Source organism: Pseudomonas sp. BF-B-30 (assembly GCF_019956305.1).
Taxonomy (GTDB): domain Bacteria; phylum Pseudomonadota; class Gammaproteobacteria; order Pseudomonadales; family Pseudomonadaceae; genus Aquipseudomonas; species Aquipseudomonas jessenii.
Map to the genome: position 1 here is coordinate 1 of NZ_JAHBDG010000016.1, position 101,630 is coordinate 101,630.

At 60.3% G+C, this 101,630-nt stretch carries 86 protein-coding genes and 1 pseudogene; 44 read left to right on the forward strand and 43 right to left on the reverse strand.

The features are described from left to right. On the reverse strand, positions 1 to 7,609 hold a 7,609-nt coding region (locus KGB29_RS10505), incomplete at its 3' end, for a retention module-containing protein (protein ID WP_223616401.1). Between the two features lie 587 nt (positions 7,610 to 8,196). On the opposite strand from KGB29_RS10505, the gene KGB29_RS10510 reads away from it, so the two are divergent. The 3 genes from KGB29_RS10510 to KGB29_RS10520 are packed head-to-tail and all read left to right on the forward strand — an operon-like array spanning position 8,197 to position 13,096. Further along, the gene (locus KGB29_RS10510) at positions 8,197 to 9,555 is read left to right on the forward strand and encodes a TolC family outer membrane protein (RefSeq protein ID WP_150813384.1); all 1,359 of its coding nucleotides are present in this window, start codon (positions 8,197 to 8,199) and stop codon (positions 9,553 to 9,555) included. A 16-nt stretch (positions 9,556 to 9,571) separates the two neighbouring features. Then, entirely contained in the window at positions 9,572 to 11,731 is a 2,160-nt protein-coding gene (locus tag KGB29_RS10515) for a type I secretion system permease/ATPase (RefSeq protein WP_154946877.1), read from the forward strand. 9 nt (positions 11,732 to 11,740) lie between these two features. Next, positions 11,741 to 13,096 carry an HlyD family type I secretion periplasmic adaptor subunit gene (locus KGB29_RS10520; protein ID WP_057715955.1) on the forward strand — a complete coding sequence of 452 codons (1,356 nt, stop codon included), beginning with the start codon at positions 11,741 to 11,743 and terminating at the stop codon, positions 13,094 to 13,096. Between the two features lie 119 nt (positions 13,097 to 13,215). Here the strand turns inward: KGB29_RS10520 and KGB29_RS10525 are convergent, their stop codons facing one another. Together KGB29_RS10525 and KGB29_RS10530 are read right to left on the reverse strand one after the other, a co-directional pair. Next, positions 13,216 to 13,812 (reverse strand): tRNA-uridine aminocarboxypropyltransferase, encoded by a 597-nt coding sequence (locus KGB29_RS10525; protein ID WP_154910908.1) that lies wholly within the window; start codon positions 13,810 to 13,812, stop codon positions 13,216 to 13,218. 5 nt (positions 13,813 to 13,817) lie between these two features. Next, positions 13,818 to 14,711: a LysR family transcriptional regulator gene (locus KGB29_RS10530; protein WP_007972518.1), complete on the reverse strand. Its 894-nt coding sequence runs from the start codon at positions 14,709 to 14,711 to the stop codon at positions 13,818 to 13,820. A gap of 351 nt (positions 14,712 to 15,062) precedes the next feature. Here KGB29_RS10530 and speB point away from each other — a divergent pair, with 351 nt between their 5' ends. From speB to KGB29_RS10560, 6 genes are all read left to right on the forward strand, one after another. Then, positions 15,063 to 16,013: an agmatinase gene (gene speB / locus KGB29_RS10535; RefSeq protein ID WP_007984912.1), complete on the forward strand. Its 951-nt coding sequence runs from the start codon at positions 15,063 to 15,065 to the stop codon at positions 16,011 to 16,013. Between the two features lie 9 nt (positions 16,014 to 16,022). Then, positions 16,023 to 16,445 carry a YybH family protein gene (locus KGB29_RS10540; protein WP_057715957.1) on the forward strand — a complete coding sequence of 141 codons (423 nt, stop codon included), beginning with the start codon at positions 16,023 to 16,025 and terminating at the stop codon, positions 16,443 to 16,445. Between the two features lie 55 nt (positions 16,446 to 16,500). Beyond that, entirely contained in the window at positions 16,501 to 18,012 is a 1,512-nt protein-coding gene (locus KGB29_RS10545) for a purine-cytosine permease family protein (protein WP_150813380.1), read from the forward strand. Positions 18,013 to 18,167: 155 nt separating this feature from the next. Further along, positions 18,168 to 19,547, forward strand: coding sequence for a sodium:solute symporter (locus KGB29_RS10550; protein WP_057715959.1), 1,380 nt, complete (start codon positions 18,168 to 18,170; stop codon positions 19,545 to 19,547). Positions 19,548 to 19,631: 84 nt separating this feature from the next. Then, on the forward strand, positions 19,632 to 20,357 hold the full coding sequence (locus KGB29_RS10555) for an MBL fold metallo-hydrolase (protein WP_150813378.1): 726 nt from the start codon (positions 19,632 to 19,634) through the stop codon (positions 20,355 to 20,357). A gap of 70 nt (positions 20,358 to 20,427) precedes the next feature. Next, complete coding sequence (locus KGB29_RS10560) at positions 20,428 to 20,679, forward strand: phosphopantetheine-binding protein (RefSeq protein ID WP_150813377.1); 252 nt, start codon at positions 20,428 to 20,430, stop codon at positions 20,677 to 20,679. Positions 20,680 to 20,766: 87 nt separating this feature from the next. Here the strand turns inward: KGB29_RS10560 and KGB29_RS28655 are convergent, their stop codons facing one another. Together KGB29_RS28655 and ptrR are read right to left on the reverse strand one after the other, a co-directional pair. Then, the gene (locus KGB29_RS28655; protein WP_007972508.1) at positions 20,767 to 20,895 is read right to left on the reverse strand and encodes a PA1414 family protein; all 129 of its coding nucleotides are present in this window, start codon (positions 20,893 to 20,895) and stop codon (positions 20,767 to 20,769) included. 135 nt (positions 20,896 to 21,030) lie between these two features. After that, complete coding sequence (gene ptrR / locus KGB29_RS10565; protein WP_150813376.1) at positions 21,031 to 21,924, reverse strand: putrescine utilization regulator PtrR; 894 nt, start codon at positions 21,922 to 21,924, stop codon at positions 21,031 to 21,033. A gap of 104 nt (positions 21,925 to 22,028) precedes the next feature. Between ptrR and KGB29_RS10570 the strand changes: the two genes are divergently transcribed. Then, a complete protein-coding gene (locus tag KGB29_RS10570; protein WP_154946881.1) occupies positions 22,029 to 23,210 on the forward strand; it encodes an MFS transporter in 1,182 nt (393 codons plus the stop codon). Here KGB29_RS10570 and KGB29_RS10575 read toward each other — a convergent pair. Both KGB29_RS10575 and KGB29_RS10580 read right to left on the reverse strand, forming a co-directional pair. Continuing rightward, positions 23,155 to 24,087 carry a DMT family transporter gene (locus tag KGB29_RS10575; protein WP_154946883.1) on the reverse strand — a complete coding sequence of 311 codons (933 nt, stop codon included), beginning with the start codon at positions 24,085 to 24,087 and terminating at the stop codon, positions 23,155 to 23,157. The genes KGB29_RS10570 and KGB29_RS10575 overlap by 56 nt on opposite strands. A 194-nt stretch (positions 24,088 to 24,281) precedes the next feature. Beyond that, on the reverse strand, positions 24,282 to 25,118 hold the full coding sequence (locus KGB29_RS10580; protein ID WP_154946885.1) for a S1 RNA-binding domain-containing protein: 837 nt from the start codon (positions 25,116 to 25,118) through the stop codon (positions 24,282 to 24,284). 351 nt (positions 25,119 to 25,469) lie between these two features. On the opposite strand from KGB29_RS10580, the gene KGB29_RS10585 reads away from it, so the two are divergent. The 3 genes from KGB29_RS10585 (at position 25,470) to KGB29_RS10595 (ending at position 27,534) form a co-directional block, all read left to right on the forward strand. Further along, complete coding sequence (locus tag KGB29_RS10585; protein ID WP_015096330.1) at positions 25,470 to 25,658, forward strand: hypothetical protein; 189 nt, start codon at positions 25,470 to 25,472, stop codon at positions 25,656 to 25,658. A gap of 206 nt (positions 25,659 to 25,864) precedes the next feature. Continuing rightward, on the forward strand, positions 25,865 to 26,587 hold the full coding sequence (locus KGB29_RS10590; protein ID WP_154946887.1) for a TorF family putative porin: 723 nt from the start codon (positions 25,865 to 25,867) through the stop codon (positions 26,585 to 26,587). A 77-nt stretch (positions 26,588 to 26,664) separates the two neighbouring features. Beyond that, positions 26,665 to 27,534, forward strand: coding sequence for a DUF6279 family lipoprotein (locus tag KGB29_RS10595; RefSeq protein ID WP_154946890.1), 870 nt, complete (start codon positions 26,665 to 26,667; stop codon positions 27,532 to 27,534). A gap of 122 nt (positions 27,535 to 27,656) precedes the next feature. Here KGB29_RS10595 and KGB29_RS10600 read toward each other — a convergent pair whose 3' ends face one another. Continuing rightward, positions 27,657 to 28,049 carry a hypothetical protein gene (locus tag KGB29_RS10600; protein ID WP_057715967.1) on the reverse strand — a complete coding sequence of 131 codons (393 nt, stop codon included), beginning with the start codon at positions 28,047 to 28,049 and terminating at the stop codon, positions 27,657 to 27,659. A 194-nt stretch (positions 28,050 to 28,243) separates the two neighbouring features. Here KGB29_RS10600 and KGB29_RS10605 point away from each other — a divergent pair, with 194 nt between their 5' ends. Next, positions 28,244 to 28,978 (forward strand): DUF899 domain-containing protein, encoded by a 735-nt coding sequence (locus KGB29_RS10605; RefSeq protein WP_154860785.1) that lies wholly within the window; start codon positions 28,244 to 28,246, stop codon positions 28,976 to 28,978. Positions 28,979 to 29,167: 189 nt separating this feature from the next. Beyond that, positions 29,168 to 29,446, forward strand: a complete 279-nt coding sequence (locus KGB29_RS10610) for a hypothetical protein (protein WP_154860786.1) — start codon at positions 29,168 to 29,170, stop codon at positions 29,444 to 29,446. A gap of 62 nt (positions 29,447 to 29,508) precedes the next feature. Here the strand turns inward: KGB29_RS10610 and KGB29_RS10615 are convergent, their stop codons facing one another. After that, positions 29,509 to 30,849: a DEAD/DEAH box helicase gene (locus KGB29_RS10615; protein WP_007972492.1), complete on the reverse strand. Its 1,341-nt coding sequence runs from the start codon at positions 30,847 to 30,849 to the stop codon at positions 29,509 to 29,511. A 192-nt stretch (positions 30,850 to 31,041) separates the two neighbouring features. On the opposite strand from KGB29_RS10615, the gene KGB29_RS10620 reads away from it, so the two are divergent. After that, positions 31,042 to 32,340, forward strand: a complete 1,299-nt coding sequence (locus KGB29_RS10620) for a mechanosensitive ion channel family protein (RefSeq protein ID WP_154860787.1) — start codon at positions 31,042 to 31,044, stop codon at positions 32,338 to 32,340. Between the two features lie 148 nt (positions 32,341 to 32,488). Here KGB29_RS10620 and KGB29_RS10625 read toward each other — a convergent pair whose 3' ends face one another. Then, positions 32,489 to 33,133 (reverse strand): hydrolase, encoded by a 645-nt coding sequence (locus KGB29_RS10625; RefSeq protein WP_008018228.1) that lies wholly within the window; start codon positions 33,131 to 33,133, stop codon positions 32,489 to 32,491. A gap of 158 nt (positions 33,134 to 33,291) precedes the next feature. Here KGB29_RS10625 and KGB29_RS10630 point away from each other — a divergent pair, with 158 nt between their 5' ends. Continuing rightward, positions 33,292 to 34,179, forward strand: a complete 888-nt coding sequence (locus KGB29_RS10630) for a LysR family transcriptional regulator (RefSeq protein WP_150813368.1) — start codon at positions 33,292 to 33,294, stop codon at positions 34,177 to 34,179. A gap of 133 nt (positions 34,180 to 34,312) precedes the next feature. On the opposite strand, the gene KGB29_RS10635 is transcribed toward KGB29_RS10630, so the two are convergent. The 3 genes from KGB29_RS10635 to KGB29_RS10650 all read right to left on the reverse strand — a co-directional run bounded on the left by KGB29_RS10635 (position 34,313) and on the right by KGB29_RS10650 (position 36,678). Continuing rightward, on the reverse strand, positions 34,313 to 35,179 hold the full coding sequence (locus tag KGB29_RS10635) for a carboxylate/amino acid/amine transporter (protein WP_150813367.1): 867 nt from the start codon (positions 35,177 to 35,179) through the stop codon (positions 34,313 to 34,315). A gap of 354 nt (positions 35,180 to 35,533) precedes the next feature. Next, positions 35,534 to 36,133: an FMN-dependent NADH-azoreductase gene (locus KGB29_RS10645; RefSeq protein WP_046043697.1), complete on the reverse strand. Its 600-nt coding sequence runs from the start codon at positions 36,131 to 36,133 to the stop codon at positions 35,534 to 35,536. Positions 36,134 to 36,363: 230 nt separating this feature from the next. Beyond that, a complete protein-coding gene (locus tag KGB29_RS10650; RefSeq protein ID WP_057715974.1) occupies positions 36,364 to 36,678 on the reverse strand; it encodes a hypothetical protein in 315 nt (104 codons plus the stop codon). 49 nt (positions 36,679 to 36,727) lie between these two features. Here KGB29_RS10650 and KGB29_RS10655 point away from each other — a divergent pair, with 49 nt between their 5' ends. The 5 genes from KGB29_RS10655 (at position 36,728) to aqpZ (ending at position 41,963) form a co-directional block, all read left to right on the forward strand. Then, positions 36,728 to 37,651, forward strand: coding sequence for a LysR family transcriptional regulator (locus KGB29_RS10655; protein ID WP_007972479.1), 924 nt, complete (start codon positions 36,728 to 36,730; stop codon positions 37,649 to 37,651). Positions 37,652 to 37,665: 14 nt separating this feature from the next. Beyond that, positions 37,666 to 38,469, forward strand: a complete 804-nt coding sequence (locus KGB29_RS10660) for an alpha/beta fold hydrolase (RefSeq protein WP_154946939.1) — start codon at positions 37,666 to 37,668, stop codon at positions 38,467 to 38,469. A gap of 3 nt (positions 38,470 to 38,472) precedes the next feature. Next, complete coding sequence (locus tag KGB29_RS10665; protein WP_090453726.1) at positions 38,473 to 39,036, forward strand: peptidylprolyl isomerase; 564 nt, start codon at positions 38,473 to 38,475, stop codon at positions 39,034 to 39,036. Between the two features lie 94 nt (positions 39,037 to 39,130). Continuing rightward, complete coding sequence (locus tag KGB29_RS10670; protein WP_150813363.1) at positions 39,131 to 40,963, forward strand: ABC transporter ATP-binding protein; 1,833 nt, start codon at positions 39,131 to 39,133, stop codon at positions 40,961 to 40,963. Between the two features lie 301 nt (positions 40,964 to 41,264). Further along, positions 41,265 to 41,963: an aquaporin Z gene (aqpZ, locus tag KGB29_RS10675; protein WP_090453724.1), complete on the forward strand. Its 699-nt coding sequence runs from the start codon at positions 41,265 to 41,267 to the stop codon at positions 41,961 to 41,963. 11 nt (positions 41,964 to 41,974) lie between these two features. Here aqpZ and KGB29_RS10680 read toward each other — a convergent pair whose 3' ends face one another. Continuing rightward, the gene (locus tag KGB29_RS10680; RefSeq protein ID WP_154910896.1) at positions 41,975 to 43,099 is read right to left on the reverse strand and encodes a GNAT family N-acetyltransferase; all 1,125 of its coding nucleotides are present in this window, start codon (positions 43,097 to 43,099) and stop codon (positions 41,975 to 41,977) included. Positions 43,100 to 43,380: 281 nt separating this feature from the next. On the opposite strand from KGB29_RS10680, the gene KGB29_RS10685 reads away from it, so the two are divergent. Continuing rightward, positions 43,381 to 44,712, forward strand: coding sequence for a putative porin (locus KGB29_RS10685; protein ID WP_057715980.1), 1,332 nt, complete (start codon positions 43,381 to 43,383; stop codon positions 44,710 to 44,712). A 309-nt stretch (positions 44,713 to 45,021) separates the two neighbouring features. Here the strand turns inward: KGB29_RS10685 and KGB29_RS10690 are convergent, their stop codons facing one another. The 3 genes from KGB29_RS10690 to aceK all read right to left on the reverse strand — a co-directional run bounded on the left by KGB29_RS10690 (position 45,022) and on the right by aceK (position 52,310). After that, positions 45,022 to 46,143 carry a beta-ketoacyl-ACP synthase III gene (locus tag KGB29_RS10690; protein ID WP_057715981.1) on the reverse strand — a complete coding sequence of 374 codons (1,122 nt, stop codon included), beginning with the start codon at positions 46,141 to 46,143 and terminating at the stop codon, positions 45,022 to 45,024. 323 nt (positions 46,144 to 46,466) lie between these two features. Further along, on the reverse strand, positions 46,467 to 50,378 hold the full coding sequence (gene hrpA, locus KGB29_RS10695; RefSeq protein WP_154946940.1) for an ATP-dependent RNA helicase HrpA: 3,912 nt from the start codon (positions 50,376 to 50,378) through the stop codon (positions 46,467 to 46,469). A gap of 213 nt (positions 50,379 to 50,591) precedes the next feature. Continuing rightward, the gene (gene aceK / locus KGB29_RS10700) at positions 50,592 to 52,310 is read right to left on the reverse strand and encodes a bifunctional isocitrate dehydrogenase kinase/phosphatase (RefSeq protein ID WP_102671264.1); all 1,719 of its coding nucleotides are present in this window, start codon (positions 52,308 to 52,310) and stop codon (positions 50,592 to 50,594) included. Between the two features lie 159 nt (positions 52,311 to 52,469). On the opposite strand from aceK, the gene KGB29_RS10705 reads away from it, so the two are divergent. Then, entirely contained in the window at positions 52,470 to 53,378 is a 909-nt protein-coding gene (locus KGB29_RS10705; RefSeq protein ID WP_154946941.1) for a DMT family transporter, read from the forward strand. A 139-nt stretch (positions 53,379 to 53,517) separates the two neighbouring features. Here KGB29_RS10705 and KGB29_RS10710 read toward each other — a convergent pair whose 3' ends face one another. From KGB29_RS10710 to KGB29_RS10735, 6 genes are all read right to left on the reverse strand, one after another. After that, the gene (locus KGB29_RS10710) at positions 53,518 to 55,098 is read right to left on the reverse strand and encodes an aldehyde dehydrogenase (NADP(+)) (protein ID WP_154946942.1); all 1,581 of its coding nucleotides are present in this window, start codon (positions 55,096 to 55,098) and stop codon (positions 53,518 to 53,520) included. A 74-nt stretch (positions 55,099 to 55,172) separates the two neighbouring features. Next, complete coding sequence (gene araD1, locus KGB29_RS10715) at positions 55,173 to 56,168, reverse strand: AraD1 family protein (protein ID WP_150814862.1); 996 nt, start codon at positions 56,166 to 56,168, stop codon at positions 55,173 to 55,175. 52 nt (positions 56,169 to 56,220) lie between these two features. Then, on the reverse strand, positions 56,221 to 57,396 hold the full coding sequence (locus KGB29_RS10720; RefSeq protein WP_007972458.1) for an L-rhamnonate dehydratase: 1,176 nt from the start codon (positions 57,394 to 57,396) through the stop codon (positions 56,221 to 56,223). Between the two features lie 329 nt (positions 57,397 to 57,725). After that, positions 57,726 to 58,730 carry a 4-hydroxythreonine-4-phosphate dehydrogenase PdxA gene (locus tag KGB29_RS10725; RefSeq protein WP_154946943.1) on the reverse strand — a complete coding sequence of 335 codons (1,005 nt, stop codon included), beginning with the start codon at positions 58,728 to 58,730 and terminating at the stop codon, positions 57,726 to 57,728. Then, the gene (locus tag KGB29_RS10730; protein ID WP_154946944.1) at positions 58,727 to 59,686 is read right to left on the reverse strand and encodes an amidohydrolase family protein; all 960 of its coding nucleotides are present in this window, start codon (positions 59,684 to 59,686) and stop codon (positions 58,727 to 58,729) included. The genes KGB29_RS10725 and KGB29_RS10730 overlap by 4 nt, the downstream gene beginning before the upstream one ends. Continuing rightward, on the reverse strand, positions 59,679 to 61,019 hold the full coding sequence (locus KGB29_RS10735; RefSeq protein WP_150814865.1) for an MFS transporter: 1,341 nt from the start codon (positions 61,017 to 61,019) through the stop codon (positions 59,679 to 59,681). The genes KGB29_RS10730 and KGB29_RS10735 overlap by 8 nt, the downstream gene beginning before the upstream one ends. A gap of 445 nt (positions 61,020 to 61,464) precedes the next feature. Here KGB29_RS10735 and KGB29_RS10740 point away from each other — a divergent pair, with 445 nt between their 5' ends. The 4 genes from KGB29_RS10740 (at position 61,465) to KGB29_RS10755 (ending at position 65,601) form a co-directional block, all read left to right on the forward strand. Further along, entirely contained in the window at positions 61,465 to 62,478 is a 1,014-nt protein-coding gene (locus KGB29_RS10740; protein WP_150814866.1) for a Bug family tripartite tricarboxylate transporter substrate binding protein, read from the forward strand. Between the two features lie 52 nt (positions 62,479 to 62,530). After that, the gene (locus KGB29_RS10745; RefSeq protein WP_150814867.1) at positions 62,531 to 63,064 is read left to right on the forward strand and encodes a tripartite tricarboxylate transporter TctB family protein; all 534 of its coding nucleotides are present in this window, start codon (positions 62,531 to 62,533) and stop codon (positions 63,062 to 63,064) included. After that, positions 63,061 to 64,590, forward strand: coding sequence for a tripartite tricarboxylate transporter permease (locus KGB29_RS10750; protein ID WP_154910889.1), 1,530 nt, complete (start codon positions 63,061 to 63,063; stop codon positions 64,588 to 64,590). Before KGB29_RS10745 ends, KGB29_RS10750 begins: the two co-directional genes overlap by 4 nt. A 69-nt stretch (positions 64,591 to 64,659) precedes the next feature. After that, positions 64,660 to 65,601 carry a LysR family transcriptional regulator gene (locus KGB29_RS10755; RefSeq protein WP_150814869.1) on the forward strand — a complete coding sequence of 314 codons (942 nt, stop codon included), beginning with the start codon at positions 64,660 to 64,662 and terminating at the stop codon, positions 65,599 to 65,601. Positions 65,602 to 65,647: 46 nt separating this feature from the next. Here KGB29_RS10755 and KGB29_RS10760 read toward each other — a convergent pair whose 3' ends face one another. The 3 genes from KGB29_RS10760 to cysK all read right to left on the reverse strand — a co-directional run bounded on the left by KGB29_RS10760 (position 65,648) and on the right by cysK (position 69,184). After that, positions 65,648 to 66,511, reverse strand: coding sequence for a DMT family transporter (locus KGB29_RS10760; RefSeq protein WP_154946945.1), 864 nt, complete (start codon positions 66,509 to 66,511; stop codon positions 65,648 to 65,650). A 496-nt stretch (positions 66,512 to 67,007) separates the two neighbouring features. Continuing rightward, positions 67,008 to 67,946 carry an aspartyl/asparaginyl beta-hydroxylase domain-containing protein gene (locus KGB29_RS10765; RefSeq protein WP_223616402.1) on the reverse strand — a complete coding sequence of 313 codons (939 nt, stop codon included), beginning with the start codon at positions 67,944 to 67,946 and terminating at the stop codon, positions 67,008 to 67,010. A gap of 263 nt (positions 67,947 to 68,209) precedes the next feature. After that, positions 68,210 to 69,184, reverse strand: coding sequence for a cysteine synthase A (gene cysK / locus KGB29_RS10770; protein WP_090453716.1), 975 nt, complete (start codon positions 69,182 to 69,184; stop codon positions 68,210 to 68,212). Between the two features lie 129 nt (positions 69,185 to 69,313). Between cysK and KGB29_RS10775 the strand changes: the two genes are divergently transcribed. From KGB29_RS10775 to KGB29_RS10785, 3 genes are all read left to right on the forward strand, one after another. Continuing rightward, a complete protein-coding gene (locus KGB29_RS10775) occupies positions 69,314 to 70,387 on the forward strand; it encodes a DUF748 domain-containing protein (RefSeq protein WP_057715988.1) in 1,074 nt (357 codons plus the stop codon). Positions 70,388 to 70,533: 146 nt separating this feature from the next. Then, a complete protein-coding gene (locus KGB29_RS10780; protein ID WP_057715989.1) occupies positions 70,534 to 71,379 on the forward strand; it encodes an AAA family ATPase in 846 nt (281 codons plus the stop codon). 11 nt (positions 71,380 to 71,390) lie between these two features. Then, positions 71,391 to 72,569, forward strand: coding sequence for a vWA domain-containing protein (locus KGB29_RS10785; RefSeq protein WP_008055445.1), 1,179 nt, complete (start codon positions 71,391 to 71,393; stop codon positions 72,567 to 72,569). 103 nt (positions 72,570 to 72,672) lie between these two features. Here KGB29_RS10785 and KGB29_RS10790 read toward each other — a convergent pair whose 3' ends face one another. The 4 genes from KGB29_RS10790 to KGB29_RS10805 all read right to left on the reverse strand — a co-directional run bounded on the left by KGB29_RS10790 (position 72,673) and on the right by KGB29_RS10805 (position 76,409). Next, complete coding sequence (locus KGB29_RS10790; RefSeq protein WP_154946946.1) at positions 72,673 to 73,599, reverse strand: biotin-dependent carboxyltransferase family protein; 927 nt, start codon at positions 73,597 to 73,599, stop codon at positions 72,673 to 72,675. Then, complete coding sequence (locus tag KGB29_RS10795) at positions 73,596 to 74,300, reverse strand: 5-oxoprolinase subunit B family protein (protein WP_154860798.1); 705 nt, start codon at positions 74,298 to 74,300, stop codon at positions 73,596 to 73,598. Before KGB29_RS10795 ends, KGB29_RS10790 begins: the two co-directional genes overlap by 4 nt. Beyond that, positions 74,297 to 75,049: a 5-oxoprolinase subunit PxpA gene (locus KGB29_RS10800; RefSeq protein WP_057715992.1), complete on the reverse strand. Its 753-nt coding sequence runs from the start codon at positions 75,047 to 75,049 to the stop codon at positions 74,297 to 74,299. Before KGB29_RS10800 ends, KGB29_RS10795 begins: the two co-directional genes overlap by 4 nt. A gap of 73 nt (positions 75,050 to 75,122) precedes the next feature. Next, complete coding sequence (locus KGB29_RS10805; RefSeq protein WP_154910882.1) at positions 75,123 to 76,409, reverse strand: MFS transporter; 1,287 nt, start codon at positions 76,407 to 76,409, stop codon at positions 75,123 to 75,125. Positions 76,410 to 76,555: 146 nt separating this feature from the next. On the opposite strand from KGB29_RS10805, the gene KGB29_RS10810 reads away from it, so the two are divergent. From KGB29_RS10810 to KGB29_RS10820, 3 genes and pseudogenes are all read left to right on the forward strand, one after another. Further along, positions 76,556 to 77,485, forward strand: a complete 930-nt coding sequence (locus KGB29_RS10810; RefSeq protein WP_154910881.1) for a LysR family transcriptional regulator — start codon at positions 76,556 to 76,558, stop codon at positions 77,483 to 77,485. A gap of 261 nt (positions 77,486 to 77,746) precedes the next feature. Then, a pseudogene (locus KGB29_RS10815) lies at positions 77,747 to 78,009 on the forward strand (MFS transporter); the annotation flags it as partial. A gap of 14 nt (positions 78,010 to 78,023) precedes the next feature. Further along, a complete protein-coding gene (locus KGB29_RS10820; RefSeq protein WP_150814874.1) occupies positions 78,024 to 80,135 on the forward strand; it encodes a TonB-dependent receptor in 2,112 nt (703 codons plus the stop codon). Positions 80,136 to 80,179: 44 nt separating this feature from the next. Here the strand turns inward: KGB29_RS10820 and KGB29_RS10825 are convergent, their stop codons facing one another. The 3 genes from KGB29_RS10825 to KGB29_RS10835 are packed head-to-tail and all read right to left on the reverse strand — an operon-like array spanning position 80,180 to position 82,041. Then, positions 80,180 to 80,722: a DUF2937 family protein gene (locus KGB29_RS10825; RefSeq protein WP_057715995.1), complete on the reverse strand. Its 543-nt coding sequence runs from the start codon at positions 80,720 to 80,722 to the stop codon at positions 80,180 to 80,182. Positions 80,723 to 80,733: 11 nt separating this feature from the next. After that, entirely contained in the window at positions 80,734 to 81,510 is a 777-nt protein-coding gene (locus KGB29_RS10830) for a class II glutamine amidotransferase (RefSeq protein ID WP_090453698.1), read from the reverse strand. A gap of 33 nt (positions 81,511 to 81,543) precedes the next feature. Beyond that, positions 81,544 to 82,041 (reverse strand): MFS transporter, encoded by a 498-nt coding sequence (locus KGB29_RS10835; RefSeq protein WP_154860800.1) that lies wholly within the window; start codon positions 82,039 to 82,041, stop codon positions 81,544 to 81,546. Positions 82,042 to 82,256: 215 nt separating this feature from the next. Between KGB29_RS10835 and KGB29_RS10840 the strand changes: the two genes are divergently transcribed. After that, the gene (locus KGB29_RS10840; protein ID WP_154946949.1) at positions 82,257 to 84,311 is read left to right on the forward strand and encodes a S9 family peptidase; all 2,055 of its coding nucleotides are present in this window, start codon (positions 82,257 to 82,259) and stop codon (positions 84,309 to 84,311) included. A 208-nt stretch (positions 84,312 to 84,519) separates the two neighbouring features. Continuing rightward, a complete protein-coding gene (locus KGB29_RS10845; protein ID WP_057715999.1) occupies positions 84,520 to 84,993 on the forward strand; it encodes a Crp/Fnr family transcriptional regulator in 474 nt (157 codons plus the stop codon). Here the strand turns inward: KGB29_RS10845 and KGB29_RS10850 are convergent. Beyond that, on the reverse strand, positions 84,990 to 85,280 hold the full coding sequence (locus tag KGB29_RS10850) for a hypothetical protein (protein ID WP_057716000.1): 291 nt from the start codon (positions 85,278 to 85,280) through the stop codon (positions 84,990 to 84,992). The genes KGB29_RS10845 and KGB29_RS10850 overlap by 4 nt on opposite strands. Positions 85,281 to 85,375: 95 nt before the next feature. Between KGB29_RS10850 and KGB29_RS10855 the strand changes: the two genes are divergently transcribed. From KGB29_RS10855 to KGB29_RS10870, 4 genes are all read left to right on the forward strand, one after another. Then, complete coding sequence (locus tag KGB29_RS10855; RefSeq protein ID WP_154860803.1) at positions 85,376 to 86,062, forward strand: spermidine synthase; 687 nt, start codon at positions 85,376 to 85,378, stop codon at positions 86,060 to 86,062. A gap of 50 nt (positions 86,063 to 86,112) precedes the next feature. Continuing rightward, positions 86,113 to 86,484 (forward strand): YajD family HNH nuclease, encoded by a 372-nt coding sequence (locus KGB29_RS10860; RefSeq protein WP_007898702.1) that lies wholly within the window; start codon positions 86,113 to 86,115, stop codon positions 86,482 to 86,484. A 198-nt stretch (positions 86,485 to 86,682) separates the two neighbouring features. Then, the gene (locus KGB29_RS10865) at positions 86,683 to 87,153 is read left to right on the forward strand and encodes an RNA methyltransferase (protein ID WP_007993783.1); all 471 of its coding nucleotides are present in this window, start codon (positions 86,683 to 86,685) and stop codon (positions 87,151 to 87,153) included. An 80-nt stretch (positions 87,154 to 87,233) separates the two neighbouring features. Then, on the forward strand, positions 87,234 to 87,611 hold the full coding sequence (locus KGB29_RS10870) for a DUF2892 domain-containing protein (RefSeq protein WP_154910877.1): 378 nt from the start codon (positions 87,234 to 87,236) through the stop codon (positions 87,609 to 87,611). A gap of 113 nt (positions 87,612 to 87,724) precedes the next feature. Here the strand turns inward: KGB29_RS10870 and KGB29_RS10875 are convergent, their stop codons facing one another. Together KGB29_RS10875 and KGB29_RS10880 are read right to left on the reverse strand one after the other, a co-directional pair. Next, positions 87,725 to 88,954, reverse strand: a complete 1,230-nt coding sequence (locus KGB29_RS10875) for a hypothetical protein (RefSeq protein ID WP_154946950.1) — start codon at positions 88,952 to 88,954, stop codon at positions 87,725 to 87,727. A 35-nt stretch (positions 88,955 to 88,989) separates the two neighbouring features. Then, positions 88,990 to 89,439 (reverse strand): YcgN family cysteine cluster protein, encoded by a 450-nt coding sequence (locus KGB29_RS10880; RefSeq protein ID WP_008015986.1) that lies wholly within the window; start codon positions 89,437 to 89,439, stop codon positions 88,990 to 88,992. Between the two features lie 164 nt (positions 89,440 to 89,603). On the opposite strand from KGB29_RS10880, the gene KGB29_RS10885 reads away from it, so the two are divergent. Continuing rightward, a complete protein-coding gene (locus KGB29_RS10885) occupies positions 89,604 to 90,197 on the forward strand; it encodes a nitroreductase family protein (RefSeq protein ID WP_154860806.1) in 594 nt (197 codons plus the stop codon). 124 nt (positions 90,198 to 90,321) lie between these two features. On the opposite strand, the gene KGB29_RS10890 is transcribed toward KGB29_RS10885, so the two are convergent. The 5 genes from KGB29_RS10890 to KGB29_RS10910 all read right to left on the reverse strand — a co-directional run bounded on the left by KGB29_RS10890 (position 90,322) and on the right by KGB29_RS10910 (position 96,252). Continuing rightward, entirely contained in the window at positions 90,322 to 91,254 is a 933-nt protein-coding gene (locus KGB29_RS10890; protein ID WP_154946951.1) for a D-2-hydroxyacid dehydrogenase, read from the reverse strand. 119 nt (positions 91,255 to 91,373) lie between these two features. Beyond that, entirely contained in the window at positions 91,374 to 91,667 is a 294-nt protein-coding gene (locus tag KGB29_RS10895) for a YcgL domain-containing protein (protein WP_057716006.1), read from the reverse strand. Continuing rightward, positions 91,664 to 92,797: a ribonuclease D gene (gene rnd, locus KGB29_RS10900; protein ID WP_090453691.1), complete on the reverse strand. Its 1,134-nt coding sequence runs from the start codon at positions 92,795 to 92,797 to the stop codon at positions 91,664 to 91,666. Before rnd ends, KGB29_RS10895 begins: the two co-directional genes overlap by 4 nt. Before the next feature lie 232 nt (positions 92,798 to 93,029). Then, a complete protein-coding gene (locus tag KGB29_RS10905; RefSeq protein WP_150815306.1) occupies positions 93,030 to 94,679 on the reverse strand; it encodes a phosphoethanolamine transferase in 1,650 nt (549 codons plus the stop codon). 190 nt (positions 94,680 to 94,869) lie between these two features. Next, on the reverse strand, positions 94,870 to 96,252 hold the full coding sequence (locus tag KGB29_RS10910; protein WP_154947932.1) for a glutamine synthetase family protein: 1,383 nt from the start codon (positions 96,250 to 96,252) through the stop codon (positions 94,870 to 94,872). Positions 96,253 to 96,750: 498 nt separating this feature from the next. Between KGB29_RS10910 and KGB29_RS10915 the strand changes: the two genes are divergently transcribed. From KGB29_RS10915 to KGB29_RS10925, 3 genes are all read left to right on the forward strand, one after another. Then, positions 96,751 to 97,935, forward strand: a complete 1,185-nt coding sequence (locus tag KGB29_RS10915; RefSeq protein WP_090453687.1) for a cyanate transporter — start codon at positions 96,751 to 96,753, stop codon at positions 97,933 to 97,935. A 13-nt stretch (positions 97,936 to 97,948) separates the two neighbouring features. Beyond that, on the forward strand, positions 97,949 to 98,866 hold the full coding sequence (locus tag KGB29_RS10920; RefSeq protein WP_150815307.1) for a DMT family transporter: 918 nt from the start codon (positions 97,949 to 97,951) through the stop codon (positions 98,864 to 98,866). A 113-nt stretch (positions 98,867 to 98,979) separates the two neighbouring features. After that, complete coding sequence (locus KGB29_RS10925) at positions 98,980 to 99,918, forward strand: LysR family transcriptional regulator (protein WP_150815308.1); 939 nt, start codon at positions 98,980 to 98,982, stop codon at positions 99,916 to 99,918. A gap of 3 nt (positions 99,919 to 99,921) precedes the next feature. Here the strand turns inward: KGB29_RS10925 and KGB29_RS10930 are convergent, their stop codons facing one another. Together KGB29_RS10930 and KGB29_RS10935 are read right to left on the reverse strand one after the other, a co-directional pair. Continuing rightward, positions 99,922 to 100,287 (reverse strand): 5-carboxymethyl-2-hydroxymuconate Delta-isomerase, encoded by a 366-nt coding sequence (locus KGB29_RS10930; protein WP_090453683.1) that lies wholly within the window; start codon positions 100,285 to 100,287, stop codon positions 99,922 to 99,924. 58 nt (positions 100,288 to 100,345) lie between these two features. Next, the gene (locus tag KGB29_RS10935) at positions 100,346 to 101,272 is read right to left on the reverse strand and encodes a LysR substrate-binding domain-containing protein (protein WP_150815309.1); all 927 of its coding nucleotides are present in this window, start codon (positions 101,270 to 101,272) and stop codon (positions 100,346 to 100,348) included. Between the last annotated feature and the right edge of the window lie 358 nt (positions 101,273 to 101,630).

A 101,630-nucleotide genomic window follows, 5' to 3' on the forward strand; every position in this document is an offset into this window, starting at 1 on the left:
CGTCATGACCACTGTTGCCCTTGAACCACTGGAAGGTATCGCCCCCCGCCCCCCCGGTCAGGGTGTTATTGCCCAGGCCACCAATCAGCAAGTCATCGCCGCCCCCGCCGCTGAGGATGTCGTTGCCAAGACCGCCATTGATCATGTTGTTAGTGTTGTCGCCGGTCAGGGTGTCGTTGAAGTTCGAGCCGATGAGGTTTTCGATACCGCTCAGGGTGTCAGTGCCGGCACCGAGAGTGTTTTGCCCACCCGGCAGGCTGAGGCCGACCGTCACCCCAGCCGTGGCGTGGGCGTAACTGGCCGTGTCGATACCCGTGCCGCCATCAAGGATGTCATTGCCCTGGCCGCTGAAGAGCAGATCATTGCCGGCGCCACCATGCAGCTCGTTGTTGCCGGAACCGGCAGTGAGCACATCGTTGCCGTCGCCGGCATTGATGATGTTGTTGCCCGTGCCCGCCACCAGTACGTCATCCCCACTGGTACCGGTGAGGGTATGGCCGTCCTGATAGCTGATGGTCAGGTTGGCCGAGTCGCTGCCGCCGTGGTTGTCGTTGGCGGTGTAGGTGCCGTGGTAGTCCGTGGTGACTTCGTGTGCTCCGGCGTAGTTGACGGTCATGGTCAGTTCGTAGTTTTCTGCCCCATTCTTATTGCCGCCACTGGAATTGGCGATGTTGGTCACGTGGATCTGGTAAGTGCCATCGGCGCCTGCGGTGATGGTGTCACCATCGGCGATGCTTACGAACGCCCCACCGTTGAGCGAATACTCCATCGTGATGTGCCCGTCATCCAGGTTGTGATTGAGGTTGAGTGTCTCACCTTGATTCAGCTTGACCGTGATGAAGTCTTCATTGTTGCCATTGGAGTTGTTCGCTGCGCCAAGATAACCACTGACCACCAGCAGCGCCGTCATGGTCGCCGCGTTGGCCGCAAAGGCGTTGCGCACGTTGGCCAGATTCTGGTTGCCGGGGTTGTTGTTTTCGCCGGCGAAGCTGATCGCGCCGGTGCCGGTGAAGTCCGCGCCTTTCACGACCCAGCCGGTGTTGAACGAGGTCGGTGTCGCCGAAAGTTGGTCGCCATTGGGGTCGGTGTCGTTGGCCAGCAACAGTTCGCCCGGCACCACGATGGTGCCCGAGAGCACGTTGGTGATGACGTGGTCGTCCACCGCCACCGGAGGCGCGTTGGGGATCACTTTCACGGTCAGCGTCGAGCTGGCGAGGTCGCCATCGTTGTCGCTGGCGGTGAAGCCGATGTTCTCGGTGATCACCACCGCAGTGGTTTTCTGCGAGGTGTAGTTGTAATCGCCAGTGTCGAGGTTGATCACCAACGTGCCGCCGTTGTTGGTGGCGATGCTCACCGTGTTGTTCACGGTGTTGAAGGTACCGTGGTTGGTGCCGCCGCTTGACGTCAACGAACCCTGGCCGCTGAGGGCGTTTGGATCGTAAGTGTAGGTAGTGCCGTCGACCACGATGGATTTGATGAAACCGCCATCAGCGCCGAACGTGCCGCCCTCACCCAGCAACGAACCGGTGACCGGTGAGCCGACCACGGTGCCGGACAGCACCGAGTTGAGTTGGTTGAGGTCAGTGACCACCACCGCATTGGTGTTGGTGTGGCTGATGCCGTCGTAGGCCAGCGGATCGAGGTTGGCGTTGCTCACGCCACTGCCCAGGCCGATCGCGTAGTTCTTGATGTTGTTGGCATCGAGGAAGGCTTTCAGCGCGGTTTCGTCGGCAGTGCCGATTTCCTGGCCGGTGGTGGGCTTGCCGTCGGAGAAGAAGTAGCCGACGTTTTGCGCACCGGTCAGTTTGCCCGAGGTGTTGAACGCGGCCTGCATGGTCACCACGGCCGCGTCGTAGTTGGTCCCGCCGTTCGCGGTGAGGCTGGCCAGCAGCGTCTTGGCGGTCGCGACATCGACCCACACTGAGGTCATGTCGGTAGCGCTGCTGCTGAAGGTGACGAGCTGCACTTTCACATCGCCGAGGTCATCGTATTTATCCAGCAAGGCACTGATGGCCTGCTTGGCCAGGGCCAGGCGCGACAGGCCCGACACGCCGGATGGGTCGGCCATGCTGCCGGAGACGTCGAGCACGATCAGCAGGTTGGAATCGATCTCCACCGCCGCCACCGAGCGATCCGTTGCCACCGCCTTGGGCACGTCATCGACAATGTTGACCACGATGGTGCTGGTGCTGCTGTTGCCCAGCGCATCGGTCGCTTTGTAGGTGAAGCTTTCACTCAGGCTGTTCGGCCCGTCGTTGGCATTCGGCAAGGTTTTCGGAGCCGAGGTCAGGGTGTAGGTATAGCTGCCGTCGGGGTTGATCAGGATCTTTCCGTAGGTGCCTGTCGCGCTGCCGACCAAGGTGTAGGTGAGCGCGCCGCTGGCACCCGAGACCGAACCGACCAGGGTCCCGGACGCAGTTTCGCCAGTGTTGCCCGGGTCGCTGCCGGTGACCGTACCGGCGACCAGGTCCAGCCCGTCCTTGCTCAGGTCGAGGGCTTTTTCGTAGACCGTCACGTCGCTATCGGGGTTGGCCTTGATCGTGCTGCTGGCGACGTCGATGGTGATGGTGGTGGTGCTTTCATCGCCATCGGCATCACGTACGGTGTAGGTGAACGTGTCAGTGGCGCCCGGATCGCCGACGGAATCCTGGTTGCTGTGATACACCGCGTTGCCGTTGGCATCGAGGGTCAGGTAGCCATAGGTGCCGTTGATCTGGTTACCCAGTCCGCCGATGGCCGAGGTCGAGGTGTTGCCGCCGGCACGCACGCCGACCACCGTCGCCGGACCATCGGCGCCGCTGGCGTCATTGCCCAGCACACTGATGTTGACGGTGCCGCCCTCCACTACCGACGACGAGTCAGGTTTGGCGCTCGGCAAGTCATCGATGATGTTGACGTTGATCTGCCCGGTCGCCGTGTCGCCATTGCTGTCGATAGCGACGACGTTGAAGTTCTCGGTCAGGCTGTTGGCGCCGTTGGCGGTTGGATGGGCTTCGTTATCGTTGAGGGTGTAGCTGTAGCTGACCACCCCGCTCGCCGCGTTGTAATCGGTGATGGTCAGGGTGCTGCCCAGTAGCGTAACGGCCGTTTGCGGGAAGCTGGCGGCCACGCCTCCGCTGACGACAGTGATGCCGCCCACGGTCAGGGTCGTTACGCCGTCGAGTGCAGTGACGGTGAAGGTGCCACTCTGGGTCAGGGCCGATGCGTTAGGGTTGCTGCCGTCGCCGAGATTTTTTTCGTAGACCGTCAGCTCACCGCCATACACATTGAGGCCGTTGAGGGTCACCGGATCGTCGTTGTTGTAGACGTTGAGCACCAGGTAGGCGGTGCTGCTGTCGCCGTCCGAATCGGTGATTGTGTAGGTGAAGGTTTCGGTGCCGTCGCCACCGCCGTGCAGGGCTTTGAAATCCGCATCGCTGGTGTTGAGGGTGTAGGTGTAAGTGCCATTGGCATTCAGCACCAGGGTGCCGTAGGTGCCGGTGAAGGTGCCGGGGGTGATCGGCCCGGCGTTTTCGCCGAGCGGCACGCGGTCGGCGCCTTGCACGTCGTTGCTCAGCACGTTGCCGTTGAGGGTCAGCAGGGTTTCCGAAGCCGTTGATGCATTGCTGTCGTACACGCCTTTCGGCAGGTCGTCGACGATGTTCACATCGAGGCTGCCCGTGGCGGTCGTGCCGTTGTCATCGACCACGGTCACGGCGAACTGCTCAGGCAGGCTGTTGGCACCGTTGGCGGTTGGGTGCGCTTCGTTATCGTTGAGGGTGTAGCTGTAGCTCACCACGCCGCTCGCCGCGTTGAACCCGGTAATGGTCAGAGTGCTGCCCAGCGGGGTGGTGATCGATTGCGGGAAGCCGGCGGCCACGCCAGCGGTGACCACGGCGATGCCGCCGACAGTCAGGGTCGTTACACCGTCGAGAGCAGTGACGGTGAAGGTGCCACTCTGGGTCAGGGCCGATGCGTTAGGGTTGCTGCCGTCGCCGAGATTTTTTTCGTAGACCGTCAGCTCACCGCCATACACATTGAGGCCGTCGAGGGTCACCGGATTGTCGTTGTTGGAGACGTTGAGCACCAGGTAGGCGGTACGGCTGTCGCCGTCCGAATCGGTGATTGTGTAGGTGAAGGTTTCGGTGCCGTCGCCACCGCCGTGCAGGGCTTTGAAATCCGCATCGCTGGTGTTGAGGGTGTAGGTGTAAGTGCCGTTGGCATTCAGCACCAGAGTGCCGTAGGTGCCGGTGAAGGTACCGGGAGTAATCGGGCCGGCGTTTTCGCCGAGCGGCACGCGGTCGGCGCCTTGCACGTCGTTGGTCAGCACGTTGCCGTTGAGGGTCAGCAGGGTTTCCGAAGCCGTTGATGCATTGCTGTCGTCCACGCCCTTCGGCAAGTCATCGACGATGTTGACGTTGATCTGCCCGGTTGCACTGTCGCCATCGCTGTCGGTAGCGACGACGTTGAAGTTCTCGGTCAGGCTGTTGGCGCCGTTGGCGGTCGGGTGCGCTTCATTGTCGTTGAGGGTGTAGCTGTAACTCACCACGCCAGTGGCGGCGTTGAACCCGGTAATGGTCAGGGTGCTGCCCAACGGCGTGACGGCAGTTTGCGGGAAGCCTGCGGCCACACCACCGCTGACGACAGTGATGCCGCCGACGGTCAGGGTTTGCAAGCCATCGAGGGCGGTGACGGTAAACGTCCCGCTCTGGGTCAGGGCCGACGCGTTGGGGTTGCTGCCGTCGCCGAGATTTTTTTCGTAGACCGTCAGCTCACCGCCATACACGTTGAGGCCGTCGAGGGTCACCGGATCGTCGTTGTTGTAGACGTTGAGTACCAGGTTGGCGGTGCTGCTGTCGCCGTCCGAATCGGTGATTGTGTAGGTGAAGGTTTCGGTGCCGTCGCCACCGCCGTGCAACGCCTTGAAGTCGGCATCGCTGGTGTTGAGGGTGTAGGTGTAAGTGCCGTTGGCATTCAGCACCAGGGTGCCGTAGGTGCCGGTGAAGGTGCCGGGGGTGATCGGGCCGGCGTTTTCGCCGAGCGGCACGCGGTCAGCACCTTGCACGTCGTTGCTCAGCACGTTGCCGTTGAGGGTCAGCAGGGTTTCCGAGGCAGTGCCATTGCTGTCGCCCACGGCGTTGGGCAGGTCATCGACGATGTTCACGTCGAGGGAACCGGTAGCAGTGGTGCCGTTGTCGTCGACCACAGTCACCGCGAACTGCTCGGGCAAAGTGTTGGCGCCGCTGGCGGCCGGGTGGGCTTCGTTGTCCACCAGGGTGTAGCTGTAGCTGACCACGCCGGTTACTGCATTGAACCCGGTAATGGTCAGGGTGCTGCCCAATGGAGTGGTGATCGATTGCGGGAAGCCGGCGGCCACGCCAGCGGTGACCACAGCTATGCCGCCGACGGTCAGGGTGGTTACGCCATCGAGGGCGGCGACGGTGAAGGTGCCGTTCTGGGTCAGGGCAGTGGCGTCCGGTGCGCTGCCGTCGCCGAGGTTTTTCTCGAAGACGGTCAACTCACCGCCCTCAGTATTCAAACCGCCAATCGTGATCGGGTCATCGTTGTTGTGGATTTGCAGCACCAGGTTGGCGGTGCTGCTGTCGCCATCGGCGTCTGTCAGCGTATAGGCGAAGGTTTCCGTGCCATTGCCGCCGCCGTGCAACGCCTGGAAGTCGGCATCGCTGGTGTTCAGGGTGTAGGTGTAGGTGCCGTTGGCATTCAGCACCAAAGTGCCGTAGGTGCCGGTGAAGGTACCGGGGGTGATCGGGCCGCTGTTTTCACCGAGCGTCACCCGGTCCGCGCCTTGCACGTCGTTGCTCAGTACGTTGCCGTTGAGGGTCAGCAGGGTTTCCGAGGCAGTGCCATTGCTGTCGCCCACGGCGTTGGGCAGGTCATCGACGATGTTCACGTCGAGTGAACCGGTGGCAGTGGTGCCGTTGTCGTCGACCACAGTCACCGCGAACTGCTCGGGCAATGTGTTGGCGCCGCTGGCGGCCGGGTGGGCTTCGTTGTCCACCAGGGTGTAGCTGTAGCTGACCACGCCGGTTACCGCATTGAACCCGGTAATGGTCAGGGTGCTGCCCAGTGGGGTGGTGATCGATTGCGGGAAGCCGGCGGCCACGCCAGCGGTGACCACGGCAATGCCACCGACGGTCAGGGTCGTTACGCCGTCGAGAGCGGCGACGGTGAAGGTGCCGTTCTGGGTCAGGGCAGTGGCATCCGGTGCACTGCCGTCGCTGAGGTTTTTCTCGAAGACGGTCAACTCACCGCCCTCAGTATTCAAACCGCCAATCGTGATCGGGTCATCGTTGTTGTGGATCTGCAGTACCAGGTTGGCGGTGCTGCTGTCGCCATCGGCGTCTGTCAGCGTATAGGTGAAGGTTTCCGTGCCATTGCCGCCGCCGTGCAACGCCTGGAAGTCGGCATCGCTGGTGTTCAGGGTGTAGGTGTAAGTGCCGTTGGCATTCAGCACCAAAGTGCCGTAGGTGCCGGTGAAGGTACCGGGGGTGATCGGCCCGCTGTTTTCACCGAGCGTCACCCGGTCCGCGCCTTGCACGTCGTTGGTCAGCACGTTGCCGTTGAGGGTCAGCAGGGTTTCCGAGGCGGTGCCATTGCTGTCATCGACTGCTTGCGGCACGTCGTCGATGATGCTGATTTCCAGCGTACCGGTAGCGCTGTCGCCATTGCTGTCGCTGGCCACCACGGTGACGTGTTCGACAAGACTATTGGCACCCTCGCCGCTCGCGTGGGATTCGGCACGGTTAAGGGTGTAGCTGTAACTGACCACGCCCGTGGCCGGGTCGTAACCGGTGATGGTCAAGGTACTGCCCAGAGGGGAGGTGATCGACTGCGGAAAACCTGCCGCCACACCGCCGCTGATCAAGTTGATTGCGCCGATGCTGAGGCTGGTCAGCCCGTCTGGCGCATTGATGGTGAAGGTGCCGCTTCGCGTCAGCGAAACTTCGTTCCTCGCCGAACCGTCGGCCAGGTTGGCTTCATTGACAGTCCGCTCGCCGTTCTGCTCCGACAGGCCGACGAAGGTGACCGGATTGTTCGGCACCTGCGGCGTCACCGGCGGCACCACAGGGGCTTCGTCCGCTACAGCGATGTCCGGATTAACGTTAAGGCGTTCTTCGGGAAATTCGGGAATGCCATTGAACCCGGCAGTGGGGAAGCCGATGACCGGATCGACTCGCCCGCCCACTTCTTCGAGCATGACAAAACTATGGCCACTGCCCGGGATGCCGCCCGGTACTCCGGTAGTCATGGCAGGCCCGGCAGCGGTGGCTTCAGCGGTTTGGGTCGGGTCGTCGCCCGCCGCAATGGCTTTTTGCAGCTGTTCGACATCGGTCAGTTGCGCTTCGCTCGGAGTCACCGCTTCGGTTGAGTCGATATGGGGAATCTGATTGGCGAGCAACTGCGGCGTCATCTGCATGCTGCTGTCGCGCCCGAGGGTCAGTTCCTGGCCATTTTTCAGATGTACCGCCACCGCGCCTTCAGCGCCGGTGCTCAGTCGGTCGCCAGCGAACAGCCGGTCCCCCTCGACCAAAGCACGCCGGGTGCCGTCGCTCGCAACCGCGAACACCTGACCGATGACCTTACTGACGATTCCGATGAGCGTTGCCATGTGCATTTCCTCCGCCGCCAACCGCTGTCGGCACCTTGATTGCGCGAAGAACGTGCTCATGGCTCGAGCGGGTTGTCTGGCGGATCTTGTTCCGGGTGCCGGTTTACTTGAGTAAGCCGTGGCCCCGGCAATGATCTCGCCCAGCCAGTCGCTCACGGCGCTGTTTACGATTTCGGGGAAATCCCTCTGCAATCAATGGCATCGGATCCCTATTCGCAACAACGTTGCCTGTGAGCGATGCGTAACGATCTCGAAGCACTTAAGTGACAAAAAACCGTCGCCACCAGATCGCTCGCATCCCTCCCCTCCAGCACTTCTCCGCTCTATTTCGATAAGTGGATTGGAACTTTACTCAAACCCCGATGAGCGCCCTAGAGCCCATAAAACAAGGGCTTTCTAATTGAACAATGTGCTGGATTTTGCAGAGCGCATAAGTTTTTTTTGGCATATCCGTTATGAAAAAAATTTCTTGGCTACGCTCCAGAATGTTCTTAGCTCTTTTGTTAAAGATGTGAAACAACTTTACCGGTAAATTTCGTCAAATAATTGGCGACAGACAAGCACCATCAGGAATCAGGGAGATGTACATGCGCCTATTAACCCCCGTCTGCAGCGCGGTTCTTTTGGCCATGGCCTGCTCGTCCCAAGCGCAGGCCATAACGCTGACCGAAGCGATCCAGAGCACCATTGCGACCCACCCGGAACTGGCATCCCGGGTGGACAGCCGACTGTCGGCGGATGAGGACGTGAAGGTCGCCAAAGGGGGCTTTTATCCATCGGTTGATTTGAACGCCGCCTACGGGCGCGGGTACAGCGATAACACCAATACCCGGGCGTTCGGCAATCACCACACCGAAATTCTCAATTACACCCAGTCGGAATTGCGCCTGCGGCAAATGCTCTTCGACGGGTTCAACACTTCCAATGAAGTCGAACGCACCAAAGGCGTGGTCAACTCGCGAGCCTATTACGCTCAGGGTACGGCTCAGGATCTGGCCCTGCGCACCACCGAGGTTTACCTCGAAGTCCTCAAGCGCCGCGAACTGGTGACCCTGGCCAAGAACAACCTGCAAGCGCACTTGCGGGTCAACGACCAGATCGGCCTGCGCACCCAGCGCGGCGTGGGCAGCAACGCCGATGCCGACCAGTCCAGCGCTCGCCGGGCACTGGCGGAAAACAACCTCGACACCGCCGAAGTCGATCTGGCCGATGCCGAGTCGAACTTCTATGCCGTTGTGGGGCGCATGCCCGATGAACTCGAAACCCCGCCGTCGATTCGCGGCGAAGTCCCCACCACCCTGCCCGAAGCCCAGCAGAGCATGGTGGAAAACAACCCTTACCTGAAATCCGCCCAGGCCGACGTGCAATCGGCCGAAAGCCAGTACGAAGTCGCCAAGTCGCCGTTCTACCCACGCTTCGACGCCGAGGCGGCGGTGGGCGCGAACAACAACCTGCAGGGTGACGAAGGGCACGACAACGAATGGCGGGTTGGCGTGGTGATGAACTACAACCTGTTCCGCGGCGGCAGCGACAAGGCGCGCCTGGCCTCCGACTCGCACAAGATCAACCAGGCCATGGACATCCGCAACAATGCCCTGCGCCAGCTCAACGAGAACATTCACCTGGCCTGGAACGCCATGGTCAACGCCAAGAAACAAACCCCGACCGCCCGTGAATACGCCGACACCAGTAAGCGCGTGCGCATCGCCTACCAGGATCAGTTCGGCCTCGGCCAACGGACCCTGCTGGACCTGCTCGACAGTGAAAACGAGCTCTACAACGCCAACCGTCGCTATACCGAAGTGCGCTACACCGAAGAGTTCTCGATGTACCGTGTCCTGGCGAACATGGGCCAGTTGCTGAGCAAGCAACGGGTCGTACTGCCCGCCGACGCGATCGCCCAGACCGAAGTGAAAAACGAAGCTCGTCTACCTGACATGAAGTAGTGCACGGGAGGGTTCAATGACCAGCATGGAACCCGGCAACACCGGTGTCGATCCGCGCCTGAGCTTCGATGACCCGCTTCTGGACGGTCTATTGATCCTCTGCAAACTCCACGGCGCGACGGTCAGTCGCGCCAGCCTCAGTGCCGGGCTCCCCATGGCACACCAACGCCTGAGCCTGGACCTGCTGCCTCGTGCAGCGGCCCGGGCCGGTTTGCAGGCGCGCTTGCTGCGCCGCGACCTCAAAGACATCTCCTCGCTCAACCTGCCCGTGCTGCTGCTGCTCAACAACGGCCGCACGGCTGTGCTGCGTCGTTATGGCGAGGACGGCAAGGTGCTGATCCTGCCCAGCGAAGCCGACGGCGGCGAACAATGGCTCAGCCCAGAGGAGCTGGCCGAACACTACAGTGGCCAGGCATTGTTCGCCCGGCCACGTCACGAACTCGAAGACTTGCGATCGCCGCTGGTGCCCCGGGTCCAGGCCTGGTTTCGCGATACGCTGAAGCTGTCGAAATGGCTGTACAGCGATGCGATCCTGGCGAGCTTCCTGATCAACCTGCTGGGACTGATGGTGCCGCTGTTCGTGATGCAGACCTACGATCGTGTGGTGCCGAACCAGGCCACTTCGACCTTGTGGGTGCTGGCGATCGGTTTGCTGATCGGCACGGCTTTCGAACTGGTGCTGCGAGTTGTGCGCGCGCACTTGCTGGATACCGCCGGCAAGAAAACCGATGTGATCCTGTCCGCCACCCTGTTCGAGCGCATCACCGGCATGGCGATGAAAGCACGGCCGGCGACCATCGGTGGCTTCGCCCAAAGCATTCATGACTTCCAGGGCCTGCGGGAATTTCTCACCGCCGTGACCCTCACCAGCCTGATCGACCTGCCCTTCTGCCTGCTGATGCTGCTGGTGATCGGCCTGCTCGGTGGCTGGCTGGTGGTGATCCCGATGCTGGCGTTTCCCATCACCATCATCTTCGCCATGGTGATCCAGGTGCGCCTGCGCGATACCGTGCAAAAAAGCCTCAGCCTGGGCGCCGAACGCCAGGCACTGCTGATCGAAACCCTCAGCGGCCTGGAAACCCTCAAGGCCTGCAGCGCCGAAAGCGAACGCCAGCACAAATGGGAAAGCACCCACGGCGCCCTCACCCGCCTCGACAGCCACGCGCGCAACCTCTCGGCCCTGGCCACTAACGGCACGTTGTTCATCCAGCAACTGTCCGGCATGGCAATCATCGTCGCCGGGGTCTACAGCATCATCGCCGGCAACCTCAGCGTCGGAGCCCTGGTGGCCAGTTACATGCTCGGTAGCCGGGTACTTGCACCACTGGGTCAGATCGCCGGCCTGATCACCCGCTACCAGCAAGCGCAATTGACCATGAAAAGCACCGATGCGCTGATGGGTCTGCCCCAGGAGCGCGACGCCAGACAACGGCCACTGGAGCGCACCCAACTGCAAGGTGCACTGGATGTTGTCGGCGTAACCTTCCACTACAACGGCCAAAGTGCACCCGCCCTGGCCAATGTCAGCTTCAGTGTGAAACCCGGCGAGCGCATCGGCATCATTGGCCGCAGCGGCTCAGGCAAAAGTACCCTGGCGCGCCTGGTGATGGGCTTCTATGAACCGGATGAAGGCCAGTTGCTGCTCGATGGTCTGGACTTGCGGCAACTGGACGTCGCCGACCTGCGCCATCAAATCGGTTACGTCGCCCACGACCTGCCGCTTTTGGCTGGCAGCCTGCGCGACAACCTGACCCTCGGCGCGCGCTATATCAGCGACTCACGCATGCTCGAAGTGGCAGAGATGACCGGCGTTACCGAACTGGCCCGGCAACACCCGCAAGGCTTCGACCGGCCCGTGGGTGAACGCGGGCAACTGTTGTCCGGCGGCCAGCGCCAGGCCGTATTGATGGCCCGGGCGATGTTGCTCGACCCGCCCATCATGCTTCTCGACGAACCCACCAGCGCCATGGACAACAGCAGCGAAGACGTCCTGCGGCAAAAACTTCACGGATGGGTCCAGGGCAAAACCATCCTGCTGGTGACCCACCGCACCTCGATGCTGAGCCTGGTGGACCGGCTGGTGGTACTGGACAACGGACGGATCGTCGCCGACGGTCCGAAAGACGCGGTCATCGATGCACTGCGCAAGGGCCGTGTCGGCTCTGCGGCCGTCTAGGAGTAGCCCATGTCTGCCGATCAAGGTTCCCGTGGCTACTTCGATAGTTTCAACAAAAGTGCCGAAACCGAGTACATGCCGGAAACCGCCGGCGCCTCCTTGCAGGACTCACCGCGCTGGTCGCGGATCACCGTGTGGCTGGCGGCCGCGCTGTTGGTCAGTGCACTGGTCTGGGCCAAATTCGCCGTGTTGCAGGAAGTGACCATGGGCGAAGGCAAGGCGATTCCGTCAAGCAAGGTCCAGGTGATCCAGAACCTGGAGGGCGGCATCGTCACTGAAATTTTCGTCCGTGAAGGACAGATGGTGAACAAGGGCGACACCTTGCTGCGCCTGGATGACACCCGCTACCTGTCGAACAAGGGCGAAAGCGAAGCCGATCGCTTTGCCTTGACCGCGCAGGTCGAACGGCTTTCGGCCGAAGCCGAAGGCCGGCCGTTCAAGCTGTCGGAAGAAGTGATCGCCAAAGCCCCGCAAGTGGCTGAAGACGAGCGTTCGTTGTACGAGCAACGGCAACGGCGACTGGCCAGCGAGCAGCGCACCCTGAGCGAACAACTTCGGCAAAAAACCCAGGAGTTAGCGGAGTTCCGCTCGAAACAGGGCCAATTCAGTTCAAGCCTGGCGTTGTTGCAACAAGAGATGAACATGTCCGCGCCGCTGGTGGGCACGGGGGCGGTGTCACCGGTGGAAATCCTGCGGCTCAAACGCAGCGCAGTGGAGATTCGCGGCTCATTGAACGCCACCACACTGGCGATTCCCCGGGCGGAATCGGCGATCAACGAAATCAAAAGCAAGATCGACGAGTCGGAGCAAACCTTCCGCTCGGAAGCCGCCAAAGAGCTGAACGAGAAACGCACTGACCTGTCGAAAATCACGGCCTCGAGCATCGCCATCGACGACCGCGTGACCCGCACCACCGTGGTCTCGCCAGTGCACGGCATCATCAAGGTGTTGAAGGTCAACACCATCGGCGGCGTGGTCCAGCCCGGCAGTGACATGGTGGAAATCGTGCCGCTGGAAGACAACCTGCTGATCGAGGCCAAGGTACGGCCACAGGACGTTGCATTCCTGCATCCGGGCCAGAAAGCCATGGTCAAGTTCAGTGCCTACGACTACACCATTTACGGCGGCCTGAGCGCCAAGCTGGAGTTGATCGGCGCTGACACCATCACCGACGATAAGGGCAACAGCTTCTATCTGATTCAGGTGCGTACCGACAAAAACCATTTGGGCGGGGATGTGAAACCACTGCTGATCATCCCGGGGATGGTGGCGACGGTGGACATTATTACCGGGGAGAAAACGGTGCTGGATTATCTGCTCAAGCCGGTGTTGAAGGCGCGGACCGAAGCGATGCGGGAAAGGTAGAACTGGTTGGAAATTTCTGTGACTGTTCTGCCGTCTTCGCGAGCAAGCCCGCTCCCACACGGATCACGCTGAACCTGTGGGAGCGGGCTTGCTCGCGAAGGGGCCGTCATTGACGACGCCTACTTCGGCCCATGGTTACGCTGGTAAACCTCCTCCCCCATCGCCGCAATCTGCCCCTCGATCAACGCTTCGAATGGCTTCAACAACGGCGCAAACGAAGTCGGCGCTTCGAGGGTTTCCAGCGCCTGCACAATCGCCTCCACCGTCGACAACGCCCCCGGTCCCGGTGCCTTGCGCAACCGATAGCGGGACACACCGCCCTCCGCCAGGGTCACCCTTGGCAACGCCGCCAGCAGCGGATTGAGGTGCAGCATCTTGCGTGCCTTGCGCCAGGTACCGTCCGGGACCACCAGCAGCAAGGGTTCGTCTGTCGCGGCACAAGCCTGCATCGGTTGGGCATCTTCGCCGGGAAACAGCAACCGCGCCCGATACCCCGGCTGATTCAACAGCGCTGGCAAATCCTCAAACACCTCGCCGACGATCAACTCGGCATTCTTCAACCCAAGCGCCGCCAGACGCGCGGTGTTCAACGCATGATTCACTTCGCTCGGATGCTGCAACAACAGTACCCGGGTGCGGCTGTCGAGGCTGGGAATCAGCGGGCACAGGCAATGAGTTTGCGGGCGTAGACAACGCTGACATTGAATTCTGGACATCGTCTCTACGCCTGATTCAGTTGAGCTTTAAGCAAGTCGCGGAATGTCTGGATCAGCGGCTCGCGGCTACGGCCCCGCCGCACGATCATCGAGAACGGCGCTTGATAACCGAAGGTCGCCGGCAGCAGCACCCGCAAGTCACCCTTGTCGGCCCAGGCCTGGGCGTAGTGCTCCGGCAGGTAACCGATGTAGGCGCCGGACAGCACCAGGATCAACTGGGCCTCCATACTTTCTACCGTCGCGGCACTGTGCTTGAAACCGTGGCGCGCCAGTTCGGCCTGGCTCCAATAACCACGACCGACCATGCGCTGCTGGGTGATGACTTGCTCGGGAATGCGCCGCTCGTTGAACAGCGGATGCCGCGTGCTGCAATACAACCAGTGTTGTTCACGGTACAGCGGCATGTACACCAGGCCGCTCATGCGCGTGGAAAACGCACCGATGGCCAGGTCGAGACGGTTGTCCTGCACGCCGAGTTGCAATTCGTAAGGGCTCATCACCGACAGGTGCAAGTGCACGGCCGGGTGTTCCTGGCTGTAGGCGCCGATGGCTTCGGCGAACGGCAGGGCCTTGTCGCTGACGGTGGAGTCGATCACCCCCAGGTTCAAGGTACCGCGCAACTCGCCCTTGAGGGCGGCGGCGTACTGCTCGAAGCCTTCGAGTTCGCCCAACAGACGCAGGGTTTCCTGATGGAACAGCTCGCCCTTGCTGGTCAGGCTGAAACCGCCACGGCCGCGATGGCACAGCACCAGGCCAAGGGCTGCTTCGAGCTGGCTCATGTAGGTGCTGATGGCCGACGTCGAGAGATTGAGCTCCTGCTGGGCGTTGGCGAACCCCTGATGGCGCACCACGCTGACGAAGATGCGCAATAGTTTCAGGTCGGGTAAAGCGTTGGCCATGGAAATGCTCCGATCTCGGGGTGACGCGCAATGCTCGATTCAATGCAAATCCCTGTGGGAGCGAGCTTGCTCGCGATCAGGGCGTAACAGCCAACATCAATGTTGACTGACCCACCGCTATCGCGAGCAAGCTCGCCCCCACCAGGTTTGTTCCCGGCATTGGGTTTTGCGTATGGGGTGAAGTCTAACGCTGCCACTTCCATTAGTTTAGAAAAATCTGAACTAAGTATTTGCCCGTAGCGATTCTTCCCGGCCACTACATTTCGCAGAATCGGCGCCACAAGGTGCGCCCGTCCCTTCCGTGAACGGCGCAACCGACATAAATAAAACAACGACGATGAGGCCCTACCCGTGGACAAGATTCTTCACCAACCACTGGGCGGCAACGAAATGCCGCGCTTCGGCGGCATCGCCACCATGATGCGACTCCCCCATTTGAATACCGCTGCCGGCCTGGACGCTGCCTTCGTAGGCGTGCCCCTGGACATCGGTACCTCCCTGCGCCCCGGCACCCGCTTCGGGCCTCGCGAAATCCGCGCTGAATCGGTAATGATTCGCCCGTACAACATGGCCACCGGTGCTGCGCCGTTCGACTCGCTGTCGGTTGCCGACATTGGCGACATCGCGATCAACACCTTCAACCTGCTGGATGCCGTACGGATCATTGAAGAGTCCTACGACAACATCCTCGAACACGACGTGATCCCGCTGACCCTGGGCGGCGACCACACCATCACCCTGCCGATCCTGCGTGCCATCCATAAAAAGCACGGCAAGGTCGGCCTGGTGCACATCGATGCCCACGCCGATGTGAACGATCACATGTTCGGCGAGAAAATCGCCCACGGCACCACCTTCCGTCGCGCCGTTGAAGAAGGCCTGCTGGACCCGGACCGTGTCGTGCAGATCGGCCTGCGCGCCCAGGGCTACACCGCTGACGACTTCAACTGGAGCCGCAACCAGGGCTTCCGTGTGGTTCAGGCTGAAGAGTGCTGGCACAAATCGCTGGAGCCCTTGATGGCTGAAGTCCGCGAAAAAGTCGGCGGCGGTCCTGTTTACCTGAGCTTCGACATCGACGGCATCGACCCGGCCTGGGCACCTGGTACCGGTACCCCGGAAATCGGCGGTCTGACGACCATTCAGGCGATCGAGATCGTTCGTGGCTGCCAAGGCCTCGACCTGGTCGGTTGCGATCTGGTAGAAGTCTCGCCCGCTTACGACACCACCGGCAACACCTCGCTGCTGGCCGCCAACCTGCTGTACGAAATGCTCTGCGTACTGCCTGGCGTAGTCCACCGCTGAGGATCGGTCATGAGCGAACGTGATCAGGTTCTCAAGGCCGCCGCCGATCTGGTGTCCGCTTTTGCCCGTAACGATCGCGAAGCCTACTTCGGCGCGTTCAGCGCCGATGCCAGCTTCGTCTTCTACACCCTCGAACAGCCCCTGCTGTCGCGCGACGCCTATCAGGCGATGTGGGACGGCTGGCGCTCTGAGGATGGCTTCGAGGTGCTCTCGTGCACTTCAAGCAACGCTTTCGTCAGCCTGCAGGGTGACGTGGCGATTTTCATCCATGACGTGGCCACCGAGTTGCGCATGCAAGGGGAGCAACACTTCAGCCAGGAGCGCGAGACGATTGTTTTCAAGAAACAAGCGTCTGGCCAAGAACAACAAGGCCTATGGCTGGCCTGCCACGAACATTTATCCGCGATGCCGGAAGGGCTGCCACCCCCTTAGCCAACACAGGTGACGCTCACGCACGATGAGCGCGCCTTTATGATCGGAGCTGATCATGAATAACAAAAACAACGAAAAAAGCCTTAGCAGCATCGAAACAAACGGGGTCGAACAGATCCCGGACAATGAGCGTGACGCCAAGCCCAGCGATCTGTTTCGCCTGATCTTCGGCGGCGCCAACACCTTTGCCACCGCCGTGCTCGGCAGTTTCCCGGTGCTGTTCGGCCTGTCCTTTCAGGCTGGCGTCTGGGCGATTGTGCTGGGCGTGGTACTCGGTGCGCTGATCCTGGCGCCGATGGGCCTGTTCGGACCCATCAACGGCACCAACAACGCCGTCTCTTCCGGTGCGCACTTCGGCGTGCACGGGCGAATCGTCGGTTCGTTCCTGTCGCTGCTGACCGCTATCGCGTTTTTCTCGCTCTCCGTCTGGAGTTCGGGCGATGCACTGGTGGGCGGTGCCAAACGCCTGATCGATCTACCGGAAACCGATCTGACCCTGGGCCTGGCCTACGGTCTGTTCGCGCTGCTGGTATTGACCGTGTGCATCTATGGTTTCCGCTTCATGCTGTGGGTCAACCGCATTGCGGTGTGGGCGGCCAGCCTGCTGTTCCTGCTGGGCGTTTTCGCTTTCGCCCCTGCATTCGACAGTCAGTACGCCGGCACCGTAGCCATGGGCCAGGCCGGATTCTGGGCTGCGTTCATCGGGGCAGCATTGGTCGCCATGAGCAACCCGATCTCCTTCGGTGCGTTCCTCGGTGACTGGTCGCGCTACATCCCCCGTGATACGCCCAAAGGCCGGATCATGGTGTCGGTGATTGCCGCGCAACTCGCCACGCTGATTCCGTTCCTGTTCGGCCTCGTCACCGCCACTATCGTAGCGGTCAAGGCACCGGACTACATCGCGGCCAACAACTATGTCGGCGGCCTGCTGGCGGTATCGCCGAGCTGGTTCTTCCTGCCGGTGTGCCTGATCGCGGTCATCGGCGGCATGTCCACCGGCACCACTTCGCTGTACGGCACCGGCCTGGACATGTCCAGCGTGTTCCCTCGGGTGCTGTCGCGGGTCAAGGCCACGCTGCTGATCGGTGTGATGTCGATTGCCTTCATCTTCATCGGGCGCTTCGCGGCCAACCTGGTACAGAGCGTGTCGACCTTCGCCGTGCTGATCATCACCTGCACCACCCCGTGGATGGTGATCATGATCATCGGCCTGCTGGTGCGTCGCGGCTTCTACTGCCCGGATGACCTGCAAGTGTTCACCCGCGGCGAGAAAGGTGGCCGCTACTGGTTCACCCACGGCTGGAACTGGCGAGGCCTGGGTGCCTGGATCCCGAGCGCGGCCGTTGGCCTGTGCTTCGTGAACCTGCCGGGTCAGTTTGTCGGGCCGCTGGGCGAAATGGCCGGTGGTATCGACATCAGCCTGCCGGTGACCCTGGGCCTGGCCTCGTTGGTGTACCTGGTTCTGCTGAGCCTGTTCCCGGAATCGAGCGCCGTGTTCGGTCCGAACGACCCTCGCAGCAAGAGCACGGATTCGCTCGCTAAACCGGCGATGCGTCAAGTCGCCTGATTCAACGCGTTCCCCCTGTGGGAGCGGGCTTGCTCGCGAAAGCGATCGGTCAGTCACATCAATGTTGAATGTGCCGCCGTCTTCGCGAGCAAGCCGCTCCCACAAGGGATTGATTTTCAGCCTCACATAAAAAAGACAATCGGAGACACGCCACAATGGCTTTGGATTTATTCGTCGTACTCATCTACGCCGCCGCGATGCTGATACTCGGCTACTACGGCATGCGCAAGGCCAAGACCAACGAAGACTTTTTGGTCGCCGGTCGTAACCTCGGCCCAAGCCTGTACATGGGCACCATGGCTGCCACCGTCCTGGGCGGTGCGTCCACCGTGGGCACCGTGCGTCTGGGCTACGTGCATGGCATCTCCGGTTTCTGGCTGTGTGCGGCCCTGGGTTGCGGGATCGTGGCGCTGAACCTGTTCCTCGCCAAACCGCTGCTGAAACTGAAGATCTACACCGTTACCCAGGTCCTGGAAAAACGCTACAACCCGATGGCCCGCTCCGCGAGCGCGGTAATCATGCTGGCCTACGCGCTGATGATCGGCGTGACCTCGATCCTGGCAATCGGCACCGTGCTGCAAGTGCTGTTCGGCCTGCCGTTCTGGATCTCGGTCCTGCTCGGCGGCGGCGTCGTGGTGATCTACTCGGCCATTGGTGGCATGTGGTCCCTGACCCTGACCGACATCGTTCAGTTCGTGATCAAGACTGTCGGCCTGATGTTCATCCTGTTGCCGATCTGCCTGTACCGCGTTGGCGGTTGGGATGAGTTGGTAATGAAACTGCCGGCGGCGAGCTTCAGCTTCACCACCATCGGCTGGGACACCATCATCACCTACTTCATGATCTACTTCTTCGGCATCCTGATCGGTCAGGACATCTGGCAACGGGTGTTCACCGTCAAGACCGCCAAAGTGGCTCAGGTTGCCGGTACCGCTGCCGGTATCTACTGCATCCTCTACGGCCTGGCCTGCGCCCTGATCGGCATGGCTGCACACGTACTGATCCCGGATCTCGACAACGTCAACAACGCCTTCGCTGCGATCGTGAAACTGTCCCTGCCGGACGGTATCCGTGGCCTGGTGATCGCTGCCGCACTGGCCGCCATGATGTCCACCGCCAGCGCCGGCCTGCTGGCCGCCGCCACCACCCTGACCGAAGACCTGCTGCCGAAACTGCGTGGCGGTAAACAGTCGAGCCTGGCGATCAACCGCCTGTTCACCCTGTTGACCGGCATCGTGGTACTGGGCATCGCTCTGATCGTGAACGACGTGATCAGCGCCCTGACCCTGGCCTACAACCTGTTGGTAGGCGGCATGCTGATCCCGCTGATGGGTGCGATCTTCTGGAAACGCGCTACCACCGCCGGCGCTATCGCCAGCATGGGCATGGGCTTCGCCACCGCGCTGCTGTTCATGTTCAAGGACGGTCTGGATGCCAACACCCCGATCTACTACAGCCTCGGTGTAGGCCTGGTGAGTTTCGTGGTGGTGAGCTTGATGTCCCGCCGCACGGCAGCAGTGGCCAGCGCTGCCTAAGCTGAACATAACGACTTGATGCTTTCTTCGACGAGTGTGGCGTCGGTTGCCACACTCGTTTTTTTTCGCCTGGAGAAAACGTTCATGAAGATTGTTTCTCGTGACCAGTGGTTCGAGGTGAAACCGCTCAGTGACGGCATCCGCCTGATCCACGAGCCGTACATCCGCCCCTTCTACCGCTGCAACCTCTGGCACATCCAGGGACGTGACAAAGACCTGCTGCTGGACAGCGGCTCGGGCCTGGTCAGCCTGCGCGAGCAACTGCCGTGGATCACCGAGCGGCCGCTGGTGGCCGTGGCCAGCCACTGCCATTTCGATCACATCGCCGGTCATCACGAGTTCGCTGAACGCCTGGTGCATCCGGCCGAGGCGGACATTCTCGCGGCACCCGATGGCAACAACGACCTGAGCAAAGCCTTTGTCGGCGACGACATGTTCGAGGCGCACCCCGATTGCCCGCTGTGCTACGCCGAATACCGGGTCAAGGCCGCACCGGCCACGGGGTTTGTCGAAGATGGCGATGTGCTGGACCTGGGCAATCGGGTGTTGCAGGTCGTGCACACACCGGGACACTCGCCCGGTGGCATCTGCCTGTACGAAGCCGCCACAGAGACCTTGTTCAGCGGTGACATCATCTACGACGGCCCGCTAATCGAAGACGCCTACCACTCCAATCTCGATGACTACGCCCGCAGCCTGCAACGATTGCGCACGCTATCGATCCGCACGGTGCATGGCGGGCACTTCGGCAGTTTTTCCGGGGAGCATTTGCGTAGCATGATCGACCAATGGCAGCGCTCACACGGCTAAAGCCTGCTGTACTCAACGGCAGGAACTGCATCGGCAGGGAGAACTGCACCCACCTCGTCGAAGAACGATCATGAAAGAAGCTGCCCTTCGTGCTGTCGTACATCGCTACATCAGTCGCCTGCTGGAAGGCCGGGATGACTTCGACGACAACGCCAGCCTGGCGCAGTTGGGATTGGATAAAAAAGATATCGAAGAACTGATCTTCCATCTGGAAGATGAACTGGGTGTCACGGCGTTTACCGCGGAAGAAGACCGGATGCTCAAGACCGCCAGGACGGTGAATGATTTAAGCCGGTTCTTGCTGGAGATCGGGCGGTACTAAGTCTGGTAATCAAACGTACACGAAGCGGCAAGGGAGCTTGCTCCCTCGCCACGGGAAAACCTTTCACCTGTCAGATGTTATCTGCCATTACCGGCGCCGCTGCTGGCGCCGACGTTGTTCGTCGTCAGTACGAACAGGCACGGGTTGCAGAGGCGGCTCGATCAAACCGAGAGCAACGCCCAAGTCATGCAGCCAGTTTTGGATTTTCTCTTTCATGATGCCCCCTTCAGGGTAGTGCCGAGCGGCCAAAGTACTGTAGCCCCTTCGTACAGATAATAGTCCGAAGTCCTACGCAATGCTCGCGCAAAGTCACAATGATCTGTTACTGAATCCATCAAAATCAGCCTGCGTTCAGGCAATGTCCTGCGCCCGCACATGTGCCTGTGGAAAAACCACCTGTTGCTGCTCGATCCAGGCATTCAGGTTGGCCCCGACCATGCCCTTGCGCCACATCAGCCAGGTGGTAGCACTGGCGAACGGTTCGGCCAAAGGATGTACGGCCACACTCTCACGGCCCGGCAGACTGGCGAGCATCGACTCCGACATCAGCGCCACACCGGAACCGGCAATTACACACGCCAACATTCCCGGATAGGACTCGATCTCCATCGCCCGGCCCATGGCCGCATGATCATGGGCGAACCAGGCTTCCAGGCGCATGCGGTAGGAGCAGCCCTGGCGAAAGGTGAACACCGAGCGACCTTGCACATCCAGCGCGCTGCGCACGGGCGGATGGTCGGCCTCGCTGATCAGCACCAGGCGCTCGTCGCACAAGGGCACCCCGTCGAGTCCGGCCAGCTCCAGGGGGCCATCCACCAGCGCCGCATCGAGTCGACCGGTGAGCAGGCCTTCGAGCAGTTCACCGCTGGGGCCGGATTGTACTTGCAGGTTCACCGCCGGATACAAACGGTGGTAATGCGCCAATAGCCCCGGAAGGTGAATCGCCGCCGTGCTGTACATGGTGCCGAGCACGAAGTCTCCCGCCGGTTGCCCGCCCTGCACCGCCGCGCTGGCTTCGTCGCGCAAAGCAAACAGCCTGGCGGTGTAGTCCAGCAGGACTTTTCCCGCAGGCGACAACTGTAAGCGCTGACGTTCGCGCAGGAACAGTTCGACACCCAATTGCTCTTCCAGCTGTTTGAGCCGGGTCGACAGGTTCGACGGAACTCGATGTAGCCGTTCGGCGGCACGGGTTATGGATCCTTCCTCTGCCACCGCCTGGAAGATGCGCAATTGGCTGAACTCCACGACATTCTCCAAAAAAGAACAAGTTACTCACTATTATTCATTTTTAAAGAAAGTCAATCAGTCCTAGCCTGACGGTCATTGATCCTCCAGACGGACTCCAGACCATGTCTCCCCTGATTCGCTTATCCGCCAGCTTCGTTGCCCTGATGATGGCCATGGGCATCGGCCGTTTTGCCCTGACACCACAGCTGCCGCACCTGCTCAGCGAAGGCCAGATCGACCTGACTGCCGCCGGGCTGATTGCCGCCGCCAACTACCTCGGTTATTTCATCGGCGCAGTGGATGCCATGTTTTCCCGGCGTCCGCCACAAGTGCGCCGACGCTTGTTCGGCGGATTGTGGCTGTGCGTGCTGCTGACCCTGGCGTCGTTCTGGGCCAATGGTTTCTGGTCGCACCTGTTGCTGCGCTTCGGCACCGGCGTGGCCAGCGCCTGGGTGTTGGTGATGATTACCGCCCTGAGCCAACCCCTCGCGGCAGCGGCCGGTCGTCCTCGGCTCGGAGCCCTGGTCTTCGCCGGACCCGGTTTGGGGATTTTTCTGACAGGTCTGTTGGCCCTGGGCTCGAATCTGCTGGGCCAGACTTCCGCCACCTTGTGGCTGGTGTACGCCGCCACGGGGCTGGCGATGCTGCTGGGGATCCTGCCGTTCCTGCCACAACCGAGTGTCACCGCGACTGCTGCACCCAGCGCCAGCGCCTCGGGCAATCAAGGCATCGGTCGTCTTGGCTGGATCTATGCCTTGTACGGATTGGGCTACATCATTCCCGCGACCTTTTTGTCGCAAATGGCCAACGCGCAATTCCATGGCCAATGGCAGGCCGACCTGTTCTGGCCATGCTTTGGCCTGGCGGCGGCAACCGGTGTGGTGCTGGTGAGTCTGCGTCGGCAAAAACCTGGCGCCACGAGTCACTGGCTGATGGCGACGTTATGGCTGCAAGCCGCGGGCGTGTTCGCCTGCCTGCTGGGCAACGGTCCAGGCCTGGCGTTAGGTGTGATCCTGTGCGGCACGCCGTTCCTGGCCTGTATGCAACTGGTGATGCAACGCTCCCGGGAACTGGCGCCCCATGCCACCCAGCGCAATGCCGGCCTGCTGACAGCCTGCTTTGCCGTGGGCCAGCTCAGCGGGCCATTGCTGGCGGCGCTGAGTAGTCATTTCAGTGGCGGTTTACAGCCGGCACTGGTGGTCGCCGGCTGCGGCTTGTTGATCGCCGGCGGTCTATTGCTCGCGCCGGTCAATGCTGCCCGAGGGCTTTGCGCAAACGACGGCGCAACCACTGCTCGGCGCTGACAAAAGTGATGCCCGCCAATACCAGCACGGCACCGATGACGAAGTTCAGGCTCAGTTCCTCGCCGAGCAGTACCACACCGAAGGTGACGCCGAACAACGGCGTCATGAACGAAAACACCGCAAGGTTGGCCGCCAGGTAACGGCGCAGTAGCCAGAACCAGACCAGGTAACTGAAAAACGACACGACCACGCCCTGAAACAGCACACTGGCCACCGCCACATGGGTCAGGCTGACATGGGTGATCTGGCCGCTGAGCAGCGCAATCAACAACAAGCCGAAGAAGCCGACAATCAACTGATAGAACAGCGTCAGGGTCACCGGCGCTTCCGACAGGCGCGAGGCGCGCACCACCACCGTGGTCGCGCCCCAGGCGGCACCCGCCAGCACACCCAAGGCATCGCCCATCAACATGCGGTAATCAAGGTTGTCCCAGGACACCCCGCCGGCAAACGCGATGGCAATCCCGATAAACGCCAGGACAATCCCCAGCCATTGCAAGGGCCGCAATCGCTCACTGGGCAGCAACCAGTGCACCCCCAATGCGGTGAAGATCGGTGCGGTGTAGAGGAACACCGACATGTGCGCCGCCGTGGTCAGTTGCAGGCCTTCGGAAATGAAGAAGAACTCCAGGCCGAACAAGGCACCGGCCAACAGACCGCCGCGCCAGGTCGTACCTACCTGGTTCCAGCCGCCCTTCCAGCAGATCAGCAGCCCGACCAGCAACGCCGACATACCGGAACGTCCAGCCGCCTGCATCACCGGCGCGATATCGGTCGCTGCCCACTTGATCATCACCTGCTGCACGCCCCAGATCAGGCACAACCCGACCATCACTTGCAGGGCAAACCCGTCGGCGCTGCGCCGGGTGGCGCTCACCGGAACACCTCGAAGACACAATCCATGGCAAAGACTCGGCAGTAAAAGCAAAGCCCCGGCCTTCTCGTTGAAAAGAAAACACCGGGGCGAAGAATCATGTTGTCGATTATTAACCAGAAGGCCAGAAAATGCCGCCTGCCAGAGACCTCTACTTCTCTGCTTGCGCCATCCTGGCCCTCTGTCTTGTCAGCGCATCAACTGAGTTCGATACGATCGGCATGAATGACAATCTGGCCGTTCTTGTACAACGCACCGATGGCCTTCTTGAAGTTGCCCTTGCTGACACCGAACAGACTGCTGATCAACGCCGGATCGCTCTTGTCGCTCACCGCCAGGCTGCCGTTGTTTTCGCGCAACTTGGCGAGGATCTTCGAGTTCAGGCTGGTGGCCGCTTCCTGGCCGACCGGTTGCAGGCTCAGGCTGATCTTGCCGTCGGCGCGAACTTCCTTGATGAAGCCCTTTTCTTCTTTACCGGCGCGCATGAACTTGAAGATTTCGTTCTTGTGGATCAGGCCCCAATGCTTGTTGTTGATGATGGCCTTGAAGCCCATGTCCGTGGCTTCGGCCACCAGCAGATCCACTTCCTGGCCCGCGGTGTAGTTGGCCGGGGTCTTGTCCAGGTAGCGGTCCAGGCGCGCGGTCGCGGTAATGCGACGGGTGTGCTTGTCGAGATAGACGTGCACCACCACATACTCGCCCGCTGTCATCTGGCGCTTCTCTTCGGAGAACGGCAGCAACAGGTCTTTCGGCAACCCCCAGTCCAGGAATACGCCGATGCTGTTGACTTCAACAACTTTCAAACTGGCGAATTCACCGACTTGAACTTTCGGTTTTTCAGTAGTTGCGATGAGTTTGTCATCGCTGTCCAGATAAATAAAAACGTTGAGCCAGTCTTCATCTTCGGTAGGAATATCTTTTGGAATATAACGATTAGGCAGAAGGATTTCGCCCTCCGCGCCACCGTCCAGATATAAACCGAAGTTAGTGTGTTTAACCACTTGCAAACTGTTGTAACGCCCGACTAAAGCCATGTCCAATACCCTCATTGCGTGGGCGGCATTCTACCCGGTTTTAAGCGCCGCGTTCGGCAGCCGGCCCGGTGGCGCGAGAAAATCTCCCTGAAGCCCTTAATTTTCCCGGGTTTTCATCGCACCTCGTCCGCTCGTCAGGCCGTTCCGGGCATTTACGCCATGCCCAGGCAAGCGTGACGCGGTATTTTTCCAGGCAATGTTATTAGTTAAAACAGCGGCTTAGGTGCATATTTCGAATATTGGCCGGGGACCAATTACCCCGTGCTCACGAATATGCCAAGGGGATATTTGCCAAGCAATTATCAGGCAATTCCTGTACGATGCCTGGCCAAGTTAATTTTCTACAGGTTAATGGCCGCCATGCGCGTAAAAGCATCCACCAGCAAAGCAAAGCCAGCTCCAGCCGTCGAAACCAGCGAATCGATCAACAGCCAGATCGCTGCGTTCCTCAAGTCCGGCGGTGAAATCCAGCAAATTGCCAAAGGCGTCAGCGGCCAGACGTTCGGCCCGTCCAAGCAGATCACCCTGGGCAAAAAGTAATCCCCTCGCGTCACCTGGTCCCAAAGCGCTTTGAGCTTCGAAGCGCTTGGACTGGAACCCTCGTTACTCCTCCGGCACTCCTTCAAATCCCGTAGAAATCGACGAACGGCCTACATTGCCGATCATTCGCCGGTATCCTTGCACACGTCTGGATCAAGCGTTTCAGCGGGTTCACCAGCCTGCCCTCGCAGTTCATGGAGTGACGCATGCTCAAATCTTTCTACCTTTCGGCATTACTCGGCAGCCTGCTGGCATGCTCCGTGGCACAGGCACAAATCTTTCAGCGTGAGCTGGGGGGCTTCGACCTCAAGCTTGGCACCACCCCCACCCGCAGCATGGCCCAGGGCCTGATCAAACCCTCGACCGTCGGCTCGTTCCACGGTGGCCTGGACCTGAGCCACGACAGCGGTTTCTACGTGGGCCAATGGTCGCCCAGCATGGGCATCAGCCCAGGGAAAGACCTCGAGATCGACTCCTACATGGGTTTTAAACAACCCTTCGACCAAACCCTCGGCTACGAAGTGGGCCTGATCCGCTACAGCTACCCCGAAGTCACGCCCCCTGACAGCCAGGAACTGTTCGGCGGCCTGACCTTGCTCGGCAGCCGTTTCGGCATCGCCTTCAGCAATGACCCGGACAAACAGAACAACACCCTGTTCGCTGACTTGAGCGGCAATCAACCGTTCGGTGTCGGCATCAGCCTGAAATACACCACCCACCAATTCAATACGCCAGTGGCGGTGGATGGCGGGTATGTAGGCAGTTTTACCGATTGGTCGCTGAAATTGTCCCGCCCGTTCATGGGCATCGACCTTGACCTGATCTACAGTGACTCCAGCCTGAACGGCAGCGGTTGCTCGGCCTATGCCGGGCACAACAGCCAGTGCGACGGGCTGGTGACGCTCAAGGCCGAACGCGCGTTCTATTGATCGGCTGAACTGCCGGGCTCCTCCCGGGTTCACATGAGAATCAGACCCCGAAGACTGGCTTTCGCAAGGAATCGCCCATGTCCCGCTGGTTCAAACATTTCGCCGTTGTGTTGACCGTTACCCTCGCCCTCGGCGCGTGCAGCCGCGTGGGCCTGGCCTACCGCAATCTCGATGTGATCATCCCCTGGACGCTCAGCGACTACCTGGACATGAACGGCGAGCAAAAAATCTGGCTGGACGAGCGCCTGAAAGAACACCTGAGCTGGCACTGCACCACCCAACTGCCCGGCTATCTCGACTGGCTGGACCGCCTGCAAACCATGGTCGCTACCAACCAGGTCACCGATGCCGCCTTGCAGGCCCGCGCCCACGAAGCCGAACAGGCGATCGCAGAGACCGCGCGAGAAATCACCCCGTCGGCCATCGAGTTGCTGCAAAGGCTGGATGACAAGCAAGTCGCCGAAATGAACGACGCCTTCGCCAAGGACCGGCGCAAACGCCAGGAGGAATACCTCAAACCCTCCCTCGACCAGCAGATCAAGGAGCGCAGCGCCCGCATGGAGAAGCGCCTGAATGACTGGCTCGGGCCACTGAGCACCACCCAGCAACAGCGGGTAGCCACATGGTCCAGCGCCCTGGGCGATCAGAACACCCAGTGGCTTGCCAACCGGGTCCATTGGCAGAATCAGTTCAGCGCGGCCGTTGCCCAACGCCAGAGTCCACAATTCCCACAACGAATCGAGACACTTCTGGTCAATCGCGAGAAGTTGTGGACACCTGCCTATCGACAGGCCTTTACCAACACCGAAGCCCAGGCGCGTTCACTGTTCGTGGATCTGATGGCTGAAAGCACGCCGAACCAGCGCGCACGGTTGCTGAAGAAAATTGAAGGTGTGAGGAAGGACTTCAACGACTTGAAGTGCCTGAAAGCGGCGAAACAGGACTGACTGCAACACAAGTCGCATGTAGGAGCGAGCCTGCTCGCGATTGCGGTGCGTCAGTCAACATCAATACTGAAGCTGAAATCGCTATCGCGAGCAGGCTCGCTCCCACAGGGGATCACACAACATCAGGCAATCTGCGCTTTCGACGCTACCTCATCGAACGTCATCTCATCCAGCGCATCCGCCTGCTCGTCCAGGACCTGCCGCGGGTGATCATTGCCGGGAATACTGCTGTCGATCAGGCTCAACAAACGCGAACCCCGCGCCGTCAGAATGTAATTGGTGCCCGTGCCACCTTCGTCTTCAGGTCGCGGCGCGATATAGCCACGCGCCAACAGTAACTTTTCGTACTCTCCAGCCACCGTTTTCAAGTGATCAAGATTTTCAATCGGCTCGCCTTCCGCAGCCTTCTGCGCGGCATGCTGTTCGGCGTAAGGCCGCGGCGTGAAGCTGTGGCCCGCGCTGTTTTGCACTTCATGCAGCAAGCGCTCAATCAAGTCCCAGTTGTAAGTCGTCATCCTGATTCAACCTCCGGTGTCCGTTCGATTGATGCCCGTGCAATTGAACGGGCCTTACAGGTTGTGACCGGTACGCCCGGCCACCGTTCAGCCGGGCGTTTGCAGACGACCGACCGGCGGCATGTCGAAATCCATGCAAGCCAAACGACTAGGCTGTGTAAGTCACCTCCCCGCCCCACGCAGGAGAAAACAACATGAACATTCAGAACCATCCCGTCGTATCGCGGGAAGAATGGGTCGCCGCCCGCAAAGAGCACCTGGCCCACGAAAAAGCCTTCACCAGGGAAAGGGACAGACTCAGCGCCGAACGCCGTGCCCTGCCCTGGGTGAAAGTCGACAAGGACTACCACTTCCAGGGACCCGACGGCGAACTGAAACTGGCGGACCTGTTCGGGGGGCGCAGCCAGTTGGTCATCTACCACTTCATGTTCGCCGAGGGCTGGGATGAGGGCTGCCCCGGTTGCTCGTACCTGAGCGATCACATCGACGGCGCCAACCAGCACCTGGCCCACCATGACGTGGCCGTGGTAGCGGTTTCCCACGCACCGTTCGCCGAATTCCAGGCGTTCAAACGGCGCATGGGCTGGAAGTTCGACTGGGTGTCGTCCGAAGGCTGCGATTTCAACTACGACTTTGGCGTCACCGCCCGAGCCGAAGACGTCGCCGCCGGAAAGGCTACATACAACTACGAAAAAACCGACGGCGCCGAGGAGGAACTCCCCGGTCTCAGCGTGTTTTATCGCAATGACGCCGGCGAAATTTTCCATACCTACTCCACCTATGCCCGGGGCCTGGACATGCTGGTCGGCGCCTACAACTACCTGGACCTGACGCCCAAGGGTCGCAACGAAGACGAAATCATGGAGTGGGTGCGGCATCACGACAAATATGAGGAACAGGAGAAGTCGAGCTGCTGTCATGGTGGTTAACCCCAGACACCGAGGCGCGGCCTTCGCGGGCAAGCCACGCTCCCACAGTTTCTGCGGTGTTCACAAAACCCGTGGGCTTGCCCGCGAAAAGGCGCTGACAACCAACGCAAATATCACAGGCTGAACTTTCCCCAGGGGCCAACGCTCAACCGAATAACCCGCCTTGACCAGAGCTGAGGCCCGCCCCCCATGAAACCACTGCTGAAGAAGCTCACTCTCGCCGCTACCCTCACCTGTGCCCTGCCTGCCTGGGCCTGCACCCTCGAGGAAGCCACCGCCAAACGCGAACAACTGGCCCGGGAAGTGGCCAGGCTCACCGAGCAGAACCCGACCAAGGCCAAGGAGATCAACGACGAGTTGCAGAAAATGGACCTGGGCACTGCCGCCAAGGACCTGCCGGACAAGTGTCAGTTAATCGATCAGCGCTTGAAGGAGTTGGACTCGGCAGAAAAGAAAACCGAGAGTTGATAATCATCAGACATAAAAAACCCGGACAGTGTCCGGGTTTTTTATGGGTCGCTTGCAACGATTTACTCAGCCGCTGGCGCTTCCGGCTTGCGGCGCTTGAGCGGGGCCATGCCGTCCTTGCTGACCAGGGAATCGCTCTTCGGCCGGTTCGCGCTCTTGCGCTTGGTCGGGGTCTTGGCGGCAGTTTTCTTCTTGTCACCCTTGGCGTCGGTCTTTTTCTTCTTCACGCCGACGGCCTTGCCCGAGGCCTTGACCTTTTTCGGTCCGCCGTAGGTGCCCTTGACTTCCTTGATGGTGCGGCGCTCGAAGCTCTGCTTGAGGTAGCGTTCGATGCTCGACATCAGGTTCCAGTCGCCATGGCAGATCAGTGAAATCGCCAGGCCATCGTTACCGGCGCGACCGGTACGACCGATACGGTGCACGTATTCGTCGCCGCTGCGCGGCATGTCGAAGTTGATCACCAGGTCCAGGCCATCTACGTCCAGACCGCGAGCGGCGACGTCGGTGGCCACAAGGATTTTCACGCCGCCCTGCTTAAGGCGGTCGATCGCCAGTTTGCGATCCTTCTGGTCTTTCTCGCCGTGCAGCACGAACGCTTTGTATTCCTGCGCCACCAGGCGGCCGTAGATACGGTCGGCCATGGCCCGGGTATTGGTGAAGACGATGGCCTTCTGGTAGGTCTCGTTGGCCAGCAGCCAGTTGACGATCTGTTCTTTGTGCTGGTTGTGGTCAGCGGTGATGATCTGCTGGCGGGTGGTGTCGTTCAGCTGGCTGACCGCATTGAGCTGCAAGTGCTCAGGGTTGTTCAGGACTTTGGCGATCATCTCGCGCAGGCCCGAACCACCGGTGGTGGCAGAGAACAGCATGGTCTGCTGACGGTTGGTGCACTCGTCCACCAGACGCTGAACGTCTTCGGCGAAGCCCATGTCGAGCATGCGGTCGGCTTCGTCGAGCACCAGGACTTCAACTTCTTTCAAGTCGAGGTTGCCGGCGTTCAACTGTTCGATCATCCGGCCTGGCGTACCGATCAGGATGTCCGGCACCTTGCGCAACATCGCGGCCTGGACCTTGAAGTCTTCACCGCCGGTGATCAGGCCGGACTTGATGAAGGTGAACTGCGAGAAGCGTTCAACTTCTTTCAAGGTCTGCTGGGCCAGTTCGCGGGTCGGCAGCAGGATCAGGGTCTTGATGCTGACGCGGATTTTCGCCGGGCCGATCAGACGGTTGAGGATCGGCAAAACGAATGCAGCGGTTTTGCCGCTACCGGTTTGCGCCGTCACCCGCAGGTCACGCCCCTGGAGCGCCAGCGGGATGGCCGCGGCTTGCACAGGCGTTGGCTCGACAAATTTCAGCTCGGCCACGGCTTTGAGCAGGCGTTCGTGCAGGGCGAATTGGGAAAACACGGGTGCTACCTCGAAGAAATGCAAAAAAACAGCTGCATAGGGTAACGGTTTCGAGCGCTCAGGCCGAGTTTCTTTATACAAATGGCGGTAAACAGTTGGTTTTTTGTTGCCTGATTTTTCCCGAAACGTAATACAAAGCGTCTTAAATGCTCTAATCCCCTCTCGCGCCTTACAGAAGAATCGTTTTCGACCATGGATATCAAACAGCTCTGGACCAACGTCCTGGACCTTTGGGGTGCCCTCGACCAGCACCCGCTCGTGCACTCCAGCCTGTCGCTGTTGCTGCTGCTGGCAATTGCGCTGTTCCTCGGACGGGTGGCGCGCTACCTCATTCTGCACGCGGCAAAAATGCTCAGTCGCCAGCCGCCCCTGCACTGGGTCAATGATTTTCTACAGAACAAGGTGTTCCATCGCCTGGCCCAGATCACGCCTTCGCTGGTGATCCAGTTCGGCCTCAATCTGGTGCCGGACCTGAGCAAAACCGGCCTGAATTTCCTCGGCAATGTCGCGCTGTCCTTCACCTTCCTGTTTCTGCTGCTGGCGGTCAGCGCCCTGCTCAATGCCCTGCTGGATATCTACGCCCGCACCGAACACGCCCGCACCCGCTCGATCAAGGGCTATGTGCAACTGGCGAATTTGGTGTTGTACGTGTTTGGCGCGATCATCATCGTCGCTACGCTGATCGACCGCTCGCCGCTGTTGCTGCTGTCGGGCCTGGGTGCCATGTCGGCGGTGATTCTGTTGGTCTACAAGGACACGCTGCTATCGTTCGTCGCCAGCGTGCAATTGACCAGCAACGACATGCTGCGGGTCGGCGACTGGATCGAGATGCCCCAGGTGGGCGCCGATGGCGATGTGGTGGACATCACCTTGCACACGGTCAAGGTGCAGAATTTCGACAAGACCATCGTCTCGATCCCGACCTGGCGCCTGATGTCCGAGTCGTTCAAGAACTGGCGCGGCATGCAGGCTTCCGGCGGCCGCCGGATCAAGCGCAGCCTGTTCATCGATGCCAGCGGCGTACGCTTTCTGCGTGACGACGAGGAGCTGAAACTGTCCCAGGTGCACTTGCTCACCGACTACATGACCCGCAAACAGGCCGAGCTCAAGGCCTGGAACGAAGCCCAGGGCAACGTCGCGGCCATGTCCGCCAACCGCCGGCGGATGACCAATATCGGCACGTTCCGCGCCTATGCGCTGGCCTACCTGAAGAGTCACCCGGAGATCCAGCCGAACATGACCTGCATGGTGCGCCAGATGCAGACCACGGCCCAGGGTATTCCGCTGGAAATCTATTGCTTCACCCGCACCACGGCGTGGGCCGACTACGAGCGGATTCAGGGGGATATTTTCGACTACCTGCTGGCGGTGCTGCCGGAATTCGGGTTGAGCCTTTATCAGCAGCCGAGCGGTACGGATTTGCGTGCCGGGCTGCTGCCGGCAGTGCTGGGTGCAAGTCACATTCCCGAAGCCGAAAAACGCGTGATGTAACACTACAAAAACAAATGTGGGAGCGGGCTTGCTCCGGGCGGCGTTCCGACGAATGCGGTGGGTCATTCAACATTGATGTCGATTGACACTCCGTTTTCGCGAGCAAGCCCGCTCCCACAGGGGTTACATCGCTTTCAGAATTTGCGGGTTACTTGACCTGCCGCTGCGGTGCCTTGTGCACCATGGTGTAGGCGTAATCCACGCCCATCCCGTACGCGCCGCTGTGCTCCAGCACCAGTTCCATCACTGCCTCGTAAGTATCCTTGTGCGCCCAGTCACGCTGGTATTCGAGCAACACTTGTTGCCAGGTCACCGGCACCGCGCCGGCCTGAATCATCCGTTGCACCGACATGTCGTGGGCTTCCTTGCTGGTGCCGCCGGAGGCGTCGGTGACGATGTACACCTCGTAGCCTTCAGCCAGGGCTTCCAGTGCCGGGAAGGTCAGACAGACCTCGGTCCACAGCGCGGCAATGATCAGCTTCTTGCGACCGGTGGCTTTCACCGCGTCTACCAATGCCTTGTCTTCCCAGGAGTTCATCGAAGTACGCTCGATCGGCTTTTGATCCGGGTGCACAGCCAGCAATTCGGGCCAGATGTAACCGCTGAAGCTTTCGGTTTCGACCGAGGTGTAGATGGTCGGCACGTTGAAGATCTTCGCCGCCTTGGCCAGGCCCACGGTGTTGTTCTTCAGGGTCTGGCGATCGATGGACTGAACGCCGAACGCCATTTGCGGCTGGTGGTCGATCAGGATCAGGGCAGAGTTGGTTGGGTTGAGCAGTTCACGAATAGACATGGCGCGTTCCTTTTGATGTCGATACTTCGAATGGGTAAGGGGTTAGTCGACGTTGCCTTCTGCGGCGTTGTTGTCGGCTTGGATGTCACTTTAGGGGCTAGTCATAAAAGGGACAATTACCTAAAATCGAGAATCATTGATTCCAAAAAAGGGACAATATGGATCGCATCGAATGCATGCGCGCCTTCGTCGTCACGGTTGGCGAGAACGGCTTCGCCGCAGCCGCCCGGGCCATGGACGTGCCGCGCTCGAAAGTCAGCAAACAGATTCAGGCGCTGGAAGAAGCTATCGGTGTGCAATTGCTGCAACGCACCACTCGCAGCCTGCACCTGACCGAGGCCGGAGCCGAATATTTCGATGCAGCACGGGAAGTGTTGGCGGCACTGGACGAGGCCGAGCAACGCGCCCGTGACGGCATCGGCGAGTTACGCGGTGTGTTGCGGGTCAATGCGCCGATGTCGTTCGGTCTTCGGCGGCTGGGGCCGTTGATTCCGCTGTTTCATGAGCAGAACCCGAACATCGAACTGCAACTGGTGCTCAGCGACCAGCAAGTCGATCCCGTGCGGGGTGGATTTGACGTGACCATCCGCATCGCCAGCATGCCCGACTCGACGATGATTGCCCGGCAACTGGCACCCGCGCCGCGCATCATGGTGGCATCCCCGGCTTATCTCGAGCGCGCGGGCATTCCGCGGACTCCGCAGGACCTGCGCGCCCATCAATGCCTGAACTACGGGTATCTGCAGAGCGGTGTCAGCCTGCAACTGTGCAATGGCAAGGAAACCCAGCGGGTGAACGTCACCGGCCCACTGCACGCCAACAATGGCGACCTGCTCGCCCAGGCCGCCGAAGCCGGCATGGGCATCGCCCTGCTGCCCGACTTCATCGTCGAGGATGCGCTGGCGGCCGGGCGACTGGTGCCAGTGTTGTGTGAATGGCAGGCTCCGGCGATCACCATCAATGCGGTGTATTCGTCGGCACGGCGGGTGCCGCAGAAGACCCGGGCGTTTATCGAGTTTCTGGTAGGACAACTGGCGCCGAAGTGATTTTCAGATCACACAATTTCCTGTGGGAGCGAGCTTGCTCGCGATAGCGGTGGATCAGGCAACATCATTGTCGACTGACACTCCGTTATCGCGAGCAGGCTCGCTCCTACAGGTTTATCGGGATACCCGGAGTTTAGTGAACGGCCAAAGGCTTGCGTATACCCAACCGACTGATCCACACCGCCAGCAATATCACCGAACCGCCGAGCAACAACCGCCCCAGTTCTTCATGCTGGTTCCAGATCAGCAGGTTGATCAGCAACCCCACCGGCACATGCAGGTTGTTCATCACCGCCAGGGTCCCGCCGTTGACCAGGCACGCACCCTTGTTCCACCAGTAGAGCCCCAAAGCGGTCGAGACCAGGCCGAGGAACAGCAGCACGCCCCATTGCAACGGTGCTTCGGGCAGGAAGTTCTGTTTGCCGAACAATAGGAACGCCGGTAGCGCCACGGCCAGTGCGCCGAGGTAGAAGAAGCCGAAACGCCGGTAATGCGGCAGATCGCTCGGGTGGCGCGCGACCAGATGTTTATAGAGCACCTGCCCGGCGGCGTAGGTGAAGTTGGCCAGTTGCAGCAACATGAACCCCATGAAGAAGTCCGGGTTGATCCGGTCAAGGCGAATCACCGCCGCCCCCGCCACCGCCACCAGCGCCGCGACCAGGGCCCAGGGGTTGAAGCGACGATTGAGCGCATCTTCAATCAGGGTCACGTGCAGCGGCGTGAGGATCGTGAACAGCAACACTTCCGGCACCGTCAGTACGCGAAAGCTCAGGTACAGGCAGACGTAGGTCACGCCGAACTGCAACGCGCCGATCAATAGCATGCCACGCATGAATGCCGGCTCTACCGAGCGCCAGCGGGTCAGCGGGATGAACACCAGCCCTGCCAGCAGCACGCGTACCAACACGGCGAAATAACTGTCGACATGACCGGCCAGGTATTCGCCGATCAAACTGAAGGAAAACGCCTGGATCAGCGTGACAAAAAGTAGATAGCCCATGCTCGCCTCATTTCGAATGGCGGCGACGATAACGGGTTTTGCCTTGAATCGCGATCCCCAAGACCTGTCGGAAAACACGCAAAACCTTGTGGGAGCGGGCTTGCTCGCGAAAGCGGTGTGTCAGGCAACAATGGTATCGACTGACACGACGCTTTCGCGAGCAAGCCCGCTCCCACAGGGGGTTGTCGGTGTTGGTTAAATCGCAGGCAAAAAAAAGCCCGATCTCGCTAAAGCGTTCAATCGGGCCAGAGCACTCAGGAGCAACAAGTGCGAAGGGAGGTTCGATGCGCGTACAGGCTTGAAGGGTTGCGCCAGGTCACTAGACCATCCAGCGATTATCTGGCGATTAACTGGTCAGGCCACTTGCGAAAGCTTGGCGTTCGCCTGGTTCAGGCCTTTCTCCTGGAAGTCGCCACCCAGGTTCATGCCTTCGGCGTGGATGAACGTCACGTCGTGGATGCCGATGAAACCCATGACCTGGCGCAGGTACGGTTCCTGGTGATCGGCAGTGCTACCGGCATAGATGCCGCCGCGAGCCGTCAACACATACGCACGCTTGCCACTGAGCAGGCCTTGGGGACCGGTTTCGGTGTACTTGAAGGTCACACCGGCACGCAGTACATGGTCGAGCCAGGCTTTCAGGGTGCTGGGGATCGCAAAGTTGTACATGGGCGCGGCCATGACCAGCACATCGGCGGCGAGCAATTCATCGGTCAACTGGTTGGAGCGTTCCAGGGACGCCTGTTCGATGTCGCTGCGCTGCTCGGCGGGTTTCATCCAGCCACCCAGCAGGTTGATGTCCAGATGCGGCACCGGCTTGACGGCCAGGTCCCGGACGGTGATCTGGTCATTCGGGTGAGCGGCTTTCCACTGGCTGATGAACGTCTGGGTCAGTTGGCGGGAAACCGAGTCTTGCTGACGGGCACTGCTTTCGATGATCAGAACGCGGGACATGGGATGTAGCCTCCATCTGAGAATGCTGTAGGTCGATGGAGTGAAGGTTAAACAGAGTCATATCGATGAAAAAGCGCAAATAACTGCTATAACCCATCAATAAATTCGTTTATAAGCAAACCATGCTCCCGTGGGAGCGGGCTTGCTCGCGAATAGGCCCTGTCAGTCGACAGCAACGTTGAATGACACACCGCCTTCGCGAGCAAGCCCGCTCCCACAGGGGGTTGAGTTCATTTCGGGGTGCAGGTCAGCTCGATGCGCAGCTTGATGATGCTGCGGGTGAATTTGGCGGTTGCATTTTTGTGCTTGCCGGCCGGTACATCGATCTTGCGGGTACGCGGTGCTTCCGGGCCATTGATGAAAACGACCTTGCAGCTCGCATCGACGTCGCCGTAGTTGGCCACCTGGATGGAGCCGATGTCGTTATCCGTGTCGTAGGTCTGGTAATCGATCTTCATGCCGTTGAGGTCTTTTTTCACATCGATCGGGTAAGCCATCGCCGTCAGCGGCAGCAGCGCCAGCAGCACACAACAGAATTTTTTCATTCAGCAGCCTCCAATTAGGGCTGCCAGCTTAGGACAAGAGGAGTTCAACATGAAAGCGCCCCGCGTGACCCTCGATCAATGGCGAACGCTGCAGGCCGTGGTCGATCACGGTGGTTTCGCCCAAGCCGCCGAGGCGCTGCATCGCTCGCAATCGTCAGTCAGCTACACCGTGGCCCGCATGCAGGATCAGCTCGGCGTACCCTTGCTGCGCATCGACGGGCGCAAAGCCGTGCTGACCGAAGCCGGCGGCGTTCTGTTGCGCCGCTCCCGGCAACTGGTGAAACAGGCCAGTCAACTCGAAGACCTGGCCCATCACATGGAGCAGGGCTGGGAAGCCGAAGTGCGCCTGGTGGTCGACGCTGCCTACCCGAGTGCCCGCCTCGTCCGCGCCTTGACCGCGTTCATGCCGCAAAGCCGTGGCTGCCGGGTGCGCCTGCGCGAGGAAGTGCTGTCGGGTGTGGAGGAAGTCCTGCTCGAAGGCGTGGCCGACCTGGCCATCACGGGTTTCAGTATTCCCGGTTACCTGGGCGCGGAATTGAGTGACGTCGAGTTCGTCGCTGTCGCCCACCCGGAGCATCCCCTGCACCGGCTCAACCGCGAACTGAGCTTCCAGGACCTGGAAAGCCAGATGCAAGTGGTGATCCGCGACTCGGGCCGCCAGCAACCACGGGACGTCGGCTGGCTCGGTGCCGAACAGCGCTGGACCGTCGGCAGCCTGGCCACCGCCGCGACGTTCGTCAGCAGCGGTCTGGGGTTTGCCTGGCTGCCCCGGCACTTGATCGAACGGGAACTCAAGGAAGGTACGCTCAAGCTGCTACCGTTGGATCAGGGCGGCAGCCGTAACCCGAGCTTTTACCTGTATTCGAACAAGGACAAACCGCTGGGACCGGCCACGCAGATTCTCATCGAACTGCTGCGTACGTTTGACACCGCACCATTGGACGCACCGTTCGCCGCCCCCGAACAAGCCTGACACGGAGTGTATGCATGGCCTATTTCGAACACGAAGGTTGCAACCTGCACTATGAGGAATATGGTCACGGCACGCCGCTGCTGCTGGTCCACGGCCTCGGCTCCAGCACCCTGGACTGGGAAAAACAGATCCCGGCACTTGCCACCCGCTACCGGGTGATCGTCCCGGATGTGCGTGGTCACGGCCGTTCGGACAAGCCCCGGGAGCGCTACAGCATCGCCGGATTCAGCGCTGACCTGATTGCACTGATCGAACACCTCAATCTCGGTCCGGCACACTATGTCGGCCTGTCCATGGGCGGCATGATCGGCTTCCAGCTGGGCGTGGATCAGCCGCAACTGCTCAAGAGCCTGTGCATCGTCAACAGCGCGCCCGAGGTCAAGTTGCGCAGCCGCGATGACTACTGGCAGTGGTTCAAGCGCTGGAGCCTGACGCACGCACTCAGCCTGCGCACCATTGGCAAGGCACTGGGCGGCAAGCTGTTCCCCAAACCCGAGCAGGCCGATTTGCGACAAAAAATGGCCGAACGCTGGGCAAAAAACGACAAACATGCTTATCTCGCCAGCTTCAATGCCATTGTCGGCTGGGGAGTCCAGGAACGACTTTCGAAGGTCACCTGTCCAACCCTCATCGTCAGCGCCGACCGTGACTACACACCGGTGGCGCTGAAGGAAAACTACGTAAAACTGCTGCCCGACGCGCGGCTGGTGGTGATCGCCGATTCACGCCACGCCACGCCGCTGGACCAGCCGGAACACTTCAACCAGGCGCTGCTGGAGTTTCTGACCGCAGTCGACACCACCACTCAGGATCACTGACCCATGCTGAAAAAAATCGCCCTCGCCGCAGGCACCGTCCTGTTTGCCGCCAACCTGATGGCCGCGACGCCGGAAAAGGCACCGCATGTGCTGCTGGACACCACCAACGGCCAGATCGAAATCGAACTGGACCCGGTCAAGGCCCCGATCAGTACCAAGAACTTCCTTGCGTACGTCGACAGTGGTTTCTACAACAACACGATTTTCCACCGGGTAATCCCGGGGTTCATGGCCCAGGGCGGTGGTTTCACCTCCTCGATGCAGCAGAAACCGACCAAGGACCCGATCAAGAACGAAGCCAGCAACGGCCTGCATAACGTGCGTGGCACGCTGTCGATGGCTCGCACCTCCGATCCTGACTCGGCCACCAGCCAGTTCTTCATCAACGTCAAGGACAACGATTTCCTTGATCCGGGTCGCGACGCCGGCTACGCCGTGTTCGCCAAAGTGGTCAAGGGCATGGACGTGGTCGATATCATCGTCAACACGCCTACCACCAGCAAAAACGGTATGCGCGACGTGCCGGCCGATCCGGTGTTCATCAAGTCAGCCAAGCGCATCGACTGAGACTAAGCTGGACAAGGATGTCCGAGCCGTTGCCGGTGTTTGCCGGCAACGCTCAAAACGTTAAAAGGAGAGCCCGCTCGCGGGCGAACAACCAATGCTTTATCGCCGCTTTGAAAAACTGATCGATGTTTTCCGCGAAGCACCGACGGCGTCTCCGCCGGACCGGGTTTTCCCTTTCTACACTTATTACCTCAAGCAGGTCTGGCCGAGCTTCGCCGCCCTGCTGATCGTCGGCCTGATTGGTGCGTTGATCGAGGTGGCGTTGTTCAGCTACCTGAGCCGTATCATCGACCTGGCCCAAGGCACGCCGAACATCAATCTGTTCCAGGATCACGCCCTCGAACTGACCTGGATGGTGGTGGTTGCGCTGGTGCTGCGCCCCATCTTCGTGGGCCTGCATGACCTGCTGGTGCACCAGACCCTGAGCCCCAGCATGACCAGCATGATCCGCTGGCAGAACCACAGCTACGTGCTCAAGCAGAGCCTGAATTTTTTCCAGAACGACTTCGCCGGGCGCATCGCCCAACGCATCATGCAAACCGGCAACTCACTGCGCGATTCCGCCGTGCAAGCCGTGGATGCGTTGTGGCATGTGCTGATCTACGCCATCAGTTCCCTGGTGCTGTTCGCCGAAGCCGACTGGCGCCTGATAATCCCGCTGCTGACCTGGATCTTCGCCTTCATCGGCGCCCTCTGTTACTTCGTGCCACGGGTCAAGGATCGCTCGGTGGTGGCGTCCGATGCGCGCTCCAAACTCATGGGGCGGATTGTCGACGGCTACACCAACATCACCACCCTGAAATTGTTCGCCCACACCAACTTCGAGCAGCAATACGCCCGCGAAGCGATCAAGGAACAGACCGAAAAGGCGCAACTGGCTGGCCGTGTCGTCACCAGCATGGACGTGGTCATCACCAGCATGAACGGCTTGCTGATCGTCTGCACCACCGGCCTGGCCCTGTGGTTGTGGACGCAGTCGTTGATCAGCGTCGGGGCGATTGCCCTGGCCACCGGCCTGGTGATCCGCATCGTCAACATGTCCGGCTGGATCATGTGGGTGGTGACCGGCATTTTCGAAAACATCGGCATGGTGCAGGACGGTCTGCAGACCATCTCGCAACCGGTCAGCGTCACCGACCGCGACCAGGCCAAACCCCTGGCGGTGGCCCGCGGCGAAGTACGCTTCGAACAGGTGGATTTCCACTATGGCAAGCAGAGCGGGATCATCGGCGACCTCAACCTGAGCATCAAGGCTGGCGAGAAAATCGGCCTGATCGGCCCTTCCGGCGCCGGCAAGTCAACCCTGGTGAACCTGCTGCTGCGCCTGTACGACGTCGAAGGCGGACGCATCCTGATCGACGGCCAGAACATCGCCGACGTCAGCCAGGAAAGCCTGCGCGAACGCATCGGCATGATTACCCAAGACACCTCGCTGCTGCACCGCTCGATCCGTGACAACCTGCTGTATGGCAAACCCGACGCCACCGACGCCCAACTCTGGGAAGCGGTGCACAAGGCCCGGGCTGACGGTTTCATTCCTTCGTTGTCGGACGCTGAAGGCCGTACCGGTTTCGATGCCCACGTCGGTGAGCGCGGGGTGAAACTCTCCGGCGGCCAGCGCCAGCGCATCGCCATCGCCCGGGTACTGCTCAAGGACGCGCCGATCCTGATCATGGATGAGGCCACGTCGGCACTGGACTCGGAAGTCGAAGCAGCGATCCAGGAAAGTCTCGAGACCCTGATGCAGGGCAAAACCGTGATCGCCATTGCTCACCGGCTCTCGACCATCGCCCGGATGGACCGGCTGGTGGTGCTGGAAAACGGCAAGATCGCCGAAACCGGAACCCACGCCGAGCTGCTCGCCCATGGCGGTTTGTATGCGCGGTTGTGGCAACACCAGACCGGTGGGTTTGTCGGGATCGATTGATCCCTTGATCAACACACCAATCCCTGTGGGAGCGAGCTTGCTCGCGATGACGGAGTGTCAATCGACAGCAATGTTGTCTGGTCCGCCGCTATCGCGAGCAAGCTCGCTCCCACAGGGTCCCAGTGAAGCCGAAAAATTTTAGAAAACCGCCAGGACCCGCGAACAACGGGCCCTGGCGGTTTTTTGTGCCTGCTGGAATTCTGAAAAAACCGTGCTGTACTGACTTCAACGTTCTGGAGATGGTTCTGCAGTCCATCAGCTGGATGCTAAAGGCAGCATAATCTCGAAAGGGCACTCTCCTATGTCTCTGTTAAAACGTTCGGCGACTGAGTTGGTTGGTACGTTCTGGCTGGTGTTGGGTGGTTGCGGCAGCGCAGTGTTGGCGGCGGCTTTTCCGGAGGTGGGGATCGGCCTGCTCGGGGTGTCCTTTGCGTTTGGCCTGACAGTGCTGACCATGGCTTTTGCCATTGGCCATATTTCCGGTTGTCATCTCAACCCCGCGGTATCCCTCGGCCTGGTGGTGGGTGGACGGTTTCCGGCCAAGGAATTGCCGGCCTACATCATTGCCCAGGTCATTGGCGGTGTGATTGCCGCCGCGCTGCTGTACTTCATTGCCAGCGGCAAACCCGGTTTCGAACTGGCGGGAGGCCTGGCGTCCAACGGCTACGGCGAACACTCGCCTGGCGGCTATTCGATGGCGGCAGGGTTTGTCTGTGAACTGGTGATGACCGCGATGTTCATCCTGATCATCCTCGGCGCCACCGACAAACGTGCACCGGCAGGACTGGCACCCATTGCCATCGGCCTGGGGCTGACGCTGATCCACCTGATCTCGATCCCGGTCACCAACACTTCAGTCAACCCGGCGCGCAGCACCGGCCCGGCGCTGATCGTCGGCGGCTGGGCGATTCAACAACTGTGGATGTTCTGGGTCGCGCCGCTACTGGGTGCAGTGGTCGGTGGCGTGCTGTATCGCTGGCTGGGCAAGGAAGAAAGCTGACACGCTGAAGTTCAGCCTTGTCGATAAGGCAAGGCTGACTTCGCATCCTCTGCATAAGCCAGCACCCCCAGCCGCTCCTGCTCCAGGAAGTCTTTCACCGCAGCTTTCAATCCCGAATGCCGCAAGTAGTGCCAGGAATGCGTAATGACTGGCTCGAATCCGCGAATCAGTTTGTGCTCGCCCTGGGCTCCGGCATCGAAACGCTGGAAACCGTTGGCAATGGCATAGTCCATGCCCTGGTAGAAACAGGTCTCGAAATGCAGGCGATCGAACTCTGCCAGGCATCCCCAGTAACGGCCATAAAAGCTGTCGCCCCCCACCAGACTGAACGCCATCGCCACCGGCCTTGAATCCTGTTTGGCCAGCACCACGCGAATCGACTCCGGCATGCGCTCGGCCAGCAGGCTGAAAAACTCCCGCGTCAGGTACGGCGCTTGCCGGCGCACCGCGTACGTATTGGCGTAGCAGGCATAGACGAAATCCCATTGCGCCTGGCTCAGTTCCCGCCCCTCCAGCCATTCGAATTCGAAGCCCTGGCCGGCCACCTGCTCGCGCTCCTTGCGCATCTGTTTGCGCTTGCGCGAACTGAGAACGTCGAGGAAGTCCTGGAAATCCCGGTAGCCGCGATTCTGCCAGTGGTATTGACAGCCAACGCGCTGCAGCCAGCCCGGTTGCTCGCTCAGTGCCGCGTCGGTAAACGGATCGGTGAAATTGATGTGGGCACTGGAGAGCCCTTCAAGCTCCAGGTAGCCCGGCAGGCTTTTCAACAACTCGAAGCCGTCTTCGACCGTGGCCGCCAACAGCCGCGGCCCGGTGACCGGACTGAACGGCACCGCGCTCAACAGCTTGGGGTAGTAGTCGATGCCGGCACGTTCACAGGCATCGGCCCAGGCGTGATCGAACACGTACTCGCCATAGGAATGCCACTTGCGATAACCGGGCAGCGCGGCGATCAGTCGATCCCCTTCGACGTGCAATAAATGCTCGGGCTGCCAGCCGGTATGGGGTCCGACGCTGCCGCTGTCTTCCAGTGCGCTCAAAAAGGCGTGACGCAGAAAAGGCTGAGTCTCGGGCACCAGTGCATCCCACGTCTGCGGGGCGATTTCTGACAGTTTTTGCAGGCGTTGCAACGGCATCACCATCCTCACTCTTCATGGCGTGAAAGCCCCGCGAGTATCGCCTATCGCTCTGCAATGCACACGGGCAAAACGACGACAGCGCTCTAACTCAATAGTTCACGGCAGCTTTGTATCGTCATCGACATGACATCACATTGCCACCGCCCTGTAATAAACCATCGCGATACTGGCGCCTGTTTTTAGAGCGCCGGGTTATACCCGGCCACTGTTTTCCGCCCCCTTATGGTCGGTTGTGTCCCGGATGGCTCTGTCATCCCCTCTCATCTTCGGAGATTGATATGCGTCTTGCTTCCACGAAAACTGCGGCGGCCTTGTGCGGTGGCCTGTTGCTGGCCATGAGTGTTCCGGCCAGTGCCGCAGTCGACGCCAAACTGCTCGACATGCTCAAGGCTAACGGCTCGATCACCAGCGCGCAGTACAGCGAACTGCAAGCCGAGCTGGCCAGGGATCAGAAAGAACAGCAGATCGCCCGTCAGGCTCAGCAAGAGACCAACGAGCAAATCGCGGCCACCGCGAAGAAAACCGACACACTGAGCGCTTTCGACCAGAAACTGGCCTGGGCTGCCAAGACCCAGTTCAAGGGCGACGTGCGCTTCCGTCAGGAAACCGTGCACAACGATGGCGTATCCAACAACAAAGACCAGGACCGTCAGCGCATTCGTGCCCGCCTGGGTGCCTACACCGAAATCAACCCGCAAGTCGACACCGGTATCCGTATCGCCACCGGCAACAACGACGACGCTCGATCCACCAACCAGAGCCTGGACAACTACTTCGACAAGAAGCAGATCTGGCTGGACCAGGGTTACGTCGACTACCACCCGGACGCGATCAAGAACCTGCACCTGGTTGGCGGCAAGATGCCGCAACAATGGGTGAGCATGGGCGACATCATCTGGGATAGCGACATCAGCCCGGAAGGTCTGGCCGTTACCTACAAGTACCCGCTGAGCGGCAGCACCGAGCTGTTCGGCAGCGCCGGTCACTACACCCTCAAGGACAACGTCGACGGTGAAGGCGTGCAGTTCAAGCACGACCTGCGCCTGTATGCCGGCCAGTTGGGTGGTCGCTTCGCCATCACCGACAGCATGAAAATGACCTTGGGCGGCAGTCTCTACGCCTACGACAACGATGACAGCAGCGCCTGCCCTACCAGCGGCACCGTCACCACGCCGTGCGCACTGGCCGTCAACGGCAACAGCCCGGGCGAACAGTTCAAACTGTACGAAGGCTTTGGCCAGCTGGACTTCTCCAACCTGCCAGTACCGCTGTCGCTGTACGGTCAGTACGTCAACAACGCCGATGCCAGCAACGACCAGGACACTGGCTGGTTGGCCGGTGTCAAGACCAAGCTCTACGGCTTCGGCGTGGACTACAACTACCGCGACGTACAGCGTAACGCTGTGGTGGGCGCCTTCACCGACTCCGACTTCGCCAACGGCTTCACCGGTTCGCGCGGCAGCAAGCTGAAAGTGAGCTACGAACTGGACAAGAACTTCACCCTGGGCGCGACCTACTACATGGCGACCTCGGACCAGACCAACGCCAACATCAAGAAAACCGATTCGGACATCAACACCCTGCAACTGGATGCCGAAGCCAAGTTCTGATTCACCCCGCTATACGACTCGGGCAAGGAAGCCCGGGACGCTTTTACAGCCTGGCTTTGATGTATCGGTCCCCATCATCCTCCGACACATCAACGCCGGGCTGTTTTCATATCCCCGCCTGCACATATTCATTGTGGCGAGGGGGCTTGCCCCCGTTGGATCGCGAAGCGATCCCAAACCCGGCCACTGCAATTTGACAGACATACCGTATCAGCCTGTTCTACGTCGACTTCGTCGCCGAACGGGGGCAAGCCCCCTCGCCACAAAAGCCCTGCCAAAAAAATCGCAGCTACGACAGTTAAAACAATTTCAGCGCTTGCGCAGCAACACGCTACCAATCGAATAACCGGCACCGAACGAGCTGAGCACGGCCAGCGAACCTGCAGCCAGATCGTCCTGGTTCTTGTGGAACGCAATCACGGAACCGGCGGAACTGGTGTTGGCGTAGGTGTCGAGAATCACCGGCGCTTCCTGTTCGGTGGCGTCGCGACCCAGCAGTTTCTTGACGATCAGGTGGTTCATGCTGAGGTTGGCCTGGTGCAGCCAGAAGCGCTTCACGTCGCTGACGTTGAGCTGGTTTTCCTGCAGATGCTCACCGATCAGCTCGGCAACCAACGGGCAGACCTCCTTGAACACCTTGCGGCCTTCCTGCACGAACAGTTTGTCCTTGGCACCGATGCCCTCTTCCGCCGCGCGGTTGAGGAAGCCGAAGTTGTTGCGGATGTTGTTGGAGAACTTGGTCAGCAGCTTGGTGCTGACGATGTCGAACTGGTACTTGGACGTCGCCAGGTCAGCACGCTCGATGATCACCGCGGTGGCAGCGTCACCGAAGATGAAGTGGCTGTCGCGGTCACGGAAGTTCAGGTGGCCGGTGCAGACTTCCGGGTTGACCATCAGGACCGCCCGGGCCTGGCCCAGCTGCACGCTGTTGGCGGCGGTCTGGATACCGAAGGTCGCCGAGGAGCACGCCACGTTCATGTCGAAACCGAAACCCTGGATGCCCAGCGCTTCCTGGACTTCGATGGCAATGGCCGGGTAGGCGCGCTGCAGGTTGGAACAGGCGACGATCACGCCGTCGATGTCCGCGGCGGTCTTGCCGGCGCGCTGCAAGGCTTGTTCGGCCGCGCCGATGGCCATCTGGCACAGCACCGACCACTCGTCGTTGGAGCGCTCCGGCAGGCGTGGGGCCATGCGCTGCGGGTCGAGGATGCCATCCTTGTCCATGACAAAGCGGCTCTTGATGCCCGAGGCTTTTTCGATGAACGCGGCGCTGGATTCGGTCAATGCCTCCACTTCACCGCGCGCAATGGCATCGGCGTTGTCGGCGTTGAATTGCGCGACGTAAGTATTGAAAGACTGCACCAGCTCTTCGTTGGAAATGCTATTGGCCGGGGTGTACAGGCCGGTGCCGCTGATGACGACATTATGCATGGTCGTGTCTCTAATCTGTTCAGGCAGAAAGCATTGGCACCGTCGTACCAATACACAAAGGGTCTATTCCCATCCGGGGGACGCAAACCTGGCATCGCTTTATTCCTGCTCGCAACCGGGTCGAAGGCTCTAGGTCGCGAAACTGGCGTTTATGGTCGCGAAGTTTGCCATAAACCTTGGGTTTTGGCGCCTTTTGCGAGAGCAACGCAATACTTGTAGGAGCGAGCTTGCTCGCGATGGACTAGAGAACGCCGTGGGGTGTCAGGTTCCCAGCGTTATCGTTGACGACCATCGCGAGCAAGCTCGCTCCTACAGGGATTGTGTCAGGCCTCTACCTGACTCCACTGCTTGTTCAGCCGCTTGTCGGAGATAGGCACCTTGGTTCCCAACTGTTGCGCAAACAGCGAAACCCGGTATTCCTCCAGCCACCAGCGATACAACTCCAGCTGCGGATCGCGCTTGCCTTCCTGGGCGTGTTTGCTGGCGCGGGTCTGGTATTGCGTCCACAGGCCGCTCAATTCGCCGCTCCAGACCCGGTCGCGCTGCACCTGGGCACCGATTTTTTCAAAGCGCTGTTCGATCGCCTTGAGGTAACGCGGCAACTCCTTGAGCCACTGCATCGGCGTTTCCCGGACAAACCCCGGATAGACCAGGTAGCTGAGCTGCTGCTTGATGTCGTTCAGGGCCACGGCTTGGGCGAGATCGATCTTGCCCTTGAAGCGCTTTTGCAGGCCATGCCAGAGCTTGAGGATTTCCAGGGTCAGCTTCGCCACACGTTCGGCGTGCTCGGTCCAGGCGCCACGCTTGCGCTCGGCCAGGGACGCCAGACCGGCGCCGTCACGGGGCAGCGGGTCTTCACCTTCGAGAATGCAGCTGTCGAGGCTGGCCAGCAGAATGTCTTCCACCAGCGCATCGACCCGTCCCATGTCGCGGTACAGCAGGCCCAGCTCGGTCAGGCCCGGCAACTTGCCGCGCAGGAACTTCGCAGGCTCAGCCAGTTGCTGCATCAGCAAGCGTTGCAGGGCACGGCGATGCTGGAACTCGGCTTCGGCCGGGGTGGAGAAACGTCCTTCCTTGACCGTGCCCGCCTCTTCCACCAGCGCCGGATACACCGTCATCGACAGTCCGGCGATCTTCTGTTGGGTTTTCTCGGCCACGGCGGCAAACACTTTCGGCTCCACCGGTTGCTGGCTCTTCGCGGTTTGCGGCACCGCCAATGCAGCCTGGCTGGCCTCGGCGAAACGCGCGGTGAGCTCGGCCAGATCGCGACCTTCGCCGAGGAACTTGCCCTGGGCGTCGACGATTTCCAGGTTCATCCGCAGATGACTTTCGACCTGCTGCGCGGCTTCGCTCCAGGCTTCATCGCTGACGCGGGCACCGGTCATGCGCAGCAGTTCGCGACCCAAGGCCTGAGGCAGCGAGCCCTCGGCAAAGGTCATGCGCTGCAAGGCCGCCTTGACGAAGTCCGGCACCGGTACGAAATTCTTGCGCAAGGCCTTGGGCAGGTTGCGCACCAGGGCAATGCACTTGGCTTCGATGACGCCCGGCACCAACCATTCCAGGCGTTCCGGTGGCAGCATCGGCAACAGCGGTGCCGGCACGCGCAGGGTCACGCCGTCGCGCGGGTGATTCGGTTCGAAGTGGTAGCTGAGGGCTAATTCCAGATCGCCGATATGCAGCGTATCCGGGTAATGCTGGGCGGTGACTTCACTGGCTTCGCGGGCCAGCACGTCTTCTTCGCGCATGATCAGCAGCTGCGGGTCTTTCTGGCTGTTGATCCGGTACCAGCTGTCGAAGGTCGCGGTCTGATGGATCTCCGCCGGCAGCCGTGCATCGTAGAAGGCGTACAGGGTTTCTTCGTCGGCGAGAATATCGCGACGGCGGGCCTTGGCTTCCAGTTCGTCGAGTTGTTCCAGCAGCTGTTTGTTGGCGGTCAGGCACTTGGCTTTCGACTGGATCTCGCCGCGTACCAGTGCTTCGCGGATAAACAACTCGCGTGAAACCACCGGATCCACCGGGCCGTAATGCACCGGCCGGCGCCCGACCACGATCAACCCGAACAGGGTGATCTGCTCGAACGCCACGACCTGACCGCGCTTCTTCTCCCAGTGGGGCTCGAAGTGGTTCTTCTTGATCAAGTGCCCGGCCAGCGGCTCGATCCAGTCGGCATCGATCTTGGCGACCATACGCGCGTAGAGCTTGGTGGTTTCCACCAGTTCGGCGGTCATCAACCATTGCGGGCGTTTTTTGCCGATTCCCGACGACGGGTGAATCCAGAAGCGCCGCTGACGGGCGCCAAGGTAATCGCCCTCTTCGGTTTTCTGGCCGATCTGGCTCAGCAACCCCACCAGCACCGCTTTGTGCAGTTTCGGATAGTCCGCCGGCTCTTTATTGAGGCTCAGCTGCATGTCGCGGCAGATCAGGCTCAATTGGCGATGGGAGTCGCGCCACTCGCGCAGGCGCAGGTAATTGAGGAAATTCTTGCGGCACCAGTTACGCAGCGGACTGGCCGTCAGCGCCTGGCGCTGCTCTTCGAAACCACGCCACAGATTGACCAGCCCGGCGAAGTCCGAGTCGGCGTCTTTCCACTGGGCGTGGGCCTGATCCGCCGCTTGCTGACGCTCCGGCGGACGCTCGCGCGGGTCCTGGATCGACATGGCGCTGGCGACGATCAGCACTTCCTGCAGGCTGCCGAGCTTCGCCGCTTCCAGCAGCATGCGGCCCATGCGCGGGTCCACCGGCAGCCGCGCCAGTTGGCGACCGAGCGGAGTCAGCTGGCTGTTGCGGTCCACCGCCGAAAGTTCTTGCAGCAGGTTGTAACCGTCGCTGATGGCCTTGCCATCCGGTGGCTCGATGAACGGGAATGCGGTGACCTCGCCGAGGCGCAGATGCAGCATCTGCAAGATGACCGCCGCGAGGTTGGTGCGCAGGATCTCCGGATCGGTAAATTCCGGACGACCGAGGAAATCCTCTTCGCTGTACAGGCGCACGCAGATGCCCGGCTCGACCCGTCCGCACCGGCCTTTACGCTGGTTGGCGCTGGCCTGGGAAATGGCTTCGATGGGCAGGCGCTGGACCTTGGCCCGGTAGCTGTAGCGGCTGATGCGCGCAGTGCCGCTGTCGATCACGTAGCGAATGCCCGGCACGGTCAGCGAGGTTTCCGCGACGTTGGTCGCCAGAACCACGCGACGGCCTGGGTGAGACTGGAAAATCCGCTGTTGCTCGGCCGGCGACAACCGCGCGTACAACGGCAGGATTTCGGTGTGCTTGAGCTGAGCCTTGCGCAGCATGTCGGCGGCGTCGCGAATCTCGCGTTCACCGGGCAGGAACACCAGCACGTCACCGGGGCTGCGGCGTTCGCTGCGCTCGTAGGCGGCGATTTCGTCGAGGGTGGCAAGGATCGCCTGATCCACCGTCAGGTCGTCCTCGACGCGGTTGCCCTCTTCGTCCTGCTCAAGCGTCAGCGGGCGATACCAGGTGTCCACCGGGTAGGTGCGGCCGGATACCTCGACAATCGGCGCGTCATCGAAGTGCTTGGAGAAACGCTCCAGGTCGATGGTTGCCGAAGTGATGATGACTTTCAGGTCGGGACGGCGCGGCAGCAGGGTTTTCAGGTAGCCGAGCAGGAAGTCGATGTTGAGGCTGCGTTCGTGGGCCTCGTCGACGATGATCGTGTCGTAGCGTTCCAGATAACGATCATTCTGGGTTTCCGCCAGCAGGATGCCGTCGGTCATCAGTTTGATCAGGGTGCTGGAATCACTCTGATCCTCGAATCGCACCTGATAGCCGACCAACGCGCCCAGCGGTGTACCGAGTTCTTCGGCGACCCGGCTGGCGACGCTGCGCGCAGCGATCCGGCGGGGCTGGGTGTGGCCGATCAGGCCGTGCTGGCCGCGGCCGATTTCCAGGCAGATCTTCGGCAACTGGGTGGTTTTACCCGAGCCGGTCTCACCGGCGATGATCAGCACCTGATGCTTTTCCAGCGCCTTTTTGATTTCGTCGCGCTTGGCGGCGATTGGCAGGCTGTCGTCGTAACGGATCACCGGCAGGCTGGCCTTGCGCGCCAGTACCTGCTCACAGGACGCCTGCATCCGCGTCACCCACTGGCCCAGCCTGGCCTCGTCGGGTTTCTTGCGCAGCTCAAGCAACTGCCGCCGCAGCCGGTGGCGGTCGGCGAGCATGGCGTGATCGAGGTTTTTCAGCAGTTTGTCGATGGAGGGCGATTCGTCGGTCATCGGGTACGCAATTCAGTCGTCTAGTGGCGCAGGGTGCGGATTGTCGCAGATTTACCTGTCCCTGTGGCGAGGGGGCTTGCCCCCGTTGGGTCGCGGAGCGGCCCCAGAACCTGTCACCACGGCGCATCAGATAAATTGCGGCGTCAGGATTACGACTGCTTCGCAGCCGAACGGGGGCAAGCCCCCTCGCCACAGGGCAGTTGCGCTACGACGTTACTCGTTATCGAGACCCTTGCGCCGATACGGAAACACATCAATCACCTTCCCCGCCCGAATCGCTTCCTGCAGGCTCTTCCAGTAATCAGCGTTGTACAACTCGCCATGCAACTGATCGAACAACTTGCGTTGCCCCGAATCGGCAAACAGGAACGGTGGAAACTCTTCCGGGAACACGTCCAGTGGCCCGATCGAGTACCACGGTTCGGACGCCATTTCATCTTCGGGTGTACGTGGCAACGGGATGTGGCGGAAATTGGCCTCGGTGAGGAAGCAGATCTCGTCGTAGTCGTAGAACACCACCCGACCGTGACGGGTCACCCCGAAGTTCTTCAGCAGCATGTCGCCGGGAAAGATGTTGGCCGCCGCCAGTTGCTTGATCGCCAGCCCATAGTCTTCCAGGGCCTCGCGCACCTGCGCCTCGTTGGCGTTCTCCAGGTAGAGGTTCAGCGGGGTCATGCGGCGCTCGGTCCAGCAGTGACGGATCAGCACCGTATCGTCTTCCACCGACACTGTGGACGGTGCGACTTCCAGCAGTTCCTCCAGGCACGCCGGATCGAACTTGCTCAGGGGGAAACGGAAGTCGGCGAACTCCTGGGTATCGGCCATGCGCCCGACCCGGTCGACGCTTTTCACCAGGCGGTACTTTTCGATCACCGTGGCGCGGTCGACGTTTTTCGAGGGCGAGAAACGGTCCTTGATGATTTTGAACACGGTGTTGAAACCCGGCAGGGTGAACACGCTCATGACCATGCCGCGCACGCCGGGGGCCATGATGAACTGGTCGTCGGTATTGGCCAGGTGATTGATCAGTGCCCGGTAGAACTCCGACTTGCCGTGCTTGTAGAAGCCGATCGAGGTGTACAGCTCGGCAATGTGCTTGCCCGGCAGGATGCGCCGCAGAAAGCCGATGAACTCCGCCGGCACCGGCACATCCACCATGAAATACGAGCGGGTGAACGAGAAGATGATCGACACGTCTGCTTCATCGGTGATCAGCGCATCGATCTGGATGCCGCGACCCTCCAGGTGCAGCAATGGAATTGCCAGCGGCCATTGCTCGTCGGCGGTGTAGATGCGCCCCACCAGGTACGCGCCTTTATTGCGGTACAGCACCGAGGAAAACAGCTCGACGCTCAGCTCCGGATCCTTGCACACCCAATCCGGCAGGTTATCGCGCAACTGCGCTTCGAGGCGCTTCAGGTCACCGGCCAGGTCGGCGTAATCCTCACTGAAACGGTAGTCGGCGAAGATGCTGGCGAGCATCGCCGACAATTGGCCTTGCGGCTTGTAGGTGCGGGTTTGCGCGGCCCGGGCGCGGCGCAGGCTTGGCCGGGTGGTGTGGATGAACATGCAGCCGTCGCTGATCAGGTCATGGCTGAACAGTCCGCAGAAGATCGAGTTGTACCAGGTCTCGGACAGTTCATCGTCGAAGCGCAGGTCGATCAGGCTGATGTAGGCGTTTTTGACCAGCGGCCAGCAGCTGACGTCCAGGGTGTCGGCGTCAAACGCGGTGCGCAGTCGCTCCACCGTTTCACCGACCTTGTCTTCATACAGATTGATCCGTGCCGCCGACGCCGTCTGCGTTTCCTGCCACTTGGCCTGTTCGAAGCGGGCCCGGGCGCCGTCAGTGATCTGGCGAAAATGCTCGCGGTAATCGTCAAAGCCATCGAGGATCAAGCGGGCGATGTCGGCGGCTGGCCATTGCTGCGGCATGGTGAGACCTCTGCGGGAATTCGGGAGGCTTGAGCTTAGCCAGTGAACCGGGTGCAGGAGAAGCGTAATTTTCCGGGTGAATTAAATGCCCGGTTTTCGGTTGCCATCGATCACACACTCAGCAACACTTTCGCCCCTCCCCCAAGGAAGGACCGCGCTGTGAACCCCGTCGATATTTTCCGTTTACTGTCCCTGGCGGCCATTTGGGGGGCCAGTTTTCTGTTCATGCGTATCATCGCCCCGGCGATCGGCAGCATTCCTACCGCTTTTTTCCGTGTATCGATCGCCGCTGCCGGACTGCTGGTGATTCTCGGCCTGATGCGCATCAGTTGGGACTTCAAGGGCAAACTCAAGACCGTGATGCTGCTCGGGGTGATCAACTCCGGGATTCCGGCGACGCTCTATTCGGTGGCTGCGCAGGTGCTACCAGCCGGTTACTCGTCGATTTTCAATGCCACGACACCCTTGATGGGCGTGCTGATCGGCGGCCTGTTTTTCCATGAAAGGCTCACTGGCGCCAAACTCGGCGGCGTGTTCCTGGGGCTGTTCGGCGTGGGCGTGCTGACCCGTGCCGGTCCGGTGGCGTTCGATTTGGAACTGCTGATGGGTGCCGTCGCCTGCCTGCTCGCGACCACCTGCTATGGATTTGCGGGGTTTCTGGCCCGCCGCTGGCTCGATCAGGCCGGTGGTCTCGACAGCCGTTTGTCGGCAGTGGGCAGCATGCTTGGCGCGACGTTGTTCCTGCTGCCGCTGTTCGGCTACAGCGTGATCAGCCAACCACCCGCGACCTGGGGCGGCTGGAGTGTCTGGCTCTCGTTGCTGGGGTTGGGTCTGGGATGCACGGCGTTTGCGTACATTATTTACTTCCGCCTCCTGAGCTCGATTGGCCCGGTGAAATCGATGACTACGACCTTTTTGATCCCGCTGTTCGGCGTGCTGTGGGGGGCGTTGTTTCTTGATGAGCCATTGTCGATGGCGCATGTCTATGGCGGGATGTTGATTGCGCTGGCGTTGTGGTTGGTGTTGAAGCCGGCGGCGGTGAAACCGGGTTTGGTGGCTGGCCGGTAGTGTTGTGGCGTTGCGGATGACGCCTTCGCGGGCAAGCCCGCTCCCACATTTGATCAGAGTGTTCACAAATTATGCGTTCACAACAGATCCAGCGTGGGAGCGAGCTTGCTCGCGATGGCGTCAGCCCAGACACCGACAATCACAAGGCCGAAGCACTCACCTCCCCATCCACCAACCGCCGAATCCCCAGCGGATTGCCGTTCTGCAACGCCTCGGGCAGCAATGCATCCGGATAATTCTGGAAGCACACCGGCCGCAGGAAGCGGTCGATAGCCAGGGTGCCCACCGAGGTGCCCCGCGAGTCGGATGTCGCCGGATACGGCCCGCCATGCACCATGGCCTCGCAGACTTCAACCCCGGTCGGATAGCCGTTGAGCAAGATCCGTCCGACCTTTTCTTGCAGCAATTCAGCCAGCCAGCGGTGCTCCAGTAATTCGTTCGCCTCACCAATCAGCGTCGCCGTCAATTGCCCGCGCAGGCCCTGCAACGCTGCCGCCAACTGTGCCTGGTCCTCGAGCTCAATGACGATGGTGGTCGGCCCGAACACTTCCTCCTGCAGCAACTCATCGCCCTTGAGCAACAGGCTGACATCGGCCTTGAACACCTGCGGCTGCGCCTGATTGCCCTGTTGCGGCCGGCCCGCCAGGTGGGTCAGGCCCGGATGCTCGTGCAGTTCACCAAGGCCCCGGCCGTAGCTGGCCAGCGCACCGGCGTTGAGCATGGTTTGCGCCGGTTGTTGGTTCATGTGGGCGCAGAATGTCTCAAGAAAAGCACTGAACTGCGGCGAGCGCACAGCAATGACCAAGCCCGGATTGGTGCAGAACTGCCCGCAGCCCAGGGTCACCGAACCGGCCAATTGCGCCGCGATCTGCTCGCCGCGCACCTTGAGGGCTTCGGGCAGCAGGAACACCGGGTTGATGCTCGACATCTCGGCGAACACCGGGATCGGTTGTGGCCGGGTCGCCGCCATGTGGCTCAGGGCATTGCCGCCCTTGAGCGAACCGGTGAAGCCCACCGCCTGAATCGCCGGATGCTTGACCAGCCATTCGCCGACACCGCCACCATAAATCATGTTGAACACACCGGCCGGCATAGCGGTTTTTTCCGCCGCGCGGATGATCGCGTCAGCCACCCACTCGGCGGTTGCCATGTGCCCGCTGTGGGCCTTGAACACCAGCGGGCAACCGGCAGCCAGTGCCGAGGCGGTATCGCCACCGGCAGTGGAAAATGCCAGCGGGAAGTTGCTGGCACCGAACACCGCTACCGGTCCGATGGCGATGCGGTACTGGCGCAGATCCGGACGCGGCAACGGCTGACGATCCGGCAATGCCCGGTCAATGCGCGCACCATAGAAATCGCCGCGACGCAGCACCTTGGCGAACAGGCGTAACTGGCCGCTGGTGCGTCCGCGCTCACCTTGAATACGCCCGGCCGGCAACGCGGTTTCGCGGCACACGGTGGCGACGAACTCATCACCCAGCCCGTCGATTTCATCGGCAATGGCATCGAGGAACCGCGCACGTTTTTCCGCACTCAGGTTGCGATAGACCGGGTACGCCGCAGCCGCCGCTTTCGCGGCAGCATCCACCTCGGCTTCGCTGGCCTGGACGAAGGTTTGGGGCAACGGCTCGCCAGTGGTGGCGTCGAGGCTTTGCAGCTGCAGCGTACCGTTGGCACTGCGGCGGCCGCCGATGTAGTTGTGTCCAGATAATGTGGTCATGAGTGATTCCTTGATCGTCTGGCTAGCCGAAGATTTGTGCGGCGCTCTTGAGTCCATCGCGAGCAAGCTCGCTCCTACAGCGTACGCACCTGACCGATGCCAAGCGGCTGGGCGCTTTCTCCGATGCCGTTGACCAACGGCTCACCGAACTCATCGAGACTGATCTGGAAGCGATCCCCCGGTTGGGTTTTCACCCCGTCGGCAAACGACAGCGTGGCGGTGCCGAAGTAGTGCACGTGGACATCGCCGGGTCGCAGAAACTGCGCGTATTTGAAGTGGTGGAATTCCAGGTTGGCCAGGCTGTGGCACATGTTGTCTTCGCCGCTGAGAAACTCCTTTTCCCAGATCGTTTGCCCGTTACGCTTGATGCGGCTGGTGCCCACCAGATGCCTGGGCAATTCACCGACACGCAGCGCCGGACCGTAGGAGCAACTGCGCAGTTTCGAATGGGCGAGGTACAGATAATTGCGCCGCTCCATGACGTGGTCGGAGAACTCGTTGCCCAGCGCAAAACCGACACGGTATGGCTGGCCGTCGTCGCCGATTACATACAGGCCGGTCAGCTCAGGTTCTTCACCGGCATCCTCGGCAAACGGCGGCACCGGGAAATCCGCACCGGGACGCACGACGATGCTGCCGTCGCCCTTGTAGAACCACTCCGGCTGCGCACCGACCTGCCCTGCCGCCGGTTTACCGCCTTCCAACCCCCACTTGAACATGCGCATGGTGTCGGTCATGCCGGCTTCGACTTCGCCGTCGTGCTGGTGCATCTTGTCCCGGGTCGCGGCACTGCCCAGATGGGTCAGACCGGTGCCGCTGATCAGGCAGTGAGCGGGGTCTTCGTGGTCCAGCGGTGGCAGTACTTTGCCCTGCTGCAACAGCGTCGCGTAATCCGGTCCCGGTTCGGTACCGCGCAAGGCGACTTCTTCTTGCAGATTGCGTTGCGCACGAATCGCCGCCAGCGCGAGTTCACGGGTGCTGCGAGTATCGCGCACCACCAGAATCTGCGCCCCGGCGACCAGGCCGACCTGGCGCTCGCGGTCAGTGTTTTCAAATTGAATCAGGTGCATGTTGTGTCTCCGATCAGTCATCCGAACGCCGCTCGAATGCGGCGCTTGAAGGTCATTCGATGATGTTGAAATCGCTCAGGTACTCATCGGAGATTTCCAGGCCCAGGCCCGGCTTGTTGTCATCCAGCTGGATGTAGCCGTTGACAGGTTGCGGCTCGCCCTTGAATACGTAGTAGAAGAGTTCGTTGCCGACCTCGACGTCGAACACCGGGAAGAACTCGGCCATCGGCGAGGCGGTGGTGGACATGGTCAGGTGATAGTTGTGCATCTGCCCGGCATGGGGGATGACCGGCACCGACCAGGCTTCGGCCATGGCGTTGATCTTGCGCGCGGCGGTGATGCCGCCGACGCGGTTGGTGTCGTACTGGATGACGTCGACGGCGCGGCGTTCCAGCAGGTCCTTGAAACCGTAGGAGGTGAACTCGTGCTCGCCGCCGGAGATTGGCATGATCCCCATCTTCTTCAGCTCGATGTAGCCTTCGATGTCGTCGGCGATTACCGGTTCTTCGAGCCAGCGCGGTTCGAATTCGGCCAGTTTCGGCAACATGCGCCGGGCATATTCCAGGGTCCAGCCCATGTAGCATTCGAGCATGATGTCGACGTCGGGACCGGCCAGCTCACGCAGGGCGCGCACTTGTTCGATGTTGCGGCGCATACCTGCCGGACCGTCTTTCGGACCGTAGCCGAAACGCATTTTCAGCGCGGTGAAACCCTGGTTCAGGTAACCCTGGGCTTCTTCGAGGAACAGGTCGAGGTTGTCGTTGGCGTAGAGCTTGGACGCGTAGGTCCAGATCTTTTCCTTGGTGCGCCCGCCGAGCAGTTTGAACACCGGCTTGTTCACCGCTTTGCCCATGATGTCCCAGATGGCGATGTCGATCGCCGAGATCGCCGCCATGCCGATGCCCTTGCGGCCCCAGGCGTGGCTCTGGCGGTACATTTTCTGCCAGATGTATTCGTTGTCGAAGGGGTCTTCGCCGATGGCGATCGGTGCCAGGTAGGTGTCGATGATTTCCTTGGCCACACGCGGCGCCAGGGCGCAGTTACCGATGCCGACGAGGCCGGTGTCGGTCTCGACTTCCACCACCAGCCAGCCGTGGAAACGGAACGAGCCCATGGCGTCGCCACGTTCGAACAGGATGTCGCTGGCGTTGGTGCAGAAGTGCGCCTGGGGTGGCACGACTTTGCCTTTCCACTCGAAAACGCGGGTACGGATCGCTTTGATTTTCATGAATACAGTTCCTTGGGCTGTCGGCTTCTTGTCATTGTTGGTCGTGTGCGCAGAGCCTTTTGATGGAGGGGCTCGGGCATTCGATGGGCCGACTTTAGCCAGCGCCCGGGGACTGCGGATAATCACTTATGCGTATCCGGCGATAACCTGGGGTGATAGCCATACCCAGTAAGTTGGCTGATCGGGTTATCAGCCATACACAAAACAAATGTGGGAGCGGGCTTGCTCGCGAATGCGCTGGGTCAGTCGACACAGTTGTCGTCTGACCCAGCGCATTCGCGAGCAAGCCCGCTCCCACAGGGGATTTTTGTCGTTTTGGAAATCCGGGTTCAGTGGCGGTTGCGCCCCATCCGGCACGCAATCTCGAACGCCTGGCGGATCGCGCCGACGTTGGCCTTGCCCTGCCCCGCGATATCAAACGCAGTGCCATGGGCCGGGGTGGTGATCGGGATCGGCAACCCGCCCTGCACCGTCACCCCACGGGAGAAGCCCATCAGCTTGATCGCGATCTGACCCTGGTCGTGGTACATCGTCACCACTGCGTCGAAGGCACTGGCATCGCCCTGGACCTTGAGGAAAATCGTATCGGCCGGATAAGGTCCGTCCGCCGCGATTCCCAGCGCCTGGGCCGAGCGGACCGCCGGGCCGATGATGTCCAGCTCCTCGCGACCGAACGAGCCGTTGTCGCCGTTGTGCGGGTTCAGGCCGCATACGCCGATCCGCGGCTTTTCCAGTCCGTTGCGCTTGAGCGCCGTGTCGATCAGTTGAATCGCCTCAACCACCCGTTGCTGGCTGAGCAGGCCCGGCACATCGGCCAGGGCCACGTGGGAGGTCACCCGTGAAGTCCAAAGGTTATCGAGCACGTTGAATTCGCAGAACGGCCCGTGGAAATCCAGCAGCTCGGCGAACCAGTGCAACTCGTCACTGTGGGCCATGCCGGCCATGTGCAACGAGGTTTTGTTCAACGGGCCGAACAGTACCGCATCAGTGGTGCCGGCCTCGGTCAGGCGCAGGGCTTTTTCCAGGGTGTCGAGGCTGTAGCGACCGCCGATCACACTGGCTTCGCTGCGAGGAAACTCACCGATGGTGTCGCCACGAAAGTCATAGAACAACGGCGTGTCATCGACGAATGCCAGATGCTCCAGGGACTCGACGCGACGATAGGGAAACTCCATCCCGGCGATGCGCATGCCTCGACGCATTTCCGCTTCGTCGGCAATCAGGATCACATTAGCCTGGCTGCGCACTTCGGGCTCGCCGAGCAGGCGGGCGATCAGCTCAGGGCCGATGCCCGCCGGGTCCCCAAGGACCATCGCGATGGTGGATTTGCTCATGCTTCACTCCTCAAGGGTTCAGGCTGCGCCCGGTCGATGGCGCAAGGTTCGCAGCGATAGACCCGCTGCGCGTTGCTGTAGAAAAGTCGCTCCTGATCGGCCGTCGGCAGATCGGCGACGATGGATTTGAAACCGCTGTAGATGTCATCGAACGAGCCGCAGAGGCTGTCCACGGGGAAGTTGCTGGCGAACATCGCCCGGTGGCTGCCGAACATCGCGATCACTTCGCGCACGATCCAGGCGTTGTCCTTGGCGCGCCAGCGCTGGCCGCCCTGCCCCAGACCGGAAATCTTCACCTGCACATTTGGCCACTGTGCCAGTCGCGCCATCGCCAGACGCCATCCCGCCAGGCCTTCGGCACTGCGGTCGTTGGGCAATCCGGTATGGTTGAGAATCAGCGTGATACCGGGAAAATCCCGGGCCAGGCGCTCGGCCTCGTGCAGGTTCCACCAGGGTGTCTGCAAGTCGAAATGCAAGCTCAGCCCTTCGAGCGTGGCGTAACTGCGGCGCCAGCGTTCGTCGCTCATCAGGCTGCGCATATGCCCGACTTGTTGCGGCGTGGCCGGCCCGCCGGGTTTGTGCCGCACGCTGCGCACATGCTTGAAGCGCGCCTGTGCGGCCAGGACATCGATGGCGTCCGGGTGGTCGAGCCAGGCTTGCGCCACGATCGCATTGGGCACGCCGTAGCGAGCGGCCAGTTGTTCGATGAATCGGGTTTCGCCAATCGGGTCCTTGGGGTTCCATTCGGTCTCGACGTACACCGTTTGCACCACGCGATGCTCGCCGGCATCGGCGAAGTAATCCTCGGGAAAATAGCGACGCTTGATGGCGCTGTAGTCACCGTATCGAAACGGGATATTGGCCTGGGGCGCGAGCCAGGGGTGATCGTTGACGGTCGGGTCCCAGAAGTGATGATGGGCGTCGATGATCGGGCCGTTCCATAACGCATTAGTCATGACGCACCTCATCCAGGCTGATGAACAAGGTCGCCAGCACGAAGACTGCCGAGCACGCAGCGAAGAACCCGAGCACCGGAGCAAAGCCACCGGTCGCTTGCAGGATCACCCCCACCAGAATCGGTACCGCGATGCCGCCCGTGCTGCCGGCCATGTTCATCACGCCGCCGATCAGGCCGACCCGCGCCGGCGCCGCCAATAGCGCCGGGAAGCTCCAGTAGAGACTGCCCCACATCAGGAAAAACGCGGTCATGGCCAACAGCGCCACCGCCGCAAAAGAATTACTCAAGGTCGGCAGCAACAGGAACGCGCCCAGAGCCACCAGGCCGGAAAACGCCAGCAGGCTCTTGACCGCCACACCGCGGCTGACGCCTTTGCGGATCAAGCCATCGCAGAGGAAACCACCGGTCAACGAGCCGAGCGCACCGCAAACGAAGATCACGAAGGTCGCCGCACCAATGCCCTTGATATCAAAACCACGGGCCTGGGCCAGGTAACTCGGGCCCCAGGTCAGCAGGCCGAAATACACCATGGCCCAACTGGCCCGGCCGATCAGCAAACCGCTCAGGGAACGGGCCGCGATGCCCAGGCCTTTGACCGCTACCCGCGCGGCTTCGGCAGCGGGAGTGGCGCGACCGGCGTTGATCTTCTCCAACTCATCTTCATTGACCTGCGGATGACTGGCCGGGTCATCGCGCAGGTAACGCCGCGCCAGCCAAGCCAACACCAGGGTCGCAATACCGGCGATCACAAACGCCAGGCGCCAGGAGTCCAGGGAGGCAATCAGCCAGGCAATGATCAACCCACCAAGGGCCACGCCCAACGGGCTGCCACTGTCCATCAGCACCGCCCCGCGACTGCGCTCGCTCGGCGCCAGCCACAGGGAAATCAGTTTACCGCCCGACGGGAACAGCGGTGCTTCGGCGGCCCCCAGCGCAACCCGGGCAAACAACAACGACAAGCCGCCGGTGGCGAACGCCGCCAGCACCTGAAACGTGCCCCACAACCCGGTGGACCAGCTGATGACCCGGTGCGGACCAAATCGATCAATCAACCAGCCGCCCGGAATCTGCAACAACGCATAGGCCCAGAAGAAGCTGCTGAGGATCAGCCCTTGCAGGCTCGGTGACAGGGAGAATTCATGGGCGATGGTCGGCATCGCGATGGACAGCGACACCCGGTCGATCAGGTTGACCATGGTCAGCGCGAAGATGATCGCGAAGATCCGCCAACGCACGTTGCTGGCCTTGGCGGTGGAGCTCTGCGCGGGTACCGCGGCCTGGGGCTGGATATCTGCACCGGCCAGATTCAGGGATGCACTGGAACGAGCCATGGTGCGTACCTCTTTTATTATTTTTGTGGAGACAGCAGCGCCGCTTCCTGGCGACGTTTGTGAGCACTATCGAAGGCTCGGTGATAACCGTCTAATCAAAACTTGAAATCAGGCGATAGCCTCGAGTTATGTCATGCCCTGCTTTCAATGCCCTTTCAACCATGCACGCCCTTCACTGTAGGAGCGAGCCAGCTCGCGATGGACTTCAACAAAAACGCTTGTTTCCTGAGTTAACGCAGCGCCCTTGAGTACATCGCGAGCAGGCTCGCTCCTACAGAAGTGCCTGTTCGTTTGCCGAGCTATAACCCCAGGCTATCGGTGTATGTATTGTTTTGACTAGACGCCGTGCCCGCACCTTCACACACTCAGCCCAGGCTTGCGGCTTCACGGCACAGTCAAGTCGCTCATAACAATTACAAGAACATAAAAACGAGGCTCTTCCATCATGCGAAATGCATTCGTCCGTCGCACCTCCCGTCTGTTTCTCGGCTGCACCCTGATCACCGCCAGCGCCCTTCCCGCTTTTGCTAACGCCTGGCAACCGGACAAGAACGTCGAAATCGTCGTCGCCGGTGGCCCCGGTGGTGGCACTGACCAGCTCGGTCGCCTGATCCAGTCGATCATCACCACCCACAAGCTGCTCGACGTGAACACCATCGTCCTGAACAAGGGCGGCGGCAACGGTGCCGAAGCCTTCCTCGACATGAAAATGAACAAGGGCGATGCCGAGAAACTGGTGATCGGCACCAACAACATCTACCTGTTGCCTCTGGTGTCCAAGCTCGGTTACCAGTGGCAGGAGCTGACCCCGATTGCCGCCGTGGCCGAGGATGACTTCATTCTCTGGAGCTATAAGGGCGCGCCGTGGAAGGATGCGAAAAGCTTCTACGAAGCGGTCAAGGCTGACCCGTCGAATCTGCGCATGGGAGGCAGCCAGTCCAAGGACGTCGACCAGACCCTGACCCTCCTGCTGAACCAGACCAACAACAGCAAACTGGTGTACATCCCGTTCAAGAGCGGCAGCGAGGCCGCGACCCAATTGGCCGGAAAACACATCGCCGCCAACGTCAACAACCCCAGTGAAAGCATCAGTCAATGGCGTGGCGATCAGGTCCAGCCGCTCTGCGTGTTCAGCAAGGAGCGCATGAGCTACACCGACAAAGTCGCCGGCGACAAGTCCTGGGCGGACGTGCCGACTTGTCACGAACAAGGTCTGGGCATCGATCAGTATCGCTTCCCGCGCACCGTGTTCATGCCCGGCGAAGTCACCGCCGAACAGCGGGCGTTCTATGTCGAGCTAATGCGCAAAGTCACGGAAACTCCGGAGTTCAAGGCCTACGTCAAGCAGAACGCTCTGGTGCCGACCTTCCTCGAAGGCGAGCCACTGACCGCCTACATCGAAAAAGACACCGCCCGCGTCACCCCGGTGTTCAAAGAAGCCGGTTGGTTGAAAAACTAAAGTTGTCACGACCGCTCGCCTGCGGGCGGTCGTCATCTGCTGGAGGTGTTTCATGTCCCATTCTTCGGATTCACCGGCACGGGTCGGCACCCGTTGGGTCGAACTCGGCCTGGCGTTGTTCACCACCCTGATCGGGGTTGTGGTGATGTTCGGCAGCGTCGAGCAAGGCATCGGCTGGGGGGATACCGGCCCCGAGCCGGGTTACTTCCCCTTCTACATCGGCCTGATGTTGAGCGCCGCGAGCATCGCCAACGGCGTGTTGACCGTGGTGCGCTGGCAAGCATTGAGCGTTGCGTTCGTCAGTTACAGTGCATTCAAACAAGTGATGTCGGTGTTCATCCCGATTGCGCTGTTCGTCGGCACCATGCCCTTCACCGGCATCTATGTGTCCTCGGCGTGTTTCATTGCCTGGTTCATGTGGCGTGACAAAGTGCGCGCCAAACCGTACAGCAAATGGATGATTGGCAGTGTGTCCCTGGGCGCGGTGCTCGCCAGTTACCTGATTTTCGCGTTGTGGTTCAAGGTGCCGCTGGATGCCGGCCCACTGGGCGACTGGATTGCCCTGGCCGGGAGAAATTTCAAATGAGCGAGTTCGATTCCCTGCTGCAAGGCATGAACCTGATCCTTACGCCGGGCCATATCGGCCTGATGGTGATCGGCGTGCTGCTGGGCATCCTGGTCGGCGTGTTGCCCGGTCTCGGTGCCCCCAATGGCGTGGCGCTGTTGCTGCCGCTGACCTTCACCATGTCACCGGTGTCGGCGATCATCCTGTTGTCGTGCATGTATTGGGGCGCGCTGTTCGGCGGCTCGATCACCTCGATACTGTTCAACATCCCCGGAGAGCCCTCATCGGTGGCGACCACCTTCGACGGATATCCGATGGCTCGCGAAGGCCGCGCCGCCGAAGCGCTGACCGCCGCGTTCAGCTCGGCCTTGATCGGCGCGCTGTGCGGTGTGTTGCTGCTGACTTTTGTGTCGACCCGGATTGCCGAATTCGCCATGTCCTTCAGTTCGCCGGAGTTCTTCGCGGTGTACCTGTTGGCGTTCTGCACCTTCATCGGCATGAGCAAGAACCCGCCGCTGAAAACCATGGTGGCGATGATGATCGGTTTCGCCATGGCGGCGGTCGGCATGGACACCGTGTCCGGCAACCTGCGCCTGACATTCGACCAGCCGATCCTGATGACCGGCATCAGCTTCGAAGTCGCGGTGATCGGTCTGTTCGGCATCGGTGAAATCCTCTGCACCGTCGAGGAAGGCCTGGTATTCCGTGGTGAGCATGCGCGGATCACGCCGATGGTGATTTTGCGCACCTGGGCGAAATTGCCGCGCTACTGGTGGACGATTGTGCGCAGCACCCTGGTCGGTTGCTGGATGGGCATCACCCCGGGCGGACCGACCGCCGCGTCATTCATGAGCTACAGCCTGGCCCGGCGTTTCTCGAAGAACCGCGAAAACTTCGGCAAGGGCGAAATCGAAGGGGTGATCGCCCCGGAAACCGCCGACCACGCCGCCGGCACCAGTGCCCTGCTGCCGATGCTGACACTGGGCATTCCCGGTTCCGCTACGGCCGCGGTGATGCTCGGTGGCTTGATGATCTGGGGCCTGCATCCGGGGCCGACGCTGTTCGTCGAGCAACACGATTTTGTCTGGGGCCTGATCGCCAGCATGTACCTGGGCAACGTAGTGAGCCTGATCGTCGTGCTGGCCACTGTGCCGTTGTTCGCTTCGATCCTGCGCATTCCGTTCTCGATCATCGCGCCGATCATCATCATGGTCTGCGCCATCGGTGCCTACTCGGTGCACAACTCGTTCTTCGACGTGGTGCTGATGCTCGGCTTCGGTGCGCTGGGTTATCTGTTCAAGAAACTCGGCTACCCGATTGCGCCGCTGGTGCTGGCGGCGGTGCTGGGGGACAAGGCAGAAGATGCGTTCCGCCAGTCGATGCTGTTCTCCGACGGGCACCTGGGGATCTTCTGGTCCAACCCGTTGGTCGGCAGCCTGACCACGGCAGCGCTGCTGATGCTGTTCTGGCCGTTGATTTCCAAAGCGCTGCAAAGCCTGATGGGCCTGCGCAAATCCCACGTTGCCAAGGCAAAATCGGTGCTGTGACACAGCAATGCTGGCAACGCCTGGCATTTGTTGTCAGGCTTGCCACAGTCCTTCTTTCGAGCACGGCCAATGACCCGAATTCCTGATGCCAATGTGATCCACAGTCGACTGCGCCTGCGCCAACTGCGGTTGATGCTGGCGTTGCAGGAATTCGGCTCGTTGCGCCGCGCCGCCGACCACATTGGCATGACCCAACCGGCTGCGACCAAAATGCTCCATGAAGCCGAGGACCTGTTGGGCGTCGAGCTGTTCGAGCGTCTGCCCCGGGGCATGCGCTCTACCCCGTTCGGGGAAACGGTCATCTACTACGCGCGTATGGTATTCGCCGAACTCAGCGGCATGCGTGAAGAACTGGTCGCTCTCGAATCCGGCAACCTTGGCCGGGTCGCGGTCGGGGCCATTCCGGCGCTGGCCTCGGGGCTACTGACCCGCACCATCGCCACCTTGAAACAAAGTCACCCGCGCTTGTCGATGAGCATTCAGGTCGACACCAGCGACGTACTGGTGCAGGCACTTTTACAGGATCAACTGGATATCGTGCTGGGGCGGATTCCGGCCGGTGCCCGGGCCGAAGAGCTGCTGTTCGACAGCCTTGGCGAGGAAGCTCTGTGCGTGATTTGCGGCGCACAGAATCCATTGGCGAAGGCCACGCAACTGAGTTGGGCCGAATTGCAGAACATGACCTGGGTGCTGCAACAACAGCCCAGCCCGATGCGCGCGATCATCAACCAGGTATTCCACAACGCGCGGGTCGACATCCCGAGCAGCATCGTCGAAACCACGTCGATCATGACCTTGCTGTCGTTGATCCAGCAGACCGACATGCTCGGCGTCACACCGCTGTCGGTGGTCGAGGATTATCCGGGTCGGGATTTGCTCGCGGTGCTGCCGATCAAGTTCGAGGCGCGACTGCCGCCTTTCGGGCTGATCACCCGGCGCCATCGCATTCAGTCTTCAGCGATGCAGGCGTTCATGAATTCGGTGCGGGCCGAGCATGCACTGGCCAAATGATAAAGGCCCGGAGCATTGCTCCAGGCCTTCTCGGGTTTACCCGCAATTACACGGTTTTACGGAAGACGAACACCAGACCGACAATGATCAGCAGCATGCCGAACAAGCTCAACATCGCCAGGCGATTGCCGAAGATCAGATAATCCATCACCGCCGTTACCGCTGGCACCAGGTAAAACAGGCTGGTGACATTCACCAGATTGCCTTGAGCAATCAAGCGGTACAGCAACAACGTTGCCAGCACCGACACCACCAGCCCCATCCACAACACCGGCAGGATGAAACCGCTGCTGTGCTCGAAGTGAAACGGCTGGAAGGGTACGAAAATCCCGCACAACAGCAGTCCGGCCAGATACTGCACCGGCAGTGTGCCGAGGGGATTGTCGGTGATGCGTTTCTGCATGATCGAACCGAACGTCATGCTCGCCAGCGCCAGCAGACCGAAGAGCATGCCCGCCAAAGACATGCCGGCCAAACCGATGCCCTGGTAAACCACCATGATCAACCCGGCCAAGCCTAGCGCCAGACCGAACATCCGGCTTATTGATCGGTGCCGCTCCATGATCACTACGGTGAGAATCGGCTGCACGCCCATGATGGTCGCCATCACCCCGGGCGTGACTTTAAGGTCCAGGGCCAGCAGATAGAAAATCTGATACGCCCCCAACAACACCACGCCGGTGACCATCGCATACAGCATCGGTTTGCCGCCCTTGGGCAACCTCAGCTTGAGCAACGGCACCAGCAACACCAGGCCGCCCAGGGCGATGACGAAACGGAACATCAGGAAGGCAAAGGGCGACGCGTGGGCCAGCCCCCATTTGGAGAAGATCGCCCCGCTGCTCCACAGCAGAACGAACAGGCTCGTGGACGCCGCCGCGAGCGCGGAGTTTTTCGAAAGGACAAACATGAATACCACCTGTAGTCAGGCAAAAAGCCAACTCAGCCGAAGCTGAAATTCAGTCGTTTTTTTCAGGCGGGCGCTTTTTCAGACGTGCTTGGGAACAGCAGAGAGCAGCTGTTCAGCCCGAAATGCCAACGCCTGGCGGTGAGACCACCGCGCACACTGGTGTGCGACTGACAGGAGGGGGGTAATGACTGATCTGCCCCGGCTGCTGATTCCCGCACGGCACGACGCCAGCGTTGACCGCTGAATCGACTACCGCGTTGATGAGGGATGCAGGCATTGGGCTGATCTTTGTTCGAGGGATAAAAAAGTGAGTCCGAAACTCACCGTGCGCCGACTATAACCAGCGTTCGACATGGATTGCAACGACTCGACCAAAAGGCCAGCTACGACAGTCGGTACAGAGTCTGCATTGTGCGGTTGGAGGGGTATTCAGGGATTGCGCGAAAACCTGTAAAAACCGCTCACAACGAGCGGTTCTTTTATTCTGTATCCAGCGTTAGCCAAACAACCAATACCCCAACAACATCAGCACCAGCACCGCCAGTACCGGACGCAGTACACGGTAGGCCTTGGGATTGCGCCGCTTCCATTGCTTGACCACACCACTGAGTTTATCGCTGGAGTTCTTGCTCCAGGCATAGACCCGGTTGATGCCTCCCACTCGCTCGTCATCAAGGTTCTGCGGTGCCGTCGCACGACCTAGCCAGGCGCTGATACTGCGATTGATGCGGGTCATGAAGCGATTGCTCAGCGGACGTTCGATATCGCAGAACAGTATGACACGGGTCTTTTGCGTTTCATTCTTGACCCAGTGCACGTAGGTCTCGTCGAACATCACGTCTTCACCATCGCGCCAGGCGTAAACCTGACCATCGACAAAGATGCGGCAACCATCGGAATTGGGAGTGGACAGGCCCAAGTGATAACGCAGGGAACCGGCAAACGGATCGCGATGCGGATTGAGGTGGCTGCCGCCCGGCAGTAGCGCGAACATGGCGCCTTTGACGCTGGGGATGCTGTTGACCAGTTGCACGGTTTTCGGGCACAAGGCTTCGGAGGAAGTCAGCGGTTTGTCGTACCACTTGAGATAGAAACGCTTCCAGCCCTTCTTGAAGAACGAGCCAAAGCCGGCGTCGTTGTTCTTTGCCGCCGCGCGGATATACCCCTCGTCGAACAAGTGCATCGCTTCGTCGCGAATCACCTCCCAGTTGTCCTTGAGTACATCAAGTTCCGGGAACTTGCTGCGATCCAGATACGGTTTCGAAGGTACACCGGAAAACAGGTACATCAGGGCGTTATAGGGGGCGAACAGTGCCGAATGGTTAACGAACTGGCGCAAAACCGGCAGGCGCGTCTTGCCGCGCAAATGCACATAGAGGGTGCTACCGAGAAACAGCAACAACAACGAGGCTTTCGCGGCAAACGACGGGATCATCGACAACTCCTTTGAAGATAAACGGCACCGCACCACGTCCATTGCCCGACGTGGCTACCAGCATGATAAACACTACCGCCCCGGTGAAAACCTGCACTTTTCAACATTCAATGTTAATGAATGTGCAACAAAGCACTTATTAACATAAGGTGCCTGAACGCTGGCTGATGCAATCCATCATCAACCGGAACAGATCAATGGATCGCAACCAGCGATAACGCCTCAACCGTCAGCGCCAGTCACGATCCGCCAATATCTGGCACTTACTGGCGATTCTCCTGTTCGGTAAACAGATCACTGAACAGCATGCTCGACAGGTAACGCTCACCGGAATCCGGCAAGATCACGACAATGGTCTTGCCCTGCATTTCCGGGGTCTCCGCCAGTCTTACGGCCACCGCCATGGCGGCGCCGCTGGAAATCCCGCACAAGATTCCCTCTTCCTGCATCAAGCGCAAGGCCATGGCCTTGGACTCTTCGTCACTGACCAGTTCCACCCGATCGACGATCGACAAATCGAGGTTCTTCGGCACAAAACCGGCACCGATGCCCTGGATCTTGTGCGGGCTCGGCTTGATTTCTTCACCCGCCAGGGCCTGGGTGATCACCGGCGACACCACTGGCTCCACCGCCACCGAAAGTATCGGTTTGCCCTGGGTGTTCTTGATATACCGTGAAACCCCGGTGATGGTTCCACCGGTTCCGACACCTGCCACCAGCACGTCGACCGCGCCGTCGGTATCGTTCCAGATCTCCGGGCCGGTGGTTTTTTCGTGGATGGCCGGGTTGGCCGGGTTGTCGAATTGCGCCGGCATGAAGTACTTCGACGGGTCGCCGGCAACGATTTCACCGGCCTTCTCGATGGCGCCTTTCATGCCTTTGGCCGGCTCGGTCAACACCAGTTCGGCGCCCAGTGCCTTGAGTACCTTGCGGCGTTCGATACTCATGGACGCCGGCATGGTCAGCATCAGCTTGTAGCCACGGGCGGCGGCCACGAAGGCCAGGCCGATGCCGGTATTGCCGGAGGTGGGTTCTACGATGGTCATCCCCGGCTTGAGTTTGCCGCTGCCCTCGGCATCCCAGATCATGTTCGCACCGATCCGGCACTTGACCGAGTAACCGGGGTTGCGCCCTTCGATCTTGACCAGGATGGTCACACCACGCGGCGCAATACGATTGATCTGCACCAGCGGCGTATTACCGATGGAGTGGGCGTTGTCAGCGAAAATGCGGCTCATGGCTGGGTCCTTAACGACAGCATTGAAATAGGGCATCAAGGTAAGCCTCTTGCCCGCAGGCGTCCAGTCGGGTCGAACGTCCGCTTATCAGTGCAGTCAATGGCTTTAGACAGCCAGAGATTTGCCGCCATGAAACGTCGATACAGCTGGCCCCTGTGGACCCTCGCCGGCCTCGGTCTGCTGCTGGTTGCCTTGCACATTGCCCTGCCCTACATCGTGCGCGATTACCTCAACGAGAGATTGGCGAACATGGGTGACTACCGCGGCCAGATTACCGACGTGGACCTGGCCCTGTGGCGCGGCGCCTACAAAATCAATGGACTGAAAATCGTCAAGGTCAATGGCAAGGTCCCCGTGCCTTTCGTCAATGCGCCATTGATTGACCTCTCCGTCAGCTGGCACTCGCTCTGGCATGACCACGCAGTGGTGGCCGAGGCGCAGTTCGACAAACCCGAGGTCAACTTCGTCGATGGCGCCAACAAGCAAAATTCCCAGACCGGCGAGGGTACCGACTGGCGAGCACAATTAGGCAAGCTGCTGCCCATTACCCTGAACGAAGTGCGGATCAACGACGGCAAGATCAGTTTTCGCAACTTCAACTCCAAGCCACCCGTGAACATGAATGCCACAAAAGTGGATGCCAACATCTACAACCTGACCAACGTGGTCGACACCAAAGGCAAGCGTGATGCGCGCTTCGAAGGCAAAGCCCTGCTGCTGGGGCACGCACCACTGGAAACCACAGCCACATTCGATCCCTTGAGCGACTTCGAAGACTTCGAGTTTCGCTTGCGCACCACGGATATCGAGCTCAAGCGCTTGAACGACTTCGCCGCGGCCTACGGCAAGTTCGACTTCAACGCCGGCCATGGCGACGTGGTGATCGAAGCCTCAGCCAGCAAGGGGCGACTGACCGGCTATATCAAGCCATTGCTGCGCGATGTTGACGTGTTCAACTGGCAGCAGGATGTGCAAAGCGAGGACAAAGGGCTATTCCGCTCGATTTGGGAAGCCCTCGTCGGTGGTACCGAGACCGTCTTGAAAAACCAGGGCAAAAACCAGTTTGCGACACGGGTCGAGCTCAAGGGTAATGTGCATCAGCAAGATGTCAGCGCATTCCAGGCTTTTTTACAGATTTTGCGCAATGGTTTCATCCAGGCATTCAATGCGCGGTATGAACGGCCAAAGCCGGATGCAGGCTGAGTCACCAAGTGACGCCCCATTCAGAGACTGAATAAGCCGTCTGCGTTCACAGTCGACCGGACACCGCGTTATAGTCGGGGCTGACTCTTTTATTGCTCCCCCGCCCTGCCTCGTACAGGTCGGCGTTACCGTTCGAGGATTAGCAGATGAAGTTCGAAGGCACCCAGGCCTACGTCGCCACCGATGACCTGAAGCTGGCGGTCAACGCCGCCATCACCCTGGAGCGGCCGTTGCTGGTCAAGGGCGAACCGGGCACCGGCAAGACCATGCTCGCCGAGCAACTGGCCGAATCCTTTGGCGCCAAGCTGATCACCTGGCACATCAAATCCACCACCAAGGCCCACCAGGGCCTGTACGAGTACGACGCGGTCAGCCGCCTGCGCGATTCGCAGCTCGGCACGGAAAAGGTCCACGACGTTCGCAACTACCTGAAAAAGGGCAAGCTCTGGGAAGCCTTCGAATCCGAAGAACGAGTCATCCTGCTGATCGACGAAATCGACAAGGCCGACATCGAATTCCCGAACGACTTGCTGCAAGAACTCGACAAGATGGAGTTCTACGTTTACGAGATCGACGAGACCATCAAGGCCAAAAAACGTCCGATCATCATCATTACCTCCAACAACGAAAAAGAGCTGCCGGATGCGTTCCTGCGCCGCTGCTTCTTCCACTACATCGCTTTCCCGGATCGCGTAACGATGCAGCGGATCGTCGACGTGCACTACCCGGACATCAAGAAAGACCTGGTCAGCGAAGCGCTGGACGTGTTCTTCGACGTACGCAAGGTGCCGGGCCTGAAGAAGAAGCCTTCGACCTCCGAGCTGGTGGACTGGCTGAAGCTGTTGATGGCCGACAACATCGGCGAAGCGGTGCTGCGCGAGCGTGATCCGACCAAGGCCATCCCGCCGCTGGCCGGTGCGCTGGTCAAGAACGAACAGGACGTGCAACTGCTGGAGCGTCTGGCGTTCATGAGCCGTCGCGGCAGCCGATAAGGGTCAACGCCATGTTGCTCAACCTGTTCAATGAAATGCGTGCAGCCAAGGTGCCGGTCTCGGTGCGTGAGCTGCTGGACCTGATCAACGCGCTGAAACAACGCGTGACCTTCGCCGACATGGACGAGTTCTATTACCTGTCCCGGGCGATCCTGGTGAAGGACGAAAAGCATTTCGACAAATTCGACCGGGCGTTCGGTGCCTACTTCAATGGCCTTGAAAAACTCGACGACCACTTGCAGGCCTTGATTCCCGAAGACTGGCTGCGCAAGGAATTCGAGCGTTCGCTGACCGACGAAGAGCGGGCGGCGATCCAGTCCCTGGGTGGCCTGGACAAGCTGATCGAAGAGTTCAAGAAACGTCTGGAAGAACAAAAGGAACGCCACGCCGGTGGCAACAAGTGGATCGGCACCGGTGGCACCAGCCCGTTCGGTTCCGGCGGTTTCAACCCGGAAGGCATTCGGGTCGGCGATGCCGGCAAGCGCCAGGGCAAGGCGGTCAAGGTCTGGGACCAGCGCGAATACAAGAACCTCGACGATTCGGTCGAGCTGGGCACCCGCAACATCAAGGTCGCCCTGCGGCGCTTGCGCAAGTTTGCCCGACAGGGCGCGGCCGAAGAGCTGGACATCGACGGCACCATCGACCATACCGCCAAGGATGCCGGCCTGCTGAACATCCAGATGCGGCCGGAGCGGCGTAACACCGTCAAGCTGTTGCTACTGTTCGACATCGGCGGCTCGATGGACGCCCATGTGAAGATTTGCGAGGAGCTGTTCTCGGCCTGCAAGACCGAGTTCAAGCATCTGGAGTACTTCTACTTCCACAACTTCATTTATGAATCGGTGTGGAAGAACAACATGCGCCGCACCTCCGAGCGTACTTCGACCATGGACCTGCTGCACAAGTACGGCGCCGACTACAAAGTGATCTTCATCGGTGACGCCGCCATGGCGCCCTATGAAATCACCCAGGCGGGCGGCAGCGTCGAGCACTGGAACGAAGAAGCCGGTTACGTGTGGATGCAGCGGTTCAAGGAGAAGTACAAGAAACTCATCTGGATCAACCCGTATCCGAAGGACACGTGGGGCTATACCTCTTCGACCAACATCGTGCGGGACTTGATTGAGGACCAGATGTATCCGCTGACCCTTCGCGGGCTGGAGGAAGGGATGCGGTTTCTGTCCAAGTAGAAATTCGTCGCCTGTGGAGGCCTCTTCGCGAGCAAGCCCGCTCCCACATTGGTTTTGTGCACGACACAGATCAAATGTGGGAGCGGGCTTGCTCGCGAAGCTTTTAGCCTTTCAAAAAGCGCTGCAAGTACTCGACCTGTTCACGATGAGCGACATCCTGCACCACCGGCCGCAACCGCACCCGCGCCCCTGGCAGGCACTGCGCAAGCCGCGCCAGCGCCAACGGTGTCAATGCCCCCAATCGCGGATAACCACCGATGGTCTGCCGATCATTGAGCAACACAATCGGCTGCCCGTCAGGCGGCACTTGCACCGCCCCCAACGGAATACCTTCGGAAATCATCGGTTTGCCCTGGTACTGCAGCGCCGTGCCCAACAGGCGAATGCCCATCCGGTCGGCTCGGCTGTCAAGACTCCACACGCTGTTGAACGCATCGAACAGACTCTGCCCGCTGAACTCGCCAATCTGCGCACCCAGCACCAGATCCAGCAATGGCTCGCCGGTGAAGTCCGGCACGCATTGGCTTGGCAACTCCCGCAGCAATACCAGCGAGTTCCCCGAGTAGCTCAAGGACGCGCCTTTACCCAGCGCATGGCCCATTCCGTCCAGGCCACCCAGTTCCTCACGGACCACCGTCGCGCTGCTGCCCAGCACTTTCGGTGCATCAAACCCACCCGGCGCCGCCAGATAGGCCCGGGCGCCGAGTAGCGGCCGGGTGAATTGCAAACGCTGACCTTTGTGCAACCTGAAACTGCGCCATGGCGCCAGCGCTTCGCCGTCCACCTGCGCGCCAAGATCCGCTCCGGCCAAGGCCAGCACGCAATCTTCCTCGGCCGCGAGGGTGAATCCGCCAAGGGTGATTTCGATTACCGGCGCATCCAGCCCGTTGCCCAATAGCCAGTTGGCCCAGGACATCGAACGCCAATCGGCGGCTCCGCCCTGGGTCACGCCCAGATGCCGCACGCCGAATCGACCGGCATCCTGCAACAGGCACAGCGCCGTACTCGCTTCAATGGTCAGACGGCTCATGCCTGGGCCTCCAGTGGCGTATCGTCACCGCCCAGATTAATGAATTCGGCATGGCCAACTGCTTCGAACCGTACGGTGTCACCGGGTTGCATCAGGCTGTAGCCGTCACGGTTGCGATCGAACAATTTGGCCGGTGTGCGGCCGATCAGGTTCCAGCCCCCCGGCGACACCACCGGGTAGGCTGCCGTCTGCCGTTCGGCGATGCCGACACTGCCGGCGGCGACTTTCTTGCGGGGCGTGTTCAGACGCGGCGCGGCAAGCACCTCTTCCACCAGCCCCATGAAGGCGAAGCCCGGCGCAAAGCCCAGGGCAAACACCTGATATTCACGCTCGCAGTGACGACGGATCACCTCCTCCACCGCCAACCCGCTGCGTTGCGACAACAGGCTCAATTCCGGACCGACGCTCAAGTCGTACCACACCGGCAACACATGGCAGGTACCGCGCGTACGCGCATTGGGCGACAGATCGATCAACGCCTGGGCAATCAATTCCCGGGCCTGGGCAGGACTCAGCGCGGTCAAGTCGTAATGCACCATCAAGGTGGTGTAGGACGGCACCAGATCGATCAGATGCCCGGCAAATGCCGTGCGCAGACTTTCACTGGCCGCCAGCATCCACGGCATGTTGGTTTCGGCAATTTCATCGAACAGGCGCACCATCAGGCAGTCCAGCGCCACCACTTCCACCCGCAGCTTCATGACGCGCTCTGCCGGTTCAAGGCTTCACGGATGCGTTGCACGGCAGCGACCGAACTGGCGTTGTCGCCGTGCACGCACAGGGTATTGGCCTGCAAATGCAGGGCGCTGCCATCGCTGGCAGTGAGCGGATCGCCACGGGCAATGGTCAGCGCCTGCTCGATGATTTTTTCCGGATCGTGATGCACCGCTCCCGGCAGTTGTCGCGACACCAGTCTGCCGGCGCTGTCATAAGCGCGGTCGGCAAAAGCCTCGAACCACAGGGTCACGCCGTATTCATCGCCCAGTTGTTGGGCGGCGCTGTTGTCGCGGGTGGCCATCAACATCAACGGCAGGTTGCGATCATAGGACGCTACCGCTTGCAGCACCGCGCGCAGTTGTGCCGGGTTGGCCATCATGTCGTTGTACATCGCGCCATGGGGTTTGACGTAACTGACACGACCGCCCTGGGCCCGGCAGATGCCGTCGAGGGCGCCGATCTGGTAATGCAGAATGTCTTGAAGTTCCTGGGGGGCATAGGCCATGGATCGACGGCCGAACCCCACCAGGTCCTGATAGGCCGGATGCGCGCCAACTTGCACACCGTGGCTGAGGGCCAGGCTGACGGTCTTGCGCATGATGCTCGGGTCGCCGGCGTGAAAACCGCAGGCGATGTTGGCGCAATCGATGAAGGGCATGATTTCCGCGTCCAGACCCATGGTCCAGCTGCCGAAACTCTCGCCGATGTCGCAGTTCAATAGCAGGCGGCTCACACTGAACACTCCTGTAGGCTTTATTCTTTTCAGCTGCGGGACATATCTGTAAGACAGCCCCGCAGATTATCAGTTACTGGGCGTCGAGTTGCTTGCCACGGGTTTCCGGCAAACTCAAGGCCGCGAGGATCACCACGCCGTAGGAAACCGCCGCAAAGGCACCGATGCCTACACTCAGCGGCACAGTCTGGCTGAGCAGGCCAATCAACAGTGGAAACAACGCCGCCAGCGCCCGTCCGATGTTGTAGCAAAAACCCTGGCCCGAACCGCGAATGCGCGTGGGGAACAACTCGGTCAGGAATGCACCCATGCCACTGAAGATCCCGGAGGCAAAGAAGCCCAGCGGAAAGCCCAGCCACAGCATCACGCCGTTGCTGACCGGCAGTTGCGTGTACAGCAACACAATGGTGAACGAGCCGACGGCGAACAGGATGAAGTTCTTTTTACGTCCGAGGATGTCGGTCAAATAGGCGCTGATGACATAACCCACGTAGGACCCGACGATCACCATCGCCAGATAACCGCTGGTATTGAGTACGCTCAAACCACGCTCGTTCTTCAGGAAAGTCGGCAACCAGGAAGTGATCGCGTAGTAACCACCCAGCGCACCGGTGGTCAGCAACGAAGCGCGAATCGTGGTGAAGAGCATGCCGGGGGCGAAAATCTCGTAGAACTTCGACGGGTTGCTCGGCTCCTGCCTGGCTTTGGCTTCACGATAGATTTCCGGGTCCTTGACCAGGCGACGGACGAATATCACGAAGATTGCCGGCACGATGCCGAGGATGAACAGCGCGCGCCAGGCGTCTTCCGGTGGCAATACCGAGAACAGCAGCGCATACAGAATCGCCGTCAACCCCCAACCCAGCGCCCAGCCGGACTGCACCATGCCCACGGCCTTGCCACGGTCCTTGGCTCGAATGACTTCACCGATCAGCACCGCGCCGGCCGTCCACTCGCCGCCGAAACCGAAGCCCATCAGGGTCCGCGCAATCAGCAGTTGCTCGTAGCTCTGGGCAAAGCCGCAGAGGAAGGTGAAGAAGGCAAACCACAACACCGTCAGTTGCAAGGTGCGCACACGACCGATGCGGTCGGACAGAATCCCTGCCACCCAACCACCGATGGCCGAAGCGATCAGTGTACTGGTATGAATCAGCCCGGCTTGACCGGTGGTGATGCCCCACATGGCGATCAGGGTCGGCACCACGAAGCTGAGCATCTGGGTGTCCATGCCGTCCAGGCCATAGCCGATCTTGCAGCTCCAGAAGGTGCGGCGTTCCTGCTGATTGATGTTGCGATACCAGTCGAAAGGTCCCGGGCGGGCCGAGGCTTTCGAAATGGCAGTGGTGTCGGGCGCACTCATGGCAAATCTCCGCGCTGATTTTATTGGTATTGTTCTGAGCCCCGACGACGCCTATCGTGGGAACCGGATGCGTCGATTTTTGGACGCGCGCCCCTGCTGCGTCCAACTAATAAAAACCCGCCTTAGACATAAGAAATCTTTATCCCATGAACCTGAAGTTTCTCGAGACCTTTGTCTGGGTCGCCCGACTCAAGAGTTTCCGCCTGACCGCCGACAAGCTCTTCACCACTCAGGCCTCGATTTCCAGCCGCATCGCAGTGCTTGAAGGTGAACTCGGGGTAAAGCTGTTTCTGCGTGACTCGCGCGGTGTGAGCCTGACGCCCGAAGGCCTCAAGGTGCTTGATTACGCCGAGCAGATGATGGACACCATGCAGGCGCTCAAACAGTCGATCGAGACCCGCTCGAGCAAGGCCGGGCGGGTGCGCATCGGCGTGATGGACACAGTGATCCATACCTGGCTCAGCCCGTTGGTGGCGCAGATGACCGATCACTACCCGCTGGTGGAAATCGAGCTGGTGGCCGATACCTCGCTCAACCTCTGCGATCAGCTGCAAAAAGGCTTTCTCGATGTGATCCTGCAGACCGACCTGCTGCGCCAGGAAAGCGTGCGCAGCCTGGAACTGGCCAGCCACCCCATGGGCTGGATTGTCGCCAGCAACTCGATCTACAACCGAAATTACACGAACGTCGCCGAACTGGCGCGTGAGCGGATTATCACTTATTCGAAAAACTCCCATCCACATCAGGAAGTGCTGGCGCTGATGCAGGCCAATGGCGTCATGACACCGCGACTGAACTGCGTGAATTCGGTGTCGGCCATCACCCGTTTGTTGCGCGACGGCTTCGGCATCGGCGCATTGCCACCGGTGCTGGTGGCCGAGGAACTGGAGCGGGGGGAATTGACCTTGCTGGCCATCGACCAACGCCCGCCCAACCTGCAAGTGGTGGTGTCATGGCGGGTCGGCGCGGAGTGGGTCGAGGAGATCGTGACGTTGTGCCAGCACGTGGTGGAGAACTATGCGCAGAAGGTGGGCGAGCACTACATGGTCTTGAGCAAACCCCTGGCCAGCCTCTGAAAAGGAGCGCCCCACAGCACAACAAGCAATTACTATCATTTGCATTAATATTTTGAAAATGTATTCTCTGCGCGCATTCAGCTAAACCACTGTCCAGAAGGAATCGGACTTGATGCGCGCTTTCACGCAAAGACAGCAGCAACTGCTCTCACACTGGAGCGAAGCCTTCGGCACTCAGGCCTTCCAGTCTCGCCGCATCACCCCCGACCATTTGAGCTATGCACCGGCGCCCGCCGCGCTGCGCTGCTTCCAGCATCTGATCCCGCTTATATCTTGCGTCTCATCGAGAGCGTTGCCTGGCTCTGCGCCTTGACACTGGCGGCCACGGCGCTGGCTTACGAATGGCTGGGGGTTCTCGTCTCCGGGGCATCTGGCAAGGCGCACTGTTCCCCATCACCTAGGCACTGATCGCCAACACCGTGTTTTCAAGCCAGCAGGGTTTTGCCCTCGGGATCCGCCGGGTGCGCTCATTCACCTCCACATCCGGCCCCGCAAATTTGCCTAGCCACACTTATCACGACTAAAAAAAGACCACCTCATGACCCGAACCAAACTTTCCTTGCTGATTCCGTTGCTCGGCTCCGTCAGCGTCCAGACCTGGGCCGAGGACAGCGACCAGCAACCCGGCACATTGAACATGCAAGCCACCGTCGTTTCCGCGACTCGCAGCGAAGCGAGCATTGCCTCGATTCCTGGCTCGGTCCAGGTGATCGACGAGCAACAGATCCGCGAGCAGAGTGGCGCGGGGCGTCGGGTCTCCGACATTCTGGGGCAACTGGTTCCCGGACTGGCGCCGTCCAGCGGCGGGATGAGCAACTTTGGCCAGACCCTGCGCGGGCGCAACATGCTGGTGTTGATCGACGGCGTGTCGCAGAACGCCACGCGTGACAACTTCCGCCAGCTCAACAGCATCGCGCCGGCCAGTATCGAACGCATCGAGGTGGTTTCCGGCGCCAGCAGCATTTACGGTGCCGGTGCCTCAGGCGGCATCATCAACATCATCACCAAGCGCAATCAGGGTCAGGACCTTGCCTACAGCAGCAAACTGGGCCTGACCAGCGGCAACAACCTCAACAGCAAGGGTTTCGCCTACGAGGCCTTTCAGAGTGCGACCGGGCGCAAGGATGCCTTAGACTGGTACGTGTCCGCCGACCTGACCCAGCGCAACGACCAGTATGACGGCAACGGCAATCGCATCCCTCAGGACACGTCCCAGGGCAGCAACATGGACACCGAAACCTATGACCTGCAAGGTCGTTTCGGTTACGAACTGGATGCCGACAAAAAACTCAGCCTGTCGCTGCAGGACTACAAGGATCAGCAGGACACCGGCTACACCAAAGACCCGAAAAACCCGCAGCAAGCCGTGGCGGTCCAAGGGCTGAAACTTGATGACCAACCCTATACCCATAACCAGGCGGCCAACCTCAACTACACCGACAACGACTTCTACGGCCAGGGCCTGCAACTGGAAAGTTACTGGCGCCGGGCCGACGCGTTGTTCTTCCCGGACCTGTCGCGAGGCAAGGCCGGGATCGCCGACAATAACAGCGTGCAGGATGTCTACGGCCTGCGTGCGGCCATCGACACGCCGTTGCCGGCCATCGGCAGCGCCACAGGCAACCTGGTCTGGGGCGCCGACTATGATCACGAACGCTCCCGCCAGCGTGGTGACCAATACACCCTCAAAGGGCTGACCTACACCAAGACCGGCACCACTTACGAGATGGGCCCGGATATCGAAACCACCACCAAGGCGCTGTTCGGGCAGATGTCCTGGGACATCGGGGACTGGACCTTGCGTGGCGGTGTGCGCCGCGAATGGATCGAAAGCGAGGTCTCCGACAGCATCGCCTACGGGCAGATCGTGCAGACCGGCGTACGCGCCGTCCTGCCCGGTGACACCCTCAAATACGACGCCACGCTCTATAACCTGGGCGCGGTCTATCACCTGAGTGAGCATCAGGACGTCTTCGCCAATTTCAGCCAGGGCTTTTCGCTGCCGGACATCCAGCGCTTCCTGCGTGACGTGAGCAGCACCTTCGACATCCAGAGCCTCAACGCCCAGGCCATCAAGGTCGACAGCTATGAGCTGGGCTGGCGCGGTGACTGGGACCGGTGGCAGGCCGACGTCACCGTCTATGAAAACACCTCGGACGTGACCCAGTTCTACGATGCCAATAGCCGTGTCTTGCGTCTGATCAATCAGAAGGAGCGGGTTCGCGGCATCGAAAACAGCCTGACCTACCGCGCAACCGATCACTGGTCGGTGGGTGGTACCTATGCCTGGGCCAAGGGCGAGACCCAGCAGAACGGGAAATGGATCGATCTGCCGGCAACACGTATTTCACCGGCCAAGACCACGCTATTCGTCGGCTACACCGAAGACGACTACAGCCTGCGCCTGCAAGGCATGCACCTGTCCAGTTACGACGCTGCGGCCAAGGACAACAACGGGCGCGACATCGAAGGCTATACGCTGGTGGACCTGCTCGGCTCCGTGTACTTGCCGGTCGGTCGCCTGGAAGGCGGGGTGTACAACCTGACCAACCGCACGTACGTCAACCTGTTCGCCCAGGCCAACGCCAAAGCGCCATACCCCAACGCCGAAGGCCGTACCTTGAGCATGAGCTATTCGATAGATTGGTAATCAACCGAGGAGCCGGCTTGCCGCCTCCTCGACGTTCGACGGGGTTACAAACCGCGCAAATCCCGCTCTTCGATCGGCCGGCTCTGGCGCAGACGCTTGCCGCCCAGCACCACCCAGTCGATCAGTCGGAACAGGCACTCGATCCCGAACGACAGCAGCAAGGCGCCGCTCATGCCCCAGACCATCGCTTCGGGCGTCAACAGGATCTGGTAGCTGTAGCCATTCCAGGTTTCCTTGCGGATATCCGGATCGGCGGCCAGCACCACTTGCAGGAAGCGGATGTACCACGGGCCCTGCATCGCCTGGAATTGCTTGTCCAGCGCCACCTGACGGGTCAGCAGGTTGCCCAGGCTGTCGGCGTCGCTGCGAAAGATCGGGTCTTCGCTGGCGCGGTAATGCGCGACCAGAGCCTGCATGTCACCCTTGAAGAACTGATTGGCGGTGTTCTGGAAGCCGCTCAGACTGGCCTGCGCCTCGATCAGGTGGGCCTCGACCCGTTTGGTGTAATCGCTGATGAAGCCCGGTACCTGGACACCGATCAACAGGCCCGCCGCAAACAACACCAGCCGTAGATAACTGAGCAACATGCAAGGAGTCCTTATTCGGTCTGGCCCTGGCTGACACATTCGCCGCGTCGCCACAGGCTCCATTGACCCGGTTCGTAACGGGTCCAGGTTTCGTTTTCGGTCAGGGGTTCGGTGGCGATGACGGTCACCACATCGTTAGGCGTGGTTTCGGCCTGAAAGTCGACGATCACGTCGACATCTTTCAAGCGCGCCGGGCCAAACGGTGCACGACGGGTGATTTGCGCCAGCTTGGTCGAGCAATAGCAGAACAGCCAGTCACCGTCGCTGAGCAGGCAGTTGAACACGCCTTTGCTGCGGTATTCGGCGCACGCTGCCACCAGATCAGGCAGCAGCTCTTCGACCTCGACCGGCTCGGGGAACGCCGCACGCACACGGTTGAGCAAATCGCAAAACGCTGCTTCGCTGTCGGTATCGCCGACCGGGCGATAGAAACTGGCCACTGGCTGGAAGTCCGCCAACTGGCCGTTATGGGCAAAACACCAGTTGCGCCCCCACAGCTCACGGACGAACGGATGCGTGTTGGACAGGGAGACCTTGCCGACGTTGGCCTGGCGGATGTGCCCGATCACCACTTCGCTCTTGATCGGATAGCGCTGCACCAGGTTCGCGACCTCCGACTCGCAGCTCGCCGCGGGGTCCTGGAACAGCCGTAGCCCACGGCCCTCATAGAAGGCAATGCCCCAGCCATCGCGGTGCGGGCCGGTGCGTCCGCCGCGCTGCATCAGCCCGGTGAAGCTGAACACGATATCGGTCGGGACATTGGCGCTCATGCCCAATAACTCACACATGCTCGGACTCTCGCTCAATCGCAGGGGGCAAGGTTACAGACGGGGTTCGACTCGCATCCGCTGAGGAGTGCTCGGCACGGGCGGACGACCGTAACGATCATCGCCGGCACCGCCGAACGGTTGATCGTCCTCGGGCTCGTCGGCACGGACGGCGGCTTTGGCGGCGGCAGCCTGTTCCCTGCGGGCATTGGAGGCACGCTCGATGGGGAAACGGATCGCCACCAGCACCAGATAGAAGCCGAACGCGATCATGCCGTACATGAACAGATCGGAAATCGCCCGCCAGGCGTTGTTGCCGACCTTGAACAGCAGGTCGAGCGCGGTAATGGCGAGAGCCGGTGCGACTTTATCCTTGACCGGGTCGATGATGGTCGGGCTGAACAGCAGCACGACCATCGCCAGCCGTAGCGGCTCACGCAGCCAACGCCACATCCAGCGGGTCAAGCGCATCCACACCAACAGGCAGCCCAAAGCGGCGAAGGCGTAGAGGCCCCAAGCGATCAGATAGTCGTTCTCGGTCATGGTGTCCATGGCAAGGCAGGCAAAGAGGCGCTTATGATAACGGCTTTTCGCCCATCAGGCTGCATCAATGCCTGACTGTTGGGCGCTATCCATGTGGGAGCGGGCTTGCTCGCGAATGCGGCTTATCATTCAACAATGATATTGACTGACCCAACGCCTTCGCGAGCAAGCCCGCTCCCACAGGTTGCCAAGCCCCTATTCCGTACACTGCTCGAGAGCCCTTCATGCCCCTATCCGCCAACATTCACGACGCTCCGATTGCCCACAAGGCTGAAGGCTCCGACCCGTATGCCTGGCTGCAAGAGCGCGACACCGAGGCAGTGCTCGACTACCTGAAAGCCGAAAACAGCTATCAGCAAGTGCAAACCGCCGACCAGGCCGCATTGCGCGAAACCCTGTTCCAAGAGATCAAGGGGCGGATTCTCGAGACCGATCTGTCCCTGCCCTCGCCATGGGGCCCCTATCTGTATTACACCCGCACCACGGCAGGCGATGAGTACGCCAGGCACTACCGCTGCCCGCGTCCGGCCGATGACAGCCTGACCCTCGACGAAAGCCGCGAACAACTGCTGCTGGACCCCAACGAACTGGCCAAGGGTGGTTTCTTTTCGCTCGGGGCGTTCAGCATCAGCCCGGACCACCAGCGTCTGGCCTACAGCATCGACTCCAGCGGCGAGGAGATTTACACGCTGTTCGTGAAGGAATTGTCCGACGGCCGTGTCAGCGAGCTGGAATTCCAGGACTGCGACGGCAGCATGACCTGGGCCAACGATAGCCTGACGCTATTCTTTGGCGAACTGGATGACACCCATCGTCCGCACAAGCTGTATCGCTATCGACTGGACGGTACGGCGGCCGAAGAAGTGTTCCATGAGCCGGACGGGCGCTTCTTCATGCATTGCTACCGTTCCAGCTCCGAGCAGCAATTGCTGCTGTCCGTGGGCAGCAAGACCACCAGCGAAGCCTGGGTGCTTGACGCCAACCAACCGCAGCACGCCTTTGCCTGCATCGCGCCACGGGTCGAGGAGCATGAGTACGACGTCGACCACGGCGTACTCGACGGTCAATGGACCTGGTTCATTCGCAGCAACCGTGACGGCATCAATTTCGCCTTGTACACGGCCGTCGATACCGGCGCCGCGCCCACCGAAGCCGACTGGCAGAACCTGATCCCCCACAGCGACACGGTGATGATCGACGGCATCAGCCTTAACACCGGGGCCATGACCCTGAGCCTGCGGGTTGGCGGCTTGCCGGTCATTGAAGTTCACCCACAAAGCCTGGCGCCTTATCGTGTGCAACTGCCGGATGCGGCCTACAGCCTGCACGTGCAAAACAGCCTGGAGTTCGAAAGCGACCGGATTCGCCTGCGCTACGAAGCGTTGAACCGTCCGGCGCAAATCCGCCAGCTTGAACTGGCGACCGGCGAGCAGAAAGTCCTCAAGCAAACCCCGGTGCTCGGCCCGTTCGATGCCGACGCCTACGTCAGCCAACGCCTGTGGGCCACTGCGCCGGACGGCACGCAAGTGCCCATCAGCCTGGTGATCAAGCGCGCAGACCTGGGCAAACCCGTGCCGCTGTACCTCTACGGCTATGGTGCCTACGGCGAAAGCCTCGACCCATGGTTTTCCCACGCGCGCCTGAGTCTGCTGGATCGCGGCATGGCGTTTGCCATTGCCCACGTGCGTGGCGGCGGCGAACTGGGGGAAGCCTGGTATCGCGCCGGCAAACAGGAGCACAAGCACAACACCTTCAGCGACTTTATCGCCTGCGCCGAACACCTGATCGCCCAAGGCTTCACCACTGCACCGCAGTTGGCTATCAGTGGCGGCAGCGCCGGTGGCTTGCTGATCGGCGCGGTGCTCAACCAACGGCCGGAGCTGTTTGGCGCCGCCATCGCCGAAGTGCCGTTCGTCGACGTACTCAACACCATGCTCGACCCTGATCTGCCATTGACCGTGACGGAGTACGACGAGTGGGGCAACCCTGAAGAGCCGGACGTCCATGATCGGATCAAGGCCTACGCCCCGTATGAAAATGTCACCGCGCAAGCTTATCCGGCCACCCTGGTGATCGCCGGTTACAACGACAGCCGCGTGCAGTATTGGGAAGCGGCCAAGTGGGTGGCGAAATTGCGCGCGACCAAGACCGACAGCAATCCCCTGCTGCTCAAGACTGAATTGGGTGCCGGGCATGGTGGGATGAGCGGTCGATATCAGGGATTGCGTGACGTAGCACTCGAATATGCATTTTTGTTCAAGGTTTTGGGCATGGCCTGAGGAACCTGGCGCGGCGTGCCGGTCTTAATTGCGTACACCGGCAGCCGATACAACACAAAACCCCTGTGGGAGCGGGCTTGCTCGCGAAGGCGGTGTGTCAGTCAACATCTCTGCTGAATGTTACGGCCCCTTCGCGAGCAAGCCCGCTCCCACAAGGGATTTGCGGTGAATTCAAGTCAGCGACAATCACAAAAAAGACCGTGACGACATGTCTGAACCAACCTTTCTGAACAACGAAATTCGCGACTGGCTGATGGATTGCGGCCTGTTCAATCAACTGCAGCCAGCCGACTTCGCCGCGGCTTCGGGCTACTTCAGTATCAGCACCATTGCCCAGGGCGAGGAAATCTTCCAGGAGGGCGATGCCGGCAGTTTCATGTGCATCATCCATACCGGTCAGGTGGCGGTGCAGAAAACCAACGCTGACGGGCAGCGAGTCACCATCGCCACGTTGCGCAGCGGCCGCTCGTTCGGTGAAATGGCCGTGCTCGACGGCGAACGGCGCTCGGCCAGTTGCGTGGCCGCAAGCAACTGCCAGTTGCTCAACCTGGGCAAGGACTCGCTGGAAAAGATGCTCAACGACGCACCGAAAATCGCCGCCAAGATCATCCGCGCCCTCGCCGTTTCCCTTTCCAAACGACTGCGCATGGCCGACGGTCAACTGCTTTCGCAGCAGGTCTAGCCGCCCGGCGATTTGGTTTTCGGCGGATTGGGCTCCAGGCCCGGTATCGGCTGGTCCTTGATCGGCGGGCTGGGCATTTCAATCGGCACCAACGGCGGACCGCTACTGCCGGGGCCGACTTTAGGCAAAGGCGCCGGGCTGATTTGCGGGTACGGCGTGGGCGTCGCGGTGCCGGGCGAACCGGGTATCGGCGCGGGGCTGACGGGAATCGATTGCAGCTGTTGCGCCTGCACTGCAGTTATCGAGAGCGCGGCCAGGGCAATGACCGTTAGAATGGTGCGCTTCATCAATGGCTCCGTTGGCCTTGTCGTCATAAACAGGCTACTCCCAACTGCGTCTGTTTGCCCTCCCGAGTTCTGCCAATTTTCTTCAAGTGAGCCCCATGAAACGTTTCGTTCTGCTGGACACCACCCCCATCCCTGAAAACGGCGGCGCCCTGTGCCTGTTCGAATACGGCGAGGATTTTGTCATCAAGATCCAGGGCGGCGACGGCGGACAATTGATGAACACGCGCATGCACGGCTCCGAAGATGCCCTGGCCGAGATCCCGTGTCGCAAGGTCGCCGGCCGGCCGGGTTCACGGGTGCTCATCGGCGGCCTGGGCATGGGTTTTACCCTCGCTTCGGCGCTCAAGCACCTGGGCAAGACTGCCGAAGTGGTGGTCGCTGAATTAGTGCCTGGCGTTGTGGAGTGGAATCGCGGGCCACTCGGCGAGAAAGCCGGAAACCCGCTTCAAGACCCGCGGACCGTGATTCGCATGGAAGACGTGGCCAAAGTCCTGCAGGCCGAGCCACAGGGTTTCGATGCCATCATGCTCGACGTCGACAACGGTCCCGAAGGTTTGACCCAGAAAGCCAACAGCTGGCTCTACTCCGCCGCAGGCCTCAGTGCCTGCGCCAAGGCCCTGAGACCAAAAGGCGTGTTGGCCGTCTGGTCGGCCAGCGCTGACCGGCAGTTTTCCGACAAACTGAAGAAGGCGGGTTTCAAGGCCGAGGAAGTGCAGGTCTTCGCCCACGGCAACAAGGGCACCCGCCACACCATCTGGATTGCCGAGAAGCTCAAGGGCTAGGCTAAACTTCACCCTATAACCGTCATTAGTCTTTCTACAAAGGTGAACCCATGAGTTCGTCCACCCCGACCAACACTTCGAAGCTGGATCGCATCCTCGCCGACAACCAGCGCGACAAGGAAATGGGCTACCGCGACAAGGCCCTGAAGATGTACCCGCACGTCTGTGGCCGCTGCGCCCGTGAGTTCTCCGGCAAGCGCCTGAGCGAACTGACCGTGCACCACCGCGACCACAACCACGACAACAACCCGCAGGACGGCTCGAACTGGGAGTTGTTGTGCCTGTACTGCCACGATAACGAGCACTCGCGGTATACCGACCAGCAGTATTTCGACGAAGGCTCGCTGAGCACGCCGAAAATTGCCAAGGCTACGCACAACCCGTTTGCTGCGTTGGCGGGATTGATGAAAAAAGAAGACTGAAAATCTTCAGCGCCCGAACTGCCCCCTTCGCGAGCAAGCCCGCTCCCACATTGATCCGCGTCCGCATGGGCTCCTCGGTCAACTGTGGGAGCGGGCTTGCTCGCGAAAACAATCGCCTCGACACCGCCAATCTCAAACCGAACACCCCCGCCCCATTCCCCGTATAATCCCGCTTTTTTCCCGAAAGGCACCCCGCTCGTGGCAGACAAACGGTACAGCTGCATTGGTTTGTATAACCCCAAATCACCGGAGAACGTCGGTTCGGTGATGCGCGCCGCTGGCTGTTATGGCGTGGCGTCGGTGTTCTACACCGGCAAGCGCTATGAGCGCGCCGCCGACTTCGTCACCGATACCAAGCGCGTGCACTACGACATCCCGCTGATCGGCATCGACGACCTGAAGAAAATCCTGCCCCTCAATTGTGTGCCCGTCGCCGTGGAACTGGTCGAGGGCGCCCGCCCGTTGCCGGAATACACCCACCCGGATCGCGCGCTCTACATCTTCGGCCCGGAAGACGGATCGCTGGATAAAGAGATTCGCGACTGGTGCGAAGACGTGGTCTACATTCCGACCACCGGTTGCATGAACCTGGCCGCCACGGTCAACGTCGTGCTCTACGACCGCATGTCCAAGGGGCTCAATACCCGCTCCGGGCCAAAATTCCGCTGAATCGCCACACATCCGATTGAACGAGCTGCCCGCCCAGGCTGTCAGTTTGACTATCGATCACTGAAGCCTGGAGACAGACCATGAGCGAACTCAAACCCGTCGAGCGTATCGAATCCACCCCGTTCCAGAGCCCTTCCGAGCAAAACGTGCAGGGCTGGGAACGCATTGGCTCCCTGGCCGGCGGCGTGGTGATGGTGGGCAAGGGACTGCGGCGTGGCGGGATCTTTGGCCTGGTCCAGGTGGCCATCGGCGGCGTGGCCCTGGCGCGCGGCATTACCGGTCACAGCTCGGCGAAAAGCCTGCTGGAGAAAAGCCGTCAGGACATGAACAACGTGCGGGCGAAAATTCAGCGGGCGGGTGAAGAGTTGAAGACGCTGAAGGCCAATGCCGAGGCGGCGACCAAAACCGCCAGCGTTACCGGCAATGACGCCTTGAAGTCGCCGAAAGCCGGGGTTTGATCCAGGAATTGCACCGAGGCTACCGGCCTCTTCGCGAGCAAGCCCGCTCCCACATTGGTTTTGTGTACGACACAGATCAAATGTGGGAGCGGGCTTGCTCGCGAATGGCGGTGTTACTGAATCAACTCGGTACTGAGCACTTTTGAAGAACCACCGATCACGCTCTCGCTGAGCTGAACAAACGCCTTGGTATCGATATCCCCCTCCCGCATCGCCCCGCGCAACACGTCGTCCAGCGAACGTTTGTTATGGGTTTTCAGGCGAATTTCGCGATCCAGTTCCTGCAGCAACACCACTGCCCTGGCCACCTGCGCCGGGTTGATCCGCTCACCGCGCAGCGTGGTGACTTTCTGGCTGATACTGACCAGCTTGCCGTGCAGGCTCTCGTAGCGTTCATCGCTCATGCCCCCGGCCCGGCGCACCAGTTCGATAGCGTAATACTCGGCAAAGCCTTCACTGATCCAGTTACTGCGCTGCGTGCCGTTGATTCGCCCGAACATCTGGGCCAACTCACGGACCAGGGCACTGGTGCCGCTTTCGCTGACCAACGGCAGGCGACTGTTGAGATAGATCGACTCGTGCGCCGACTGGCTGCCGCGCCACATTGGATCATTGGCCCCGACGATCAGCAGTTTGCCCGGGTGTCGCGGATACAGCGCCTGCACTTGCGGCCAGACGAAGGTCAGCAGCGTCAGCACATCCATACGGCGCATGCCCTGCCCCAGCGGCGAGGCGACTGTGACTTCGGTCTCGCCCAGACGAGTGCGGCGACTGCCGAGCTCACCAGCGAGCATCCAGCCGGTAGGCCGGTCGAACAGTCGGGAAGGGTTATCGATACGGAATTTATTCGGGCCGATTCGTGGCCAAGCGGTTTCAACGCTTTTCCAGCCACCGGGCAGCTCGAACTCAAGACGTGAAACCAGTTCGATGCCGTCCTGTTGATCGAGTCTGGCAGCCGGCACCAGATTGTCGCCGCGCATCAACGCCCAGCCTGGCGTCATGCGCGTGTCGAAGCTGCCGCTCTTGCGCCCGTGGCTGATACTCACGCGGTAGGTCAGGCTGGCCTTGTCCGCAGCCGGACGCCAGACACCGCGCGCCGCTTTGCCGGGGGTCAGTTGCCATTGGCCGTCAGCCTTGAAATCGCTGTAGTGGCTGCCGTCGCCAAGGTCGAAATCCAGGCTGCGTACCGCCGAGCCCTGGGCGAGCGTCAGGCGCACTTCGGCCTGATCGCTCTGCGGCAACAGGCGCACGTGGTAATCCAGATTGACCTTGTTCGCAGCCCATGCCGGCGAATTCACGGCCAGTAATCCAAGGATCCACGCCTGCCGCCATCCCACAGCCATACACACTCCTTCGTGAAACGTTGAACCTCAGGCAATCAGCCTGCGCGGAAAATCAGATGATCTTCCCAATCATCTTCCGGCACGCTGCCTTCGGCGAGCATGCGCCCGGACTGGGAAATCCGCTCGTGATGAACGGCATCGCGATCACCGCACACCAGGTGATGCCACAACGGCAGGTCCTTGCCTTCGCTGACCAGGCGATAGCCGCAGGTCGGTGGCAGCCATTTGAATTCGTCGGCCTTGCCCGGCGTGAGCTGGATACAGTCCGGCACCGAGTCACGGCGATTGGGATAGTCCGTGCACTGGCAGGTTTTCAGGTCCAGCAACTTGCAGGCGATGCGCGTGTAATAGACGCTGTTGTCGTCTTCGTCTTCAAGCTTTTGCAGGCAGCACAATCCACAACCGTCGCACAGCGACTCCCATTCCTCCTGATCGAGTTGATCAAGGGTCTTGCGTATCCAGAACGGTTCTACTTTGGCGGCCATGGTTCGAGCATCGACATCAGGTGGTGAAAAGGCCGCCAGTCTAGTGCCCGAAGCCCCTTGGGCCAAGCATTGGCGACTGTCGGTAGAACGGGCTTGTCAGTTTTTGCGCTGCCAAGTAGGGTTTTGCGTCGTTCCCACCTTCAAACGTAGCAAGGAATCTCTTGATGAGTGCCAACCCACGCGTTGCCGATTACGCCATTCACCCTCAGTTCACCGATCGCTGGTCGCCCCGCGCCTTTACCGGCGAAACGATCCCAGAGGAAACCCTGCTGAGCTTTTTCGAAGCCGCCCGCTGGGCACCCTCGGCCTATAACTCGCAGCCCTGGCGCTTCCTCTACGCACGTCGCGACACGCCGAACTGGGAGCGTTACCTGGGCCTGTTGAACGAATTCAACCGCAGCTGGGCGCAACATGCTTCGGCCCTGGTGATCGTGATTTCGAAAACCACCTTCGTTGCGCCTGGCGCAGCCGAAGAAACCCCGGCCCTGTGGCACACCTTCGACACCGGCTCCGCCTGGGGTCACCTGGCCTTGCAGGCGAGCCTGAGCGGCTGGCACACCCACGGCATGGCCGGCTTCGACCAGGAGCTGACCCGCAAGACACTGAACATTCCTGAAGGCTACGCCCTGCACGCCGCCGTCGCGGTGGGCAAGCTGGGGGACAAGGCGAGCCTGGCGGATTATCTGCAAGCCCGTGAAGAACCCAGCCCGCGTCGTCCATTGAGCGAGTTGGCGGCTGAAGGTGACTTCACCCTCTAAGCCACACTGCAAAACCAATGTGGGAGCGGGCTTGCTCGCGAAGAGGCCGTGTCAGACAAAGATATGTTGAATGACACAACGCATTCGCGAGCAAGCCCGCTCCCACATTTTTGATTGCGGCGAATCAATACCCGCGATCGAAATCCACTTCCCCGCGCAACGCCTCTCCCGCCTCATAAGCTCGCAGGTTCTCGACAAACAGCTTCACCATCATCGAAGGCGAAGTCGGTGCCGAGCTGTGGCCGGTCAGCAGCAGGCCCCAGGCCGTCCAGAACGGATGACGCTGGGGCAAGGGTTCCTGACGGCACACATCGATCACTGCACCCGCCAGATGCCCTTCCTTCAAGGCATCCACCAGATCCGCATCGACCACCGCCACTCCGCGTCCGGCGTTGATGAACAACCCGGTCGGCTTGAATTGCTTGAACAGCGTCGCGTCGTAGACATCGTGGGTGTCCGGCGTGTTCGGCAGCAGATTGACCACGTAATCGACTTCACCGACCAGCCGCGGCAAATCCGCCATCGAACCAACTTCGATAAACGGTGCCTGCTCCCGTGCGCTGCTGGCAACGCCATACAGTTCGACGCCAAACGGGACGAGGAACTGCGCGACACTTTGACCGATATCACCGGTGCCGACGATCAACACCCTGCGCCCCGCCAGGCTCTGGACCTGGCGACTGTCCCACTTGCGTTCGACCTGGCTGACCAGTCGCGCCAGCACTTCACGCTCGTGACCGAGCATGTACGTGAGCACGTACTCGGCCATGACCTGGCCAAAGATTCCGACTGCTCGGGTCAGCCGATAGTGCCGCGGCAAGCCATCGGCCAGCAGCGGCGTGATGCCGGCCCAGGTCGATTGCAGCCATTGCGGTTGATGGCCCTGGCGTAACAGGGTCGCCAGCAAATCAGGCTGGCCGAGCCACACCGGGCAATCGGCGGCCTGGCTGGCCAGTTCGGCGGAATCACCGCTGGTCAGCACCTCCAGGTCCGGTGCCGCCTCGCGCAACAGTTGGGCGTACACGGGGTGGTCGTGTTCAGCAATCAGGACGCGCATGCTTCAAACCTTTCAAAAACAGTGCAGACGGCCGCCGACAGAGCAGTGCTCCGTCGATGCTGCCATCGCTAAAATCAATCAGTGTTTCATAACCACTCTGAACAGAGTCTGTCTGCCGCTCACATCGGATCGTTGCGACGCAACAATTCTTCCGGCAAGTGCTCGATGTACTCGTCTTCGGCAGGCGGCATTTGCAGGTGATAACCCTGTTTCTCGAGGTTTTCCAGCACGACCGTGATGTCCTCGCGCGACAGTTTGCGCTCGGGGCTCAGCACCAGGTCGAACGCGTGGATGGCCTTGCCGAAGGCTGCCATCAGGGTATCCGGTACGCGCTCCAGAGCATCGCTCTTGAGCACATACAGGTACATTTCGTTTCTTTTCGAGCTGCGGTAGATGGAGCAAATACGTTTCAAGGCTGTTCTCCGGCGGTGGCCAGGCTGTCGAGCAGCGCCTGGCCCATCAATTCGCGGCGCCAGCCACGCAGCGAATCAGGCAATTGGTAGGGACCATTGGGGAAGCCGCTCTTGAGCAGCGCCTCCAGGGTTTTCTTGCGCAGCATCAGTTCCGGCGCGATGTTCAGGCGCTCGGCTTCGGCCTGACCTATGGCCTTCATTTGTTTGAGCAGCGCAGCAGCATCCACCGGCAACGGCTCCGGCACGGCTGGCGGCCACTGATCAGGCGACACACTGCCAGAGCGCTTGATCAGATCAAGCAGAAACTCGCCGTCCTGACGCACGGTACGTGGGTGCATGTCTTCGATTTTCGCCAGCGCGCCGAGGTTATCCGGTTGCGTACGCGCCAGTGGCCACAACGAATGCTCGCGGATGATCCGGTTGCGCGGCAGGTCGCGGGCCCGGGCTTCCTTTTCACGCCAGGCGCAGAGCTCACGCAAAACGGCAAGTTGGGCGCGAGACAGCTTCCAGGCCAGCTTGGCATCGCGATAGACCTCGTACGGATCGATCTCGCGGCGCAGGTTGGCCACCAGTTCGGCGCCATCTTCCAGGACCCAGGCGTATTTCTCGTCGGAAAGCTTTGGACGCAGTTTTACGAAAACTTCAGCCAAATGCACGGCATCTTCGGCGGCATAGCTGATCTGGGTTTCGGAAAGCGGGCGTTGCAGCCAGTCGGAACGGGTTTCCCCCTTGGGCAGGTCGATGCCGAGCACTTCCTGCACCAGCCGCGAATAGCCCATGGAAAAACCAAGGTTCAGATAAGCGGCAGCCAGTTGCGTATCGAACAGCGGCGCCGGCAGGCTGCCGGTCAGGCGTAGCAGGACTTCGAGGTCTTCGCTGCACGCGTGGACAACTTTGACCACCGCAGGGTTTTCCAGCAAAGCGGCCAATGGCTGCCAGTTGTCGATGGTCAGCGGGTCGATCAGATAGGCGCGAACGCCATCACCGATCTGCAGCAGGCCGGCGATTGGGTAGAAGGTGTCGACCCGCATGAATTCGGTGTCGAGGGCAACGAATGGCAACTGTTGCCACTCGGCACACAACCGTCCGAGGCTATCGTTGTCGCGAATCCAGTGAATATCGATGGCCACACGGCTCTCCCTTGAAGAATGGCGCGCAGTATATATCGCCCCCGGCGATTTCCGCGCATCCACTGAACAAGAGCATTAGCGAAAATTACTGCGCGACATAAAGAATAGTCCTACAAAGCCGAACTAGCCGGTCTTACCCAGCACCTGGAACCGTCGCGAGAATCACCGTATTCGGCCAACACCTGTCAAAAGCCAGGTCGACGGCCGCTGCGTGAAACAGAGTCAGAGGCGATCATTCCTTGGCCAACACGCCGTCTGTCACTGGACGACGACATCCGGCAAACATGTCCAGATCCTGGTGGTAGACCTTGCTGTCGACCTCCAGCAGCCCAAGCATCGAATGGAACAGGTTGTCCTGGCTGAGGGACTTTTCACGGCTCTGTTGCAAGCAGCGGGTATCTAGCGCAAACGACTTTTTATAGCTGTCGGAGAACCAGGCAAACATGGCGACATGCTTTTGCTGCTCCGGTGCCAGCATGTAGGGCGTGCCGTGGAGGAACAAGTTGTATTCACCCAGGGACTCGCCGTGGTCCGACAGATACAGCATCGCGGTATCCACTTTGTCCTGGTTGCTGCGCAGCAGATCGATCAAGGTCGACAGTACATGGTCGGTATAGACCAGGGTGTTGTCGTAGCCATTGACGATACTTTCGCGACTGCAATTGTTCAGGGCATTACTCTCGCAAACCGGGGTGAAGCGCTCGAACTCTTTCGGATAACGCTTGAAGTACTCAGGACCGTGGCTGCCCATCTGGTGCAATACCAATACCGTGTCCTTGTCCAGGGTATCGATGAAATGCTGCAGCCCTTGCAGCAGGATTTCATCGCGGCATTCACTGTTGGCGCACAGCGCCGGGTCCTTCAGGTTGCTGACGTCCTGAAGGGTGACGCGATCGCACGTACCTTTGCAGCCTGACTGGTTGTCACGCCAGATCACGTCGATACCCGCATGCTTGAGCACGTCCAACAGGCCTTCTTCGTTCTTTGCCTTGCTGGCGTTGTAGTCCTTGCGCCCCATGTTGGAGAACATGCAAGGCACCGATACGGCGGTTTCAGTACCGCAGGAGTGCACATCGGTGAAAGCGATCAGGCCGTCTTCCTTACTCAGCTTGGGAGTGGTGTCGCGGCTATAGCCAAGAATGCCGAAGTTCTCCGCCCGGGCACTTTCACCCACGACAAGTACCGTCAGGGATTTGCGCCCGTGAGTTTGCCAGGCTGGATTGCGCCGGGCATCTTCACCGAGCTTCACAAAAGGTTGATGTGCAGACGCAACCTGCTCGCGCAAGAAGCCAGCCGAGGCACCAATGTAGTTACTTGGCACCACCATCAGGCGTAACTCGTGGTGATTGCGAAACAACGAAGACAGGCCTTGATAGTTAACCAGTGCAACTCCACCAATGACTGCTGCCGAGGCAAAAGTCACCACAACTTTACTGAGCAGTTCACGGTGCCAACGACGATAATTAATCGGTGTCTTCCACAACAGCCAGGACGGCAAAACGCCGAGCAGTAAAATATAAACAAACAACTTGAGCGACAGCAAGTCACGCACTTCCGTTGCATTGGTCTCGGCGAAGTTACGCAGCATGCCGGTATCGATCAAAACACCATACTGGCTCATGAAATAAACCACGCCCGCGCTGGTCATGAACAGCAGGGTCAGGAGCGGCTTGAGCACCGGCCGGAATGCCAGCAGGGTCAGCACAATGTTGAAGGCCGCGAAGATCATCACCCCGAAGGCCGCGCGCATGACGATGCCTTTGCCATCGGATGCGGTGATTTCGAACAGGTGCTGCCAGAGTACAAAATTGAAGCCAACTAACAAAAGTGCACTGGCAATCAGTGTCACCCATTCGGGGCGCACGGCTTTAATATTAAGCATGATATTTGGCGGATCCTGAAAATAAGTGTCTACGGCAAATGTGAAAATTTCATTTACCGAGACAGCTCTAATTTTAGGAAGCCAACAATCAATTTTTTGTGAAAAATAAGCCAACAATTAGTTGGCTTATTAAGTCCGCCTGAAACTTTCAGACTATTTGAGAATGGTTCAGCCCCGATTCAGATTCGACTCAGGCCTGATGCAAATACCAGCGCCAGTCCTGCTCACCGACCTCCCCCATGAATTGACGATACTCAGCGCGTTTCACCGCCAGGTAGACGCCGAGGAATTCACCGCCGAAGGCTTGCCTGGCCCAACTCGAACCTTCCAGTGATCGCAAGGTGGTCAGCCAGTCTGTCGGCAACAGTTTCGTGGCCTGGGCGTAGCCATTGCCTTCCACCGGCGCACCAGGATCGAGTTGTTCGCGGATACCGCGATGAATACCGGCCAGAATCGCCGCAGCCGCCAGATAGGGGTTGGCATCTGCGCCACAGATTCGATGCTCGATGTGCCGGGAATACGCAGGCCCACCAGGTACGCGCAGGCTCACGGTGCGATTGTCCACGCCCCAGGTGGCCGCCAGGGGCGCATAGCTGTTGGCCTGGAATCGACGGTAGGAGTTGGCGTTGGGGCAGAACAGCAACAGCGAATCGAGCAAGGTACTGAGCATGCCGGCGACGGCCTGCTTGAGCAGCGGCGTTCCATCCGCAGCTTCGCTGGCGAAGAGGTTGTTGCCGTCCTTGTCCGCCAGGCTCACGTGCATGTGCATCCCGGTGCCGGCAAGGTCATCGAAAGGCTTGGCCATGAAACAGGCTGTCATACCGTGCTTGTGCGCCACGCCTTTGACCAGACGCTTGTAGCGCACCGCTTCATCCATCGCCTGTAGTGCGTCGGTGCGGTGTTCGAGGGTGATCTCCACTTGCCCCGGCGCGTATTCGGAAATGGCCGTGCGCGCCGGAATCCCCTGAAGTTTGCAGGCACTGTAGAGATCGGCCAGGAACGGCTCGATCTGTTCAAGCTCGCGTAAACCATAGACCTGGGTGCCGTACGGACGCCCGCCATCGACATCCCGTGCCGGTTGCGGCCGGCCATTGCTGTCGCGTTGCTGATCCAGCAGGTAGAACTCCAATTCCGCCGCCATGACCGGGTAATAACCGTCTGCCTGCAAACCCTCGATGACCTTCGCCAGCAAATGACGGGGATCGGCAATAGTGGCGGGCATTCCCTCCGTTGGGTGCATGCTGACCTGCACGGCCGCGGTCGGTATCAGACGCCACGGCATACGCGTGAGGCTGCCGCTGATCGGGTAGGCCCGGCAGTCGATATCACCGACATCCCAGACCAGCCCGGAGTTTTCCACGTCATCACCGTTGATGGTCAGGCCGAGGATGGTGCTTGGCAATGGTCGCCCGCTTTCATACACCGCCAACAACTCGTCACGATGCAGCAACTTGCCCCGCGGCACACCGTTGTTGTCGAGGATGAACAGCTCGAACATTTCAATATCCGGGTTCTGCTCCAGAAAGGTCAGGGCTTCTTGCCGGGTGGCAAACGAGGTCGTGGCACAACTCATGGGAACTCTCTTTTTCCGTGTCAGACGGGTACGCAAAAGCACCCGCACTTTAATCCCGCCATCAAGCGGAACAGGTAGGAACAATCAACGGAAAAAGCAGGAATCCGGCGGGCGCGCATGGCGGCAATGCCACAGCGCCCAAAAAGCCAGTTCAGAAGGAAGTGCAGAGAGGTTTGGCGCGGTGGCAGGCGTGAATCGACGACCAAGGCTCGACGCTCGAACGCCGTTGGATGCCTTGCAGTGGATTGCGACTGGCCAACCGTCCATAGAGAGAACCGCAGAAAACAGATGACCCGCAGCGTCACACGATGGCTTAAGTCGTTAAATCAGGATTTGAAGAACCTTGGATGTCGTCTGGCTAAACATTTGGCGGTTTTGTGCTGCCCTCTGTGGGGAGAAGGCCTGTATTTGATTTCTAAATACCACCCCGGACTTTCTGATTTGCGCCCTTCGGGCCTCGCGCGCCTTAATCGCCCGCCTATTCATCAAGGTCCGATCATGGAAAACACCCGAGCCACTTCCCGCCCTGCCCTATGGCTCATGTTCAGCATTGTCCTGGTTGCCCTGAACCTGCGCCCTTCCATGGCCGCTGTCGGGCCGCTGCTCTCAGCGATTCGCGACGACATTGCGCTGAGCTTCAGCCAGGCTTCACTGCTGACAATGTTGCCGGTGACGGCCATGGGGCTGGCGATGTTTGTCGGCCTGCGCGTCAGTCAGCGATTCGGCGATCAACGCACGGTAGTCTTCTCATTGTTGATCATCGGCGTGGCCACGCTTTCGCGGTTGTTCCTTGATTCAGCCGCGCAGTTGCTCCTCAGCGCGGTGCTGGCCGGTGTCGGGATCGCCCTGATCCAGGCCCTGATGCCAGCGTTGATCAAATCCCGCTTCAGCGACCACGTTGCGCTGTGCATGGGGCTCTACGTCACATCGATCATGGGCGGTGCGGCCATGGGGGCTTCCTTTGCGCCGCTGGTGATGGAGCGTACCGGCAGCTGGCGTATGGGCCTGGCGATCTGGGCCGTTCTCGCTGTGCTGGCATTGCTCTTCTGGCGCAGCCAAAGCGCGGGGATGCCAACACTGGACTCGAGGGCATCCGGCAAAGGTTCGTACTTTGCCAATTCCCGCGCGTGGTTACTCGCGATTTTCTTTGGCCTGGGCACTGCGTCCTACACCTGTGTTCTGGCCTGGCTGGCGCCTTACTACGTGGAAAAGGGCTGGAGCGAGCAACACGCCGGATTGTTGCTCGGTTTTTTGACCGCCATGGAAGTGCTGTCGGGTCTGTTGACGCCCGTCATCGCCAACCGCAGCCGCGACCGCCGCGTCGTGCTGATGGTATTGCTGACACTGATCATCGCCGGTTTCTGCGGACTGATTCTGAGCCCACGGCATTTGAGCCTGCTGTGGCCATGCCTGCTGGGGCTGGGCATTGGCGGCCTGTTCCCGATGAGCCTGATCGTATCGCTGGATCATCTGGACAATCCATTGCGTGCTGGCGGCCTGACCGCATTCGTGCAAGGCATCGGCTACTTGATCGCCGGCCTGTCGCCGCTGCTGGCGGGGATCATCCGCGACCAGCTCGGCAGCTTTGAATGGGCCTGGTGGTCGCTCACGGCGGTCATGGCACTGATGATGCTGATGGTTTTGCGCTTCAACCCAAGGCACTACGCCCGCCACATCCATTGACCCGGAGCCTGCCATGAAAACCACCGTTTTCGCCGTCGCTCACGCCAGCATGCTGCTTTGGGCCTTGTTGATCGCCGCATCGTTTTCCGCGGCGGCGCAAGTCAGCCAGGCCATCGACCCGATCCTGCTGACGGGTTTACGCCTGCTGTTTTGCGCTTTGGTGTTTCTGCCGTTGTTGCTGCTCAAAGGCGATGCCGTCATGACCGCCCGCGCACTGTTTGGTCACGCGGTGCTCGGCCTGCTGCTGGCGCTGTACTTCGGTTCGCTGTTCGAAGCGTTGCGCTACACCTCGGCCGTCAACACCGGGACGATGTTCACGCTGGTGCCACTGATGACCCTGGGTTTCGAAGCCGTGCTCACACCTGACAGCCGTCTGAAACAACGGATTATGCCGATGCTGCTCGCCGCTGCCGGGGCGGTGTTGTTGATCATGAAAGGCACCGGCCCCGGCGAGTTGCCATCGCCCTATGCATTAACGGTGTACGGCATCGGTTGCTTGGCGATGGCGCTCTACGCCCCCCTCAGCCAGCGCCTGAAAGCCAATAGCCTCAAGGGACGCGGACCGGTGTCCATGACGTTCTGGAACATGCTGTTCGGTGCGCTGTTTCTGCTGGTGTTCTGTGGATTGAGTGGCGGTTGGCGTTCGGCATCATTACTGACGCTCAACGACTTCTATTGGCTAATGTACCTGGCAGTGTTCGCCACCCTGGCGACGTTCTGGCTGCTGCACCGGGCCATCGGCGTGATCGCGCCGTCCTCGGTGATTTCCTACATCTACCTGAGCACGCTGTTCATCACCTTGTTCCACTGGCTATGGGGACACCAGACGCCGCTGCCGCTGGAAATGACCGGCGCGGTGCTGGTGGGCCTCGGCATGTTCGCGCTATTGATGTCCAGCCGCCGCGCCGTGTCGGCGATGGTCCAGGGCTGACACGGCCTTGGGCGAAACGTCCTGCAAGGCATTCTCCCTGCTCGCCCATTCCGCTAGGATAATTCACCACCCTTGCACACGGTCAGCGCAAGGGACGCAGCGAGATGGAATGGATGCTGAACAGTAATTCGCTTAGAAAGCTCGACATGCAGGACCTCATGGTGTTCGTCGCCGTGTATGAGCAGAACAGCGTCACCGACGTATCCGAGACGCTTTGCGTCAGCCAGTCCACCGTGAGTTACTGCCTGAAAAAATTGCGCGCCAGTTTTGAGGACGAACTGTTCATCAATACTCGCACCGGCGGCATGCAGCCCACCGGCAAGGCCAGCGCGATGTACCCTCACGTGCTGAAAATCCTCGAAAGCATCAACCTGTGTCACGCCGGCTTACCCACGTTCGACCCAGGCCTGCAACCCGTGACCTTCAACATCTGCGCCCCGGAATATTTCGAGCAACTGATCCTGCCGCGCTTGTTGAAAACCTTCGACCTCGCCGATCTTCCGGTGATGGTCAATGTGTTCAAACTCCAGGCCGATATCCCTGCCCAAGCGTTGCGCGAAGGCAGCCTCGACCTGGTGATGTGCTTCGGCCCGAACTTTCATCGCAGTCACGTCGATTTCAAATCGCAGACGCTGCTCGAAGATGACCTGGTGTGTGTTTTCGACAAACGCGCCACGCCGGCAGAACCACGCTTGAGCCTGCAAACCTATGTCGAACGTCGACACGTGTTCCCGACACCCTGGACGTCCGCCACCAACATGGTCGACGGCTGGCTAGCGCAGCAGGCTCAACAGCGCCAGATCGTCGCACGCGCCAACAGCTACAGCGCAGCGTTGAAGCTGATTACCGGCACCGACTATGCCCTGACCCTGCCCCGACGCATTCAGCGACTGCTGGCCAGTGCAGACACCTTCAATCACTGTGAAGCGCCCGAAGGCTTGCCGGGTTTTACCCTCGACATGCAGTGGGACCAGGGTGTCGATCAGGACAGCGCCAACACCTGGCTGCGAGCGCAGGTGATCCAGGCCTGTGTCGAGCAGGAAACGGCCTGAAACTCAGTTGCTGATGGCGGTCTTGCTGTAGGAATCGCGATCGATGTCGAGAATTTCCACGCACAACTGGACTTCAACGCCGCTCGGCCACTCACACACGTCCTGCACCACCGCCAGCAGGCTTTCAGACAGCTGTTTCTTGATCTGTGCGGAACGACCACTCAACAGTGCCAGCTTCACATGCACGAACGCCCGTTCAGCCAATGCAGTACCGACCTTGAACGCCTCGACCCTGATCGCGCGGCTCTTGATGTCGAATTCGGCAGCAAACTGACCGGAAGCCACCAGCGTATTGTTCAACCGCATCAATGCCACTTCGGCATTCAGATCAGTCAGGTTGGCGGTGTATTCCATGTGCAGGTGAGGCATGAGTGGGTTCCTGTAAGTGGGGTGGAAAGGTCGTACATATAACACAGCGCCACCCTGTTCATTCGGGCAGCGGCAATACGGCACGCTCACTCATGAACGCCTCCAGGCGCGATCGTAACCAGCGCTCGGCAGGGTCGCTATCGACATGGCTGAGCCAGACCATGGATAGATCCAGGGTCGGTGTCTTGAAGGGAAAGGGTTCCTTGAACAGCATTCCCGATGCAGCCATCGCCTCAGCGGTGTAGTCCGGCAGGCTGGCAATCAGGTCGGTGCCGGCAAGCAGGGCCGGTAATGCACTGTACTGCGGCACCGAAAGCACCACCTGGCGTGTGCGACCGATATCCGCCAGCCACTCGTCGGCATAGCCACTGACGTTGGCGGTATGGGACACCAGCACGTGCGGTCGCGCGCAATATTCATCGAGGGTCAGCGGTGTATCAGAGGCATCGGCGCGCAAAATGCTGGGCTGGATGTGTCGCAACAACTTGCGCTTGGCATTGGCCGGCAAGCCACGGGTCTGGCTGATACCCACCGTGATATCGCCGGCTGCCAGCAAGTCGGGAATCCGCCAGTAATCGACATGCTGCACCACAAACACCACGTTGGGCGCTTCCTGGCGCAGCGCTCGCAGCAATGGCGGTAACAGCCCGAACTCGACATCGTCGGACAACCCGATGCGGAACGACATCGTGCTGCTGGCCGGGTCAAAATCATGGGTCAGGCTCAAGGCCACGGACAAGGAATCCAGCGCCGGCGACAGGTGCCTGATGATCTCCTCGGCCCGTGCCGTCGGCTCCATGCGATGGCCAACGCGTATGAACAGCGGATCATTGAACATCGCACGCAAGCGGTTGAGCGCCGAACTGATGGTCGGCTGACCGAGAAACAGCTTCTCCGCCACCCGAGTGACATTGCGTTCGAGCATCAGCGTTTCGAATACCACCATCAGGTTGATATCCGCCTTGCGAAGTTCATTGCGATTCATCCACTGCCCCGATCCCAAAAATCTGCTGACAGTTTAGGTAGCTGGTGCGACTGCCGTCTATCCAACACAGGTCCAACAGCCCAACGCGAGTCAGGTTTATGTGATTTTTTTTACAATGACCTTGTAGGAGCGAGCCTGCTCGCGAAAAACTTCTGGACACCCGGCGGCATCAGACAGCCAGTGTCATCGTTAAAGACCATCGCGAGCGGGCTCGCTCCTACAGGGACGCCAAAAACAAAACCCCTACCTGCATACGCAGATAGGGGTTTCGGAATTTAATCTTGACGATGACCTACTCTCACATGGGGAAACCCCACACTACCATCGGCGATGCATCGTTTCACTGCTGAGTTCGGGA

Excerpts from the sequence above, each read along its gene's own strand:
- KGB29_RS10665 (WP_090453726.1), top strand. The coding sequence starts at position 38,473 with ATGCTGAAAAAAATCGCCCTCGCCGCAGGCACCGTCCTGTTTGCCGCC.
- KGB29_RS10740 (WP_150814866.1), top strand. The coding sequence starts at position 61,465 with ATGCGAAATGCATTCGTCCGTCGCACCTCCCGTCTGTTTCTCGGCTGC.
- KGB29_RS10685 (WP_057715980.1), top strand. The coding sequence starts at position 43,381 with ATGCGTCTTGCTTCCACGAAAACTGCGGCGGCCTTGTGCGGTGGCCTG.
- KGB29_RS10510 (WP_150813384.1), top strand. The coding sequence starts at position 8,197 with ATGCGCCTATTAACCCCCGTCTGCAGCGCGGTTCTTTTGGCCATGGCC.
- KGB29_RS10580 (WP_154946885.1), bottom strand. The coding sequence starts at position 25,118 with ATGGCTTTAGTCGGGCGTTACAACAGTTTGCAAGTGGTTAAACACACT.
- aceK (WP_102671264.1), bottom strand. The coding sequence starts at position 52,310 with ATGCCGCAGCAATGGCCAGCCGCCGACATCGCCCGCTTGATCCTCGAT.
- KGB29_RS10725 (WP_154946943.1), bottom strand. The coding sequence starts at position 58,730 with ATGAGCAAATCCACCATCGCGATGGTCCTTGGGGACCCGGCGGGCATC.
- KGB29_RS10550 (WP_057715959.1), top strand. The coding sequence starts at position 18,168 with ATGGCTTTGGATTTATTCGTCGTACTCATCTACGCCGCCGCGATGCTG.
- cysK (WP_090453716.1), bottom strand. The coding sequence starts at position 69,184 with ATGAGCCGCATTTTCGCTGACAACGCCCACTCCATCGGTAATACGCCG.
- KGB29_RS10630 (WP_150813368.1), top strand. The coding sequence starts at position 33,292 with ATGGATCGCATCGAATGCATGCGCGCCTTCGTCGTCACGGTTGGCGAG.
- KGB29_RS10805 (WP_154910882.1), bottom strand. The coding sequence starts at position 76,409 with ATGAGTGCGCCCGACACCACTGCCATTTCGAAAGCCTCGGCCCGCCCG.
- KGB29_RS10830 (WP_090453698.1), bottom strand. The coding sequence starts at position 81,510 with ATGTGTGAGTTATTGGGCATGAGCGCCAATGTCCCGACCGATATCGTG.
- KGB29_RS10710 (WP_154946942.1), bottom strand. The coding sequence starts at position 55,098 with ATGACCACATTATCTGGACACAACTACATCGGCGGCCGCCGCAGTGCC.
- KGB29_RS10570 (WP_154946881.1), top strand. The coding sequence starts at position 22,029 with ATGTCTCCCCTGATTCGCTTATCCGCCAGCTTCGTTGCCCTGATGATG.
- KGB29_RS10605 (WP_154860785.1), top strand. The coding sequence starts at position 28,244 with ATGAACATTCAGAACCATCCCGTCGTATCGCGGGAAGAATGGGTCGCC.
- KGB29_RS10845 (WP_057715999.1), top strand. The coding sequence starts at position 84,520 with ATGTCTGAACCAACCTTTCTGAACAACGAAATTCGCGACTGGCTGATG.
- KGB29_RS10585 (WP_015096330.1), top strand. The coding sequence starts at position 25,470 with ATGGCCGCCATGCGCGTAAAAGCATCCACCAGCAAAGCAAAGCCAGCT.
- KGB29_RS10680 (WP_154910896.1), bottom strand. The coding sequence starts at position 43,099 with ATGCCGTTGCAACGCCTGCAAAAACTGTCAGAAATCGCCCCGCAGACG.
- KGB29_RS10745 (WP_150814867.1), top strand. The coding sequence starts at position 62,531 with ATGTCCCATTCTTCGGATTCACCGGCACGGGTCGGCACCCGTTGGGTC.
- KGB29_RS10775 (WP_057715988.1), top strand. The coding sequence starts at position 69,314 with ATGAAACGTCGATACAGCTGGCCCCTGTGGACCCTCGCCGGCCTCGGT.
- KGB29_RS10610 (WP_154860786.1), top strand. The coding sequence starts at position 29,168 with ATGAAACCACTGCTGAAGAAGCTCACTCTCGCCGCTACCCTCACCTGT.
- KGB29_RS10635 (WP_150813367.1), bottom strand. The coding sequence starts at position 35,179 with ATGGGCTATCTACTTTTTGTCACGCTGATCCAGGCGTTTTCCTTCAGT.
- KGB29_RS10650 (WP_057715974.1), bottom strand. The coding sequence starts at position 36,678 with ATGAAAAAATTCTGTTGTGTGCTGCTGGCGCTGCTGCCGCTGACGGCG.
- KGB29_RS10890 (WP_154946951.1), bottom strand. The coding sequence starts at position 91,254 with ATGCGCGTCCTGATTGCTGAACACGACCACCCCGTGTACGCCCAACTG.
- KGB29_RS10600 (WP_057715967.1), bottom strand. The coding sequence starts at position 28,049 with ATGACGACTTACAACTGGGACTTGATTGAGCGCTTGCTGCATGAAGTG.
- KGB29_RS10905 (WP_150815306.1), bottom strand. The coding sequence starts at position 94,679 with ATGCTTAATATTAAAGCCGTGCGCCCCGAATGGGTGACACTGATTGCC.
- KGB29_RS10625 (WP_008018228.1), bottom strand. The coding sequence starts at position 33,133 with ATGTCTATTCGTGAACTGCTCAACCCAACCAACTCTGCCCTGATCCTG.
- KGB29_RS28655 (WP_007972508.1), bottom strand. The coding sequence starts at position 20,895 with ATGAAAGAGAAAATCCAAAACTGGCTGCATGACTTGGGCGTTGCTCTC.
- KGB29_RS10935 (WP_150815309.1), bottom strand. The coding sequence starts at position 101,272 with ATGAATCGCAATGAACTTCGCAAGGCGGATATCAACCTGATGGTGGTA.
- KGB29_RS10810 (WP_154910881.1), top strand. The coding sequence starts at position 76,556 with ATGAACCTGAAGTTTCTCGAGACCTTTGTCTGGGTCGCCCGACTCAAG.
- KGB29_RS10760 (WP_154946945.1), bottom strand. The coding sequence starts at position 66,511 with ATGTTTGTCCTTTCGAAAAACTCCGCGCTCGCGGCGGCGTCCACGAGC.
- KGB29_RS10850 (WP_057716000.1), bottom strand. The coding sequence starts at position 85,280 with ATGAAGCGCACCATTCTAACGGTCATTGCCCTGGCCGCGCTCTCGATA.
- KGB29_RS10755 (WP_150814869.1), top strand. The coding sequence starts at position 64,660 with ATGACCCGAATTCCTGATGCCAATGTGATCCACAGTCGACTGCGCCTG.
- KGB29_RS10590 (WP_154946887.1), top strand. The coding sequence starts at position 25,865 with ATGCTCAAATCTTTCTACCTTTCGGCATTACTCGGCAGCCTGCTGGCA.
- KGB29_RS10690 (WP_057715981.1), bottom strand. The coding sequence starts at position 46,143 with ATGCATAATGTCGTCATCAGCGGCACCGGCCTGTACACCCCGGCCAAT.
- KGB29_RS10515 (WP_154946877.1), top strand. The coding sequence starts at position 9,572 with ATGACCAGCATGGAACCCGGCAACACCGGTGTCGATCCGCGCCTGAGC.
- KGB29_RS10545 (WP_150813380.1), top strand. The coding sequence starts at position 16,501 with ATGAATAACAAAAACAACGAAAAAAGCCTTAGCAGCATCGAAACAAAC.
- KGB29_RS10620 (WP_154860787.1), top strand. The coding sequence starts at position 31,042 with ATGGATATCAAACAGCTCTGGACCAACGTCCTGGACCTTTGGGGTGCC.
- KGB29_RS10835 (WP_154860800.1), bottom strand. The coding sequence starts at position 82,041 with ATGGACACCATGACCGAGAACGACTATCTGATCGCTTGGGGCCTCTAC.
- KGB29_RS10795 (WP_154860798.1), bottom strand. The coding sequence starts at position 74,300 with ATGAAGCTGCGGGTGGAAGTGGTGGCGCTGGACTGCCTGATGGTGCGC.
- KGB29_RS10560 (WP_150813377.1), top strand. The coding sequence starts at position 20,428 with ATGAAAGAAGCTGCCCTTCGTGCTGTCGTACATCGCTACATCAGTCGC.
- KGB29_RS10530 (WP_007972518.1), bottom strand. The coding sequence starts at position 14,711 with ATGGCCAACGCTTTACCCGACCTGAAACTATTGCGCATCTTCGTCAGC.
- KGB29_RS10765 (WP_223616402.1), bottom strand. The coding sequence starts at position 67,946 with ATGATCCCGTCGTTTGCCGCGAAAGCCTCGTTGTTGTTGCTGTTTCTC.
- KGB29_RS10860 (WP_007898702.1), top strand. The coding sequence starts at position 86,113 with ATGAGTTCGTCCACCCCGACCAACACTTCGAAGCTGGATCGCATCCTC.
- KGB29_RS10855 (WP_154860803.1), top strand. The coding sequence starts at position 85,376 with ATGAAACGTTTCGTTCTGCTGGACACCACCCCCATCCCTGAAAACGGC.
- KGB29_RS10670 (WP_150813363.1), top strand. The coding sequence starts at position 39,131 with ATGCTTTATCGCCGCTTTGAAAAACTGATCGATGTTTTCCGCGAAGCA.
- KGB29_RS10820 (WP_150814874.1), top strand. The coding sequence starts at position 78,024 with ATGACCCGAACCAAACTTTCCTTGCTGATTCCGTTGCTCGGCTCCGTC.
- KGB29_RS10790 (WP_154946946.1), bottom strand. The coding sequence starts at position 73,599 with ATGAGCCGTCTGACCATTGAAGCGAGTACGGCGCTGTGCCTGTTGCAG.
- KGB29_RS10920 (WP_150815307.1), top strand. The coding sequence starts at position 97,949 with ATGAAAACCACCGTTTTCGCCGTCGCTCACGCCAGCATGCTGCTTTGG.
- KGB29_RS10825 (WP_057715995.1), bottom strand. The coding sequence starts at position 80,722 with ATGTTGCTCAGTTATCTACGGCTGGTGTTGTTTGCGGCGGGCCTGTTG.
- KGB29_RS10915 (WP_090453687.1), top strand. The coding sequence starts at position 96,751 with ATGGAAAACACCCGAGCCACTTCCCGCCCTGCCCTATGGCTCATGTTC.
- KGB29_RS10520 (WP_057715955.1), top strand. The coding sequence starts at position 11,741 with ATGTCTGCCGATCAAGGTTCCCGTGGCTACTTCGATAGTTTCAACAAA.
- KGB29_RS10885 (WP_154860806.1), top strand. The coding sequence starts at position 89,604 with ATGAGTGCCAACCCACGCGTTGCCGATTACGCCATTCACCCTCAGTTC.
- KGB29_RS10660 (WP_154946939.1), top strand. The coding sequence starts at position 37,666 with ATGGCCTATTTCGAACACGAAGGTTGCAACCTGCACTATGAGGAATAT.
- KGB29_RS10735 (WP_150814865.1), bottom strand. The coding sequence starts at position 61,019 with ATGGCTCGTTCCAGTGCATCCCTGAATCTGGCCGGTGCAGATATCCAG.
- KGB29_RS10645 (WP_046043697.1), bottom strand. The coding sequence starts at position 36,133 with ATGTCCCGCGTTCTGATCATCGAAAGCAGTGCCCGTCAGCAAGACTCG.
- aqpZ (WP_090453724.1), top strand. The coding sequence starts at position 41,265 with ATGTCTCTGTTAAAACGTTCGGCGACTGAGTTGGTTGGTACGTTCTGG.
- KGB29_RS10780 (WP_057715989.1), top strand. The coding sequence starts at position 70,534 with ATGAAGTTCGAAGGCACCCAGGCCTACGTCGCCACCGATGACCTGAAG.
- KGB29_RS10730 (WP_154946944.1), bottom strand. The coding sequence starts at position 59,686 with ATGACTAATGCGTTATGGAACGGCCCGATCATCGACGCCCATCATCAC.
- KGB29_RS10750 (WP_154910889.1), top strand. The coding sequence starts at position 63,061 with ATGAGCGAGTTCGATTCCCTGCTGCAAGGCATGAACCTGATCCTTACG.
- KGB29_RS10595 (WP_154946890.1), top strand. The coding sequence starts at position 26,665 with ATGTCCCGCTGGTTCAAACATTTCGCCGTTGTGTTGACCGTTACCCTC.
- KGB29_RS10925 (WP_150815308.1), top strand. The coding sequence starts at position 98,980 with ATGCTGAACAGTAATTCGCTTAGAAAGCTCGACATGCAGGACCTCATG.
- KGB29_RS10525 (WP_154910908.1), bottom strand. The coding sequence starts at position 13,812 with ATGTCCAGAATTCAATGTCAGCGTTGTCTACGCCCGCAAACTCATTGC.
- KGB29_RS10555 (WP_150813378.1), top strand. The coding sequence starts at position 19,632 with ATGAAGATTGTTTCTCGTGACCAGTGGTTCGAGGTGAAACCGCTCAGT.
- KGB29_RS10720 (WP_007972458.1), bottom strand. The coding sequence starts at position 57,396 with ATGAAAATCAAAGCGATCCGTACCCGCGTTTTCGAGTGGAAAGGCAAA.
- KGB29_RS10655 (WP_007972479.1), top strand. The coding sequence starts at position 36,728 with ATGAAAGCGCCCCGCGTGACCCTCGATCAATGGCGAACGCTGCAGGCC.
- araD1 (WP_150814862.1), bottom strand. The coding sequence starts at position 56,168 with ATGCACCTGATTCAATTTGAAAACACTGACCGCGAGCGCCAGGTCGGC.
- KGB29_RS10540 (WP_057715957.1), top strand. The coding sequence starts at position 16,023 with ATGAGCGAACGTGATCAGGTTCTCAAGGCCGCCGCCGATCTGGTGTCC.
- KGB29_RS10840 (WP_154946949.1), top strand. The coding sequence starts at position 82,257 with ATGCCCCTATCCGCCAACATTCACGACGCTCCGATTGCCCACAAGGCT.
- KGB29_RS10880 (WP_008015986.1), bottom strand. The coding sequence starts at position 89,439 with ATGGCCGCCAAAGTAGAACCGTTCTGGATACGCAAGACCCTTGATCAA.
- KGB29_RS10785 (WP_008055445.1), top strand. The coding sequence starts at position 71,391 with ATGTTGCTCAACCTGTTCAATGAAATGCGTGCAGCCAAGGTGCCGGTC.
- KGB29_RS10910 (WP_154947932.1), bottom strand. The coding sequence starts at position 96,252 with ATGAGTTGTGCCACGACCTCGTTTGCCACCCGGCAAGAAGCCCTGACC.
- KGB29_RS10930 (WP_090453683.1), bottom strand. The coding sequence starts at position 100,287 with ATGCCTCACCTGCACATGGAATACACCGCCAACCTGACTGATCTGAAT.
- KGB29_RS10875 (WP_154946950.1), bottom strand. The coding sequence starts at position 88,954 with ATGGCTGTGGGATGGCGGCAGGCGTGGATCCTTGGATTACTGGCCGTG.
- KGB29_RS10870 (WP_154910877.1), top strand. The coding sequence starts at position 87,234 with ATGAGCGAACTCAAACCCGTCGAGCGTATCGAATCCACCCCGTTCCAG.
- hrpA (WP_154946940.1), bottom strand. The coding sequence starts at position 50,378 with ATGACCGACGAATCGCCCTCCATCGACAAACTGCTGAAAAACCTCGAT.